Source organism: Micromonospora costi (assembly GCF_003626655.1).
Lineage (GTDB): Bacteria > Actinomycetota > Actinomycetes > Mycobacteriales > Micromonosporaceae > Micromonospora > Micromonospora costi.
This window is the reverse complement of sequence record NZ_RBAN01000003.1, coordinates 566269-678540: the sequence shown is the minus strand read 5'-3', so window position 1 is coordinate 678540 and position 112272 is coordinate 566269. Positions and strand designations below refer to the sequence as shown.

The window sequence follows — 112272 nt, the reverse complement described above, 5'->3', positions numbered from 1 at the left end:
ACGCCGCCGTCGTGCCGTTCGGCAACTGCGAGGTGGCCACCGTGGTGGTGCTGCTCGTCTGCGACGGCTGGGTGGAGCAACTGGCCGGGTCCGCCCTGGTCGCGGGCGACCCGCGACAGGCGGTGGTCCGCGCGACGCTGGCCGCGGTGAACCGTCGCCTCGAGGCGCTGCTGGCCTGAGGAGTTCCGGGCAGACTGGAGCGGTGAAGCGCGCCACACTCTGCCCGGAGCGGCTGCTGCCCGAGCACGCGGTCCCGCCGCCGTGGCCGGGGCGTGCGGTCCGGCTCGACGGCGTGGTCACCTACGTGCGGGACACGCCGGCCACCAGCCCGGACGCCGAACCCGCCCTGTACGTGCACGGGTTGGGCGGCTCCTCGCAGAACTGGACGGACCTGGCCGGCCTGCTCGCCGGCCGGCTCGACGGTCAGGCCATCGACCTGCCCGGGTTCGGTCGCAGTGAACCGGGCCACCGCTACACGGTGCCGGCGTTCGCCGAGCGGGTGGTCCGGTGGATCGAGCACTCCGGTCGCGGGCCCGTGCACCTGTTCGGCAACTCCCTGGGCGGCGCGGTCTCCGTGCGGGTCGCCGCGCTCCGCCCCGACCTCGTACGCACCCTCACGCTGGTGTCGCCCGCGCTGCCGTTCCTCGACTTCCGGCGCTCGGTGCAGGGCCGGATGCTGCCTCTGCTCGCCCTGCCGCGGGCCGAGCGGGTGGCCGCCTGGCGGTTGACCCAGCTCGCGCCCGAGCTGTTGGCCCAGCAGGTGATGGAGGCGTGCGTGGCCGACCTCAGCCGGATCTGCGACCAGCGCCGGCAGGAGGCGATCGAGGAGATCCGCATCCGCTACGAGGCCGAGCACTACGCGGCCGCGTACGTCCGGACGTTGCGCGGCCTGGTCTCCTGCTTCCTGCGGGCGTACCTGCCCGGGGCGGGGTCGCTGTGGCGGCTGGCCCGGACCGTGCGCGCGCCCACGCTGGTCGTCGGTGGGCTTCAGGACCGGCTGGTCGACGTACGGGTGGCTCCGCAGACCGCCCGGGCGATCCCGGACAGCCGGCTGCTCATGCTGCACGGGGTCGGCCACGTGGCGCAGCTGGAGGTGCCCCGCGTGGTCGCCCGGGCGGTGCTGGGTCTGCTCGGCGAAACGGGGGAGAGCGCGAGGCGGCACGATCTGGCAGGCTGAGCCGGATGCCCAGCTCAGCGCCCCGCCGCACCGGCGATCCGCCCGTCGCCGCCGCCCGGAGGACGAGCGGGCCGCCGGTTCCCGCGCCACGCGCTGTCGGCTCCCGAGCGGACAACGCCCACCCCGGAGGGACGCCATCCGGCGGGGCACCATCCGGCCGGGCCCGCTCGGCGGCGGCGCCGTCCGGCGGGGCCCGCTCGGTGTCGGCCCCATCCGGCCGGGCCCGCTCGGCGGCGCCGTCCGGTCAGGCCGGCGCGTCGGTCGGACGGGCCGACGAGGCGCGGCGTCGGCGTCGGCAGCGGTTCCAGGCGCTCGCCCAACTGTCGGCGGTGCTGCTGGCCATCGGCTCCGCGGTCACCGTGGTCGCCCTGCACGGGGACGCCGATCCGCGGCCGGTGGTCCCGGCGGACGCGGCGCTGCCGGTCGCGACGGCCCCGCTGCCGGTGCTCGGTCCGGTCGCGCCCAGCCTGTCGCCCTCGCCGTCGTCCCCGCCGCCTCCGGTGCTCCGGCTGCCCGGGCCGGTGCCGTCCGCCGGCTCCGGCCGCTTCGGTCACGACGACCGCACCGGGCCGGTGCTCGGCGCGGCGGGGACGCTCCAGCGTTACCGGGTCGCCGTCGAGTCGGGCAGCGGCGAGGACGCGCGCGAGTTCGCCGAGGCGGTGCGGGTGGCGCTCACCGGGCCGGGCAGCTGGGTGGACAGTCGGCGGTTGCGGCTCCAGCAGGTGCCCGGCGGGGCCGGCTCCCACTTCACGGTCTACCTGGCGACCGCCCGTACGGCGGGGCGGATGTGCGCCGAGGGCGGCGTGGACATCCGGGTGGGCGGGAAGCCGTACACCTCCTGTCGGGCGCCCGGGAAGGTCATCATCAACCTCGACCGGTGGCGGCTCTCCGTTCCGCACTACGTACGGGCGAAGGTGCCCCTGTCGGTCTACCGGACGTACGTCGTCAACCACGAGGTGGGTCACCAGTTGGGGCACCGCCACGAGCGTTGCCCCGGCGCGGGGCGGCCGGCGCCGGTGATGATGCAGCAGACCCTCTTCCTGAACGGCTGCGTGGCCAATCCGTGGCCCTACCGCGACGGCCGCCGATACGCGGGACCGTCACTCTGAACCTCTTTATGGTTTCCTGAGCGATTTATCCCCTAATGCTCGCCGCCATTCGGAGCGGCATTAGTGTTAAACGCCAGAAATGCCCGTTTAATCTGGCACGCTGAAATTCATGACGCCGTCGTCCCCTTACGACCCGCCTGCTCCGACCCGCGAACTGTCCGGCCGGCGCCGCCCGGCGCTCGTCCGGATGTACCGGCGCCGGCGGCGCACCGTCCTGCTGACCCTGGCGCTGCTGCTCACCGCCACCGGGATCACGCTGGCCCGGGCCGGTACGCCGCCGCCCGCACCGCCGGCCGTGCAGGGGCGGCTGCCCGACAGCGGCGGAGCCGGGGCGCACGACGGGACGCCGGCAGCGCACCCGGTCCCCTCCGTCGGCGCCGGTCGCTTCGCCGTCGCCACCGGTGGCACCTCTGTTCACGGCGAGGACGGCCCGCTGCACCGCTACCGGGTGGCCGTCGAACAGGGCACCGACCAGGACGCCGACGAGTTCGCGGCCAGCGTGGACGAGACGCTCGCCGACCCGCGTAGCTGGATCGCATCGGGAGAGCTGCGGGTGCAGCGGGTGGCCGACGCGGCGGAGGCCGACTTCACCGTCTACCTCGCGACGCCCGTCACCTCGGAACGGATGTGCGCCGAGGGCGGCCTGAGCACGGAGGGCTACACGTCCTGCCGGCTGCCCGGGCAGGTCATCATCAACCTGGCGCGCTGGATGGAGGCGGTGCCCGACTACGGCGCGCCGCTGTCGGTCTACCGGACGTACGTCATCAACCACGAGGTGGGGCACGAGTTCGGCCATGACCACGAGGCGTGCCCCGGGCCGGGCGTACCAGCGCCCGTGATGCAGCAGCAGACGTACGGCCTGGAAGGCTGCGTCGCCAACCCCTGGCCCTACGTCGACGGCAACCGGTACGCCGGGGAGATCATCCCCTGACGGCCCGCCCGCATCGGTGCGGCTTTATTCCCACTCCCGAATGCCGGGCGGCGTGTCCTCCCTCATGGCCGACCCGCCCCCGGTCGAGCGACAATGGCCCGGTTCGCATCGCCGATCCCCGGGGAGTCCGCCGTGTCGTTGCCCCCGCTCGTCGAGCCCGCCGCCGAGCTGACCGTTGACGAGATCCGCCGCTACTCGCGCCACCTGATCATCCCGGACGTCGGGGTGGAGGGGCAGAAGCGGCTGAAGAACGCCCGGGTGCTGTGCGTGGGCGCCGGCGGTCTCGGCTCGCCGGCCCTCATGTACCTGGCCGCCGCCGGCGTCGGCACCCTCGGCATCATCGACTTCGACACCGTCGACGAGTCCAACCTCCAGCGCCAGATCATCCACGGCGTCTCCGACGTCGGCCGGTCGAAGGCCGAGTCCGCCGCGGCGAGCATCCGCGAGATCAACCCGCTGGTCAACGTGGAGATCCACAACACCGCGCTGGACCGGGACAACGTCCGCGAGATCTTCGCCCAGTACGACCTCATCGTCGACGGCACCGACAACTTCGCCACCCGCTACATGGTCAACGACGCGGCGGTGCTGCTCGGCAAGCCGTACGTCTGGGGGTCGATCTACCGCTTCGACGGCCAGGCGTCGGTGTTCTGGGCCGAGCACGGCCCCTGCTACCGGTGCCTCTATCCGGAGCCCCCGCCGCCCGGCATGGTGCCGTCCTGCGCCGAGGGCGGCGTGCTCGGCGTGCTCTGCGCCTCCATCGGCTCGATCCAGGTGAACGAGGCGATCAAGCTGCTCGCCGGCATCGGCGAGCCGCTGGTCGGCAGCCTGATGGTCTACGACGCCCTGGAGATGTCCTACCGCAAGATCAAGGTCCGGAAGGACCCGGACTGCGTGCTCTGCGGGGAGAACCCCACGGTCACCGACCTGCTGGAGGACTACGAGGACTTCTGCGGCGCGGTGTCCGTCGAGGCGCAGGAGGCGGTGGTCGACTCGACCATCACGGCGCTGGAACTCAAGGAGTGGCAGGACGCCGGCAAGGACATCTTCCTCGTGGACGTGCGCGAGCCGGCCGAGTACGAGATCGTCCGCATCCCGGGCGCCACGCTGATCCCCAAGGGCGACATCATCTCCGGTGAGGCGCTCTCCCGGCTCCCGCAGGACAGGCAGATCGTGCTGCACTGCAAGTCCGGCGTCCGCTCCGCCGAGGCGCTCGCGGCGCTCAAAGCGGCCGGGTTCCGCGACGCGGTGCACGTCCAGGGCGGCGTGCTCTCCTGGATCAAGCAGATCGATCCGTCGCTGCCCGCGTACTGACCGACCGGGCGGGGTCGGGGCGGTCGCAACCCGCCCCGACCTCGGCCGATTCTCCGAGGCGGGATCGCCTTTGCGCAGGTAGCGTGTCCGCCGTGGTCGACTTGGACGCCGCGATCGGCTTCGTCGTGGCTCATGGGGACGCGGTGGAGCGCGCCCGCCTCTCGCGGTTGCGCACCGGCGCGCCGGTGCCCATCGAACTGGTGGAGCGGGCCGAGTCCGGGCAGTCGCCCGGCGGTGGTTGGCCGGCCACCCTCGACGGCGAGGTCGCCTCCGTCGACGCCACCTGCTACCGCCTCGCCGAGCTGGACGACCTCGGCGCGCTCGGCCGCCCGGCGGCACGGCACGCGCTGGACTGGCTCGCCGCCCGGCAACTGCCCGACGGCCGGTGGGACGAGGATCCGGCGCTCGCCGACATCGCGCCGGAGTGGGCCCGGCCCGGCGATCCGGAGGCCCGGTTCTACCTCACCGCCAACGCCGGCTTCTGGCTGACCGTGGCCGGGCTCGACGCCCGGGCCGCCGGCCCGCTCGACCATCGCGTGGGCGGGGCGTACGCCGGGGTGGTGCAGGCGGCGGCGCAGGCCGTCGCCGCGGGGCTCGGCGCGGACGGCACCTGGCCGTCGTTCCTGCCGGCCGGCTGGCTGGGCGCGGCCGTGCTGCACCGGCAGGGGATGTACGACGAGTCGGCGCGGATCCAGGCGGTGCTGGCCGAGCGGATTCCGCAGATGTCCCCGGCCGACGCGGCGTGGCTCGCCGCGACGCTGCGCCGCGTCGAGGTGGGCGAGGAGCAGTGGCTGCTGGTGTCGGCCCGGCGGCGGCTCGCCGAGACCCAGCGCAGCGACGGCGGTTGGGACAGCGACGACGGTCACCAGTTCGACGTGCACACCACGCTGCGGGCGATCCGCGCCTGCCGGGCGCCGGTCACTTCAGCTGACTGATCACCAGCGGCCACCAGGCGTCCGGCGCGAACGCCGCGGGGTCGATGCTCTCCAGCACCGTGCGCAGCGTCTCGGCCCGCTCGGCCCGGCCGGCCTTCCCCTCGTCGGCCTCGACGAACAGCGCGAACTGGTAGAGGAACTCGACGAACGTGCGGAAGGTGCTGTTCACCCCCTGGACGTCCTGCGCATCGAGGTCGAGCTGGAGGATCTCGCCGGTACGCGGATCGAGCACGTACAGCAGGTCGGTGTTGTCGGCGACCGCGCCCACCACGATCAGCCGGATGTCCAGCGAGCCGTCCTCGGTGCTCAGCTGGATGGTGTCGAACAGCTCGATGTCGCCCTCGAGGTAGGCGGTGTAGACCACTTCCACGTCGAGCGGGATCTCGTCGCCGGCCGGGAGCATGTCGGGGGTGAAACCGCCCTCGAGCCAGGCCTCGCGCGGGTACGGGACGAGCTCGTCCTCGTTCCACAGGGAACGGAACCGGGGGTCAGCGGCCATCGGAGTCCTCAGCGGTCGGTGTCGGTCAGGACGACAGGCCGGCGGCCACCAGCAGCCGCCGCCAGTTGTCGGCGTACTCGCCGGCGTGCCGCCCGCCGGACAGGCGCCGGTCGGGCACGGCGGGGCCGATCACGGTGGCGACCAGCTCCGGATAACCGGGGCCGAGCACCCGCTCGTTGACGAACGTGGCGATGTCCGGAGCGAGGACGGTGAACTCCACGTCCTCGTCGGGGTGCTCGTACTGGAAGACGTAGTCGTCCGGGTCCATCCAGTAGACCTCGAGGTCGGAGACGTCGAGGTAGATCGGGGCGCCACCGGGCACGTCGCCGCGCAGCTTCGGCGGGACGCTGTGCAGCTCGTAGCCGACCGGCAGCGGGCTGCCCATCGGGTCGTCCGGGTCGACCGGGCGGTCGGCCCAGGCGGCCGCGCTGCGGATCGCCTCCGGCGCGACGAACCGGAAGTTGTCGCCCTCCAGCCGGTCGAAGAGGCGGTAGGTCTCGGCGACGCCGGGCAGGTCGGGCAGCGGCTCCAGCGGCACCGGGTCGCCGATGACCACGCCGAAGCCCTGCTCGGCGTCGAGCCGGCGCAGCAGGTCGAGCTTCTCGCGGACCTGGTCGAGGACGCCGGGATCGGCCGGGGTGGTCACGGGAGCACCTTCACGATGATCGGGGTGCCCTCGGGTACGTCGCGCAGCGCGACGGAGATGTCGCTGCCGAGCTGGCGGTTCGTCCAGGCGTCCATCGGCCTGAGGTTAGCGTAGATGTCCTCCCCGTCCATCTGGAGATCCTGGATGTGGTCGGGGTCGAGCCCCTGGCCACGGGACGTGATGGGGCCCTTGCCGGCGTAGAGCTGCTCGACGGCCCGCTTGTTGGCGAGGTACTTGTTGGTGGCAGTCGTCCCCTTGTCCTTGCTGAGCCGGCCGTCCTTCGTGAGGCGGCGGATCAGGCGGTCGCGGTAGACGTTCGTGCGGGTGCGCCGCTTGCCGGTGGACCGGTCGGTGACCTTGTTGCTGTCCCGGTCGGGGGTGGCCTTCTTCAGCCGACCCTCCTTGCCGAGCCGTTCCAGGTCCCGGGCCTTGCGGTCGAAGTCGCGCTTGTGGAAGTCCGGCCGGTTACGCAGCACCAGCACCGCCGGCCCGTCGACCTTGCCGCCCTTGGCGGTGCGGAACACGTCCGCGTTCTCCAGGTAGGCCGAGACGATCCGGGCGCCCTTGGCCTGCGCCTTGCGCGGTGGCGCGGTGCGCTTCTTAACCATTGAGCACCGCGTCCACGGCCATGCCGATCAGCTGGTCGATGATCAGCCCGGTGATCATCTTGAAGATCGGGATCTCCAGCAGGGACGCGCCGAAGGTGGCCACCGCGGTCGCGATGGCCTGGGCGATCTGGATGGCGAGCAGCACGAGCTGGACGATCACCTGGATCTTCAGGGCCAGCACCACGCCCGCCGCGACCATGAGGCCGATGCCGATCACGTTCGCCGGTGTGGTGGTGTCGGCGATGTTGCGGGCCGCCGACTCGGTGTCGCTCCACTCGCCGGCGAACTCCGTGAAGCTCGCGCCGGAGTTGTTGTCCAGCACCGTGCGGGCCGCCGCCTCCAGCTCCGCGGCCGAGCCGCTGATCCGGTCGGCCATGCCCGTCCACTCGCCCGCGAGCTGGAACAGCTTCGTCTCGTCGGACTGCGGCCACTCGTAGCCGAGCATCGAGAGAAGGGACGCGAGTTCGCCCGGGATGCTGAGCCCCACCTGTCCTACCTTTCGAGTCGGTCAGCCGCCGAGCGAGCCGAGCATCCGGGAGAAGGAGGCGGCGATGTCGTCCTCGACCGACTGGTAGTTGTCGGCCATGTCGAGCAGCCCGTCGACGTACGTCTCCAGCTCGGACACGTTGGTGTCGAAGCACTCGGTCGCCGCCTCGACGCAGGCCGAGTGGGCGACGGCCAGCAGGGTGCCGATGTCGTCGCCGCCGAACGCGTCCGCGTAGCCCTCCGCGGCGGCCTGGAAGCCCTCGAACGCCTCGCGGACGGTCTCCTTGGCCGCTTCCAGCTGCTCCGCGCCCCGCCGCAGCGAGTCGATGTCGACGTGCAGGTTCTCCATCTCAGCTCTTCTGCAGCTTGCGCATCGTCTCGCTGATGGCCTGGGTCATGGCGCGCATCTGCCGCAGGCTCTCGTCCTGCAGGCGCTCCACGGTGCTCGTGATGGCCGCGAGGTCGGGCATCGGCTCGGTGACGTCGACACCGGGAGTCTGGCCGTCGAGGGCGTCGTTGAACGCCCGGCGCAGCTCGTCGGCCAGGTATTCCGAGCCCTCCCGGAGCACCCGCGGGTCGATCTCGATGCCGCTGACCCGGCCGTCGGTGCCGAGCGTGACGCGGATGCGCCCGTCGGCGGCCTCGGCCACCGACTCGGTGCGCTCGGGCGGGGTGAACCCCTTGCCCACGTCGCGCAGCGCGGCCCGCGCCTGCGCCAGCTGCTGCTCCAGAGCGTCCTCGCCCAGCATGACGCCTCCCCAGACCGGCTTGCCGAACCGGGATCCAGACTAACCGGCGGGCGCCATCCGCGAGTGCCCGCCTCCAGTCCACCCCGGACGGTCAGCCCCGCAGGTGGCCGTCCCCGGTCACCACGTACTTGGTGGAGGTCAGCTCGGGCAACCCCATCGGCCCCCGGGCGTGCAGCTTCTGGGTGGAGATGCCGATCTCCGCGCCGAAGCCGAACTCGCCACCGTCGGTGAACCGGGTCGAGGCGTTCACCATGACGGCCGCCGCGTCCACCCGGGCCACGAACTCCCGGCCCGCGCTCGTGGAGTCGGTGACGATCGCCTCGGTGTGCCCCGTCCCGTAGCGGCGGATGTGGGCGACCGCCGCATCCAGCGAGTCGACCACGGCCACCGAGATGTCGGCGGAGAGGTACTCGGTGGCGAAGTCCTCCTCGGTGGCCGGCACCACGGCGGCGGAGTGGGCGGCCACCCGCTCGTCGCCGTGCACGGTCACGCCGGCCTCGGCGAACGCCGCCAGCATCGGGGGCAGGAAGGTGTCGGCGACCGCGGCGTGCACCAGCAGCGACTCCGCGGTGTTGCAGGTGGACAGTCGCTGCGTCTTGGCGTTCAGCGTGACGGCCACGGCCTTGGACACGTCGGCGGCGGCGTCGACGTACACGTGACAGTTGCCCACCCCGGTCTCGATCACCGGGACGGTGGACTCCTCGACGACCGTGCGGATCAGCGAGGCGCCGCCGCGCGGGATCAGCACGTCGACCAGGCCGCGGGCGCGCATCAGCTCCTTCACCGAGTCGCGGGAGGCGGCGTCGAGCAGCTGCACCGCGTCCGCGGGCAACCCGCTGGCGGCCACCGCGTCGCGCAGCACGGCGACCAGTGCGGCGTTCGAGCGCGCGGCCGAGGAGGAGCCGCGCAGCAGCGCCGCGTTGCCGGACTTCAGGCAGATCCCCGCGGCGTCCACGGTCACGTTCGGGCGGGCCTCGTAGATGATGCCGACCACGCCGAACGGCACCCGGATCTGGCGCAGCTCCAGGCCGTTGGGCAGGGTCGAGCCGCGGACCACCTCACCCACCGGGTCGGGCAGCGCGGCCATCTGCCGCAACGCGTCGGCGATGCCGGCCACCCGCCCCTCGTCGAGGGCCAGCCGGTCCAGGACGGCCGCGGTCAGTCCGGCCTCCCGGCCGGCCGCCAGGTCCGCCGCGTTCGCGGCCAGGATCTCCGGCGTACGCGCCACCAGCGCGTCGGCCATCGCCAGCAGCGCGTCGTCCTTGGTCGTACGCGTCGCGACGGCCAGCGCCTCGGCCGCCACCCGGGCGCGCCGTGCCTGCTCGGTCACGCCCGTGCCGGCGCCCTGGGCCGGTTCGTCCGTTCGCCGCTCGCTCACTCGCCACTCCTCACAGCAGCACCAGGTCGTCGCGGTGGACGACCTCCCGTTCGTACGCCGGGCCGAGCGCCGCGGCGAGTTCCGACGTGGAGCGGCCGAGCAGCCCGGGCAGCTCGACCGCGTCGTAGTTGACGAGCCCGCGGGCCACCGGCGCGCCCTGGGCGTCGACGAGGTCCACGGGATCACCAGCGGTGAACGCCCCGTCGACCGCGGTGATGCCGGCGGGCAGCAGCGACTTGCGCCGCCCGACCACGGCGGCGACCGCGCCCGGGTCGAGGTGCAGCCGACCCCGCGGCGAGGTGGCGTGCGCGAGCCAGAACAGGCGCGCCGCCGGGCGCTGCCGCCGCGGGTGGAAGAACGTGCCGACCGGCTCGCCGGCCAGCGCGGCGCCGGCCAGCGGGGCGGCCGTGAGCACCACCGGGATGCCGAATCCGGTGGCGATCCGGGCCGCCTCCACCTTGGTCACCATGCCGCCGGTGCCGACGCCGGAACGCCCCGCGCCGCCGATCACCACGCCCGCCAGGTCCTCCTCGCCGCGTACCTCGGCGATCCGGGTCGACTCGGGCCGCGCCGGGTCGCCGGTCCAGAGCGCGTCGACGTCCGACAGGAGCACCAGCAGGTCGGCGTGGACCAGCGCGGCTACGAGCGCGGCGAGCCGGTCGTTGTCGCCGAACCGGATCTCCTCGGTGGCCACCGTGTCGTTCTCGTTGACGATCGGCACCGCCCGCAGGTCGAGCAGTTTGCGCAGCGTCCGGTACGCGTTGCGGTAGTGCGCCCGCCGCGTGACGTCGTCGACCGTGAGCAGCACCTGGCCCACGGTGAGTCCATGCCGGGCGAAGCTGGCCGCGTACCGCCCGATGAGCTGCCCCTGCCCGACGCTGGCCGCGGCCTGCTGGGTGGCCAGGTCGCGCGGGCGTCGGGACAGGCCCAGCGGGGCCAGACCGGCCGCGATCGCGCCGGAGGAGACGAGCACCACCTCCCGGCCGTCGGCGGCCAGCGCGCCCAGGGTGTCGACCAGCGCGTCGACCCGCTCGGCGGCCAGCCCGCCGGACGGGGTGGTCAACGAGGAGGATCCGATCTTGACGACGACCCGCCGGGCCGCCGTTACCGCTTCGCGCACCCGACCATTCTGCGTGGTCACGGCAGCGGCGCCTCGGCGCGTTCCCATATGGTGGCCGATTGTGACACCGGACGAGTACGTCGAGGCCGTGCTGGACCTCGTGGAGCGGATCCCGCCCGGACGGGTGATGTCGTACGGCGCGATCGCGGACGCCCTCGCCGAGCGCTCCGGCCGCGCCTCGGCCCGGCTCGTGGGCACCATCATGGCGCGGCACGGTGGCGCGGTGCCCTGGCACCGGGTGGTCGCCTCGTCGGGGCGCCTGCCGCCGGGCCACGAGCGGGAGGCGCGGGCCCGGCTGCGTGCCGAGGGGACGCCGCTGCGCGGAGCCGGGGTGGACATGGCGGCGGCGAGCTGGTCGCCGGAAGAGACGATGTGACCAGTGCCATAACGTGAGTAACATTCGGCGCCATGGACGCGCCGCCGGCTGACCCGGCTCCGGTCCGGGGTGCCCTGCCGCGTCGGGTGCACGCCGGCTACGCGCTCGGCTCCCTGGCGACCGGCGCCTTCGGCACCGTGCCCGGTCTGCTGCTGCTGCCGTACCTCACCGACACGCTCGGTGTGGCCGCCGGGCTGGCCGCCCTGCTCGTGCTCGGCCCGAAGGCGTGGGACGTGCTGGTCAACCCGGTGGCCGGGCGCGTGTCCGACCGCACCCGGTCGCGCTGGGGCGCCCGAAGGCCGTACCTCCTGGTCGCGGGGCTCGCGCTCGCGGTGCTGTTCGCCGCCATCTTCGCCGCGCCGTTCGGCGCCGGTCGCGCCGCCGCGGCGTACGTCGCGGTCGCGTTCCTCGCCACGGCCACCGCGTTCGCTTTCTTCCAGGTGCCGTACGTGGCCATGCCCGCCGAGTTGACCGACGACTACGCCGAGCGCACCCGGCTCATGACCTGGCGGATCGCCGTCCTGGCGCTGGCCATCCTGGTCTCCGGCGCGGTCGCCCCCGTGGTGGTGACGGCGGGCGGCGAGGGGCTCGCCGGGCACCGCTGGATGGGGCTCTTCGTGGCGGCGCTGATCGTGCTGGGCGCGGTCGGCGCGTTCCTGGGCACCGCCGCCGCGCCCACCGGCCAGGTACGCCTCAGCGAGCCGACGCTGCGCGCCCAGCTCGCGGTGGCCGGCCGCAACCGGCCGTTCCGGGCGCTGCTGCTCTGCTTCGTGGTGCAGTCCGCCGGGGTGGCCACCATCCTCGCCGGGGTCAACTACTTCGCCGACCAGATCCTGCGCGATCCGGAGACCGGCGCCACCCTGCTCTTCGCCTGCTTCGTGGGGCCGGCGCTGCTCGTCATGCCGGTCTGGACGCGGGTGGGCGCCCGCGTGGGCAAGCGCGCCGCCCTGGTGGCCGCGTCGCTGCTGCTCGCGATGGGCGCGGCGGCGCTCGTCGTGGCCCCGCTGCTGCCGGCGGCCGCCGTGTACCCGGTGGTCGCGCTGGTGGGCGCCGGGTACGCGGGGCAGCAGGTCTTCGCGCTCGCCATGCTGCCCGACTGCATCGCCTGGGACGAGGCGCGCACCGGCCGGCGGCAGGCTGGCGTCTTCACGGGCGTCTGGACGGCGGGGGAGACGTTCGGGCTGGCGCTCGGACCCGGCATCTACGGCCTCGTGCTCCAGATCGCCGGCTACGTCTCCTCCGACACCGGCACGGCGGCCGCGCAGTCCGACGGCGCCCGCCTCGGCATCCTGCTCGGCTTCACGGCGCTGCCCGCGCTGCTGGTGGCCGTGCCTCTGCTGGCGCTACGCCCGTACAACCTGACCCCGAGTCGCCTGCAGCCCACCGCGCCGGCCGATCATGCAGTCGTGGTGGGGGACGAAAGCCGCTGATTTGCACGGAAGGGGCACCACAACTCCATGATCGACGAGAAGACCGACGGGACCGCGTTGCCGGAGCACGGACTGCCCGCCGAGCAGGTGCTCGACGAGATCCGCGCGCTCCGGGCGGCGGACCGGCCCACGCACGGCGGGACGCTCTTCGCGTACGTCTACGACCCCGCCGTACCGGGCCTCGACGCGCTGGCCGCGGCGGCCCACGCGGCCTGCGCGCACGTCAACGGGCTCGACCCGACCGCCTTCCCGTCCCTGCTCGCCATGGAGAACGCCCTGGTCGGCGCGGCGGCCCGGCTGCTCGGGGGCGGGCCCGGCGGCGCCGCCCCGGACGTGGTGGGCAGCGTCACCAGTGGCGGCACCGAGTCACTGATCCTGGCGGTGAAGGCCGCCCGGGACGCCCGTCCGGAGATCACCGCGCCGCGGCTCGTCGTGCCGTCGAGCGGGCACGCGGCCTTCGCCAAGGCGGCGCACTACCTGCGGGTGGCGCTCGACGTGGTGCCCGTGTCCCCGGAGACCCTGCGTCCCGACCCGGCCGCCGTGGCCGCCGCCATCGGGCCCGACACCGTCCTCGTGGCGTGCTCCGCGCCGTCGTACGCCCACGGCGTGATCGACCCGGTCGCCGAGATCGCGGAGGCGGCCGCCGCGGCCGGCGTGCGCTGCCACGTGGACGCCTGCTTCGGCGGCTGGACGCTGCCGTACCTACGCAGGCTCGGCGCGCCGGTTCCGCCGTTCGACTTCACGGTGCCCGGCGTCACCTCGATCTCCGTGGACCTGCACAAGTACGCGTACGCCCCGAAGGGCGTGTCCGTGCTGCTGCACCGCGACCCGGCGCTGCGGGCACCGCAGTACTTCGCGTACGCCGACTGGCCCGGGTACACGATGGTCAACCCGACTATCGCCTCGACGCGGTCGGGTGGCCCGATCGCCGCCGCGTACGCCACGGTCCGGCACCTCGGCGACGACGGCTACCTGCGGCTCGCGGCGGCGACGCGGGACGCCGTGGCCGGCCTGGCCGACGCCGTACGCGGCGTGCCCGGGCTGCGGCTGGTGGCCGAGCCGGAGTCCACCGTCGTCTGCTTCACGAGCACCGACCCCGGTCTCGACCTCTTCGTGCTCGTCGACGAGCTGACCGCACGCGGCTGGCACACCCAGCCCCAGCTCACGTACGCGGACCTGCCGGCGAGCGTGCACCTCACGGTGACCGCCGCGGTGGCGCCCCGGGTGGCCGAGTTCGGGCCCGCCCTGGCCGACGCGGTGGCCGCGGCCCGGGCGGCCGGCCCCACCGAGCTGCCCCCGGAGCTGCTGGCGCTCGCCGGCACCCTGACCCCGGACGCGCTCACCCCGGACCTGGTCGCCGGGCTCGCCGCGGGCCTGGGCCTCGGATCCGCCGCCACCGCCGCCCCCGACGCCCGCGCCACCGCCGCCCCCGACGCCACCTCTGGCGCGGCAGACGCCACCGCGACCGCTGCCGGGCCGCTGCCCGGCCGGATGGCACCGGTCAACACGCTGCTCGACGCCGCGCCGCCGGCGCTGCGCGAACGGCTTCTCGTGGAGTTCGTCGGCCTGCTCCAGCACCCCGACTGGTGACCGAGGGTGCGGCCGCCGGGGCGGTCGCACCCTCGCGGTCAGCGGTAGCCGATCGTCACCTGGTTGTCGTCGAGGTCCGTCTCCAGCAGATGGTCCAGGCCCGGGCCTAGCCCCTGCGCCGCGACCGTGGCCCGGCCCGCGGTGAACGTCGCGCCCTTCGGCAGCCGGACGCCGAGACGCAGCGTGAGATTTCCACCGGCAGCGATCCGGCCGGTCAGGCACCGCAGCGGCGGACGGTACGCGCCGACGTCCGGCCCGCACCCGGCCCAGCCGTCGCCGTCCGGAGCGAGTGCCGCCGGCAGGTCCAGCGTGACCGCCACGGCGTCCGCCGCCCGGCCGTCCAGGTTGCGGATGCGCACCTCGACCGTGCCCGACCGGGTGCCGTCGTCGGGGTTCTCGGTGAGCACGAGGTCGGCGGCGGTGACGGCCACGTTCACCGAGTAGGGGTTGCGGGGGAAGGAGGTGGGCCCCTCGGCCTGGCCGAACCGGCCGTCCTCCCAGCGGTACCCGCGCCACTGCCGTTGCGACCACTCGCCGGGCCAGCCCCCACCCGGCGCCAGGTCGGCGACCTGCACCCGGACCAGCCCGTCCGCCCGGACCGTGACGTCGACCAGCCACTGCGGCTTGTCCCGCGAGCTGGCGACCACCCGGCCCATCGTGACGATCTCGCCGGCCTCGTTCCGGTCGAACGCCACCACCTGCGCCGGGCCGCCGGTGCCGAGCAGGCAGTGCACCAGGGCGACGGTCTCGGCGGCCCCGTCGCCGTCGACGTCGCCGTACGCGAGTCCTTCAAGCACATTCGTGCCGTCCCTGGTCGCCTCACCGACCATCCGGGCCCCCTCGTCCGGGCATCCGGGCCCCGGCCGCCAGGCGGGCAGGTCGAGACGGGCGGCGAGCAGGTCCCGCTCGCTGATCCGGCCGTTCGGCACCTCCGGGGCGCGCGAGGTCGGCGGCGGCGACGACGGGCTCACGGACGGGCTCGCGGAGGGCGTTGGGGTGGGCGGGGTGGGCGTCGGAGTGACCGCCGGGGGCACGGGCGGCGGTGCGTCGCGGCGCAACGCCGCCGTGGCGGCGATGGGAGCCACCACCAGGGCGACGGCGACGGCCGCGCCGGCCACCACCGCGGCCCGGCGACGGCGTCGCAGCGTACGGCGGGCGGCGTCCGGTCCCGGCCCGTCGACCCGTACCGTGAGCTCCTGCCGGTACGCGGCGAAACGCGTCCGCAGCGGATCGTGCTCAGCCATGGTCGACCCCCTCCATGTTCTCGTCGAGCAGCGCGGCCAGCGCCGCCCGGCCCCGGTGCAGCCAGGACTTGACCGTCCCTTCGGGTACCTCTTCCTGCCGCGCGATCTGGGCCACCGACAGGTCGGCCAGGTAGTGCAGGACGACCGCCCGCCGATGGTTCGGTGGCAGCGCCGCGAGCGCGTCCTCGATGGCCACCCGGTCCGGTGTCGGCCCCGCGACCTGTGGCTCGACCCGGCGTTGCCGGAGCAGGTGGTCGCGGGCCGTCCGCAGGCGTCGCCACCGGCTGCGGGCCAGGTTCCACGCCACCTGGCGGACCCAGGCCACCGGGTCGTCGTAGCGGAGGAGCTTCTCCCATCGGGCCAGTGCCCGGCAGAACGCCTCCTGCGCCAGGTCCTGCGCCTGGCCCAGATCCCCGGTGTACGCGCAGAGCTGCGCCGTCACGCTGCGGTAGTGCGCGTGGTAGAAGTCGTCGAAGGTGATCGCCGGATCCCCCCGTCCGGCGACGTCGACGGCCGGTGGTTCGTTCGCGCGCGCCCCCATGGTCACTGTCACTGTCCCCTCCCCGTTTGGGCCGCCGTGCGGACCGACGCCGATAACACTCCCTCCCGGCTCAACCGGTTGCGGCCGGTGCTGCCCGACACCCGACAGCACCGGGCGACCTCCGCCCGGTCCCGGCGGCCGGCGGGAACGCGGGCGGGCTGTGGTTGACTGGGTCGGAGGTTCGGGGAAGGAGGCGGTCGTGCAGCTACCGGCGGTGCTCGGCGAGCCGATCCGGTTCGTGCTGAACTGGGGCCGCCGCTACTCGCTCTGGGTGTTCAACTTCGGCCTGGCCTGCTGCGCCATCGAGTTCATCGCGACCAGCATGAGCCGCCACGACTTCATGCGGCTCGGTGTGATCCCGTTCGCGCACGGCCCGCGCCAGGCCGACCTCATGGTGGTCTCCGGCACGGTCACCGACAAGATGGCGCCGGCGATCAAGCGGCTGTACGACCAGATGCCCGAGCCGAAGTACGTGATCTCCTTCGGCGCCTGCTCCAACTGCGGCGGTCCGTACTGGGACTCGTACTCGGTGACCAAGGGCGTCGACCAGCTCATCCCGGTGGACGTCTACGTGCCCGGCTGCCCGCCCCGGCCGGAGGCGCTGCTGCACGGGATCCTGCGCCTCCAGGAGAAGATCGCCGCCGAGCGGTCCGGCGTCGGCGGGGTGTCCCGCCCGGATCTGCTTGCGGCTCCCGTCGACGCGCCGCCCCGCGACGGCGCCGCGCCGCGTTCCGTGGCGTCGCTCACCGCCCCGCCGGTACGCCCACCCGGGAGCTGACCGGCCGGCCGAGTTGTCGCTGGCGGGCGCGGATTAGCCTGCGCACCATGAGCACCTCCGCGGAGCGCCGCGCCGCCCACATCGTCGACGTGCTGATCGACGAGTTCGGCCCGTCGATGGCCCTCGACCCCGCCGCCTTCCGCCGCAAGTTCCGCAAGATGGCCGCGTCGCCGTTCGCGTTCTACCGGGGCAGCGCGTCGCTCTTCTACGCCGACCAGCGCGGCGACTTCGCCGACGACCGGTTCCTCGACGACCGGACCAGCCGGGTGTGGATCCACGGCGACCTGCACGCGGAGAACTTCGGCACCTACATGAACGCCTCCGGGCAGCTGGTGTTCAACGTGAACGACTTCGACGAGGCGTACGTGGGGCCGTTCACCTGGGACCTGCGGCGTTTCGCGGCGAGCGTGGCGCTCCTCGGCTACGCCAAGGCGCTCTCCGACCGGGTCATCACCGACCTGGTGACCGGCTTCGCCCGGTCGTACCTCACCGAGCTGCGGGCGATCGCGGCCGGCGGGGACGACGCGATCGGCTCAATCACCCTCGACAACGCCGACGGCGTGCTCCGGCGGGTGCTCCAGCAGGCCCGGCTCAGCACCCGCGTCGACCTGCTCGCGGCGCAGACCACCGTCGACAACTACGAGCGCCGGTTCTCCCTGGGCGACGGGGTGTTCGAGATCGACGCCGACACCCGCGACAAGGTCTGCGACGCCTTCCAGGACTACCTGGGCACGCTGCCCACCTCGTCGGCCCGGCTCCGGCCCGTCGAGGCCCGGATCAAGGACGTGGTGCTGCGCAAGGGCGTGGGCATCGGCTCGGCCGGGCTGCCCTCGTACAACCTGCTGCTCGAAGGGCACACGCAGGCGCTGGAGAACGACGTCGTCATCTACATGAAGCAGGCGCAGGTCCCGGCGGTGGCGCGGCACATCGCCGACGAGACGGTCCGCGCGTACTTCCAGCACCAGGGGCACCGGACGGCCGAGTCGCAGCGGGCGTTGCAGGCGCACGCCGACCCGTGGCTGGGCTTCACCGCACTGGACGGGGTCGGCCAGCTCGTCGCCGAGGTGTCCCCGTACGCCGCGGACCTCGACTGGGCCGACGTCAACGAGCCGGAGGAGCTGGCCGGGGTGCTCGCCGACCTGGGCCGGGCGGTGGCGCGGATGCACTCGGTCGCCGACGACGAGTCCAGCCACGACCTGGTCGACTACTCGACCGAGGAGGCCATCGTGGCGGCCGTCGACCCGGACGAGGCGGGTTTCGTGGCCCACCTGGTGGAGTTCGCCACCGCGTACGGCCTGCGGGCCCGGGAGGACCACCAGCTCTTCGTGGACCTGTTCCGCAACGGGAGGCTGCCCGGCATCTGACCGGCGACCCGCTCAGACCGCGAACTCCAGCACGACCTTGATGTCGTTGGGCCCCGGGACGTACGCGTCGGCGTACCCGGAAACGGGGACGCGCCGGCTGATGAGCGAGGCCAGCCACAGCGGGTCGGCGCGACGCAGCGCCTCGGCGGCCAGGTCCCAGTGCCGGCGGTTGGCGTTCACCGACCCGAAGACCACGTTGTTCTCCAGCACCAGCGAGCGGTTGAGCGCGCCCGCGTCGAAGTCGATGGTGCGGCCGCCGCTGGAGACCCCGGCCAGGCAGACGATCCCGGTGGGCGCGGCCTTGCACATCACGTCGAGCACCACCTTGGGCGCGCCGGTGCACTCGATGACCACGTCCGGGTCGAAGTCCAGGTCGTCGACCCGCGTCGAGTGGTACGTGGCGCCCAGCGCGCGGACCAGTTCCGGTTTCGGGCCGGTGGTGGCCAGGTCGAGCACGTGCACCACGAGCCCGCGCTGGCTGGCGAGCAGGGCGGCGAGCAGGCCGATGGGCCCGGCGCCGGTGACCAGGACGGTCCGCGGTTGCCACTCGGCCCGGTGCCCGATCCGCTCGACGTGGTCCCAGGCCTTGGCCACGATACTGGTCGGTTCGAGCAGCATCCCGACCTGGCCGAGCGACCGGTCCAGCGGGACGGCGAACCGGGGCTGGAGGCGCCAGCGTTCCCGGGCGAAGCCGGGCAGGGCCTTGATGCCGTGCTCGGTGTAGCGGCCGTTGCGGCACATGTCCCACTCGTCGACGGCGCAGTTCGTGCAGGGCACCGGGTCGGGGTGGCGGACGATACCGACGACCAGGTCACCGGGCTGAAGCGTGCCGGTCGGGTCCTCCAGGACGCGACCGAGGGACTCGTGCCCCAGCACCAGACGCCGCTCACCGGGCGGCGCCTCGCCGTACTGCCCGGCGATGATCTCGTGGTCGGTGCCGCAGATACCGACGGCCAGCGCCTCGACGAGGATCGCGCCCTCCTCAGCAGCCGGTTCGGGCTGGTCCTCGACCAGCTCCAGTGAATCGGCGACTCCGGGTGTCACAGTCACAGCGCGCACAGTCCTCATCTTGGCCTGCCCGCCCGCGTCCCGCCTCGCAAAGCGGCAGATGCCCGCGACCCGAGCGACCACGCCTGCGGGCGGCCCGGCACGATCCGCCAGCACGCGCCCTAGGATCAGCGGCATGACTCCGGAAGAGGTCGGTGCCCGGATGGCCGCGCTGCTGGCGCCGGCCGAGGCCACCCCGTCGGTCTCCGGTGGCCAGCGGCACGCGCGCGCCACCGTCGACGTGCCGGCGGCGACCTGGCGGGACGCGGTCCGGGCGGCCCGCGACGACGCGGAGCTGCACTGTGACTTCTTCGACTGGCTCTCCGCCGTCGACGAGCTGGCCGAGGGGTTCGACGTGGTGGCCCACCTGTGGTCCACGCGGCACCGGCACGGCCTGCTGCTGCGCACCCGCGTGCCCCGGGAGACGCCTTCGGTGGCCTCGGTGGTCGACGTCTTTCCCGGTGCGGCGTGGCACGAGCGGGAGACGCACGAGATGTTCGGCATCGACTTCGCCGGCCACGACGGGCTGCTCCCGCTGCTGCTGCCCCCCGAGTTCGAGGGCCACCCGTTGCGCAAGGAGTTCGTGCTGGCCTCCCGGGTGGCCAAGCCGTGGCCGGGCGCCAAGGAGCCCGGCGAGTCCGAGGCCGGCGGTGGCCGGCGGCCGATCCGCCCGCCGGGTGTGCCGGCGCCGGGCGAGTGGGGCGTGGTGCCGACCCCGGCGGGCGCGGGCGGCGCGGGGGAGGGACCGCGTGGCGGCGTACCGGCCCGGCCGGCGCGCGAGCGTCCGGCCCGTCCCGCGCGTACCGCCAACGCCGGCCCCGGCCGGGGCGCGAGCGACGCCGGTCCCGCGCCGGGCGCGAGTGACGCCGGTCCGCTGCCGGGCGCGCCCGGCGGTCGCGCTCCCGGCGCGGCCCGCTCCGGCCCGCCCGCCGACCGTCCGTCGCGGCAGGGCCCGGCGGCGACCGAGCGGGCCGACGACGACGGAGGTACGCCCTGATGCCGCTCTGGGTGGAGCTGCTGATCCGGGTGGCCGGCGTGCTGGTCGCCTTCCTCACCCTGCCGCTGCTCGTCGGCCAGGCCGAGCACAAGGTGATGGCGCACATGCAGGGCCGGCTCGGTCCCATGTACGCGGGCGCGTTCCACGGGTGGGCGCAGCTCGTCGCCGACGGGATCAAGTTCGTGCAGAAGGAGGACGTGACGCCGCGCGAGGCGGACCGGCCGGTCTTCCGGCTCGCTCCGGCCGTCGCCCTGGTGCCGTACCTGCTGGTGCTGCTGGTGATCCCGCTCGGCCCGGGCGACCTGGTGGGGCAGCCGCTGGACGTCGGGCTGTTCTTCGTGCTCGCGGTGGTGGGCATCGGCGTGCTGGCGGTGCTCATGTCGGCGTGGGCGTCGGCCAACAAGTACAGCCTGCTCGGCGGGCTGCGCGGCGCCGCCCAGCTGCTCGGCTACGAGCTGCCGCTGGTGCTGGCGGCCGCCTCGGTGGCGATGGCCGCGGGGACGCTGAGCCTGTCCGGCATCGTCGAGGCGTGGCGCCCGTGGTGGCTGCTCTGGCAGGCCCCCGCGATGATCGTCTTCTTCCTCGCCGGGCTCGCCGAGATCCGCCGGCCGCCGTTCGACATGCCGGTGGCCGACTCCGAGCTGGTGTTCGGCTTCATGACCGAGTACACGGGCCTGCGGTTCGCGTTCTTCCTGCTGGCCGAGTACGTCGGCATCGTGGTGATCGCCGCGCTCACCACGGTGCTGTTCCTGGGCGGCTGGCACGGCCCGTTCGCCGACGCGCAGCTCGGCTGGCTCTGGACGCTGCTGAAGGTGTTCGCCGTCGCCTTCCTGATCATCTGGCTCCGGGTGTCGTACCCCCGGCTGCGCGAGGACCAGCTCCAGCGCCTGTGCTGGCTGGTGCTGGTCCCCGCGTCGCTCGCCCAGCTCGTCCTCACCGCCGCCGTGCGCGTGGCGCTCTGACCCTGCCCGGGCCCCGGCTCAGCGCAGCGGGGTGTGTGCGGGGTCGACGCGCTCTGCCGGCGGGGGCGGCGGGGGCGGGGTGCCGTCGCCGAACGGGCGGCCGCCGAGCGCCTCCCGGCCGTGCGGGGTGAGCCAGTTCGCGAGGTCGGGGCCGAGCGGCACGACGCCGGTCGGGTTGATGTCCCGGTGCACCTCGTAGTAGTGCCGCTTGATGTGGTCGAAGTCGATGGTGTCGCCGAAGCCCGGCGTCTGGAACAGGTCGCGGGCGTACGCCCACAGGACCGGCATCTCGGTGAGCTTCTGCCGGTTGCACTTGAAGTGACCGTGGTAGACGGGGTCGAAGCGGACCAGCGTGGTGAACAGCCGCACGTCCGCCTCGGTGATGGTGTCGCCCACCAGGTACCGCTGGTCGCGCAGGCGGTCGCTCAGCCAGTCCAGCCGGTTGAACAGCTGGTGGTACGCCTTCTCGTACGCCTCCTGGCTGCCGGCGAACCCGCAGCGGTAGACGCCGTTGTTGACGTCCCGGAACACCACGGCGTTGACCTCGTCGATCTCCGCGCGCAGCCGCTCCGGGTACAGCTCGGGCGCGCCGTCGCGGTGGTACGCCGTCCACTCGGTGGACAGGTCGAGGCTCATCTGCGCGTAGTCGTTGGTCACCACCTGCCCGGTCGGCACGTCCACGATCGCCGGCACGGTGATGCCCCGGTCGTAGCCGGGGAAGCGCTTGAAGTACGCCTCGGCCAGCCGCTCGATGCCGAGCACGGGGTCACGCCCGTCCGGGTCGAGGTCGAACGTCCAGCTCCGCTTGTCGTGCGTGGGCCCGGCCACCGCCATGGAGAGGTCGTCCTCCAGGCCGAGCAGCCGGCGGACGATGATCAGCCGGTTCGCCCACGGGCAGGCGCGGCTGACCGCCAGCCGGTACCGCCCGCGCTCCACCGGCCAGCCGTCCCGCCCGTCGGCCGTGATCCGCGTCGCGATGTAACGCTGGTCGCGGGTGAACTCGCCGCCCGGCTCGACGTACTTGCCGCCGGTGCGCAGCAGAGCCTCCTCGCCGGTGCCGGTCGATCCACCCTCGCTGGTCGTGCCCACGCCGTTCCTCCGATCGTGTCGCCTCGCCCCATTCTGGCCGCTCGGCGGGCGTCGGGCGTGGTGAGTGCGCTCACCCGCCCGGCGTTACCCTGCACCGGTGACCGACACGGAGGCCGCGGCGCGGCGGTTCGTCACCGATGTGTGGAACGCCGGGCGCGAGGAGTCGGCGTACGACCTCGTCGCACCGGAGTGCCCAGGCCTGGGCGGCGGCACCGGCCCGGAGGCGACGCTGGCCTGGCACCGGGATCGCCGGGCGGCCTTCCCGGACCTGCGCTACAAGATCGTCGACCTGGTGGCCGCCGGCAACCGGGTGGCCGTGCACTGGCGGGCGGCCGGCACGCAGGCCGGACGGTTCGGGCCGGTGCCACCCACCAACCAGGTGGTCAGCTACTCGGGTGCCACGTTCCTGCGCTTCGACGACGCCGGTCGGATCGTGGACGTGTGGAGCTGCAACGAACTGTTCCAGCTCCTCCAGCAGCTCGGCGTCGAGATGCTGCCGCCCGCTGGCGGGATCACCGGCTCCGCGGGGTGATCCGACTGATCGGTAGGTTGATCGGGAAGGGCTCGCCGGTGTCGACGAATTTCGTCCACCGACCGGTCTCGGTGTAGATCTCGTTCACCGCGTCGATGCGGTAGGTGATGACCTCCAGGGCGCCATCCTCCGTCTCGACCCGCCAGTAGTACGGGATGCCGGCCTGGGCGTAGAGCGCCGGCTTCAACACCCGGTCGATCGAGCGGGTGCTCGGGGAGACGACCTCGATGGCGAGAACCACCTCGTGCGGCTCGTATCGGGACGGTTCGCGCGCCGCCGCGGCGGACGTGGTCACCAGTACGTCCGGGATGAAGGAGCGGGTCTTGCTCATCCGCACCTCGACCCCCTGCGTGACGTCGTATTCCTCGGGGCACTCGGCTTCGAGCGCGACACCGAGACGCATCGCGATGGTCTGGTGCGTGCGGGTGGGAGAGGGCGACGTCAGCAGCACTCCATCGAGCAGTTCCCGGCGGCGGCCATCCTCGGGCAGCGCATCCAGATCGTCTGTCGTCCACCCGCCCTCGGGCGGGTAGTCGCTCTGCAGCGCGGCGGTCATGGCGGGTCCTTCCAGGCGCGTCGTTCTCCCCGAGTCCACGGTACCGCCGGTCAGGGTCGGGTGGTGGTCGCGCGCGCCGGTGGCACAGGGCAGGATGGTCCGCATGACCGACCGCAGCGAGCGCACACCGGACGACAGAGCCGGTGACCGCGGCCTGCCGGGCGCGGGCCTGGTCAAGGGGCTGGCGGTCACGCTGAAGACGATGACCCGGCGTTCCGTCACCCAGCAGTACCCGGACGTGGCCCCCGAGCTGCCGCCCCGCTCGCGCGGGGTGATCGCGTTGCTCGAGGAGAACTGCACGGTCTGCATGCTCTGCGCCCGCGAGTGTCCGGACTGGTGCATCTACATCGACTCCCACAAGGAGGAGGTGGCGGTGCCGGGCGCCGCCCGCCCCCGCCAGCGCAACGTGCTCGACCGGTTCGACATCGACTTCTCGCTCTGCATGTACTGCGGCATCTGCGTCGAGGTCTGCCCGTTCGACGCGCTCTACTGGTCGCCGGAGTTCGAGTACGCCGAGTACGACATCAAGGATCTGCTGCACGACAAGGACCACCTCGGCGAGTGGATGGGCACCGTCCCGCCGCCGCCGGCGCACGACCCCCACGGGGAACCGGCCAAGGAGGAGGCCAGCGCCGCCCGCAAGGCCGCGGTCCCCGCCGCCCGGCCCGCCGCGCCACCGGTACGCCCCGAGCCCGGCGCGCCCGGCGAGGCGACCCCATGACCGGTGCGGACGTGCTGCTGCTCGCGCTCGGCGCGGTGGCGGTCGGCTCGGGTGTCCTCGTGGTCACCACGAAGCACCTGGTCCGGGCCGGTCTCTACCTGGTGGTCTGCCTCGGCGCGCTGGCCGGCGACTACCTGGTGCTCACCGCCGAACTGGTGGCCTGGGTGCAGGTCCTCATCTACGTGGGCGCCGTGGTGGTGCTGCTGCTGTTCGCGGTGATGCTCACCCGGGCGCCCATCGGCGCCTCCGACGACCTCGACCGGCCCGGCTGGCCGGCCGGCCTCATCGGCGGCGGGGCGGGGCTCGGCCTCGCCGCGCTGCTGGTCGACGCGTACCGGTGGACGGCCGTGGACCTGCCCGAGGCGGGCACGGCCGAGCGGCTCGGCGGCGAGATCTTCCGCGGTTGGGTGCTGCCGTTCGAGGTGCTCTCGGTGCTGCTGCTCGCCGCGCTGGTCGGCGCCGTCGTGCTGTCCCGTCCGGACATCGGGCGAACCGCGCCGGCGCGCGGAACGGAGGCCCGGTGAGGCCGGTCATCCCGTACGTCACGGCGGCGCTGCTGTTCGGCCTCGGCGCGTACGGCGTGCTCCGCCGCCGCAACGCCGTCCTGGTCCTGATGGCCGTGGAGCTGATGCTCAACGCGGTCAACCTGATCCTGGTCACCGCGGACACCACGGTGCGGGCGGCGTTGCCGCACGGCGGGCAGGTCTTCGCGCTGTTCGTCATCGTGCTGGCCGCCGCCGAGGTCGGCGTGGGTCTGGCCATCGTGCTCCAGCTCTACCGGCTGCGGGCCACCGTGGCCGTCGACGAGGTGCCGCTGGCCGAGCCGCCGGCCGTCGTACCCGCCGAGGTGCCGGCCACGGTGGGCGGCCCCGCCGACCCGCGGGACACCGACGGGAGGGAGGCGCGGTGACGACCTCCACGCTGCTCGGCGTGCTGCTGCCGGTCGTACCGCTGGCGGCCGGTCTCGTCGGCCTGCTGCTGCCGCCCTCGCCGCGCGGCCTGAACGGCGACGGCGTCGACGTCGAACAGCGCGCCCGCCGGGCCGCCATCACCCTCGGTGTGGCCGGCGCGGCCGGTGCGCTCGTGCTGGCGGTCGCCCTGCTGGCCACCCTGGACGGGCCGGCGGAGGCGCGCACCACCTGGGTCGACCTGGGCGGGCTGCGGGTCACCCTCGGCGTCCGGCTTGACGGCGTCGCGGCCCTGGTCGCCGTGGCGGTCGCCGCGGTCGCGCTGGCCGTGCAGGTCTACTCGATCGGCTACCTCAAGCGCGGGCCGCACGACGACGTCGACGTCGACCACCGCTACCCGCCGTACGCCGCGCAGATCAGCTTGTTCACGGCGGCCATGCTGCTGGTCGTGGTGTCCGGCGACCTCCTACTGCTGCTGGTCGGTTGGGAGGTGATGGGCCTCTGCTCGTACCTGCTCATCGCGCACGACCGCCGGCTGCCCGAGGCGCCCGCCGCTGCCATGAAGGCGTTCCTGGTCACCCGTGTGGGTGACGTCGGCTTCCTGCTCGGCATCGCGCTGCTCGGCGTGTCGGCGGGCAGCTTCCGGATCGCCGACGTGCTGGCCCACGACCACGCCTCCGGCACGCTCACGGCCGCCTGCCTGCTGCTGCTCGCCGGGGTCGCGGGCAAGAGCGCCCAGTTCCCGCTGCACACCTGGTTGCCGGACGCGATGGCCGGTCCGACGCCGATCAGCGCGCTCATCCACGCGGCCACCATGGTCGCGGCCGGCGTGTACGCCGTCGCCCGGCTCTACCCGCTCTTCGAGGCGGCGCCGGTCGCGCTGACCGTGCTCGGTGTGCTCGGCTCGGTCACGCTGCTGCTCGGCGCGTTCGCGGCCACCGCCCAGGACGACATCAAGCGGGTGCTCGCCTGGTCGACGGTGTCCCAGATCGGCTACATGACGGGCGCGCTCGCCGTCGGCTCCCCGGCGGCGGCACTGTTCCACCTGCTCACCCACGCGGCGTTCAAGGCGCTGCTGTTCCTCGCCGCGGGCGCGGTCATCCACGCCGTGGGCACCACGCTCATGTCGCGCATGGGCGGGCTGCGGCGCAGCATGCCGGTGACGTTCTGGTGCACGGCGGTGGGGCTGGGCGCCCTGGCCGGCGTGCCGCCGCTGGCCGGCTTCTGGAGCAAGGACGGCGTCCTCGCCGTGGCGCAGGCCGCCGCCCTCGACGGCGAGGGCCCGACCCCGTCCTGGGTCGGCTGGCTGGTCTGGCTCGCCGGGCTGGTCGGCGTCGCGGTCACCGCCTGGTACGCCACCCGCCTGCTGCTGCGCACGTTCCTCGGCGAGACCCGGGTGCCGCTGGCCCGTCCGCACGACGCGCCGGGCACGCTGCGCTGGCCGGTGCTGCTGCTCGCCGTGCCGGCCGCGGTGCTCGGCCTGGCCGGGTTCGCGGCCCCGTTCGCCGACCGGCTCCAGCCGGAGCCGCTGGCCAGCCCCGAGCACCCGTCCGACCTGCTCCCGGCCGAGCCGCTCGTGCACCTCACGCCGTCGATCGTGCTGCCGGTGGCGCTGCTGCTCCTCGGGGCGGGCCTGGCCTGGGCCCGCTGGCGGCGTGACCCGGCGGCCGACCCGGCCGCCGCGCTCGGTCCGCTGCGGCCGGTGTTCGCGGCGGCGTTCCGGCTCGACGACGTCCAGCACGCCCTCGTCGTACGCCCCGTCCGGGCGCTGGCCCGGGCCGTGCGGGCGGGCGACGAGCGGGTGGTCGACGGCGCGGTCGAGGGGAGCGGGCGGGCCGCGTCCGGCCTCGGCGCCGGGCTGGCGGTGCTGCACCGCGCCGCGCTGCCCCGGGCTGCCGCCGGGGTGCTGGCCGGCGCGCTGCTGATCGGGCTGGCCGCGGTCCTGATCGGAGGGACGGCGTGAGCGCCGGGGGAGTCCTGCTGGTCGCGGTGCTGGCGCTGCCGGGCCTCGGCGCGGCCGTGGTGGCCGCGATCCCCGCCGACCGGGCGGCCCGCCTGGTCGGCACGGTGGTCGCCGCGCTCACGCTGCTCGCCGCCGTGCCGCTCGCGGCCGGCGACCGGGGATGGTTCGCCTGGTCGGGCGCGGCGCCCGCGGTACGCCCGTGGCACCAGTTCGACGTGTCCTGGGTGCCCGCCCTTGACCTGCGGTTCCACCTCGGGGTGGACGGCGTCTCGTACCCGCTCGTGGTGCTGACGGCGCTGCTCACCCTGCTCTGCTGCGGCTACACGCTCTGGCGGGTGCCCGCCGGCGGTGGCAGCGGCCGGGCTCTGGTCGCGCTGCTGCTGGTCGTCGAGGTCGGCATCCTGGGCACGTTCCTCGCCCTGGACCTGGTGCTCTTCTTCCTGTTCTTCGAGGTCGTCCTGCTGCCCATGTACGCGGTGATCGCGGGCTGGGGCGGCGAGGACCGGCGGCGGGCGGCAAGGAAGTTCGCGCTCTACACGCTGTTCGGATCGGTCCTGCTGCTCGTGGGCGTCTACGTAGTGGTGGCCGCCGCCGGCACCGCCGACATCGTGGCGCTGACCGGGGGCGCCGGCCTCTCGCGCAACACCCAGCTCTTCGCGTTCACGCTGCTCGCGGTGGCCTTCGCGGTGAAGAGCCCACTGTGGCCGCTGCACTCCTGGCTGCCGGACGCGCACACCCAGGCGCCCACGGTGGGCAGTGTGGTGCTCGCCGGGGTGCTGCTCAAGATGGGCACGTACGGGCTGATCCGGGTGGCGGTCGGGGTGGCGCCGGAGGGCGCCCGCTGGGCCGCGCCGGTGCTCGGCGTGCTCGCGGTCGCCGCGATCCTGGTCGGCTCGCTGGTCTGCCTCGCGCAGTCGGAGCTGAAGCGGCTGATCGCGTACTCCAGCGTGGGGCACATGGGTTTCGTGCTGCTCGGCGTCGCCACGCTCACCGCCACCGGCATCCAGGCCGCGCTGATCGGCAACATCGCCCACGGGGTCATCACGGGCCTGCTCTTCTTCCTCGCCGGAGCGGTCAAGGACCGTACCCACACCGGGGCGCTCGCCGAGCTGTCCGGCCTGCGGGAGACCGCGCCCCGGCTCGCCGGGCTGCTCGGCTTCGCCGCCGTCGCCTCGCTGGGGCTGCCCGGGCTGGCCGGCTTCTGGGGCGAGGCGTTCGCCGTGATCGCCGCGGTCGAGGTCGGCGGAGCGCTCTGGACCACGCTCGGCGTGCTGGCCGCGGTCGGCGGGGCGCTCACGGCCGCGTACTTCCTGCGCCTGCTGCGCCAGGTCACGCACCACCGGCCGAGTCCGGCCGTCGACCGGCTCACACCGACCCTGGCCGGGGCGGAGGTCGCCGCCTGGGCGCCGCTGGTGCTGCTCGCGCTGGCGATAGGCCTGGCGCCCGTGCTGGTGCTGGGGGTGGCCGAGGCCCCGGTCGACGCCCTGGTGGAGGTGCTCCGGTGAGCGCGAGCCCGAGCGTGGTGCAGAGCGTCGACCATGTGGCGCTGCTCCCGGCGTACCTGGCCGCCGGGACCGCCGTCCTGGTCCTGCTCACCGATCTGGTGCTGGCTCGCCCCCGGGCCACCGTGGCGGTGGCCGCGCTGGGCGCGGTCGCCACCGCGCTCGGGGCGGGCCTGGTGGGCGCGGGCGGCGGACGGCGCACGTTCTGCGTGGGCGGTGACTGCTCGTACGTGTTCGGCGGTCGGGCCGCCCTGGTCGGGGCGGTGTTCGCCCTGCTCACCCTCGGCGTCCTGGGCCTGTCCGGCGGGCACCTGCGGGCAGGCCGGGCGCCGGCGGGGGAGTACTGCTTCCTACTCGCCTGCTCGATGACGGGCGGCGTGGTGCTCGGCGCGGCCGGCGACCTCATCACCCTGATCGTGGCCCTGGAGACGCTGACCCTGCCGCTCTACGTCCTGGTCGGGCTGCGCCGCGGCAGCCTGGCGAGCGCCGAGGCGGCGGTCACCTTCTTCGTGGTGAGCGTGGTGGCCACCACGGTGAGCCTGCTCGGGGCGGCCCTGCTCTACGCGGTCAGCGGCGGGCTGCACCTGGGCCGGGTCGGCGCGGTGCTCGCCGAGCGCCCGGAGGTGCACGACCTGCCGCTGACCGCGGCGGCCGTCGCGCTGCTCGTGCTCGGGCTCGCCTTCAAGGTGGCCGCCGTGCCGTTCCACGCCTGGGCGCCGGCCACGTACGACGGCGCGCCGCTGCCGGTGGCCGCGTACCTGTCGACGGCCTCGAAGCTCGGCGGTGTGGTGGCGCTGCTCGCGGTGGTGACGACGGCGCTGCCGGCCGACCGGACCGGCCCGGTGCTCGCCCTGCTCGCGGTGCTCACGATGACGGTGGGGAACCTGGTGGCCCTGCGTCAGCGGCGGACGGTCCGGCTGCTCGCCTGGTCGTCGGTGGCCCAGGCCGGCTACATCCTGGCCCCCCTCGGCGCGCTCGCGCTGGCGGCCGGCCGCACGGGCGAGGCACGGGCCGGCGCGTACGCGGCGGCGCTCGCGTACGCCGTGTTCTTCGTGCTGCTGGAACTCGCCGCCTTCGCCGGGGTGACCGCCCTGCGTCCGCCGGACGCCGACGGCGGCACGCTGGACGACCTGCGCGGGGCGGCCCGCCGGCACCCGTGGCTCGGCGCCGGCCTCGCGCTGGCCCTCATCGGGCTGGCCGGGCTGCCACCCGGCCTGGCGGGGCTCTTCGCCAAGGTCACGGTCGTCCGCTCGCTGCTGGACGGCGGGGCGGGCTGGCTCGCCCTGGTCGTGGCGGTGAACGCGGTCATCGGCCTGGCGTACTACCTGCGGCTGGCCGCCACCTTGTACGCGGCCCCGGCGGCAGCCGCCGCCGCGCCTCGGGCCCGCGCGGTGGCGGCCGTGCTGGGTGTGGCCACCGTGGCCGCCGTGGTGGTCGGGTTCGCCCCGCAGCTCGTGCTCGACCTCGCGGCCCGCTGACCCGCCTTCCTTCTCCTGGGTGCGCTCCCAGCGAATTCTCAGCCATATCGCGGATGGTTGACGGGTACCGGTGTGTTGAACCGGTCGACGGATCCCGGCGATCCGTGCACCGAAGGAGTGATCGTGCACCACAACCGTCTGAAGACCGCCGCGCTGCTCGGCCTGCTCACCGCGCTGATCCTCGGGGTGGGCTACTGGTTCGGCGGCAGTGGCGGCCTGGTCATCGCCGTCGTCATCTCGCTGCTGATGAACGGCATCAGCTACTTCTACTCCGACAAACTCGCACTGCGCGCGATGCGGGCGCAACCGGTCACCGAGGCGCAGTTCCCCGAGCTGTACCGGATGGTGCGTGAGCTGGCGACCGAGGCCCGCCAGCCGATGCCACGCCTCTACGTGAGCCCGACCGCGCAGCCCAACGCGTTCGCCACGGGTCGTAACCCGCAGCACGCGGCGGTCTGTGTCACCCAGGGCATCACCGAGGTGCTCGACTACCGCGAGCTACGCGGTGTGATCGGGCACGAGCTGTCGCACGTCTACAACCGGGACATCCTGATCTCCAGCGTGGCGGCCGGTCTGGCCGGCATCATCACCACCCTGGCGAACATCGCCTGGTTCATCCCGCTCGCGGGTGGCGACGACGAGGACGGCCCGAACCCGGCCGTGCTGCTGCTCACCATCATCCTGGGCCCGATCGCCGCGACGATCATCCAGCTCGCGATCAGCCGCAGCCGCGAGTTCCAGGCGGACGCGTCCGGCGCCCAGCTGACCCGCGACCCGCTGGCCCTCGCCAGCGCACTGCGCAAGATCGACGCGGTGGCACGCCAGCGGCCGCTGCCGGCACAGGGCAACCTGACCAGCACCGCGCACCTGATGATCGCCAACCCGTTCCGGCCCGTCGGCATCGCGGCGCTGTTCTCTACCCACCCGAAGATGGAGGACCGGGTCGCCCGCCTGGAGCGGATGGCCCTCAACACCGGTCCGGTGCAGTTCCTGCGCTGACCCGGTAGACCCGCACCACTCCGCCCGCACCCCACCGGGGTGCGGGCGGAGTGCTGTGTCGGCCGCGATATCCGCTTCATCTCGTACGACGTGCGGCGTTAGGGTCTAAGGCTCTGACACTCATTACATCCCCGGAGGTACGCGTGGCCGCTCTGCGCCAGTATCTGGGCGTCTGGCGGATTCCCGGCGCGCCGATGCTGCTGATCACCGGCATCATCGGCCGGCTCGGGATCGGCATGACCCCGCTGGCGCTGCTGCTGGTCGTCGAGCAGGTGACCGGGCGGTACTCCCTGGCCGCCGTGGCCGGCGGCATCTACGCGGTGGCCGGGGCCGCGCTCAGCCCCGTCGCCGGCCGGATCGCCGATCGGATCGGCCCCAGCCCCGTGCTGCTCGTCACCGCGGTCGCCCACCCGCTCGCGCTGACCGGCCTGCTGCTCGCCTCCCGGGCCGGCGCCGACGGGCTGGTGGTCATCTACGGGGCCGCCGCCGTGGCCGGCGCCACGTACCCGCCGCTGACCGCCGCCATCCGCGGAGCCTGGAACGACCTCACGGCCCCGGCCACCGGCCGGTACCACCTGCGCAACACCGCGCTCGCGGCGGAGACCTCCCTCTTCGAGATCGTCTTCGTGCTCGGGCCGCTGCTGGTGGCCGGCTTCGTGCTCGTCGCCGACGCGACCGCCGCGCTGGTGGGCGCCGCGGTCGTGACGCTCGTCGGCACCGTCGCCGTGGCGCTCGGCCGGGTGATGCGCGGGTGGCGGCCGCACTCCCGGGAACACCACGCCCGCGGGCTCGGCCCGCTGCGGGTCGCCGGCTTCCCGGCACTGCTGGTGTGCGTGGCCAGCCTCGGCATCGCGTTCGGGGCCGCCGGGGTGATCGTCCCGGCCTTCGCGGGCACCTACCGTCCCGCCGACGCGGAGAGCCTGGCCGGTGTGCTGCTGGCCGTCTGGGGCGTCGGCAGCGCGGCCGGTGGCTTCTGGTTCGGGGTCCGCAAGCCGGCGGTCACCATGACCCGGCAGTTCGCCGGGCTGCTCGCCGCCGTGGCGGCCAGCTTCGCGGTCTTCGCCGTGATGCCGAACCCGCTGGCGCTGGGTGTCGCGCTCGTCGTGGGCGGGGCCACCATCGCACCGGCGCTGACCCTGGAGAACACCCTGGTCGGCCGGATCGCCCCGGCCGGGATGCTGAACGAGGCGTACACCTGGGTGGTCACCATGTCGGTGGCGGCGAGCGCGGCCGGCGGCGCGGTGGCCGGGGTGATCGTGGACAACGCAGGCGGGGTGCCGTGGGCGTTCCTCTTCGCCGGGGCCGCGGTCGCCGTCGGGGCCGGGGTGGCGGCGCTGCCCGCCGGGCCCATCGCCCGCGCGGAGGCCGCCGCCGTACGCCTCGACGAGCCGGTTCCCGCCTGACCGGTGCGTGGCGCCGGCCCGGGCGGGTAACCCGTACGGCGTGTTCCTCTTCTTCTCGAACCGGGTCGGGTGCCTGGGCTCGCTGCTGCTCAGCGCGATCCTCACCGTGGTGCTGCTGCTGATCTTCAACCGCTGACCGCTGCGATGCTCTCAGGCCCCGGAGCGGCGCACGCTCCGGACCGCCCAGCGGACGCCCTGGTGGACGAGGACGCCCACGGCGGTGTTGGCGACGGCGAGCACGGCCGCGCCGAGCAGCTCCGGCCCCACGCCCATCGCGCCCGTCGCCACCAGCAGGACGGGCCACAGCAGCGCGGCGACGGCGAGCGCCAGCCGCCACCAGCGACCGGCGACCACGCCGAACAGGATCAGTGTCGGGATCATGGGCCCGCCCCCTTCCCCGCGACTCCACCATACGGTCGGGCCCGCCGGCGCGGAACGTCGCGCGCGGCCGGCCCGACCGGCGTCACGGCTGGTTCGCCGCCCGGTGGATCGACTCCGCGAGGCGCTTGATGGCCTGCAGCCGGCTGTCCCAGCGCGCGGCCACCGCCGCCATCGCGCGGGCCGCGACGTCGAGCCGTTCGGGGCGTACGGCGTAGCGGACCTCGCGCCCGTGCCGGTGCCCCTCGACGAGCCCCGCCCGTTCGAGGACCGCCAGGTGCTTGGCGACCGCCTGCCGGGTGAACGGCAGGTCGGCGGCGAGGGCGGTGGCCGTGGCGGGGCCCCCGGACAGGAGGATGTCGAGGAGCCGGCGCCGTCCGGGTTCCGCGATGGCGGCCCACAGCTCCTCGTCATCACTCCGGTCGGTCATGACGAGGCGGACCGCTGGGGCGCGTACGCGGTGAGCGTCGTGAGGTGGGTGTCCCAGCCCTTGGCGTGGTCGTTGATCGTGTCCTCCCTGACCTGCGGCGACCAGTCGACCTGGTCGTACCCGCTCTCCACCAGGCGGAGGCGGGTGTGTTCGCCCTCGGCGGTGAGCGTGAACTCGACCAGCAGAGAATTGTCCACACGCGCCTCGCTGCCCGCCGGGTGGGCCCACCGGAAGGCGAAGCGCTCGGGCGGCTCGGCCGCCTGCACCACGAGGTCCACGGGGATCGGTCCGTCGAGCTGGTTGACCCGGGGGCCGAAGACGAAGGTGCCGGCCCCGCCGGGGCGCAGGTCGATCCGGGCGTCGTCGCTGAACCACTGGCTGATCTGGGCGGGGTCCGTGAGCACCTGCCACACCACGTGCCGGGGTGCCTCGATCAGGATCTCGCGCTCGATGACCGTCATGATGCTGCCTCCTCCATGTGCAACCATTGGTTGCTCCTCACGCTAGCCGCCGCTCGACTGTCGCGCAACCAAAGGTTGCGTTTTCTCTTGTCCCCGCTGCTGGGCCGTCGCCGCCCGCGTCACGTCCAGCTGAGGCGCTGCCGCAGGAGGGACCGTTGCGCCGGGTTGGTCGTCAGCGTGAGGGCACGTTCGTCCGCGCTCCGCGCCCGGGCCGTCTCGCCGACGTCCCGGAGCAGCTCCGCACGGGTCGCGTGGAAGAGGTGGTAGCCGTCCAGGTCGCCGGCCAGGCGGTCCACCTCGGCGAGCGCGGCCGCCGGCCCGGTCACGTACCGCAGGGCGATCGCCCGGTGGAGCCGGGTGACCGGTGACGGCGCCAGGTGCAGCAGCATGTCGTACAGGACGGCGATCTGCGCCCAGTCGGTGTCCTCCCACCGGGCGGCCTCCGCGTGGCAGGCGACGATCGCGGCCTGCACCTGGTACGGGCCCGGTCGTCTCTGTGCCGCGGCGCGGGCCAGCAGCCGGCCCGCGTCGGCGATGGCCTCGTGGTTCCAGAGCGACCGGTCCTGGTGCGGCAGCTGCACGATGTCGTCGTTACGGTCGAAGCGGGCGCTCGCCCGCGCCCGGTGGAGCCGGATCAGGGCGAGCAGGCCGGCCACCTCGGGTTCGGTGGGCATGAGCTGGTGCAGCAGCGCGGCGAGGAACTCGGCGTCGTCCGCGAGGTCGCGGGCCTGGGCGTGGTCGCCGCCGGTGGACAGGTAACCCTCGTTGAACAGCAGGTAGATGACGGCGAGGACCTCGGCGAGGCGGTCGGCGAGATCGTCCGCGGACGGGACCCGGTAGGGGATGCCCGCGTCGCTGATCTTCCGCTTGGCGCGGGTGATGCGCTGCCCGACGGTGCTCTCCGGGACGAGGAACGCCTTGGCGATCTGCGCGGTGGTCAACCCGCAGACCACCCGCAGGGTCAGGGCGACCTGGGCGGTGCGGGGCAGCGCCGGGTGACAGCAGGTGAAGATCAGCCGTAGTCGGTCGTCGGGTCGCGGCTCCGGTGGCCACGGCACCAGGGCGAGCTTCTGCCGGTGGCGATGCGCCCGTCGCAGGTGGTCGAGGCCGCGACGGCGGGCCACGGTGTACAGCCACGCGTCCGGCCGGTCCGGGATGCCCTCGACCGGCCAGTGCGTCAACGCCGCCTCGACGGCGTCCTGGACGAGATCCTCGGCGGCCGCGAAGTCGCCGACCAGAGGCACGAGGGACGCGGCGAGCCGGCCCGCGTGGTCGCGCACCACACGGGCCAGCTCGGCGTGCGTCGGCTGGGTCATGCGGCGATGGGCCGGATCTCCACCACGGGGCACGCCGGCCACGACTTCGCCACGCGTAGCGCCTCGTCGAGATCGGCCACCTCGATCTCGGCGTAGCCGCTGACGATCTCCTTGCCCTCCACGAACGGCCCGTCGGACACCAGCGGCTCGCCCCGGTCCAGCCGCACCGTGGTGGCGGTGTCCGAGGGCAGGAGGTGCGCGTGGTGCGTGATCCTGTCCTGGTGGTCCGCGAACCACTGCTGCACGCGGGCGTACGCGCGTCCGCGCTCGGACTCGTCCATGGCGGCCAGGTCCGCGGCGAACTCCTCGGTCTCGACGAACATCAGCACGTACTTCATCATGTCCTCCCGTCGGTCCTACCCGAACAGCGCGGCCATGCGTCGGGACATCTCCTCCGGGCTCACGTCCTCCACGTGCGTGGCGACGGTCCAGCCGTGGCCGAACGGGTCGACCACGAAGGCGTCCCGGTCACCGTAGAACTGATCCTCCGGCGCGCGCCGCATCGTCGCGCCGAGCTGGACCGCCCGGGCGACCACCGCGTCGACGTCCTCGACGTACACGAACTGGAAGACGGGCGTGCCGGGCAGGCCACCGGGCGGCGGAGCGGTCGTACCCCGCTGCGGGTCCTGGTCCTCCACGATGACCACCGCGTCGCCGATCTGGATCTCGGCGTGGACGATGCTGCCGTCGGGCCCGGGGAACCGCATCCGTTCGACGGCGCCGAACACGTCGGCGTAGAACTCCAGAGCCTTCGCCGCACCGTCCACCACCAGGCAGGGTGTGACGCGGCGGTAGGTGTCGGGGATCGGGTTGGTGCCGGGTGACGCCGTCATGGCGTTCCTCCTCGTCGGTGTCTCGGTGGGTTGCTCTCACCCATGAGACGACCGGCGAGCAGTCGGATCCGACAACCGGCGGAGGAAATTTCTGTCCGAGATCTGCGGCGCGTTTCAAGCGGCGGCGGAGCCGGCGCCAGCGGCCACGAGCACATCGGCCGTCTGTGCGTGGCCGCCCCGCAGCGCCCAGTCCAGTGGCGAGTAGCCGGTTCCCCGGTCCTCGCGGAGGTTCGGGTCCGCGCCGTGGGCGAGGAGTACGTGCACCACGTCGGTGTGTCCCCAGGCCGCCGCGGCGCACAGCGGCGTGCCCTCCTGACCGTGCCCGCTCTCGGTGTCCGGGGCGGCGCCGGCGGCAAGCAGAAGCCGCACGAGATCGACCGCGCCGTGCACGGACGCCCGGTAGAGCGGGGTCGTGCCGTCGCGGTCAGCCGCGTCGGGGTCCGCCCCGAGGCGCAGGAGGGCGCCGGCGGCAGCTGCGTCCCCGCGAAGCACCGCGTCCATCAGGCGCGTGGTGAGTTTCTTCCGCCGTCGCTTGTTCACGGCCCTCAGCGTAGGTAGGTCCCACAGGTCTCGTTGATCGCGACCGCGTCGTCAGCGGCCCTGGGCGGACGCCTGGTCCGAGCGCGTCCGGGTCGCCATCAATCGGAACCAGGTAGCGGCCGTTCGCTGGCTGCCGCGAAGATGCGCGCAAGGATCCGGTCAATGACCTCGTTCTTCGCCAGGCTGTAGTCACCGGCTCGGTGCGCCGTGTCCCGCGCGAGGCTCCGCTTGGTCGCGGCGTAGAGCTCCCGGTCTTCTGGATGCGAGCGCAGCCAGTCGCGGAAGAGCCGGTGCCTGATCGGTTCGGGCGCGTCCCGCGGCCAAACGTGAAGATTGATGTCTTCCGCGGGGCCAACCAGCATCCGATGCCCGTGCCACCACGGCTGCCGGAGAACGAGTCGGTACCCGATCCCTTCAAGAGCGGGGACGTAGCGAGACTCGTCCGCCGTGTCTTCAACTAGCAGGTCGATGTCGATGATGGGCTTGGCTGCCAGGCCCGGCACCGATGTGGACCCCACGTGTTCGATGGCCAGGACCAGATCGCCCAACGTCTCCTTGAGCAGGGAACTGGTAGCGGCGTATCGAGCAGCCCAAGCCGGGGCGTAATCCTCGATGATGACCGCCTGCCAGTTCTTCGGAGCTTCTCCTACCAAGCCGTCATCTACTTGCTCAGGCGGTGCATGGAAGCGCTGTACAACGTCCTGCGGGTACTCAGCCAACCCAACCTCCCGAAGAATCAAAGTCGGCCAGGATACGACACGGGGCGCTGAGGCGAGCCCTCGACGTCGGCGAGGTCTTGCAGGATGGCAGCGCGTTCCTGGGGCCGTTTGCCTTAGGAGATGTGGGTGGGTGTTCATCTGGCAGCTGCGGTCGGTTGCCACATGATGCGTTCGTAGCAGACGAGCGCGGCGAGGGCAGCGGTGATCACGCCGAAGGCGCCGAGGGCGGGCAGGCTCCGAGCGACGGGAAGCAGTGCGAGCATGATGCCGGCCGCGACGATCTGGGCGCGTGGGGTGTGTCCGACGGTGAAACGGAGGAACAGGCCCCGGCCGATGAGGTAGACGACCGGGCCGCCGAACAGGGCCGCTGTGGAGATCCAATCCAGCGGCGCCCCGGCAGGATGCTGCGACGGGTGGTGCGCCAGGTGCTCGAGGACGAGTTCGATGCCCAGGGCCAGGTAGATGATCCCGGCGATGAGCGGGAAGTGGGCCAGGCTGTAGGCGTTGATGGCAGGCCGGACGCGTTCCTCGTGGGGGAGACGCGCCAGTGCCTGTCCGGCCGGTGCGGCGGCGTTCTCGAAGTACAGCCACCACAGGGCCGTGGCAATGGCCACGGCGAGCAGTGCGGCGATCAGGACCGGCCGGCGGGTGACCGCCGATCCGGCGCCGACGCCCACCGCGATCAGCGACTCGCCCAGGGCGATAATCAGTAACAGGCCATGCCGGTCACACAGGTGGCTAGCACTGTGCAACCGAAATCGGTCTTTGCTGGACATCGAGGCCGACGCGGTGCCGAGGCAGTCGATGAGGAACGCTGCGGCCCACAACAGCGTTTGTGTGGCGCCGCCGAGCACCGCCCCGAGCAGCAGCGGAATCCAGCCCCCCACGATCGGGATGGCGTAGCGGAAGCCGGGCGCCGGGATTCGCGGGTTCACGACGGCCACGTGCCAATTCAGTAGGTAGAACGCGGTCCGGATCACGATGTACGCCACCGCCACCGTCAGAGATTCGGACACCGTCCGCCTGTCGTGCTCCCACGCGAACGGGATGACCAGGCCGGCCACGAACATTGCGGCCATCACCACGACCAGCCCGGCGCGGACCAGGCCCACGTCGGCGCGGACCCGGTTGGCGAGCCAGGCGAAGGTAGTGAAGGGCCACCACAGCAGCATCAGGAACACCAGGCCCTGCGCCAGGACGAGCGGCGTCGGTGACCCTTCCATGAACGTGGCCACGCGGATGAAGGCGAACGCGAACACCAGGTCGAAGAAGATCTCAAACGGGGTGGTGCGATGGCCCTCACCAATCGGCACCGGTCGCCGAATCCCCAATATCTGCGCCATAGGCGCATCTTCCTACTGATCCGACCAATACGGACTCGGACGCCTAATGTGCTAGTCCACCAGCCGTCCACAAACGACACGTTTCGAACGGTTCGGGCGATCTCCGTCGTCGACGCACCGCCTGGACTTCCAGCACCACGCGATTCCGCTGCTCCGATCGGGAGCACGGTCGGCGTGGCCACGTAGGGGAGCGCACGCCGGCTGCGTCGGAGAGCTGGGGGTGGCGGTTAGGGCGCCTCCGGCGGGGGCGCTCCGGCTCCAGGATGGCCGGGGCTCCGCCGCCAACTCGCGGTCCGTGGGTGGTTGCGGAAGGGGAGCGATGGTGTCACGAGGCGCGCGGCAGCGCGAGCCAGTCCTGCCAGGTGATGTCGCGGCCCAGATAACGGGGCTGCTGGAAGGGCCAGTCGGCCGCGATCCACTGCGGCACCAGCGCGTCGAGCGCGCGCTCCACCTCACCGCCGACGAGGTCGTCCACCACCCACCAGGAAACCTCTCCGTCGGCGCCCGTGCGCTCAGGCGGGTCGATGTAGACGCAGCCAAAGATGGCCGTCTCCTCCTCGTCCAGCAGCGCGTAGTTGAACGACTGATGCGCGGCTATCTCCTTCTCGTGCCGCAGCAAGTCGATGCGGTCCTCTTCATAGGTCATCGTCTCCGGGGGCCAACCCCAGGCCGGGCCGAAGATCTCCCACAAGCGCTCTCGGGAGCCCATCACGGCGGGGTAGTCGATCGCGGTGTCCGCCTCCCGGATCGGCCGCAGGTGAAGCGCGGTGTTCGGCACGGGCACGTGGACGGGGTGGACGAAGTCCTCAGGCAGCCAACTCATAACGGGCGAGGCTACAACCAGTCGGCGCGGGATGATCTAGGCGGCGCGACTGCTCATCGGCGTGATCGATCCGATTCCCAAGCTGACAGTCGCCGGTCACGGCAGGGTCAGGCGACCGGTGCATACTGCTCGATATGCGTCTGCCGAGCTTCCGGCGTAGTCGGTTCCCCGGTGAGCGGTCGGCGATCGCCATGCACACCGTCATCCGAGGCGAACTTCCGGCGCTCGTCGTCGCCCGGTCTGACGATGACCTCTGGCTGGTCGGAGACGGCATCAACGAGCCGGACTCCGCCGAGATCATGGATCTTGTCCACCTGAGCCATCTTGTGGAGCTTGACCGGACGCTTCTCGAACTCGCGGACCTCGAGCGCGGACAGCAGGCCGATCGGGAGACCGTCGGCTCTCCCTGGGTCCGCAGCCCATTCCAGTGGCTCGACGAAGAGGAGTGAGGTGGAGGTGAGAGATCCCCGCGGACGCCGCCAGACAGGGTAGGCAGTTCTTAGAAGCGAGGGGTCAGAGAGGGCCAGGGCGCGCCGGTTCCGGGCAGGTCGACGAGGACCAGGTCCAGGCCGTCACCAGGCCGCCGGAGGCCGATCGTGATCGACCAACGACGACTACTGGTGACGACGTCTGCCCAGGTGACCAGGCGTAGCCGGCCACGTGGCCAGGCCCTTCGTTGCCTCGTTACCTGTAGTTGGTGAACTGGAGGGCGACGCCGAAGTCCTCGCCCTTCAGCAGCGCGATCACGGTCTGGAGGTCGTCCTTCTTCTTACCCGTGACCCGGAGCTGGTCGCCCTGGATCTGGGCCTGGACGCCCTTCGGGCCCTCGTCGCGGATCTTCTTGCTGATCGCCTTGGCCTTGTCCGACTCGATGCCCTGGATGATCTTGGCGTCGATCTTGAACGTCTTGCCCGAGGAACGCGGGTCGCCCGCGTCCAGCGACTTCAGCGAGATGTTCCGCTTGACCAGCTTCTCCTTGAAGACCTCCAGCGCGGCCCGGACCCGCTCCTCCGTCTCGGCCTGGAGGGAAACCGCCTCCTCGCCGGCCCAGGAGATCTCGGCGCCCGTCCCCCGGAAGTCGAACCGCGTCTCGAGCTCCTTCGCCGCCTGGCGGAGGGCGTTGTCGACCTCCTGGCGGTCGACCTTGCTCACGATGTCGAACGACGGGTTCGCTGCCATGCTTCTGCTCCTGCTGTCCGCGGTCTCTGGCGTGCCGTCGTCCGCTGACCAGCGGTACGACCCTCTGACGGTACCCGGTTGCACGCCAGCGGGTGGGAGCCGCTATCCTTGCTTCGCTGCCGCGTCGTGACGCGGCGGTATGCCCTGGCGGGTTGCCCGAGCGGCCAATGGGAGCGGACTGTAAATCCGTCGCGAAAGCTACAGAGGTTCGAATCCTCTACCCGCCACCAGGGAACGGCAAGGCCTCTGACCTGCGGAAACGCTTGTCAGGGGCCTTTGTCGTCTCGTGCCAATGTTGACCATGGTTGCCCCTCGTGGACCTGCCAATCGGGCACGTAGCGGGCACGAAAGGGGTGCTCGTGGCCTGGGTGGACTTCAGTGGCTTCGTAGCCACTACAGACCCCCTCGACGCCTACGGTGGGATCAGCGTTCCCGAGCAGTCGCTGCGAAACCTCATGGAACGGCTCAATAGCGGCAGCCAGTCCATGACCGGTCACCACGATGGCCTCCTGCCAGTCCGGACCCGCAGCGTCAAGGCGGAGTTGCGACCCACCCCGAGGGGCGGAGTCGGATTGTGGGTTGAGGGCGAAGCAGACGAGGCGGAGTGGACGGCCCTAGGAGAAGTTGGTGGGTTTTCCGTCGGCGGCCGGATGGACCTCGCCGAGGAACATTGGCCGGCGCAGCCGAAGGCAGCGCTGCGGGTGTCAGCGGACCTAGGCTGGTTTCCGCCAGAAGATCTTGTGGCAGCGCTCCGTCTCATGAGCCGAGATTTCGGCGTTCGGGGAAGTCATCTCCTCCAGCTGTCAGCGCTGCCTCCGGCGAGGATCATCCTGGAGGTTGCCCTACCTGTTGTTGCTGCGCTGGGTCCGAACTTGGCGGCGTCCGCCCTCTGGGACGGGCTGAAGCTGCTACTTCTGCGATTCCAGGCGAAGAAGGGCGCGTTGGCCCGCCAAGAGCCGGATGTTCCTATCCCTCCGCCCGTCTTTGAGTTCGACGTCGTCGGCGCCGATGACTTCAGGGCAACCGCCCAGCTTCGGACCGAGGACCCCGAGGTACTGAAACTCGCCCTCGGAACCATGAACGCCGCCATTGAAGCAGCCCGGGTCTCGGGAGGGTCTGTCGAGTCGTCTCCTGACCGGCCGCATCTGATGTCTTTCGATCCTGAGTCGGGGGAGTGGCATCACCGTTAACGGATCTCGTCGGAATCGAGGTGGCACCACTCCAGGTTGGAGGCATACCGTCGTCTGACTGCTTGTACGCCTGGGCGTGAGGGGATGCGACATGGACGGTGGCGGCGACTCGGCAGAAACCAGCGGGGTCCTCGGCATGCTTCCGGGTGGCCCCCAGGGCAAGGGTGCCATCTACTTCTGCGTTGGTAGCCGACAGACAGGCATCTGTAGCTATGCCTGGCGGCTCTGGTGGGGTCAAACCTCTTTCTACTTGAAGGCACGCGAGGCCAACCTTGCGGAGCTGAAGGTGAGCCTGCATGGCCCGGACGAGCGACACGTGGAGACGGGCCCTGGTTTCAAAATCGCATACGATTCCTCGTTCCAGCAGGGCGAAGGGAAGCCGAACGCCCTCCTTGTGGCCACGCCCGGTTGGCTCCCCCGGTGGTTCAGCGGCTACGCGGTCTCCGAGGACGACACCCATGTTCTCCGGCTTCGGTTCCCCTACGACCTCTTCATCCCTGGCGTGCCTTCTGCGCCCGCTCCGGCAGAGGTCAAGGCGAGGGACTTTGCTGGCCTGATCCCGCCTCCTGAGCGTCACCTTTACGTCGTTGACGTGGACGTGTTCGTCTCCCAGAGGCGCCCGTACTGGCCGAACGAGAGCCAAGCGAGGCAGGACAAGGCGTGCCTTGGGCCGTTGCAGAGCAAGTCTGGCGAATACCTTACGGCCGTCATCGTGCATCGGTCGGCGCTAGCCAGCCCTACACCGCGGTTGGCCAAGGCGCCTGGCCCCAAGAATGCTGGGGACCGTTTGCGAGGGATCGGGGCGGCAGTGGACGATCACGGGGTTCTCTGGATCTGCGAACAGTGGATGTCTCGGTCCGCCCTCGAAGCTCTCTCCGCTGAGGCGACGCGGTCCGATGCTCAGGCTGTTGAGTGACCGAGGACGTGTAGGCGGATCTCCTCGTCGGGCAGTCGCCAGACCGTCCAGCCTCCCCGGACGGGGACAAGGTGGAGCGCCCTACCGGACGAACGACCTTGGCCCCGTTCGGGGAGGCTGGTAGCCCTGTGGTGCCCGGCGAGGCGATCCGCTCCCCGGCCGATCCCTGAGGAGGGTCGGGGTTCGGGGCGGAGCCCCGAGGTCTTCAAGGTCTTGTCGTCCTGTCAGCGTGGCCGGCCGGCCCGGCCGATGCCGGCGCTTGCGCCGCCAGCAGGCCGAGGCCGAGCCGGCGCGGCCCGCTCGCGGGCCGCCTTGATCGGGCACGCCGCAGCGGAGATCAACAACAAGGGGCACGCAACGGGCACGCGGGGGAGTCCGGGCCGACGAGCGGAAGAGAAAAGCGGCCCTGACCTGGCCGAACTTTCATCGACAACCTTGAGTACGGACCAAACTGTAAATCCGTCGCGAAAGCTACAGAGGTTCGAATCCTTTACCCGCCACCAGGCAACGATGATTGTCGAGGCGTGGAATGCAGAACGCACCGCCGACCTCCGCTCCGCCGCCGCAGAGCTGGGCGCCGGATCGGGTACGGATTACCACCTCCCAGTCCGACGCGGGCGATGAGGGGCCGGTCGTCATGATCGTTGCCGTGCCGGAGCTGCCAAACGCCGAGGACCATGGCCGAGCGACGGTTCGGGCGGTTCATCCGCAGTGTGCTCAGGGAGGACATGTAGAACACGTGGCGCAGCCATCGGTTGTAGCGCTGCGGCCGGCGTAGGTTGGCGACGCGCTTGCCGGAGTCGCGGGCCACCGGCGCCAGACCCCCGTGTAGGCGGCCAGGTGATCAGGGCTGAGGACGGTCGACAGGCCCCTGCCCCGACGATGAACTCCGCCGCTGAAAGTGCCCCTATGCCGGACAGGCTGCGAATGATGCCGGCCTGCGGGTGGTCGCTGAAGGCGACTGTGCTCAGGCGAGGCCAGGTGGCCTCGCCGCCGGCCCGGCGACCGTACGACTTACAGCACGCCGCCTCGCTGTGGCTAAACGCTGGCGTTCCGGCGACCGAGGCTGCGGGGCGGCTTGGGCAGAGCCTGACGGTCCTGCGAAGGGACTACGCCAACTGCAGAGACGCCCACGACATTGGACTGATTGACCGAATCGGCGATGCCCTCAGCAGCAGGTATGCGGCTATGGTATCGGGTCCATATGCCGAGATCTATACGGAGTCGCGGCGCCGGCTCACTCCAGGAGGACCAGCGATGATCAAGCGTCTGCGGCTGAAGAACTACAGGTCATTCCGCGACTTCACTGTGGAGTTCTCCGGGAGTGCATGCCTAGTGGGACCAAACAATGCGGGCAAGAGCACGGTCCTTACCGCTTTCAGGCTGGTCGACGTGCTCCTACGGATCGCACACGCCCGTCGACCACTCGACCGCGTAGTGTACGAAAATGCCGGCTACCAGTGTTATGCGGTACCGCTGTCCGAGTTCCAGAGCCTGGCACATAGTCTGCGCCACGAATTCACTACCGCCGAAGCAAGCCTTGAGCTGACGTGGCAGAACGGAAACAGGCTGTTCGCCTTTTGGCCTGAGGTTGATGCAATTGAGCCGGGGGTAGAACCTGAAGGATACTTCTTCCTCCAGAAAGATAATAAGCAACAGCCTAGAGATGTGGTGGACGCGCGTCTCGAATTTCCTAGACTTGGCATCGTCCCGGTCCTCTCGCCGCTTGAGCAGACCGAAACGGTGCTGAGCGAGGAGTACGTTAGAAGAAACGTCTCAACGCGTCTCAGTAGCCGACATTTCAGGAACCAGCTTGTTCAGCTCGAACGGGCAAACGGGATGGAGGAGTTTAAGGAGTTCGTTACTTCTTGGCTGCCTGGCGTCATGATCAGAGAGCTAGAAACCTACGAGTCAGCGGAAGGCGAGTACTCGATCGACCTCTTCCTTCAAGAGGCCGGTGGCCGCGTCCCCAAGGAAGTCATCTGGGCGGGCGACGGAATTCAGGTTTGGCTGCAAATCCTCTACCATCTTCACCGCCTCCGTGGATATGGCACCGTGATTCTGGACGAGCCCGATGTTTATCTGCATGCCGATTTGCAGCGGCGGCTGGTTCAGCTTCTTGAGTCAACGGAGAGTCAGACCATCGTTGCCACGCATAGCGCAGAGATCGTAGCGGAGTATCCGCGAGCAAGCATGATATGGATTGATAAGAGTCGGAAACGGGGGATCTCAATTAAGAATGAGGCCCTCCTTGACAAGTTGACGGGCACGTTAGGAAGCAGTTTCAACCTAAAGATCGCCAAGGCCATGCGGTCGAAGGTTCTGCTGATGGTCGAGGGCAAGGACATGCAGATCCTTCGGCGACTCAGCCAGGCGCTAAATGCGAACCGTCTTGCCAAGCAAGAAGGTATCAGTGTAGTTCCACTCGAAGGATACTCGAATAGCGAGCACCTCGCTTCACTCAAATGGATTCTTTCCGACTTTCTAAATGGTGCGGTCGAGTGTTACGTCCTATTGGACAGCGATTACCGACCAGGTGAGGTATCTAGGGAACTCGAAGCCCAATTCCATTCGATAGGAGTGCATGCCCATGTCTGGCGCCGCAAGGAACTGGAGAGTTACCTTATTGAGCCAAGCGTGATTTCCCGAATATCGGGCGCAAGCGAAGTCGAGGTGCAGCAGATCTTAAGCGATGCTGCGGCGACATTTGAGGACTTTGTTTTCTCGCGGATGCTCGAGGAAAAAATTGCCTTCGAAAGATCCGCCACGAACCATCGGGTTACTGTGACGGAGAAATTCAAACCCGATTTCCAGAAGCGGTGGACTGATTCACAGTGGAGGCTTGGGGTGGCACCACCGAAAAGGCTGCTCAGCATGTTAAACACTAAACTTCAGGCAGCCAAGTACAAGACGGTCTCGGCGGAACGGATTGCGGCGGCGATGGCACGAGACGAAATCCCTGCGGAAATGCGTGCCGCCCTGCTCCAAGTGGAGCGAGCCGCGGAGTCGGCGTGACCGAGCTAGAGAAGTACGCTGCTGCGGGCTAGGCGAACTGCATGAACGCGTCTACTGGGGCAAGGCTCCCCAACGTCCTCTCAGAGCCCGCATCCGGCCGCGAAAAGGTGCTCGCTGTAATCCGTCGCGATAGCTACAGAGGTTCGATCCTCTACCCATCACCAGGGATCGACCAGGCCTTGACCTCCGTAAACGCGGGCTCAGGGGCCTTTGTCGTACTGCGGACCGGTGACCCGTTACCCGAGCGCCTGGCGGGCGGATTCGCCCATGGGGTCGTCGCGGGTGGGCATCCGCTGGATGGTCGGCAACACTTCTTCGCGGAAGACGCCGTGCAGCCGGCGTAGCTCCCGGGCCGGATGTTCGGCGTCGTCGACGCGCACATCCCAGAGCGGGTACGGCTGGTCGCTGATCACGGTCACGGTCGCCGACCGGGCGCCGTGCCGGTCTCCGCCGGACGCCTCGCCGGCCTCGATGGCCAGCACGAGCCGTTCCGCCAGGTCGAGTTCCCGGCTGTCCTCGAACACCCGGACGATCTCGGCGAGGGTTTGCGGGCCCATCAGGCGGTTGCCCTGCACGGCGTAACCCGGCCCGATGTGGTGCCCCGCCCAGTCGCGCGTACGGGAGCCGGTGAAGGCGTGCGCACGACCCTGGCGGTCGACCATGCCGACCTGCCGTACCTCCCTACCCGGGTCCCGGGCCAGCAGCTCGGCAACGACGTCCTGCGGCGAGCGGCCCTCGGCGAGCAGGGGCAGGCCGTCGGCGGCCAGGAACGGGTTGACGGTGGCCTGGGTCGCCACCGCGCCACCGGTGTACTCGACGTGTGCGACGAGCTTGCCGACCGCCGGGCGGGCCGTGAGGGCCGCCACCCCGAGCTGGCCGGTACGCGGGCACCGGGCGGCGATCGAGAAGGTCACGCTCGGCAGGTACCCGGAGGCTCACCCGACATGCCCCGCCGCGTACGCCGGCAGCGGGTCACCGCCTTCGAGAGCTGCCGGCGGCGCGCTCCGGGGCCGCTCTCGTCCAGGTCCGTCGGCCCGAACAAGCGGCACACCAGTGGCGAAACCGGACGCGGGTACTCGACCAGCCGCGAAGGCCCGGGCGTGCACGGGCCCGGCCCCAGGATGGGCCGGGCCCGAATTCACCTGCGGATCAGTCGAACACGGCGGCGAACGCGCCGGGCTCGTACGAGCCGCCCTTCTGGTGGATGATCACGGCGAGCCGGTTGGCCGCGTTGATGAGGGCGACCAGTGCGACCAGCGCGGCGATCTGGTCGTCGTCGTAGTGCTTGCGCACCTGGGCCCAGGTCTCGTCGGACACGCCCTGGTGGGCGTCGGCGAGGCGGGTGCCCTCCTCGGCGAGCGCCAGCGCGGCCTGCTCGGCCTCGGTGAACACGGTCGACTCGCGCCAGGCGGCGACCAGGTTGAGCCGGACCGCGCTCTCGCCGGCGGCAGCGGCGTCCTTGGTGTGCATGTCGATGCACCACCCGCAGCCGTTGATCTGGCTGGCGCGCAGCGACACCAGTTCCTGAGTGGACTTCGGCAGCGGGGACTGCTGGACCACCAGGCCGGCGTTGGCGAACCGCTTGGCGAACTTGACGGCGATCTCGTTGGCGAACAGGTTGAACCGAGCGTCCATGATCCGTCCTCACTCGTGGTGTTGCAGTGGACGAACACGAGATGCCGCCGCCCCGATCCCTGTGACAGGGGGCGGTGCGTGACGGGGCCCACAGCGGTCGTCCGCCTCCGGGGTGTCACACGCCGGCGGGGCCCGGCATCTGGTGGGTGACACTCGGAGAGGGAAGAGGAGCCAGCGATGACCGGTACGACGCGGACCGCAGCCGACGACCGCGACAGCGGGCGGCGTGGCGACGAGCGCCCGGACCCGGCCACCGAGGCGTTCCTCGCGCACCGCAACCTGCTGTTCACGGTGGCGTACGAGATGCTCGGCTCGGCGGCCGACGCGGAGGACGTCCTGCAGGAGACCTGGCTGCGGTGGGTGGGCGTCGACCTCGGCACGGTGCGTGACCAGCGGGCGTACCTGGTCCGGATCACCACCCGCCAGGCACTGACCCGGCTGCGGACGCTGGGCCGCCGGCGCGAGTCGTACGTCGGCTCCTGGCTTCCCGAGCCGCTGCTCACGGCGCCCGACGTGGCGGAGGACGTCGAACTGGCCGACAGCGTCTCGATGGCGATGCTGCTGGTGCTGGAGACGCTGGCGCCGGTCGAGCGGGCGGTGTTCGTGCTGCGCGATGTGTTCGACGTCGGGTACGACGAGATCGCCGAGGCCGTCGACAAGAGCCCGGCCGCGGTCCGGCAGATCGCTCACCGGGCGCGGGCGCACGTCGCGGCGCGTCGTCCGCGCGGGGTGGTGTCCGCGGCCGAGACCCGCTCGGCGCTCGACGCGTTCCAGCGCGCGGCCGAGACGGGTGACCTGCAGAGCCTGCTCGACATCCTCGCGCCGGACGTCGTCCTGCTCGGCGACGGCGGCGGGATCAAGCAGGCCGTGCTGCGGCCCATCGTGGGGGCCGACAAGGTGGCCCGCCTGCTGGTCGTCGGGCTGGGCCGGGTTCCCGACACGGCGTCGTTGTGGCCCACGCACGTCAACGGCCACCCGGCGCTGATCCTGCGGCAGGACGGCGAGATCGACACCGTCGTGGCGGTACGCGTCGACGACGGGCTCATCACGGGGCTCTACGCCGTGCGCAACCCGGAGAAGCTGTCGCACATGGAGCGGGAGGTCGCGCTTCGCCGCTGAGGTGGGCCATCGAGGGGCGGTGATCCGTAACAGCTTCCCCGCCCGTGGCGCTGGACCGCGTGGAAGCGGCGCTCCGTCCTCCGCCCCGGGCGGAACCCGGTGCGCCACCGACAACACGGGGAGCGCGATGACTTCGATACGACGACTCCTGTCCCTCCTCCTTCCGGCGGTGCTGCTGGTCCTGGTGACCGGCGGGCCGGCGCTGGCGGGACCGCTGCGGCCGCCGACCGGCGTCGGCGCCGAGTGGGTGGGCACCGGCCAGGCGCGGGTGAGCTGGCAGACGGCGGGCGCGACCGTCACGTACGAGGTGCTGCGGGCCACCGGCGCGAGCGGGGCGTACGCGCTGGTGGGCACCACCAACCAGCTCGAATGGCGGGACGACACGGTCGGTGTCGGGACCAGCTACCGGTACGTGGTGCGCAGCCGCAGCGGCAGCAAGGTGTCCGGCAACTCCACCGTGGCGGTGCTCCCGGCCAGCCTGGCGCCGCCCGTCGACCTGTGGCACACCGCGTACCCCGACCGGGTCGAGCTCGGGTGGGCCGCCGTTCCGGGTGCCACGGCGTACGAGATCCGACGGGGTGCGCGGGACGGCTCCGGCGAGCAGGTGGTCGGCACCACGACCGCCCTGTCCTTCGTCGACCCGACGGTCACGAACGCCACGGGCTACACGTACTGGATCCGGGCCACGGGCGGCGACTCCAGCAGCCTGTCCCGGCCGGTGCCGGTACTCACCGGCAAGCCGACGAGCGTCGCCCTGCGGATCAGCCCGTCGACCACCGAGACCGGGCAGTGGGCGCTCCTCACCGCCCGGGTGACCACCGAGACGACGGGGGTGCGCATCGGCGGTGACGTCACCTTCTACCGGGACGGTGTCCGGATCGGCAACCGGTCGGTCTCCGAGGGGTTGGCGGAGCGCCAGTGGGCGGCCGAAGCCGGCCGGGTCAGCGGCGACTACTCCGGGGACGCCGGTCTCGGCCTGGGCTCCAGCGGCTCCGCGCCGGTGACGCAGACGGTGGTGCCCCGGGTGGCCGAGCCGGCCTCGTTCGGCGGGCTCCAGGTGCATCAGGTGGGGCTCGAATCGTGGCCGACCGCGACCGCGGTCGCCGACGTGACCGGGGACGGGCGAGCGGATGCGCTGATGACTACCCAGGTGTTCGCCAGCGGCGCCCCGGAGACGGACTTCAAGCTGTGGGTCTTCGCCCAGCAGCCCGACGGCAGCCTCGCCGAGCCGCGTCTGCTGAGCACCAACGGCGCACCGGCGGCCACCATGCGGATCGCCACGGGGGACGTCGACGGTGATGGCGGGACCGACGTCGCGGTCACCACCCGCGGCGGCGTCGACGTCCTCTTCTCCGACGCGGGCACGCTCACGCCCGCGGTGCCGGTCGCGGTTGCCGGTGGCGGGGACTCCCGTACCGGCGACGTGCGGTTGGCCGACATGGACGGTGACTCCCGGGCGGACCTGGTGGTCGCCGGTCTCTCCGGCATCGCCGTGGTTCACGGTCGGGCGGACCGGTCGTTCGGCCCGGCGACGCCGGTCGCGGCGGTGGTCAGCAAGCAGATCGAGGTCGGTGAGGTGACCGGCGACGGACGCCCGGACGTGATCAGCCGGGAGGGCCCGTGGAGCGTCGCGGTGTACGCGCAGACCGACGCCGGCGGGTACCAGCCAGGCTGGCGCGCGGACCTGGCCGGCGACGGGTACGTCGACGTGAACGCCGTGGCCGTCGGCGACGCCACGGGTGACGGCCGCGACGACATCGCCGTGACCTCCGGCGGCAACCGGCCGACCTCGCGCATGTCGTTCTACGCGCAGACCCCCGGCGGGGGGTTCGCCGCGCCGATGGTCTACCCGATGTACGACATCCCGTCGCAGATCCTGCTGCACGACTTCGACGGTGACGGGCGGCGGGACGCCATGACCCTGCACGCCGGGTGGGAGACCATCAGCCTGATGCGGCAGCGGTCCGAGGGCTGGTTCGGCATCGACCGGTTCACCGACATTCCGGCCCCTGGCAGTCGGGATCACCGGGCCATGGCGGCCGGGGACGTCACGGGCGACGGCCGCCCGGACGTGATCCTCGCCGACTATCTGCGGGGACTGCTGGTCATCCCGCAGGTCTGATCGACGCGACCGCGGCCGGCGCGCCCCCGGGCACGCCGGCCGCGTCGCGCCTGACGCCGATCGAGGTACGGCCCGGTCCGACCCGTCCGATCGGCGGTGGTCCCACCGGGTATGACCGATCAGCCCCTGATGGGCCGGTAGCACTGTCGCAGCGGGCAGGTATGGTGGTCGATGTTCCACTCGTGGCGCATCGGTCGGCCCGGCGAGCCAGGTGACAGAGAGTGATCAAGCGGCGTGGGATCGGGGGCCATCCGAACCGACGAGGCGAAATGTGCTGAAGGTCGTATCAGGCGTCAGGTGAAGCGGTCCGATGTCCCGGTCAGTGCGCTGATCTGGCGCGGCTCGGGCTGGCGGGGCTGCCCGAACGGCGTGACCTCGCCGACGGCCGGCCCGGGACCGTCGTCACGGCTTTTCTGCGTCCTCAAGGGTGTGGCACGATCGTGGAACCACCACCATCCCTGTGACACTTCCCCGACAGGAGCAAACATGTCCGGTCGAAGGCTGGCCCGACGGGCCGGCGTGATGCTCGTGCTGGCCGCGCTGGCCGCAGGCTTCGGTACGGCGGTGCTGGGCGGGTTCCACACCCTCGATTACGTCTGGACGGCAGGGGACTACGTCTGGACGACCCCCGTCGCCCGATAGTTCTGACGCCACCCGTGCGTCGTCACGGGTGGCGTACGAACGGGAGACATGCTGCCTGCGGGCGCCAGCGCTGTCCTCTGCCCGTAACCGATGAGGAGTGACATGACCGACCGTCGGTCGTCCTCGGCAGGAGCGGCGTCCCCTCGGCGGCCGGCCGAGCACGCGTGGCTGATCACCGGGCCGCTGGCCCTGGTCGCCGTCGTGTTCTCCACGATCATCGGTCTCGTCACGCCGGATCCGCTCGGCGAGTGGGGCCTCACCGCCCTCCTGCTCGCGGTCATGGTGGTCGCCGGGCTGCCGATGCTCAACTTCGTCATCGGCCGGCAGTCGTTCGGCGTACGGCTCACCGAGATTCCCCTCGTCCTCGCCTTCTACCTGCTGCCGCCGCTGATGGTGGTGGTGGCCTACACACTGGCCACGCTGATCACGCACCTGCGTTACCGCTTCGGCATCGCCAAGCTCGCGTTCAACGTGGCGAACGCGTCCGCCGCCGCCTCCCTCGCCGGCTTGGTGCTGCTCGCGCTACCGCCGATCCAGGGTGTCGGTCCGGGCACCTGGGGCATCCTCTTCGCGTCCGTCAGCGCCTTCACGCTGACCACCCTCTTCGGGGTGGCGGCGGTGATCGGTGTCATGCACGGCTGGCAGGCGGGCGCCGGGGTGCTCCGCAACTCGCCCTCCACGCTGCCGGCCTCCACGATCAACGTGGTCATCGGTCTCGTCGTGCTCATCGCGCTGGAGACCACGTGGTGGTCGGTGGTGCTCATCGCCGCGCTGGCCGGCGCGGTCGCCATGGTCTACCGGTCGTACGCCCAGTTCTTCCGCCAGCACCGCACCCTCGGCGACATGTACGAGCTGGCCAAGGCGATGACCGCGGAGGGGCAGAGCGGCAATCTGGTCGACGTCCTGCTGGTCCGAATCCGGGCGCTCATGCAGGCCGAGTACGCGACCCTCTCGCTGCCCGCGCACGGCCGTCACCCCGAGGTGATGCTGACCGCCCGGGTCGACGACACCGGTCTCCTCGACGTCGCCCCCACGCCGGACGTCGTCCGCGAGGAGGCCCGCAGGCAGGAGCGCAGCCTCGCGCTCGGTGTCCGGCTCGGCGGCGACGAGGATCTGCGCGCGTCCCTGCGGGCCACCGGGGTCAAGGACGTCATCGCCGTCCCGCTCCGCTCCGGCCAGGCCGTGATCGGCACGCTCGAGGTGACGAACCGGCTCAGCGACGTCGGCCACTTCACGCCCGCCGACATTCCGATCTTCGAGACGGTGGCGGCGCACGCCGCGGTCGCGCTGGAGAACTCGCGGCTCGTCGACCGCCTGCGGCACGACGCGTACCACGACGCGCTCACCAAGCTGCCCAACCGCCGGCGTATCACCAGCGCCCTCGACGAGTCGGTCAAGATCCGCGCGCCGGGCGAGGTGGTGGCGCTGCTCCTCTTCGACGTCGACGGGCTGCGCCAGGTCAACGAGTCGCTGGGGCACGCCGCCGGCGACAAGGTCCTCGTCGAGGTGGCCGACCGGCTGCGTGCCTCGGCGCCCTCCTCGGCCCTGGTGGGCCGGGCAGGTGGCGACGAGTTCCTGGTCACGATGCGGCTGGAGAGCGCGGAGGCGGCCCTGGACCTCGCGGCCCAGCTGCGCGAGCAGATCCGCGACGAGATGATCTTCGACACGCTCACGCTGGACGTGGACACCGCGGTCGGCGTCGCCGTACACCCGGATCACGGGAGCGACGCGGCGACGCTGCTGCAGCGGGTCGACCTGGCCGCCACGGCGGCGAAGTCCGTCCCGGGCAGCGTGCAGCTGTTCAACCCCGGCCTGGAGTCCCGGTCGCTGCGCCGGCTGGGTCTCGCCGGCGACCTGCGCCGGGCGCTGGACGACGGCGAGCTGACCGTCTACTTCCAGCCCAAGGTCACCCTCCGGGACCGGCGCCTGGTGGGCGTCGAGTGCCTGGCCCGCTGGGAGCACCCCACGCACGGCACGGTCGCGCCGGAGGACTTCGTCGCGGTGGCCGAGCACACCGGCCAGCTCGACCGGCTCACCGAGATCGTGCTCCGCGAGGGGCTGCGGCGCAGCCGGGACTGGGCCCAGGCGGACCAGCCGCTCTCCGTGGCGGTCAACCTCTCGCCGCGTACGCTCACCGACCAGCACTTCCCGGACCGGGTCCAGGACCTGCTGTCCGAGTTCGAGGTGCCGCCGCAGCGGCTCACGCTGGAGATCACCGAGGCGGGCGTGCTCGACGGCACCGATCGGCCGATCCCCACCCTGCGCCGGCTGCGCGACCTCGGCGTACGGCTGTCGGTGGACGACTTCGGCACCGGCGACTCGTCGCTGGCCCACCTGCGCCGGCTCCCGGTCCACGAGGTCAAGGTCGACCGGTCGTTCGTGCAGGGCATGGCGACCGACCCGGGTGACCTGGCGATCGTCAACGCGGTCGTCACCCTCTCTCAGCAGTTCGGCCTGGCCGTGGTGGCCGAGGGGGTGGAGAGCGAGCTGACGCTCGAACTGCTGCAGGACATCGGCTGCGAGATCGGGCAGGGCTTCCTGTTCAGCCGGCCGCTGCCGTACGAGCGGCTGGAGGCCTGGTTCGGTGCCCAGGTGGACCCGGAGACGATCTCCGCAGCGGAGTTGCCCCGCCTGCGTGTCGTGCCCTGACCTGCGCAGATTCCTCTGCGGGGGATCCGATTTCACCTGCGGCTCGGCGCCGTGTACTCTTACCTCTGCGCGCCCCACGGGGAAGATCGCGCAGGCCCCCTTAGCTCAGTCGGCAGAGCGTCTCCATGGTAAGGAGAAGGTCTACGGTTCGATTCCGTAAGGGGGCTCTAGGGTCGCTGGACCCACACGGCGGTGTAGCTCAGATGGCAGAGCAAGCGGCTCATAATCGCTGTGTCGCCGGTTCAAGTCCGGCCACCGCTACTCTCGTCCTCCGGGCGCGTTCCCGGCGGTCGGTGGGATGGGCGCCGTAGGCGCCCACTTTGCATGTCCGCGCCATCAGCGCGTACGCTGATGCGCCGTAGTTGTAACCCGTTAGCGAGGAAGGCACTCCGCCGTGGCGAAGGCGACCGATGTCCGGCCGAAGATCACTTTGGCGTGTGTGGAGTGCAAGGAGCGCAACTACATCACGCGCAAGAACCGTCGTAACGACCCGGACCGCATCGAGCTGAAGAAGTTCTGCCCCCGGGACGGTCGGCACACGGTCCACCGCGAGACCCGCTGACCTGCGGCCGGCTCACCCCGGCCACCTCGAAGCTCCATTCGATCGCCGATCTGGCGGTCCGGCGCGGCATCCGCCGCCGCCGACCGCCCAGGTCGGCGATCGTGCTTTCCGTGTAGGTTCGCGGGCATGTCCCTGGACCCGTCCTACGTCGGCCGGAGCTACCCGCCGACCGCCCCCTACGAGGTGGGGCGAGAGAAGATCCGCGAGTTCGCCACCGCCATCGGCGCCACCGACCCCGCCCACCACGACCCGGAGGCGGCCCGCGCCCTCGGTCACCGGGACGTGGTGGCCCCGCCGACCTTCCCCTTCGTGGTGACCATGGCCGCCTGGCGGCAGGTCGTCGAGGACCCGGACCTCGGCGTCGACTACAGCCGCGTGGTGCACGGCGACCAGCGGTTCGCGTACACCCGGCCGGTGGTGGCCGGCGACGAGCTGGTCTGCGTCAACACCATCGAGGAGATCACGAACCGCGGCGGGCACGGCTTCCTGACCACCCGCACCGACGTCACCACCGCCGCCGGCGAGCCGGTGGTCGCGGTCTGGTCCAAGCTCGTCGTACGTGGGGAGGCCTGACATGGAGCTGCCAGCCAGGACGTTCCGGGTGACCCGCGCGGACCTGGTCCGCTACGCCGGCGCCTCGGGTGACTTCAACCCGATCCACTGGAGCGACCGCATCGCCACGAAGGTCGGCCTGCCCGGGGTGATCGCCCACGGCATGTTCACGATGGCCCTGGTGGGCCGGGCGGTGACGGAGTGGGCCGGCGCGCCGGACGCGGTCGTCGACTTCGGCGTCCGGTTCACGCGGCCGGTCGTGGTGCCCGACGACGACCAGGGCACCGAGATCGAGGTGACGGCGGTGGTACGCGAGGTCACCGAGGACGGGCTCACGCGGCTCGACGTCACGGCGACCTGCCTGGGGGAGAAGGTGCTCTCGCAGGCCCGGGCGACCGTCCGGACGGCTCGCTGACCAGCGGCTGGGACGCGCGGTGGGTAGACCGGTTGGGAAAGTCGGGTGCCTACCCGTACACTGGTCCGCCGTGGGGCAAGTGACCCCTGCCCGGCCGTCCGTGGTCAGGTGGGGCGAGCGTTGCCGCACAGGGGTGTAGCTCAATTGGCAGAGCAGCGGTCTCCAAAACCGCAGGCTGCAGGTTCAAGTCCTGTCACCCCTGCGCCTCAGGCCTGACCGTTCCCGTGGGTCGCGCCGCCGAGACGGCGGCGTCCGGCCCGTGGTGGTGGCATCGGCGGGGTGGCTCGGAGGCATCGGGCCACCGGTCGATCCGCCGGCCGCGGCCCGTCGCGGGACGGTTGGTCCGGCCGGCGTGACCAGCGCCGCGCACGCCGCCCGGCGTGCGAACCCGAGATTCCGCGACGGAGGGCGAAGTGGCCGACAACAAGCGGCGCGGCGAGGACGCCGGCGACGAGCGTCTGAACGACGAGGTCGTCGACGACGTTGCCGACGACGACGCCACCGGCGCGGACGAGCCGGTTTCCCGCGGCGGCACCGCGACGCGGTCCCGCGCCCGGGCCGAGTCGGCCGACAAGCCGAAGACCCGGACGGAGACCGACCGCGTGGGCCTGTTCGGCCGCATCGCCCGGTTCTTCCGCGAGGTCGTGGCCGAACTGCGTAAGGTCATCTGGCCGACCCGCAAGGAGTTGCTGACCTACACGGCCGTCGTTATCACCTTCGTCGCGGTGATGCTGACGATCGTGGCTGTCCTGGACTACGGCTTCGCCAAGGGCGTGCTGTGGGTCTTCGGCAACCCCAGCTGACCGGCTGTACCAGCCGATAGTGACGGAAGTGAGCGAGCGTGCCTGAGTACGACGAGACCGCCGAGCCCATGGACGAGCAGTCCACGGTGGCGACGGCGGCGAACGACGAGTCGGTCGAGGCCGCCAGCGAGCCGGAATTCGCGACCACCGAGCCCGCCTCGGACGAGGAGTACGACCCGGTCGCCGAGCTGCGCCAGAAGCTGCGCTACGCGCCGGGCGACTGGTACGTGGTGCACTCGTACGCCGGTTACGAGAACAAGGTCAAGACCAACCTCGAGACCCGGATCACCAGCCTCGACATGGAGGACTACATCTACCAGGTCGAGGTGCCGACCCGGGAAGAGGTCGAGGTCAAGAACGGCAAGCGGTCCCAGGTCCAGGCCAAGGTCTTCCCGGGCTACATCCTGGTCCGCATGGAGCTGACCGCGGAGTCCTACTCCTGCGTCCGCAACACGCCGGGGGTCACCGGGTTCGTGGGCGCGACCGACCGGGCCGACCGGCCGGCGCCGCTCTCCCTGGACGAGGTCCTCAAGTGGCTCGCCCCGGCCGTCGAGACCGAGCAGAAGAAGGCGAAGCCCGAGGTCAAGGTCCTCGACTTCGAGGTCGGTGACTCGGTCACGGTGACCGACGGCGCCTTCGCCTCGCTGCCGGCGACGATCAGCGAGATCAACGCCGACCAGCAGAAGCTCAAGGTGCTGGTGTCGATCTTCGGCCGGGAGACGCCGGTCGAGCTGAACTTCAACCAGGTCGCCAAGATCTGACTCGCGGCCGCCGGCGGTGGGTTCGTCCCGCCGCCGGCGCAGCCGTTCCCGCCCGACCTCGCCGGCCGGGCGGCGGGCGGTCTGCGCTACTCTTGAACGTCGCTGCCTCGCGCCGTGCTGACCGTGCGCGCCCGCAGGTGGTGTCGGTGAGCACCAATCCCAGTTTCAAGCCCCAGGAAGAGACATGCCTCCGAAGAAGAAGCTCGTCAAGACGTTCACGCTTCAGCTGCCGGCGGGCCAGGCCACCCCGGCGCCGCCGGTCGGCCCCGCGCTCGGCCAGCACGGCGTGAACATCATGGAGTTCTGCAAGTCCTACAACGCGCAGACCGAGTCGCAGCGGGGCGACATCGTCCCCGCCGAGATCAGCGTGTACGAGGACCGGTCCTTCACCTTCGTGCTGAAGACCCCGCCCGCCGCCCGGCTGCTGATCAAGGCCGCCGGCGTGCAGAAGGGCTCGGGCGTCCCGCAGAGCCAGAAGGTCGGCTCGGTCTCCCGCGCCCAGCTGCGTGAGATCGCCGAGCGGAAGATGGCCGACCTCAACGCCAACGACATCGACCAGGCCGAGAAGATCATCGCCGGCACCGCCCGCTCCATGGGCATCACCGTCAGCGACTGATCCCGGCCCGCACCGACCCGTACGGATCGTGGGAGGGCGCGCGGACGTCGCGGCCCGCCAGAGACCACAGGAGTAACCAGAACATGCAGCGCAGCAAGAGCTACCGCAAGGCCGCCGAGGTCATCGACCGGTCCAAGCTCTACACCCCCGCCGAGGCCGTGAAGCTGGCCAAGGAGACCACCGCCGTCAAGTTCGACGCCACGGTCGAGGTCGCGATGCGCCTCGGCGTCGACCCCCGCAAGGCGGACCAGATGGTCCGCGGCACGGTCAACCTGCCGCACGGCACCGGTAAGACCGCCCGCGTGATCGTCTTCGCCGCCGGCGCGAAGGCCGAGGAGGCCACCGCGGCGGGCGCGGACGAGGTGGGCACCGACGAGCTGGTCGCCCGGATCCAGGAGGGCTGGCTCGACTTCGACGCGGCGATCGCCACGCCGGACCAGATGGCCAAGATCGGCCGGATCGCGCGGATCCTGGGCCCGCGCGGTCTCATGCCGAACCCGAAGACCGGCACGGTGACCATGGACGTCGCCAAGGCGGTGCAGGACATCAAGGGCGGCAAGATCACCTTCCGGGTGGACAAGCACTCGAACCTGCACCTGATCATCGGCAAGGCCTCGTTCACCGAGACCCAGCTGATCGACAACTACGCGGCGGCGCTGGACGAGATCCTGCGGGCCAAGCCGTCCGCGGCCAAGGGCAAGTACCTCAAGAAGGTCACCCTCACCACCACCATGGGCCCGGGCGTCCCGGTCGACCCGAACGTGGTGAAGAACCTCCAGGAGGGCTCGGCCGAGAGCTGACCTCCGACCGCCGAACGGGCGCCGCCACCACCGTGGCGGCGCCCGTTCGCGTTTCGCGTGTGGCAGGCTCGTCGCATGCGGCTGGAGAACGTCTGGCTGCGGTACCACCGGCGGGGGCCGTGGGTGCTGCAGGGTGTGGACGTACGGATCGGGGCGGGCGAGGCGGCGGTCGTGTTGGGCCGCAACGGGGTCGGTAAGTCGACCCTGCTCCAGGTGGCCGCCGGGGTGCTCAGGCCGGCCCGCGGGCGGGTCGCCGACCGGCCGGCGCGGGTCGGGTGGGTCCCCGAGCGCTTCCCGGCCGACCAACCGTTCACCGTGGAGCACTACCTCGGCGCGATGGGCCGGATGGCCGGGCTCACGGCGCCGGAGGCCGACCGGGCCGTGGGCGTGTGGGTCGAGCGTCTCGGCCTCACCCGCTTCCGGCGGGTGCGGCTGCCGGAGCTGTCGAAGGGCACGGCCCAGAAGGTCGGCCTGGCCCAGGCCATGCTCCGCCGGCCCGGCCTGCTGGTGCTCGACGAGCCGTGGGAGGGGCTGGACGCCACCGCCCGCGAGCTGGTCCCCGAGCTGATCGACGAGGTCCTCGGCGACGGGGGATCGGTGCTGGTCAGCGATCACCGCGGGGAGACGGTCCGGCTGCCGGGGGCGCGCCGCTGGGCGGTGGCCGACGGCACGGTGACCGAGGAGGGCCCGCCCGCCACGGAGGAGGTCGCGGTGGTCGAGGTAGCGGTGCCCGCCGCGCGGGTCGCGGGCGTCGTCGCCCGGCTGCGCGCCGAGGGCCACCGGGTCCTGGGCGTACGCCTCGGCAGCGCCGCGGATCCCGCGGGCCCGACCGGAGACGTGGCGGCCGATCCTGCCGGCCCGGGCGCGGACGCGGCGGCTCCGGCGGCCGCGGGCGACGGGCGACCGCTCGACACGTCCCTGCTCGTCGACCAGCCGAGCGCTGTCGACCCGTCCGCCGGGGTGCGCCGGTGACCGCCCTGGTCCGGCTGCGGCTGGCCGGCTTCCTGCGGACCGGACGGGCGCTGGCGCCGGTGCTCGCCGGCCTCGTCGCGCTCGGCATCCTCTACGGCGGGGGCCGGGCCCAGCCGGCGGAGGCGTACGGCGTCTCGGCCGTCGTGCTCTTCCCGGTGCTCGCCTGGCAGACGAAGCTGCTGCTGGACGTGGAGCCGGACGGGCAGCGCCGGCTCGCCCAGGTGGTGGTCGGGGCCCGGCGGGAACGGGCGGCCGGTCTGGTCGCCGCCGTCGTGGCGGCCCTCGGCACGGTCGCCGTCGCCATGATCTTCCCCTGGCTCGTCGGCGGTGTCACCGGCCCGGTCGAGCCCGGTGACCGGTCGATCGCGGTCGGGCTCGCCCTGGGGCTGTGGGCGCACCTGCTCGCCGTACCCCCGGCGGTGCTGCTCGGGGCGCTGGCCAGCCGGGCCTGCACGGGCAGCGCCGGGTACGGCGTGGCCGTGCTCGCCCTCGGTGCGGTCGGCGCGGTGGTGCTCGGCCTGAGCGGGTCGGTGGCGCCCTGGCTGGCACCGCCGATCATGCCGACGGCGCGGACCGCGGCCGGGGACGCCGCGGCACTCACCGTGACGCTGCTCACACTGTGGGCGCTGGCGTGGAGCGGTGTCGCGCTCGCCGGCTACGTCTGGCGGCGCCGGTCACGGGCGTGAGCCGGCCCACGCGGGGGGCGATTTGCTGCTCACGTCGCGTGTCACGTACTCTTGTCGCGAAGTTCCACCCAGAGACCGCTGGTCACCGTGCCCCGGCACGGTCGAAGGTCCCGCGACGACGGGCGACCCGCGCAGGGCGGCAAGCGAAAATCGGCAGCGCAGCATGGTCCGCCGACCGTGCCCCGCGATGCCGGCCCTCGCCCCGTGCGCCCTGCGCCGGGGCTTTTCTCGTTGTTCGCGCTTCCTAGCCGCCGTCGCAGCGCCCGCTGTCGACGGCGACCAGCCTCGAGCAACGAGAGAGGAGGGACATGGCGGACAAGCCGATCCGGGCCGACAAGGCCACGGCCGTCGCCGAGCTGACCGAGAGCTTCCGCAACGCGGGCGCCACGGTGCTGACCGAGTACCGCGGTCTGACGGTTTCCCAGCTCACCCAGCTGCGGCGCTCGCTCGGCAAGGAGACCAGCTACACCGTCGCCAAGAACACGCTGGCCAAGCGTGCGGCGTCGGACGCGGGCATCTCCGGCCTCGACGAGCTGTTCTCCGGTCCTACCGCGCTGACTTTCGTTTCGGGCGACGTCGTCGAGGCGGCGAAGGGGCTTCGCGACTTCGCGAAGGCCAACCCGAAGCTCGTCATCAAGGGCGGCGTCTTCGAGGGCAAGGCCATTTCCGCGGCCGAGGTCACGAAGCTCGCCGACCTGGAGTCCCGCGAGGTGCTGCTGGCCAAGATGGCCGGCGCCATGAAGGGCAGCCTGAGCAAGGCCGCCGCCCTGTTCCAGGCTCCGCTCGCCCAGACCGCGCGTCTGGCGGCCGCCCTGGCGGACAAGCGCGAGAAGGAGGGCGCCGAGGCGGCCTGAGGCCTCCCGGCGCTTCCCGTTCAGTCTTACGTAGATCAAATTGGAAAGGACGCCAGACATGGCGAAGCTCAGCACTGACGAGCTGCTCGACGCGTTCAAGGAGATGACGCTGATCGAGCTCTCCGAGTTCGTGAAGCAGTTCGAGGAGACCTTCGACGTCACCGCGGCCGCCCCGGTCGCCGTGGCCGCGGGTGCCCCGGCCGGCGGCGGCGCCGCTGCCGAGGCCGAGCCGGAGAAGGACGAGTTCGACGTCATCCTCGACGCCGACGGTGGCAAGAAGATCCAGGTCATCAAGGTCGTGCGTGAGCTGACCGGCCTGGGCCTCAAGGAGGCCAAGGACCTGGTCGAGGGCGCGCCGAAGCCGGTCCTGGAGAAGGTCAACAAGGAGACCGCCGACAAGGCCAAGGCCAAGCTCGAGGGCGAGGGCGCCAAGGTCACCCTCAAGTGACCTGAGGCACCACCTGCGCGTGTCCGGCTCGCGTGAGCCGGGGCACACACCGCGTCGCGGCGGGCGGCGATCCGACACCGGATCGCCGCCCGTCGTGTTGGCGGACCCGGCGGCAGCGCGCGTGAGCAGGGCGTCCGTGGGTACCTGGCGGCTCGATGCCGGTCGGTCCGTGTCCCGCTAGGGCGGGAAAGACACGGCGACCCGGTGACCGGCCCTTGACGCGGCCCCGGGCAGCCAGGCACGCTGACACCAGCAAGACCTTCCGCGCTTGCGACGGCCACCAGACGGGTAATGGCAGCGGCAGCACCATCGCCGCCGCACCCGAGCGGCCCGGCGGGAACGTTGCGTTCCGAGCGGCCCGGTTGACCCGGTTTCCAGGGTCCCGAGGCACGTTCCGCGACGACCTGCCGGGGTGGGCTGGACAGCGGTTAGCCTCTCGGCTACACTGCTAGTTTGCGCTGCCTTCCGACTTGACCCCTGCTCGGAAATGTCCGTTTACGGATATTTCTGGTGGGGTCATTGGAGTGCACGCGTACCAGCCGTTCTGCAGCACCGGTCCTCGGAAGGACGCATCTTGGCAGCTTCCCGCCCTGCGAAGACCAGTCGTACGTCGAGCGCTTTCGCTCCCCGCCGAGTTTCTTTCGGCAGGATCACCGAACACCTCGAGGTCCCCAACCTCCTCGCCATCCAGAACGAGTCCTTCGACTGGCTCGTCGGCAACGAGGCTTGGCAGGGCCGGTCGGCGGACGACCCGCACGCACGCTCGGGTCTCGCGGAGATCCTCGACGAGATCAGTCCCATTGAGGACTTCTCCGGCACCATGTCGCTCTCCTTCTCGTCCCCGCGCTTCGACGAGGTCAAGGCCTCGATCGAGGAGTGCAAGGAGAAGGACCTGACCTACTGCGCCCCGCTGTTCGTGACCGCGGAGTTCACCAACAACACCACCGGCGAGATCAAGAGCCAGACGGTGTTCATGGGTGACTTCCCGATGATGACGCCGAAGGGCACCTTCATCATCAACGGCACCGAGCGTGTCGTGGTGAGCCAGCTCGTCCGGTCCCCGGGCGTGTACTTCGACAAGCAGCCGGACAAGACCTCCGACCGCGACCTCTCCAGCGTCAAGGTGATCCCGAGCCGGGGTGCCTGGCTGGAGTTCGACATCGACAAGCGCGACACGGTCGGCGTTCGCATCGACCGCAAGCGCCGGCAGGCCGTCACGGTCCTGCTCAAGGCCATCGGATGGTCCAACGAGCAGATCCGTGAGCGCTTCGGCTGGTCCGAGCTGATGATGACCACCCTCGAGAAGGACCACATCGCCGGCCAGGACGAGGCCCTGCTCGACATCTACCGCAAGCTGCGCCCGGGTGAGCCGCCGACGCGCGAGAACGCCCAGACGCTGCTCGACAACCTCTTCTTCAACCCGAAGCGGTACGACCTGGCCAAGGTCGGGCGCTACAAGTTCAACAAGAAGCTCGAGATCGAGGTGCCGATCACCACCGGCACGCTGACCGAGGACGACATCGTCGCGACCGTGGAGTACCTCTGCCGGCTGCACGCCGGTGAGGAGGGCTACGAGGCCGACGACATCGACCACTTCGGCAACCGGCGCCTGCGCACCGTGGGCGAGCTGATCCAGAACCAGGTCCGGGTCGGCCTCTCCCGCATGGAGCGGGTCGTCCGCGAGCGGATGACCACCCAGGACGTCGAGGCGATCACGCCGCAGACCCTGATCAACATCCGCCCGGTCGTGGCGGCGATCAAGGAGTTCTTCGGCACGTCGCAGCTGTCCCAGTTCATGGACCAGACCAACCCGCTGGCGGGCCTGACCCACCGGCGCCGGCTGAGCGCGCTCGGCCCGGGTGGTCTGTCCCGGGAGCGGGCCGGCTTCGAGGTCCGTGACGTGCACCCGTCCCACTACGGCCGGATGTGCCCGATCGAGACGCCGGAAGGCCCGAACATCGGTCTGATCGGCGCGCTGTCCACCTTCGCCCGGGTCAACCCGTTCGGCTTCATCGAGACGCCGTACCGGAAGGTCGTCGACGGTCGGGTCACCGACCAGATCGACTACCTGACCGCGGACGAGGAGGACCGCTACGTCAAGGCGCAGGCCAACGCGCCGCTGAAGGCGGACGGCTCGTTCGCCGAGGACCGCGTCCTGGTCCGCCGTAAGGGCGGCGAGACCGAGGACGTCCCGCCGGCGGCCGTGGACTACATGGACGTGTCGCCGCGGCAGATGACCTCGGTCGCGACCGCGATGATCCCGTTCCTCGAGCACGACGACGCCAACCGGGCGCTCATGGGCGCGAACATGCAGCGCCAGGCGGTGCCGCTGGTCAAGGCCGAGTCGCCGCTGGTCGGCACCGGCATGGAGTACCGGGCCGCGGTCGACGCCGGTGACGTCGTGGTCGCCGAGGTCGGCGGTGTCATCGAGGACCTGTGCGCGGACTACATCACCGTCCACCAGGACGACGGCCACCGCCGGACGTACCTGCTGCACAAGTTCCGCCGCTCCAACGCCGGCTCCTGCGTCAACCAGAAGCCGGTGGTCTTCGAGGGCGACCGCGTCGAGGCCGGCCAGGTCATCGCCGACGGTCCGTGCACCGACGAGGGCGAGATGGCGCTCGGGCGCAACCTGCTCGTGGCGTTCATGACCTGGGAGGGGCACAACTACGAGGACGCGATCATCCTGTCGCAGCGCCTCGTGCAGCAGGACGTGCTCACCTCGATCCACATCGAGGAGCACGAGGTCGACGCCCGGGACACCAAGCTCGGCCCGGAGGAGATCACCCGCGACATCCCGAACGTCAGCGAGGAGATGCTCGCCGACCTCGACGAGCGCGGCATCATCCGGATCGGCGCCGAGGTCGTCCCCGGCGACATCCTGGTCGGCAAGGTCACCCCGAAGGGTGAGACCGAGCTGACCCCGGAGGAGCGGCTGCTCCGCGCGATCTTCGGTGAGAAGGCGCGTGAGGTCCGGGACACCTCGCTGAAGGTGCCGCACGGCGAGACCGGCACGGTCATCGGCGTGCGTACCTTCTCCCGTGAGGACGGCGACGAGCTGCCCCCGGGTGTCAACGAGCTGGTCCGGGTCTACGTGGCCCAGAAGCGGAAGATCCAGGACGGTGACAAGCTCGCCGGCCGTCACGGCAACAAGGGCGTCATCTCCAAGATCCTCCCGATCGAGGACATGCCGTTCCTCGAGGACGGCACGCCGGTCGACATCGTGCTCAACCCGCTCGGTGTGCCGAGCCGGATGAACATCGGCCAGGTGCTGGAGACGCACCTCGGCTGGGTGGCCAAGACCGGCTGGAAGGTCGAGGGCGAGGACGAGGAGTGGAAGCGGCAGCTCAAGGCGATCGGGGCTGACGAGTCCGAGGGGGACACGAACGTGGCCACCCCGGTCTTCGACGGCGCCCGTGAGGAGGAGATTGCCGGTCTGCTCGCGTCGACCCTGCCCAACCGGGACGGCAACCAGCTGATCGGGCGCTCCGGCAAGGCGCGCCTCTTCGACGGCCGCTCCGGCGAGCCGCTGCCGGACGCGATCGCGGTCGGCTACATCTACATCCTGAAGCTCAACCACCTGGTCGACGACAAGATCCACGCTCGGTCGACCGGTCCGTACTCGATGATCACGCAGCAGCCGCTGGGTGGTAAGGCGCAGTTCGGTGGTCAGCGCTTCGGTGAGATGGAGTGCTGGGCGATGCAGGCGTACGGCGCCGCGTACGCCCTGCAGGAGCTGCTGACGATCAAGTCCGACGACGTTCTCGGCCGGGTGAAGGTCTACGAGGCCATCGTCAAGGGCGAGAACATCCCGGAGCCGGGCATCCCGGAGTCGTTCAAGGTGCTGCTCAAGGAGCTGCAGTCGCTGTGCCTCAACGTCGAGGTGCTCTCCAGCGACGGCGTGGCCCTGGAGATGCGCGAGACCGACGACGAGGTGTTCCGGGCAGCCGAGGAGCTGGGCATCGACCTGTCCCGGCGCGAGCCGAGCTCGGTCGAGGAAGTCTGACGTCGAGCCTCCGGGGGCGGGCGACCGCCCCCGGGGCCCGACCCCGATGAGCTGCTGGCGCAACAAAGCGACGTGTGAGGGATATATAACGTGCTCGACGTCAACTTTTTCGACGAGTTGCGGATTGGCCTGGCGACCGCCGACGACATCCGTCAGTGGTCGCACGGCGAGGTGAAGAAGCCGGAGACGATCAACTACCGCACCCTCAAGCCGGAGAAGGACGGGCTCTTCTGCGAGAAGATCTTCGGTCCGCAGCGGGACTGGGAGTGCTACTGCGGTAAGTACAAGCGCGTCCGGTTCAAGGGCATCATCTGCGAGCGCTGCGGCGTCGAGGTGACCCGTTCCAAGGTCCGCCGTGAGCGGATGGGTCACATCGAGCTGGCCGCTCCGGTGACCCACATCTGGTACTTCAAGGGCGTGCCAAGCCGGCTGGGCTACCTGCTGGACCTCGCCCCCAAGGACCTCGAGAAGATCATCTACTTCGCCTCGTACGTCGTGACGAGCGTGGACGCGGAGTCGCGTCACCGTGACCTCTCGACGATCGAGAACGAGATCCTGGCCGAGAAGCGGCAGGCCGAGAACAGCCGCGACTCGGAGATCGAGAAGCGGGCCGCCAAGCTCGAGGCCGACCTGGCCGAGCTGGAGGCCGAGGGTGCCAAGGCGGACGTCCGGCGCAAGGTCAAGGAGGGCGGAGAGCGCGAGATGCGCCAGATCCGCGACCGGGCCCAGCGCGAGATCGACCGCCTGGACGAGGTGCTCGACACCTTCCGCAAGCTCGAGCCGAAGCAGCTGGTCACCGACGAGCTGCTCTACCGCGAGCTGCGCGACCGGTTCGGCGAGTACTTCACCGGTGCCATGGGCGCCGAGGCCATCAAGGCGCTGGTCCAGAACATGGACCTCGACGCCGAGGCGGAGAGCCTGCGCGAGACCATCCGCACCGGCAAGGGCCAGCGGAAGATCCGGGCGCTCAAGCGGCTGAAGGTCGTGGCGGCGTTCCAGAACACCCGCAACTCGCCGCTCGGCATGGTGCTCGACTGCGTGCCGGTCATCCCGCCGGACCTGCGTCCGATGGTGCAGCTGGACGGTGGCCGCTTCGCGACCTCCGACCTGAACGACCTGTACCGCCGGGTGATCAACCGGAACAACCGCCTCAAGCGGCTGATCGACCTCGGCGCGCCCGAGATCATCGTCAACAACGAGAAGCGGATGCTGCAGGAGGCCGTCGACGCGCTGTTCGACAACGGCCGCCGCGGCCGGCCGGTCACCGGCCCGGGTAACCGTCCGCTGAAGTCGCTGTCCGACATGCTCAAGGGCAAGCAGGGTCGCTTCCGGCAGAACCTGCTGGGCAAGCGCGTCGACTACTCCGGCCGTTCGGTCATCGTGGTCGGCCCGAAGCTCAAGCTGCACCAGTGCGGCCTGCCCAAGCAGATGGCTCTGGAGCTGTTCAAGCCGTTCGTCATGAAGCGGCTGGTCGACCTCAACCACGCGCAGAACATCAAGTCCGCCAAGCGGATGGTCGAGCGGCAGCGGCCGGTCGTGTGGGACGTGCTGGAAGAGGTCATCGGCGAGCACCCGGTGCTGCTCAACCGGGCGCCGACCCTGCACCGGCTGGGCATCCAGGCGTTCGAGCCGCAGCTGGTCGAGGGCAAGGCCATCCAGATCCACCCGCTGGTCTGCACCGCGTTCAACGCGGACTTCGACGGTGACCAGATGGCGGTGCACGTGCCGCTGTCCGCCGAGGCGCAGGCCGAGGCGCGGATCCTGATGCTGTCCTCGAACAACATCCTCAAGCCGGCCGACGGCAAGCCCGTCACCATGCCCACCCAGGACATGGTGATCGGCCTCTACCACCTCACGCACCTCACCCCGGACGAGAAGGGCGCCGGTCGGGCGTTCAGCTCGGACGCCGAGGCGCGGATGGCGTACGACAACGGCGAGCTGCACCTGCAGGCTCCGGTGAAGATCCGGCTGCGCGGCATCGTCGGTGTCGACAACGGCGCCGGCGCCGAGCCGTGGGTCGCGCCCGAGGGCTGGTCCGAGGGCGAGACCGTGACCGTGGAGACCACGCTCGGCCGGGTCCTGTTCAACGAGACGCTGCCCCCGGGCTACCGCTTCGTGAACTACGAGATCCGCAAGGGCCAGCTCTCCGCGATCGTCAACGACCTCGCCGAGCGCTTCCCGAAGGTGGCGCTGGCCGCCACCCTCGACGGGCTCAAGGAGGCCGGTTTCCACTGGGCCACCTGGTCCGGCGTGACGATCGGCATGGAGGACGTCATCGCTCCGCCGCGCAAGGCGGAGATCCTGGAGCGGTACGAGAAGGAAGCCGACCGGATCGACAAGCAGTACCAGCGTGGTCTGATGACCGCCGAGGAGCGCCGCGGCGAGCTCATCGAGATCTGGACCAAGGCGACCAACGAGGTCGCCAAGGAGATGGACACCGCGCTGCCGCAGGAGAACCCGCTGTGGAAGATGATCAACTCGGGTGCCCGCGGTAACCTGCTCCAGCTCCGGCAGATCGCGGCGATCCGTGGTCTGGTGGCCAACCCGAAGGGTGAGATCATCCCGCGGCCGATCAAGGCCAGCTACCGGGAGGGTCTGTCCGTGCTGGAGTACTTCATCTCCACGCACGGTGCCCGTAAGGGTCTCGCCGACACCGCGCTGCGGACCGCCGACTCGGGTTACCTGACCCGTCGTCTGGTGGACGTCTCGCAGGACGTGATCATCCGCGAGGAGGACTGCGGCACCGACCGGGCCATCCCGATGCAGATCGGTCAGCGGCTCGACGGCAAGCTGGTCGTGCACGAGCACGCCGAGACCAGCGTGCACGCCCGGACCCTGGCCGACGACATCAAGGGGCCGGACGGCACCGTGGTGGCCCACCGGGGTCAGGACATCAACTCGATCCTGGTCGACGCGATCGTGGCGGCCGGGGTGGAGACGGTGCGGGTGCGCAGCGTGCTCACCTGCGAGTCGAAGCTGGGCGTCTGCGGTGCGTGCTACGGCCGCTCGCTGCCGACCGGCAAGACCGTGGACGTCGGCGAGGCGGTCGGCATCATCGCCGCCCAGTCGATCGGTGAGCCGGGTACGCAGCTGACGATGCGTACCTTCCACACCGGTGGTGTCGCGGGTGAGGACATCACCCAGGGTCTGCCCCGTGTCCAGGAGATCTTCGAGGCCCGGGTCCCGAAGGGTAAGGCGCCCATCGCCGACACCCCCGGCCGGGTCCGGATCGAGGACGGCGAGCGGTCGCGGAAGATCATCGTGGTGCCGGACGACGGCAGCGACGAGATCGTCTACGACAAGATCTCCAAGCGGGTCCGGCTGCGGACGCAGGACGGTCAGCACGTCGAGGTCGGTGAGAAGCTCACCGAGGGCACCATCGACCCGCACGAGCTGCTCCGCATCCTCGGCCCGCGGGCGGTCCAGGTCCACCTGACCCAGGAGGTCCAGGAGGTCTACCGGTCGCAGGGTGTGCTCATCCACGACAAGCACATCGAGATCATCATCCGCCAGATGCTCAAGCGGGTGACGGTCATCGACTCCGGCTCGACCGAGTTCCTGCCGGGTGTGCTGGTCGACCGGGCGCTGTTCGAGTCGGAGAACCGCCGGCTCGTCTCCGAGGGCGGCGAGCCCGCCGCGGGTCGCCCGGTGCTGATGGGTATCACCAAGGCGTCGCTGGCCACGGACTCCTGGCTGTCGGCGGCCTCCTTCCAGGAGACCACCCGGGTGCTGACGGACGCGGCGATCCACGCCCGCAGCGACTCGCTGATCGGCCTCAAGGAGAACGTGATCATCGGTAAGCTCATCCCGGCCGGTACGGGCATCAGCAAGTACCGCAACGTCCGGGTCGAGCCGACCGAGGAGGCGAAGGCCAAGGTCTACTCGATGACCGGCTACCCGGAGACCGACTACGGCTTCGGGCCGGCCAGCGGGCAGGCTGTGCCGCTGGACGACTTCGACTTCGGGTCGTACCGCTAAGCAGCACGAACGACGAGGCCCCCGGCATCCGCCGGGGGCCTCGTCGCGTCCGGACCCGTACGCGCGGCGCACCCGTTGGGCATGATGGGGACATGACGACCACGCCCTGGCCGGTGCCCGTCGCCCAGGAGGGGCCGCGCCACCCGCTCGACCCCGAGCCGGTACGCGCCACGAAGGCGAAGGCCGTCTTCGCGCTCGGGCTGTTCGCGGCGCTGACCGGTCTGTTCGTCGGTGGGGTGGTACCAGCCACGGTGGCGCTGCACCTCGCCCGCCAGGCGCGCCGGGAGGCGTACGCCTCGGGGGGCTTCCTGACCGGCGCGGCCTGGCTGCGGCGGGGTGAGCGGCTGGCCTGGACGGGCCTCGTCCTGGTCGCGGTGGCCGTGGTGGCCGTCGTGGTGGTCGCCGTGGTCCGGCTGACCGAGGCGCCGTTCGGGCACGACTACCCGTCGAACGTCGACTGACCGGCCGGGGGAGCGCGCCGCGCCCGGCGCGGGCGGGCCCGCGCCCGGCGGTAGCCTGACCGGTGTCCCGTCACGTCGATGGCGGGGAAGTCGTGGAGGAGGAATTCGTGACGGATCCGGCGCGGCCCCCGTCGGGTGATCCCGCACGGCCCTCCGACCTCCCCGACGCCGCTGCGCCGGGGCACGACGCTCCGGCGGACGCCGCGGGTGATCCTTCGCGGCCGTTCTCCGAGCCGCTTCCGTTCGGCCCGCCGGCACGGTCGTCGAGCCCGGCGACGCCGCCGGCGGACCCGTCGTCCGCAGCCGGCCAGCCGGTGGGCGGTCCCGCGCCGTCTCCGTCACCCGACCCTGGCCCGCCGTCCGCGCCGACGTCCGATCCCGCGCCGGCTCCGGGGTCCGTGCCGGGTTCCGAGCCCGCGACGCCGCCCGGTTCCGGCCCGTCGTCGGCGTCCGCGCCGGCTGGCGGTGACGCCGGCGGGGGTACGCCATCGCCGGCCGCACCGCCGTCGCCCCCGGCCTGGGGTGCCCCGCCCACGCCGTTGGGCGCACCGGCTCCGGGCTGGGGTCCGTCCCCGGCCCCGGGCGGCTGGGGTGCGCCACCGGCACCGACGCCGGGGGCCCCGAGCTGGGGAGCGCCCCCGATGCCGCCGCACGGCGCTCCGTTGTCGAGCCCGTATGGCGGTCCCGCGCCGGGTCCGCAGGGTGCTCCGGGGTCGGGACCGCACGGCGCTCCGCACGGTGTTCCCGGGGCGGGTCCGTACGGGGCTCCGGCACCGCACGGCGCTCCCGGCTCGGGTCCGTACGCCGCTCCGGGATGGGGGCCGCACGGCGGTCAAGGCCCGCACGGTGGCTGGGCTGCGCCGGGCCAGTGGGGGGCGGCGCCGTCCGGGTGGCGTCCGCCGCCACCGCCGACGGACGCCCAGCGCCTGCCGCCGAAGCGGATCGAGTCGGTGGACGGCACCCCGTTCGGTGTGGTGCACCTCGACGTCCCGCCGGTCACCTCCGGGTTGGCGGTCGGCTCGCTGGTGGCGGGCACTGTCTCGATCCTGGTCTCGCTGCTGGTCATCTGCTTCGGGGTGGTCGGTTCGAGTTGGACCGGTGTCTGGGCCGCCGGCGCGTTCACGGTGCTCGGTACGTTGACCGGCGCGGGCGCGGTCGTCGCCGGGCTGCTCGCCCTGCGGCAGATCCGTCGACCGGCGCCGCCGCCGGCGGTGCGGTTCACCGGGCGCGGGTTGGCGGTGGCCGGGGTGAGCTGTGGGGGAGTCGGTCTCGGCCTCAGCCTGCTCGGCCTGGTCCTGGCCCTGGTGATCTCGCTGACGTGACCGGACCGGACCGGACCTGACCGGACCCGGGTGGCGTGAGTCCGGTCACGCCGACCGGCCCGGCCGCCCGGATCGGGGCGACAGGTGCCGGTGGGGTCCGGTGGGCTCACGGGGCCGACGGGCCGTACTCCGGGGAAGCCGGTACACTTGTACGCGTAGGTGCCCATCAGGGGCGCGCAGGCGGGACAGACCCGACGGCCGCGGCGGCGTGGTTCGGCGGACCACTCCGTTTTGACCTGGGCGGCTGTGGTAGGTAACCTTTCCCCTTGTGCCCGGGCCAGCCCGGGCAACTCGTGCGTGCGCTGGATCCGGTGGTTCGGAGATCGGGCGGCAGCACGGCAAAGCCAAAGATCCGGCGTGGGGCCACCCGCGTGCCGGTGACAGACCCGGTGCGGGCGTCAGCGTCGGCACCGGAACCCGTGAGCTGGGCGACACGCCCGACCGCGGGTGCCGGGACCTCCGCGAGGTGGCCCTGGTCGGAATGTAGGAGAGCCGATCACCCGGTCGGCTACGGCAGACGGCGCGGTCGCGACCTCGCGGCCGAAGGGAGCGGAGAAACCCGGTGCCCACGATCCAGCAGCTGGTCCGAAAGGGCCGCCAGGCGAAGACGAGCAAGACCAAGACCCCGGCGCTGAAGGGATCCCCTCAGCGGCGCGGCGTGTGCACCCGCGTGTACACCACCACCCCGAAGAAGCCGAACTCGGCGCTGCGCAAGGTCGCTCGTGTCAAGCTCAGCAGCCAGATCGAGGTGACCGCCTACATCCCCGGTGTCGGGCACAACCTCCAGGAGCACTCGATCGTGCTCGTTCGTGGCGGCCGTGTGAAGGACCTCCCCGGCGTGCGTTACAAGATCGTCCGCGGTTCGCTGGACACCCAGGGCGTCCGTAACCGCAAGCAGGCGCGCAGCCGCTACGGCGCGAAGAAGGAGAAGAGCTGACATGCCGCGTAAGGGACCCGCTCCGCGGCGGCCGCTGGTCGCTGACCCGGTGTACAACTCGCCGCTGGTCACCCAGCTGGTGAACAAGATCCTGCTCCGCGGCAAGCGGCAGCTCGCCGAGCACATCGTGTACGCGGCCCTGGAGGGCTGCCGCGAGAAGTCCGGCACCGACCCGGTCGTCACCCTGAAGCGGGCGATGGACAACGTGAAGCCGACGCTCGAGGTGCGCAGCCGCCGTGTCGGTGGCGCGACCTACCAGGTGCCGGTCGAGGTGCGCCCGGCCCGCGCGACCACCCTGGGTCTGCGCTGGCTGGTCACCTACGCGCGTGCCCGCCGTGAGAAGACCATGATCGAGCGGCTCATGAACGAGCTGCTGGACGCGAGCAACGGCCTCGGTGCCGCCGTGAAGCGGCGCGAGGACACGCACAAGATGGCCGAGTCCAACAAGGCCTTCGCGCACTACCGCTGGTAACACCCTGGTTCCGGCGCCGATCGGCGCCGGAACCGCCACCAGTTGAGTCGAGACGACGATAAGTAGGGATTGAAGTGGCCGCCGCAGACGCGCTCGCCAACGTACGCAACATCGGCATCATGGCGCACATCGATGCCGGTAAGACCACTACCACCGAGCGGATCCTGTTCTACACCGGTATCACCTACAAGATCGGTGAGGTCCACGAGGGCGCTGCCGTCATGGACTGGATGGAGCAGGAGCAGGAGCGCGGTATCACCATCACTTCCGCCGCCACCAAGTGCGAGTGGAAGGGCCACACGATCCAGATCATCGACACGCCCGGCCACGTCGACTTCACGGTCGAGGTGGAGCGGTCGCTGCGGGTCCTGGACGGCGCGGTCGCCGTGTACGACGGTGTCGCTGGTGTGGAGCCGCAGACCGAGAACGTCTGGCGCCAGGCGGACAAGTACAACGTCCCCCGGATGTGCTTCGTCAACAAGCTCGACCGGACCGGCGCCGACTTCTTCCGCTGCGTGCAGATGATGATCGACCGGCTGAACGCCACCCCGCTGGTGCTCCAGATCCCGATCGGGACCGAGGCCGACCACATCGGCGTCGTGGACCTGATCGGCATGCGCGCCCTCACCTGGCGTGGGGAGACCCAGAAGGGTGAGGACTACGCGATCGAGGAGATCCCGGCCGACCTGGCCGACTCCGCGGCCGAGTGGCGCGAGAAGCTGATGGAGACCCTGGCCGACGTCGACGACTCGGTGATGGAGAAGTACCTGGAGGGCGAGGAGATCTCGGTCGACCAGATCAAGGCCGCCATCCGGCGTGCCACCATCGCCGGCAAGGCCAACCCGGTGCTCTGCGGCTCGGCGTTCAAGAACAAGGGCATCCAGCCGATGCTGGACGCCGTGGTCGACTACCTGCCGTCGCCGCTGGACGTTCCGGCGATCGAGGGCACCGCGACCGACGGCGAGACCCCGATGCAGCGGAAGCCGTCCACCACGGAGCCGTTCGCGGGCCTGGCCTTCAAGATCCAGACCGACAAGCACCTCGGCAAGCTCACCTACGTCCGGGTCTACTCCGGCGTGGTGGAGTCCGGGTCCCAGGTGGTCAACTCCACCAAGGACCGCAAGGAGCGGATCGGCAAGATCTACCAGATGCACGCCAACAAGCGTGAGGAGCGCAGCTCCGCGCGCGCCGGCGACATCATCGCGGTGCAGGGTCTCAAGCAGACCACCACCGGTGACACCCTGTGCGACCCGGCGAACCCGGTCATCCTGGAGTCGATGACCTTCCCGGAGCCGGTCATCGAGGTCGCCATCGAGCCGAAGACCAAGGCTGACCAGGAGAAGCTCAGCACCGCCATCCAGCGGCTGGCCGAGGAGGACCCGACCTTCCGCGTCAAGCTGGACGAGGAGACCGGCCAGACGGTCATCTCCGGCATGGGTGAGCTGCACCTGGACATCCTGGTCGACCGGATGCGCCGCGAGTTCAACGTCGAGGCCAACATCGGTAAGCCGCAGGTGGCGTACCGCGAGACCATCCGCCGCGCGGTGGAGAAGGTCGAGTACACCCACAAGAAGCAGACCGGTGGTTCCGGCCAGTACGCCCGGGTGATCATCAGCCTGGAGCCGCTGCCGCTGGACAACGAGTCGCCGACCTACGAGTTCGCGAACGCCGTCACCGGTGGCCGCATCCCCCGGGAGTTCATCCCGTCGGTGGACGCGGGCGCCCAGGACGCCATGCAGTACGGCATCCTCGCCGGCTTCCCGCTGGTGGGTGTCAAGCTGACCCTGGTGGACGGTCAGTACCACGAGGTCGACTCGTCCGAGATGGCGTTCAAGATCGCCGGTTCGATGGCGCTCAAGGAGGCGGCCCGCAAGGCCGACCCGGCGCTGCTCGAGCCGATGATGGCCGTTGAGGTCACCACTCCTGAGGAGAACATGGGTGACGTCATCGGCGACCTCAACTCCCGCCGTGGCATCATCCAGGCGATGGAGGAGCGCGGGGGTGCCCGCGTCGTCCGCGCCCTGGTGCCGTTGTCGGAGATGTTCGGCTACGTCGGCGACCTGCGGTCGAAGACCCAGGGCCGGGCTAGCTACAGCATGCAGTTCGACTCCTACGCCGAGGTTCCGGCCAACGTGGCGAAGGAGATCATCGCCAAGGCGACGGGTGAGTGACGCTCACCTGAGCTGATGAACCGTCGGTGGTCGCGGGAGGTGTTCCCGCCCGCGGCCACCACGGACGGGTTGCGTGAGACCGGGCCTGTAGGCTTCACCGCCGCAGAACCCACGAGAAGCTCTCCGGCCGGAAGGTCGGAAAGGCTGTCGACAGAGTCCTAAGCGCCGAACGGCGCGCCGGGCGTACGAACCAAACAGTCCACAGGAGGACACCAGTGGCGAAGGCGAAGTTCGAGCGGACTAAGCCGCACGTCAACATCGGCACCATTGGTCACATCGACCACGGTAAGACGACGCTGACGGCGGCCATCACCAAGGTCCTGCACGACCAGTACCCGGACCTGAACCCGTACACGCCGTTCGACGAGATCGACAAGGCGCCGGAGGAGAAGGCCCGCGGCATCACGATCTCGATCGCGCACGTCGAGTACCAGACCGAGGCGCGGCACTACGCGCACGTCGACTGCCCCGGTCACGCCGACTACATCAAGAACATGATCACCGGTGCCGCCCAGATGGACGGCGCGATCCTGGTGGTCGCGGCGACCGACGGCCCGATGCCGCAGACCCGCGAGCACGTGCTGCTGGCCCGCCAGGTCGGCGTGCCGTACATCGTCGTGGCGCTCAACAAGAGCGACATGGTCGACGACGAGGAGCTCCTGGAGCTCGTCGAGCTCGAGGTCCGCGAGCTGCTCTCCTCGCAGGAGTACCCGGGTGACGACCTGCCGGTCGTCCGGGTGTCCGCGCTGAAGGCCCTCGAGGGTGACCCCGAGTGGACCCAGAAGCTGATGGACCTGATGACCGCTGTCGACACCGCGATCCCGCAGCCGGAGCGCGAGACCGACAAGCCGTTCCTGATGCCGATCGAGGACGTCTTCACGATCACCGGTCGTGGCACCGTCGTCACCGGTCGCGTCGAGCGCGGCGTGCTCAAGCCGAACGAGGAGGTGGAGATCGTCGGTATCCGCGACAAGTCGCAGAAGACGGTCTGCACCGGTATCGAGATGTTCCGCAAGCTGCTCGACGAGGCCCGCGCGGGTGAGAACGTCGGTCTGCTGCTGCGTGGCATCAAGCGCGAGGACGTCGAGCGCGGCATGGTGGTCATCAAGCCGGGCACCACGACCCCGCACACGGAGTTCGAGGCGACCGTCTACATCCTCTCCAAGGAGGAGGGTGGCCGGCACACCCCGTTCTTCCAGAACTACCGTCCGCAGTTCTACTTCCGGACCACGGACGTCACCGGTGTCGTCACGCTCCCCGAGGGCACCGAGATGGTCATGCCGGGTGACAACACCACCATGACGGTGAAGCTGATCCAGCCCATCGCCATGGAGGAGAACCTGAAGTTCGCGATCCGCGAGGGTGGCCGCACCGTCGGCGCCGGGTTTGTCACCAAGATCATCAAGTGAGCTAGGTAACCCCGATTAGACCCGCCGCCGGTCGTGCGGCATACTAGTCAGGTTGCGTAACGGCAGTTCGCCGTCCGTGTTCGGCTGAGTCGAACCTCCGGACGGCGGGACAGCTGAGCGCAGGGTGGTTGGCGGCCCGGCCGCCAACCACCCTCGCACGGCGTCCAGGTCGCGATCACCGCGGCCGGCGCCATGACCCACCGCGTGGTCGGACCGCTCCGGAGCCCGGGGCGGAGCCTGGCCCGAGGGCGCGACACGCCCGACCGCGGGGGTCGGCGAAGTGGGCCTGTGCCAGCCGGTACAGGTGCCCGCAACACAGCGGCATCGAGAGAAGGAACAGAAGCCACCATGGCGGGACAGAAGATCCGCATCCGGCTCAAGGCCTATGACCACGAGGTCGTCGACTCCTCGGCTCGGAAGATCGTCGAGACGGTGACGCGTACCGGGGCGCAGGTCGCGGGCCCGGTGCCGCTGCCCACGGAGATCAACCGTTTCTGCGTCATCCGCTCGCCGCACAAGTACAAGGACTCGCGCGAGCACTTCGAGATGCGTACGCACAAGCGGCTGATCGACATCATCGACCCGACCCCCAAGACGGTCGACTCGCTCATGCGCCTCGACCTGCCGGCTGGCGTCGACATCGAGATCAAGCTGTAGGGACCGGACAAATGGACAGGCAAGTTAAGGGGATCCTGGGCGCCAAGCTCGGCATGACCCAGGTCTGGGACAACAACCGCGTTGTGCCCGTGACCGTGGTGCAGGCCGGCCCGTGCGTCGTCAGCCAGGTTCGTGACGCCGACAAGGACGGTTACTCCGCGATCCAGTTGGCGTACGGCGCGATCGACCCGCGGAAGGTCAAGAAGCCGATCAGCGGGCACTACGCCAAGGCCGAGGTGGCGCCGCGCCGGCACATCGTCGAGCTGCGCACCACCGACGCCGCCGACTACTCGCCGGGCCAGGAGGTCACGGTCGAGGAGTTCCCGGTCGGCATGTCGATCGACGTGACCGGCAAGACCAAGGGCAAGGGCTACGCCGGCCCGATGAAGCGGCACGGCTTCCACGGTCTGCGCGCCAGCCACGGTGTCGAGCGCAAGCACCGTTCGCCCGGCTCGATCGGCGCCTGCGCCACCCCGGGTCGTGTCTTCAAGGGCACCCGGATGGCGGGCCGGATGGGCGGCGTGCGCTACACCGTCCAGAACCTGACCGTCCAGGCGGTCGACACCGAGAACAACCTCCTGCTCGTCCGCGGTGCCATCCCCGGTCCCAAGGGCGCGCTGGTCCTGGTCCGCACCGCGGCCAAGACCAAGGCGAAGAAGGGCGGTGCGGCCAAGTGACCACCGTTGACGTCCTCAACGTCGAAGGCACGAAGACCGGCTCCGTGGAGCTGCCGGCCGACATCTTCGACGCCCAGGCCAACGTCGCGCTGATGCACCAGGTCGTGGTGGCCCAGCTGGCGGCGGCCCGGCAGGGCACGCACAAGGCCAAGACCCGCGGCGAGGTCGCCGGTGGGGGCAAGAAGCCGTACAAGCAGAAGGGCACCGGTCGCGCCCGGCAGGGCTCGATCCGCGCGCCGCAGTTCGCCGGCGGTGGCGTGGTGCACGGTCCCGTGCCGCGCGACTACAGCCAGCGGACCCCGAAGAAGATGAAGGCCGCCGCCCTGCGTGGCGCCCTCTCCGACCGGGCCCGCGCCGGCCAGGTGCACGTCGTCGAGGCGTTCGTCTCCGGCGAGACGCCGTCGACCAAGGCCGCTCTGGCCACGCTGGCGAAGCTGACCACGGCCCGGCGGGTCCTGGTCGTGCTGAGCAGCACCGACGAGCTGAACTGGGTGTCGCTGCGCAACGAGCCGCGGGTGCACCTGATCGAGGCCGGCCAGCTGAACACGTACGACGTGCTGGTGGCCGACGACGTGGTCTTCACGAAGGACGCCCTGGACGAGTTCCTCGGTGTTCCCGCCGAGACCACCGAGGAGGGTGGCAAGTGAGCACGATCGCCGACCCGCGCGACATCATCGTGGCGCCGGTCGTCTCGGAGAAGAGCTACAGCGAGCTGAACCGCAACTGGTACACCTTCCTGGTGCACCCGGACGCGAACAAGACCGAGATCAAGATCGCTATCCAGCAGATCTTCAACGTCCGCGTCCTGACGGTCAACACGCTCAACCGCGAGGGCAAGCGCAAGCGGACCCGTACCGGGTTCGGTAAGCGCAAGGACACCAAGCGGGCGATGGTGAAGCTGGCTGACGGTGACCGTATCGAGGCCTTCGGCGGCCCGGTCAGCTGAGGGGTGTAGACAATGGCTATCCGTAAGTACAAGCCGACGACGCCGGGCCGGCGCGGCTCCAGCGTCGCCGACTTCGCCGAGATCACCCGGTCGACGCCCGAGAAGTCGCTGCTGGCTCCGCTGCCGAAGAAGGGCGGGCGCAACGCCCACGGCCGGATCACCACGCGGCACCACGGTGGTGGCCACAAGCGCCAGTACCGCCTGATCGACTTCAAGCGGGTCGACAAGGACGGCGTGCCGGCGAAGGTCGCCCACATCGAGTACGACCCGAACCGCACCGCGCGTATCGCGCTGCTGCACTACGCCGACGGCGAGAAGCGCTACATCATCGCGCCGAAGGACCTGAAGCAGGGCGACACCGTCGAGTCGGGTCCGAGCGCCGACATCAAGCCGGGCAACAACCTGCCGCTGCGCAACATCCCGGTCGGTACCACGATCCACAACGTGGAGCTGCGTCCGGGCGGCGGCGCCAAGCTGGCCCGCTCGGCGGGCGTCGGCATCCAGCTGCTCGGCCGTGAGGGCGCGTACGCGACCCTGCGTATGCCGTCCGGTGAGATCCGGCGCGTCGACGTGCGCTGCCGCGCGAGCGTGGGCGAGATCGGCAACGCCGACCAGTCGAACATCAACTGGGGTAAGGCCGGCCGTATGCGGTGGAAGGGCAAGCGCCCGACCGTCCGTGGTGTCGCCATGAACCCGGTGGACCACCCGCACGGTGGTGGTGAGGGTAAGACCTCCGGTGGTCGCCACCCGGTCAACCCGCAGGGTAAGCCCGAGGGGCGCACCCGTCGTAAGGGCCAGCCGAGTGACCGGCTGATCGTCCGCCGCCGCTACGCCACCCGCAAGCGCGGCTAACAGGAGAGCTGACTTATGCCTCGCAGCCTGAAGAAGGGCCCGTTCGTCGACGACCACCTGCTCAAGAAGGTGGAGACGCAGAACGACAAGGGCTCCAAGAACGTCATCAAGACCTGGTCGCGGCGCTCGATGATCATCCCGGAGATGCTCGGGCACACGATCGCGGTGCACGACGGACGCAAGCACGTCCCGGTGTTCGTGACCGAGGCGATGGTCGGGCACAAGCTCGGCGAGTTCGCGCTGACCCGCACGTTCAAGGGTCACGAGAAGGACGACCGGAAGAGCCGTCGGCGCTGACGCCGCGGGCATACGGATAGAGGATCAAGGGGTTACAGCGATGCCAGGAAAGGGCGACGCTCCGGTGCTTCCGGGCGCGCGGGCGGTTGCGCGGTACGTGCGCATCTCGCCGATGAAGGCGCGCCGGGTGGTCAACCTCGTCCGCGGCCTGCCCGCGAAGGAGGCGCTCACGGTGCTGCAGTTCGCGCCGCAGGCTGCGAGCGAGCAGGTGTACAAGGTGCTCGCCAGCGCGATCGCCAACGCGGAGAACAACGAGCGGCTGGACCCCGACGCGTTGCTCGTCAGCGAGGCGTTCGTGGACGAGGGCCCGACCATGAAGCGGTTCCAGCCGCGGGCGCAGGGCCGGGCGTACCGGATCCGCAAGCGCACCTGCCACATCACGGTGGCGGTCGAGGCCGTCGCGCCGGCCGCGCCGCGCAAGGCCGCGAAGAAGACGGCTCCGGCGAAGCAGGCCGCGCCGGCCGAGACGCAGAGCAACACGGAGGGCGCGGAGTAATGGGTCAGAAGGTTCACCCCACTGGGTTCCGGCTCGGTATCTCGACCGACTGGAAGTCCCGCTGGTTCGCGGACAAGCTCTACAAGGACTACATCGGCGAGGACGTGAAGATCCGCCGGATGATGTCCAAGGGCCTGGAGCGCGCCGGCATTTCCAAGGTCGACATCGAGCGCACCCGGGACCGGGTCCGCGTCGACATCCACACCGCCCGGCCGGGCATCGTCATCGGCCGTAAGGGTGCGGAGGCCGACCGGATCCGCGGGGAACTGGAGAAGCTGACCGGCAAGCAGGTGCAGCTCAACATCATCGAGGTGAAGAGCCCCGAGTCGGACGCTCAGCTGGTCGCGCAGGGCGTGGCCGAGCAGCTGTCCAGCCGGGTCAGCTTCCGTCGGGCGATGCGCAAGGCCATGCAGTCGGCCATGAAGAACCCGGTCTGCAAGGGCATCCGGGTCCAGGTCTCGGGCCGTCTGGGCGGCGCCGAGATGAGCCGGACCGAGTTCTACCGCGAGGGCCGGGTGCCGCTGCACACGCTGCGGGCCAACATCGAGTACGGCTTCTTCGAGGCCCGTACCACCTTCGGCCGGATCGGCGTGAAGGTCTGGATCTACAAGGGTGACGCGGTCCCGGGTCGGGAGGCCCCGGCCGAGGCCGGTCCGTCGCGCCCGCGCCGTGACCGTGGCGACCGGCCCGAGCGGCCGCGCCGTGGTCGGTCGGGTTCGTCCGGCACGACCGCCGGCGGTACCGAGGCCGGCCGGGCTGCCGCGACCACGCTCGCGCAGCAGGCCGAGACGCCGAGTGGGGACGCGGTGGATCCCGCCGCCGTCGCCGCCGCGGCAGAAACGCAGCAGGAGGGCTGACAGATGCTGATGCCGCGCAAGCCCCCGAAGGGCTTCCGCAAGCCGCACCACCCGGACCGCAGCGGCGCGTCCAAGGGCGGCAACCGGGTGGTGTTCGGTGAGTTCGGGATCCAGGCTCTCGAGCCGGCGTACGTGACCAACCGGCAGATCGAGTCGGCGCGTATCGCGATGACCCGTCACATCAAGCGTGGTGGCAAGGTCTGGATCACGATCTTCCCGGACCAGGCCCTCACCAAGAAGCCGGCGGAAACCCGGATGGGTTCCGGTAAGGGCTCGCCCGAGTGGTGGGTCGCGAACGTCAAGCCGGGGCGGGTGCTCTTCGAGATGTCCTTCCCCAACGAGCAGATCGCGCGAGAGGCGATGCGTCGCGCGATCCACAAGCTCCCGATGAAGTGCCGCATTGTGACGCGCGAAGTGGGTGAGTCCTGATGGCAGCGGGCGTTAAGGCCTCCGAGCTGCGTGAGCTCTCCGAGGAGGAGCTGGTCACGAGGCTGCGTGAGGCCAAGGCGGAGCTGTTCAACCTCCGCGTGCAGGCCGCAACCGGGCAGCTGGACAACAACCGGCGGCTGCAGGTCATCCGTCGGGAGATCGCCCGGATCTACACGATCATGCGCGAGCGCGAGCTGGGGCTCTCGGCCGCGCCGACTGAGGTGACTGCAGGATGAGCGAGAACACCACCACCACCGCCGCCACGCGCGGCCGCCGCAAGGTCCGCGAGGGCCTGGTGGTCAGCGACAAGATGGACAAGACCGTCGTCGTCGAGGTCGAGGACCGGGTCAAGCACGCGCTGTACGGCAAGATCATGCGCCGGACCAGCAAGCTCAAGGTGCACGACGAGCAGAACAGCGCCGGGATCGGCGACCGGGTTCTGATCATGGAGACCCGGCCGCTGTCCGCCACCAAGCGTTGGCGGCTCGTGGAGATCCTGGAAAAGGCCAAGTAGCGAAGGCTTCGAGCTCGCCCGGCGTCGCGCCGGGCGCGGGTTCCGCCAGGCTCCGGCCGCTACGGCGGCCGGAGAACCGGCAGACATAGGAGATAGACGTGATTCAGCAGGAGTCGCGACTGCGCGTCGCCGACAACACGGGTGCTCGGGAGATCCTGTGCATCCGGGTTCTCGGTGGCTCCGGTCGGCGCTACGCGAGCATCGGCGACGTCATCGTGGCCACCGTCAAGGACGCGATCCCGGGTGCCGGTGTGAAGAAGGGCGACGTCGTCAAGGCCGTCGTCGTTCGCACCGCCAAGGAGAAGCGGCGCCCGGACGGGTCGTACATCCGCTTCGACGAGAACGCCGCCGTCATCATCAAGGACGGCGGTGACCCGCGCGGCACCCGTATCTTCGGCCCGGTCGGTCGTGAGCTGCGGGACAAGCGGTTCATGAAGATCATTTCTCTCGCGCCGGAGGTGTTGTGACCGTGAAGGTCAAGAAGGGCGACACGGTCGTCGTCATCGCCGGCAAGGACAAGGGTGCCAAGGGCAAGGTCATCGCGGCCTACCCGCGGCAGGACAAGGTCCTGGTCGAGGGCGTGAACCGGGTCAAGAAGCACACCCGCATCAGCACCACCCAGCGTGGCGCCAAGACCGGTGGCATCGTCACCCAGGAGGCCCCGATCCACGTCTCGAACGTGATGGTCCTGGACTCCGACGGCAAGCCGACTCGCGTCGGCTACCGGGTCGACGACAACGGCCAGAAGGTCCGCATCGCGCGTAGCACCGGTAAGGACCTCTGATGACCACGGCTACCGAAACCAAGACCCTGCCGCGCCTCAAGGAGCGGTACCGCAACGAGATCGTGGCGAAGCTGCGCGAGCAGTACAACTACGGCAACCCGATGCAGGTGCCGCGGCTGGTCAAGATCGTCGTCAACATGGGTGTGGGCGAGGCCGCCCGCGACGCCAAGCTGATCGACGGCGCCGTCCGCGACCTGGCCACCATCACCGGCCAGAAGCCGCAGGTGCGGCGGGCGACCAAGTCCATCGCGCAGTTCAAGCTCCGCGAGGGCATGCCGATCGGCGCGAAGGTGACCCTGCGCGGCGACCGGATGTGGGAGTTCCTGGACCGGCTGCTGTCCATCGCGCTGCCGCGTATCCGTGACTTCCGCGGTCTGGACGGGCGCAAGCTCGACGGGCACGGCAACTACACGTTCGGCCTGACCGAGCAGTCGGTGTTCCAGGAGATCGACCAGGACAAGATCGATCGCCAGCGGGGCATGGACATCACGGTGGTAACCACCGCCACGACCGACGACGAGGGCCGGGAACTGCTCAAGCTCCTGGGCTTCCCGTTCAAGGAGAACTGAGATGGCCAAGAAGGCGCTGATCCTGAAGGCGGCCGCGAAGCCGAAGTTCTCGGTTCGCGCGTACACCCGCTGCCAGCGGTGCGGGCGTCCGAAGGCGGTCTACCGCAAGTTCGGTCTCTGCCGGGTGTGCATCCGGGAGATGGCCCACCGCGGTGAGCTGCCCGGCGTGTCCAAGGCTTCCTGGTAATAGCCCGGCGCGCACCGCGCGTCAGCTGCACTGTCTCTTCGCCGTAGGCCTGCGGGTCACCCGCGGGAACCCCGGCGAGAAAGGTTGACGAAATCCATGACGATGACCGACCCGATCGCAGACATGCTCACGCGTCTGCGTAACGCCAACCAGGCGTACCACGACCGGGTGCAGATGCCCTACTCCAAGATCAAGGCGAACATCGCCGAGGTCCTGAAGACCGAGGGCTACATCTCCTCCTGGTCGGTCGAGGAGCCCGAGGAGGGCGCCGTCGGCAAGCGACTGGTCGTCGAGCTGAAGTACGGCCAGAACCGGGAGCGGAGCCTGGCCGGCATCAAGCGCGTGTCCAAGCCCGGCCTGCGGGTGTACGCCAAGTCGGACGGGCTCCCGCGGGTGCTCGGCGGGCTGGGCGTGGCGATCATTTCGACGTCCCAGGGGCTGCTCACCGACCGGCAGGCCCGCAAGCGGAGCGTTGGCGGGGAAGTCCTCGCCTTCGTCTGGTAACGGGAGACAGGTAGAAATGTCGCGTATTGGACGTAAGTCGATCCCGGTACCAGCCGGCGTCGACATCACGATCGACGGGCAGACCGTCAAGGTCAAGGGCCCGAAGGGCGAGCTGTCGCACACCCTGGCCGAGCCGATCACGATCGAGCGGGCGGAGGACGGTCAGCTGACCGTCAACCGGCCCAACGACGAGCGCAAGGCCAAGGAACTGCACGGCCTCAGCCGGACCCTGGTCGCCAACATGATCGTCGGCGTCACCGAGGGCTACCGCAAGAGCCTGGAGATCGCCGGCACGGGTTACCGCGTGACCGCCAAGGGCAAGGACCTCGAGTTCGCCCTCGGGTTCTCGCACCCGGTGACCGTGGCCGCGCCGGAGGGCATCACCTTCACGGTGGAGCGGCCGACGCTGTTCCACGTGGCCGGCATCGACAAGCAGCAGGTCGGTGAGATCGCCGCGAACATCCGGAAGATCCGCCCGCCGGAGCCGTACAAGGGCAAGGGCATCAAGTACCAGGGCGAGGTCATTCGTCGCAAGGCCGGAAAGGCAGGTAAGAAGTGAGCGCCACGCTGCTCAAGCGCCGCCGCGGCGTCGCCGCCAAGCGCGCCGTCGGGCGTGCGCGCCGGCACTTCCGGGTCCGCAAGAACGTCAGTGGCACGTCGGAGCGTCCGCGCCTGGTCGTCACCCGTTCGCTGCGGCACATCGTCGCCCAGATCGTCGACGACACCAAGGGCCACACCCTGGCGTCGGCGTCGACCATGGACGCCTCGCTGCGCGGAACCGAGGGCGACAAGAGCGCCCTGGCCGGCAAGGTGGGCACCCTGCTCGCCGAGCGGGCGAAGGCCGCCGGCGTTTCCAGGGTCGTCTTCGACCGCGGTGGCAACCGGTACGCGGGGCGTGTCGCCGCGCTTGCCGACGCCGCCCGCGAAGCCGGGCTCGAGTTCTAGTAACCCCGTCACGAGAGAGAAGGAAGGCTGCTGATGCCAGGTCAACAGCGCCGTGGCGGCGGGTCCGGTGGCAACGAGGGTGGTCGCCGCGACAACCGCCGTGAGGGCGGCCGCGGAAACGCGCCCGTCGAGAAGACCCCGCACCTTGAGCGGGTCGTCGCGATCAACCGCGTCGCCAAGGTCGTGAAGGGTGGTCGTCGCTTCAGCTTCACCGCCCTGGTGATCGTGGGCGACGGCGACGGCACGGTCGGCGTGGGCTACGGAAAGGCCAAGGAGGTGCCCGCGGCGATCGCCAAGGGCGTCGAGGAGGCCAAGAAGCACTTCTTCAAGGTGCCGCGGATCGGCCAGTCGATCCCGCACCCGGTGCAGGGCGAGGACGCCGCCGGCGTGGTGCTGCTCAAGCCGGCCTCGGCCGGTACGGGTGTCATCGCCGGTGGGCCGGTGCGTGCCGTGCTGGAGTGCGCGGGCATCCACGACGTGCTCTCCAAGAGCCTCGGCTCGTCGAACCCGATCAACATCGTGCACGCCACCGTCGCGGCGCTGAAGGCGCTGGAGTCGCCGGAGGCCGTGGCCGCCCGGCGTGGTCTGCCGGTGGAGGACGTCGCGCCGGCCGCCATGCTGGCGTCGCGGGCGGGGGTGGCGTCCTGATGGCACGCCTGAAGGTCACCCAGGTCCGGTCCGAGATCGGTACCAAGCAGAACCAGCGTGACTCGCTGCGGTCGCTCGGTCTCAAGCGGATCAACGACGTGGTGGTCAAGGAGGACCGGCCCGAGATCCGGGGCATGATCTTCACTGTGAGCCACCTCGTGAAGGTCGAGGAGGTCGAGTAATGACGATCAAGGTCCACCACCTGCGCCCGGCGCCGGGGGCCAAGACCGCCAAGACCCGCGTGGGTCGCGGTGAGGGCTCCAAGGGCAAGACCGCCGGCCGCGGTACCAAGGGTTCGAAGGCCCGGAAGAACATCTCGGCGGCGTTCGAGGGTGGGCAGATGCCCATCCACATGCGCCTGCCGAAGCTGAAGGGCTTCAAGAACAAGTTCAAGGTGACGTTCCAGGTGGTCAACCTGGACCGGCTCGCCGAGCTGTTCCCGAACGGCGGTCAGGTCGGCCCGCAGGAGCTGGTCGACGCGGGCGCGGTCCGCAAGGGCCAGCCGGTGAAGGTCCTCGGTACCGGGGAACTCGGTGGGGTGAACCTCCAGGTGTCGGCGCACGCGTTCAGCGCGTCGGCCAAGGAGAAGATCACCGCCGCCGGCGGCTCGGTCACCGAGCTGTAAGGCGTTCGAGCCACGGCGCCCGTCCAGTTGTGACCAACTGGACGGGCGCCGTGTCTACCTGGGACATGTGCGCCAAGTAACATCGGAAGCGGTTTATGTAGCCGGGGACATCTGCCCGGACAGGGATTGGGCTGTTAGAGTCCCTTCCCAGCCATGGATATCGGGCGCTCGCCCGGCACCCACCCCGATCCGCCAGGGACAACCGGCGGCCCGCCTCGCGCAGGAGGAAGAAGTTGCTGTCCGCCTTTCTCAGTGCGTTCCGTACGCCTGACCTGCGCAAGAAGCTGCTGTTCACAGTCGGCATCATCGCGATCTACCGGCTCGGCGCCACGCTGCCCAGCCCGGGCGTCTCGTACGGCAACGTGCAGAAGTGCCTCGACACCCTCCAGGGTGACACGACCGGGGTGCTGAACCTGCTCAACCTGTTCTCCGGCGGGGCGCTGCTGCAGCTCTCGGTCTTCGCGCTGGGCATCATGCCCTACATCACCGCGTCGATCATCCTGCAGCTGCTGACCGTCGTGATCCCGCGGCTGGAGCAGCTCCGCAAGGAGGGCCAGGCCGGCCAGGCGAAGATCACCCAGTACACCCGCTACCTGACGCTCGGCCTCGGCATCCTCCAGGCCTCGGCGTTCGTGGCGCTGGCCCGCTCCGGGCAGCTCTTCCAGAACCGCTGCGACCAGTTCCCGATCATCCCCGAGGGCACCGGCATCCCGGACTGGCTGACGCTGGGCATCCTCGTGATGACGATGACCGCCGGCACCGGCGTGGTCATGTGGCTCGGCGAGCTGATCACCGACCGCGGCGTCGGCAACGGCATGTCCGTCCTGATCTTCACCTCGATCGCCGCCCGCCTCCCCGGTGAGGGCTGGTCGATCAAGAACAGCCAGGGCTGGTGGAAGTTCTTCCTCGTCATCGCCCTGGTCCTGGTGGTCATCACCGCGGTCACGTTCATCGAGCAGGCGCAGCGCCGGATCCCGGTGCAGTACGCCAAGCGGATGATCGGCCGGCGGATGTACGGCGGCACCTCGACCTACATCCCGCTGAAGGTCAACCAGGCGGGTGTCATCCCGGTCATCTTCGGCTCGTCGCTGCTCTACCTGCCGCAGCTCGCCCTGCAGTTCTTCGACCAGACGAACCCGGGCAAGACCCAGGCGTGGATCCAGAACAACCTGGTGGCGCCCGACAGCCCGATCTACATCTCGGTCTACTTCCTGCTGATCATCTTCTTCACGTACTTCTACGTCTCGATCACGTTCAACCCGACCGAGGTCGCGGACAACATGAAGAAGTACGGCGGGTTCGTGCCGGGCATCCGGCCGGGCAAGCCGACGGCGGACTATCTGGACTTCATCCTGAGCCGGATCACCCTGCCGGGCGCGCTCTACCTGGGCATCGTGTCGATCCTGCCGAACTTCTTCTTCATCTGGCTGGACAACCAGCAGTACCAGAACTTCCCGTTCGGCGGCACCGCTGTGCTGATCATGGTCGGCGTCGGTCTGGAGACCGTGAAGCAGATCGAGAGCCAACTGATGCAGCGGAACTACGAAGGGTTCCTGCGGTAGATGAGACTCGTTCTGGTTGGCCCGCCGGGGGCGGGTAAGGGCACGCAGGCCGAGTTCATCGCCGCGCACCTCGCGGTGCCGAAGATCTCGACCGGTGACATCTTCCGGTCGAACGTCTCGCAGGGCACCCCGCTGGGCGTCGAGGCGAAGCGGTACATGGACGCCGGTGAGCTCGTGCCCGACGAGGTCACCATCAACATGGTGCGGGACCGGCTCGCCGAGCCCGACGCCAGCGAAGGCTTCCTGCTCGACGGGTTCCCCCGGACCACGCCGCAGGCCGCCGCCCTGGACAAGCTCCTCGCCGACCTCGGCACCGCCCTGGACGTCGTCCTGGAGCTGGTGGTCGACGACGACGAGGTGATCCGGCGGCTCTCCGGCCGGCGTACCTGCCGGGGCTGCGGCAAGATCTGGCACGTCGAGTTCGACGCCACGACGCGGGAGGGCATCTGCGACCGCTGCGGCGCCGAGCTGTTCCAGCGGGACGACGACAAGCCGGAGACGATCGCGACCCGGCTTCGGGAGTACGCCGAGAAGACCGCGCCGCTGGTGGACTACTACGGCGCCCAGGGCAAGCTCGTGGGGATCGACGCGACCGGCCCCGTGGAGGACGTCACCGTCCGGGCCATTGACGCCCTGCGGTCGTACGGCGGCTGAGGTCGCGCCGGCCTCCCGGCGGATAGAGTGCGAACAGCGGGGTACGTTCGGCGTGCCCCGCTGTTTCGGTAAGGAAAGGTAACGGCTTCATGCGTCGTCCCCAGCTGGACATCCAGCTGAAGACCCCTGAGCAGATCGAGAAGATGCGCGCCGCCGGTCTGGTGGTCGCCGACGCGCTGCGCCGGATGCGCGAGGCCGTGGCGCCCGGGGTCACGACGGCCGACCTGGACGCCATCGCCGAGTCGACGATCCGGGCGGCGGGGGCCGTCCCGTCGTTCAAGGGCTACCACGGCTACCCGGCCTCGATCTGCTCGTCGGTCAACGAGCAGGTGGTCCACGCCATCCCGGCGCCCACCCAGGTGCTGCGCGACGGCGACCTGATCTCGATCGACTGCGGGGCCGTGCTCGACGGCTGGCACGGCGACTCGGCGATCACCGTCGGCGTGGGTGACGTCGACCCGGCGCTGCTGACGATGGCCGCCGTGGCGGAGGACGCCATGTGGGCCGGGATCGCCGCGGCGGCGCGCGGGGCGGCCAGCGGCCGGGGACGGCTCACCGACATCTCGCACGCCGTCGAGGACGCGGTCCGCCGCGGCGGCCGGTACGGCATCGTCGACGGGTACGGCGGGCACGGGATCGGCACGGAGATGCACCAGGACCCGCACGTGCTCAACCACGGGCGGCCGGGCAAGGGCCCGCGGCTGGTTCCCGGCATGGCGCTCGCCATCGAGCCGATGATCACCATGGGTTCCCCGCGTACGGCCGAGCTGGCCGACGGCTGGACGGTGGTGACCCGGGACGGGTCGATGGCCGCCCACGTGGAGCACACGATGGCGCTGCTCCCGGACGGCGTGTGGGTGCTCACCGCTGAGGACGGCGGTCGCGCCCGCCTCGGCGACCTGGTGACCGCCCGCCAGCCGGCCGACACCCCCACCCCCTGACCCACCCCACCCCACCCCACCCCACCCCACCCCTCCCTCCCCGGGGCTCCGCCCCGGGCTCGCTCCGGTGATCAAGAGGTTCGCGTCAGGATCCGGCCCCGGGATGACGCAAAGCTCTTGATCACCCACGCCAGGGGGGCGGCGGGGGCGGGGCTGTGGGGGGTCTGGGACTGGTGGGATGGTGGCATCCTTGCGGTCATGGACGGGCGGGACGGGATGCGGGCGGCCGACGCCGACCGTCAGGCGGTCGCGGACCGGTTGCGGGCGGCGCTCGACGAGGGTCGGCTGAACCTGCACGAGTACGACGAGCGGTTGCAGCAGGCGTACGCGGCCCGGACGTACGCCGACCTGGACGCCCTGCTCACCGACCTGCCGGCGCCCGCGGCCCCGGCCGCGTCGGCGGTCACGGTGCCGCCGCCCGCGGCCCCGGCAACCGTCGGGCGGCCCGCCGCCCGGCCGGCGACCCGGCGCTGGCTCGCCGACGCCTGGCTGCCGTACCTCCGGGTGGTGCCGATCGTGGTGGGGATCTGGGCGATCAGCTCCCTGTACGCGGGCGAGCTGCTCTACTTCTGGCCCGGCTGGGTGGCTGGGCCGTGGGGCGCGGTCCTGCTGGCCCGGACGGTGACCGGCCTCGCTGGCGGCGAGCCGTCGGGGTGGACCGCCGAGCGGCACGAGCGCCGGCGCCGACGTCGGGAGCGGCGGTACCGCGGTCGTTGACGGGGACGCGCCGGATCCGGCCGGATTTCCTCCGTACGCGGAATCCCCTGGTGGCCGGTTTGGCGGCGGCGCGTGTGCGGGCGTACACTTTCTGATCGGCGCACAGCGTCCACTCCGGCATGCCCATCCGCGCTTCGATGGGGCTGGAGCCGCGGCTGGCGCGGGCTACCTGATCTCGATCAGTTCACCCCGTGTAAGACGTTGTGGGCCGTCCGGAGCAACCGACGTCAGGACAGCGGAGGACATGCCGAAAAAAGACGGAGCCATCGAGATCGAAGGTCGGGTCATCGAGCCCCTGCCGAACGCCATGTTCCGGGTGGAGCTCGCGAACGGCCACAAGGTGCTGGCTCACATCAGCGGCAAGATGCGGCAGCACTACATCCGCATCCTGCCGGAGGATCGGGTCGTCGTCGAGCTCTCGCCGTACGACCTGACCCGCGGGCGCATCGTCTACCGCTACAAGTAGTCCTGACGACGGCCGGGACGTCCCCGTGTCCGTCTTCGACGTCCGAGGTCGCGCCTGGCGCGTCACCGGGCCCTGATGGGAAGTAAGGCAACCGTGAAGGTCAAGCCGAGCGTCAAGAGGATCTGCAACAAGTGCCGGGTGATCCGCCGGCACGGCCGGGTCATGGTCATCTGCAGCGACCCGCGCCACAAGCAGCGCCAGGGCTGAGCCCTCGCCGGGCCGCGTGAGCGGTCGGTGAGGTCCCTCCCGGGCGGCAGATCCGGACAACACACACACCACATGCTCGTCCCAGCCGCGAGCGGTACGCATCAGACGTACTCCTTCGTGGCCGACCCCCGGTCGGAGGCCGGGGCCCGCTCGGGCAGCGGCCGTCTCCCGGTCGCCGGCGCTGATGGCGCCGGAAACAGGAGAGGGTCGGAGCGGGGTGGGACGGGTGCAGACCTCCGTCAACACCACGAGGAGCACGCCCGCACATGGCACGTCTAGTCGGCGTCGACCTCCCCCGCGAGAAGCGGATGGAGATCGCGCTCACCTACATCTTCGGCGTGGGTCGTACCCGCGCTCTGGAGACGCTCGCCGCCACCGGTATCTCGCCGGACAAGCGCGCCCGGGACCTCACGGACGAGGAGCTCGTGCAGCTCCGGGACCACATCGAGGCCAACTACAAGGTTGAAGGCGACCTGCGCCGCGAGGTCGCCGCGGACATCCGCCGCAAGGTCGAGATCGGCTCCTACGCCGGTATCCGGCACCGCCGGGGCCTGCCCGTGCGTGGCCAGCGGACGCGTACCAACGCCCGCACCCGCAAGGGCCCGAAGCGGACCGTCGCCGGCAAGAAGAAGCCCGGCAAGAAGTAGTTCCCCACGGGAGGGCCGGTCCGCCACCGTCGAGCTGAGGCGGACCCCGACCCGGGTCGACGCCCGCGGACGGGGGACCGGCACCCGATCGAGAACCGAAACAGGAGCGCACAAGACTTATGCCACCGAAGGCTCGTGCCGGAGCCGCAGTCAAGAAGGTCCGGCGCAAGGAACGCAAGAACGTCGCCCACGGGCAGGCGCACATCAAGAGCACCTTCAACAACACCATCGTGTCCATCACGGACCCGACCGGTGCGGTCATCTCCTGGGCCTCCGCGGGCCAGGTGGGCTTCAAGGGCTCGCGCAAGTCGACCCCGTTCGCCGCGCAGCTGGCCGCCGAGGCCGCCGCGCGCCGGGCGATGGAGCACGGCATGCGCAAGGTCGACGTCTTCGTCAAGGGCCCCGGCTCCGGCCGGGAGACCGCCATCCGTTCGCTGCAGGCCGTCGGCCTGGAGGTCGGTCAGATCTCCGACGTCACCCCGCAGCCGCACAACGGATGCCGTCCGCCGAAGCGTCGCCGGGTCTGAGAGGTAGAGAGAGATGGCTCGTTACACCGGTGCTGACTGCCGCCGTTGCCGGCGGGAGAAGATGAAGCTGTTCCTCAAGGGCAGCAAGTGCGATGGCCCGAAGTGCCCGTTCGAGTCCCGGCCGTTCCCGCCCGGGCAGCACGGCCGCGGCCGCACGAAGGAGACGGAGTACCTGCTCCAGCTCCGCGAGAAGCAGAAGGCCCGCCGCGTCTACGGCGTGCTGGAGAAGCAGTTCCGCGGTTACTACGAGGAGGCCGTGGCCAAGCAGGCGAAGACCGGTGAGGTCCTCCTGCAGATCCTCGAGTCGCGGCTGGACAACGTGGTCTACCGGGCCGGCTACGCCAAGTCCCGTGACATGGCGCGCCAGCTGGTCAAGCACGGTCACTTCACGGTGAACGGCAAGAAGGTCGACATCCCGTCGTTCCGCGTCAAGGAGCACGACATCATCGAGGTTCGGGGCAAGAGCAAGGAGCTCACTCCGTTCCTGGTGGCCCAGGCCGAGGCCGGCTCGCGGAGCGTCCCGGCGTGGCTGGAGGCCATCCCGAGCCAGATGAAGATCCTCGTGCACACGCTCCCGAGCCGGCAGGTCATCGACACCCAGGTTCAGGAGCAGCTGATCGTCGAGCTCTACTCCAAGTAAGGGCTCGTTGCGGTGGCCCGCCCTCGCGGGGGCGGGCCACCGGAACAGTTTGTGTCGTGGGCGTCATATAGCGGGCGCCCCGGAAGAGAAGAGAAGACATGCTCATCAGCCAGCGACCGACCCTCTCCGAGGAGTCGATCAACGAGACCCGGTCCCGGTTCACCATCGAGCCGCTGGAGCCGGGCTTCGGCTACACCCTCGGCAACTCGCTGCGGCGCACGCTGCTGTCGTCGATCCCGGGTGCGGCCGTGACCTCGATCAAGATCGACGGTGTGCTGCACGAGTTCACCACGATCCCCGGGGTCAAGGAGGACGTGGTCGAGCTCGTCATGAACATCAAGGAGCTGTGCGTCAGCTCCGAGCACGACGAGCCGGTCAGCATGTACCTGCGCAAGCAGGGCCCGGGCGACGTGACCGCCGGGGACATCCAGCCTCCGGCCGGCGTCTCGGTGCACAACCCGGACCTGAAGCTCGCCACCCTCAACGGCAAGGGCCGGCTCGACATGGAGCTGACCGTCGAGCGGGGTCGGGGCTACGTGACGGCGGCGCAGAACAAGCAGGCCGGCGCCGAGATCGGCCGGATCCCGGTCGACTCGATCTACTCGCCGGTGCTGAAGGTCACCTACCGCGTCGAGGCCACCCGTGTCGAGCAGCGGACGGACTTCGACCGGCTGATCATCGACGTCGAGACCAAGCCGTCGATGGGCCCGCGCACCGCGCTGGCCTCCGCCGGTTCGACGCTGGTGGAGCTCTTCGGGCTCGCCCGGGAGCTGGACGAGACCGCCGAGGGCATCGACATCGGGCCGTCCCCGCAGGACGCCCAGCTGGCGGCGGACCTGGCCCTGCCGATCGAGGAGCTGGACCTCACCGTCCGTTCCTACAACTGCCTCAAGCGCGAGGGCATCAACACCGTTGGTGAGCTCATCGGGCGTACCGAGGCCGACCTTCTCGACATCCGGAACTTCGGCCAGAAGTCGATCGACGAGGTCAAGATGAAGCTCGCCGGGATGGGTCTCGGGCTGAAGGACTCGGCCCCGAACTTCGACCCGGCGCACGTCGTGGACGCCTTCGGCGAGGCCGACTACGACACCGATGACTACCGCGAGACCGAGCAGCTCTAGATCGCGCTGCCGCCACATCTGAGGAGCACCGAGAATGCCCACGCCCACCAAGGGTCCCCGCCTCGGCGGCAGCCCCGCGCACGAGCGGCTGATGCTGGCCAACCTGGCCACGTCGCTGTTCCAGCACGGCAAGATCCAGACCACCGAGACGAAGGCCCGGCGGCTGCGTCCGCTCGCGGAGCAGCTGATCACCAAGGCCAAGCGCGGTGACCTGGCCTCCCGGCGTCGGGTGCTCGCCGTCGTCAAGGACAAGGACGTGGTCTTCGCCCTGTTCGACCAGATCGCGCCGCGGTACGCCAACCGCAACGGTGGCTACACCCGGATCGTGAAGACCGGTCCGCGCAAGGGTGACGCCGCGCCGATGGCGATCATCGAGCTGGTCGAGGAGCTGCAGGTCGCCGAGCCGCGGGCGAACAAGAAGACCGCCGCCCGCAAGGCCGCGCAGCAGGACAAGGTCGAGGCGCTCGCGCCCGAGGAGGAGACTCCGCGGACCGGGTCGGCCGACCAGGACAGCGAGCCGCCGGTCTCGGCGTCCGGCGACACCGCCGAGTCGCGCGAGGACAGCGACCTCGCCACCGAGGAGAACAACGAGAACAAGGCCTGATCACAGGCTTGGCCGGGCCCGGCACCCCTCGTGGGTGCCGGGCCCGATCCGTGAACGGGAGGTACGGGTGGACGAGCTGACCCGGCTGCGGCTGGACGTGTCGTACGACGGGACCGCCTTCTCCGGCTGGGCCGTCCAGCCGGACCGCCGTACGGTCGCCGGCGTGCTCGTCGAGGCGCTCGACCTCCTGCTGGGCGCCGGGACCGCGACGGGGCTGACCGTCGCCGGTCGTACGGACGCCGGTGTGCACGCCACCGGGCAGGTGTGCCACGTCGACCTGCCGCTGGCGGTGTGGCGCGACCGGGAGGGCGCCCTGCTGCGCCGGCTGGCCCGGCTGCTCCCCGGTGACGTGCGCGTGCGGGCGATCAGTGAGGTGCCGCCGGAGTTCGACGCCCGCTTCTCGGCGACGTTCCGCCGCTACGAGTACCGGGTGACCGACGCCCCGTACGGCGCCGAGCCGCTGCGCCGGCACGAGATCCTGGCCTGGCCGCGACCGCTCGATGTGGACGCGCTCAACGCGGCCGCCGCCGGCCTGGTGGGGGAGCACGACTTCGCGGCGTACTGCCGGCGCAAGGAGAACGCCACCACCCTGCGCGAGGTGACCCGGCTGGACTGGCGGCGTGACCCGGACGGCGTGCTGGTCGCCACCGTCCAGGCCGACGCGTTCTGCCAGGCGATGGTGCGCAGCCTCGTCGGCGCCATGCTGGCGGCGGGGGAGGGCCGGCGTCCGGTCGACTGGCCGGCCGGTCTGCTGAGTCGCCGGGAGCGGTCCGGCGACGTGAGCGTGGCGCCCGCGCACGGGTTGACGCTGGTGGCGGTCGGCTACCCGGACGACCCGGCGGAGTACGCCCGCCGCGCCGACCAGACGCGCCGCCTGCGACTCCCCACGGAAGCCTGACCACCCCCGCGATCTTGCACTTCCTGCCCCGGCAAAAGCCGTGAAACGCCGCAAACCAAGGGCACAAAGTGCAAGATCGCGGGGGTTTGGGTCAGTCTCCGGGGAGTTCGGAGTCCTGGGTTCCCGTTGTCGCCGACGGGCCGGCCGTGGGCTGGCTCGCGGTGCCTCCGGCGGCGCGCCGTTCGAGCACGCCGCGGTTCAGGTGCAGCTCGATCATGTCGAAGAGGATCTCGCGTACCGCCGGGTCGCCGGACTTGATCGCGTCGCCGTCGGTGCGGACGACCACCGCGTACGCCAGGTAGTGCCCGCGGACCTGCCAGCCCACCCGGGCCGGGGCGTTCGCGATCGCCTCGGTGTTCGCGTCGGCCTCCATCCCCCGGAACCGTCCCTGCCGCTCGTCGAGCAGCTGGCGGATGCGGTCGCGGGCGCGCTCCGCGCTCGCCTTGTCGGTGAGGTTGAACAGGCCGGTGGTGACGAGGTGGGTGCCGTCGGGCGCGCGCAGCGTGGCCCGGACCACCTGGTTGCAGCCGAGCCGGACCAGCAGGTCGGCGATCTCGTCGGTGGCCGCGACCGCGCAGCTGGCGCTCGACTGCGTCTTGAGCACCTGGTACGCCGGCTGGCCGTCGGTCAGCGCCAGTTCCTTGCCGGCGAACAGCTCCTTGGCGCTGAGCGGTGTCTGGTCGGTGTCCCGGGAGTCGAGGTCCTCCGGCTCCGGTTCGGTGGAGGGGTTGGCCCCGGCCTGGAAGCTCGGTGTGACCTGCGGATCGGGGGTGCGATCGGCGAGCAGCGCGGCGGCGCCGAGCCCGCAGAGCGCGAGCAGGACGAGGACGGCCGCTCCGCCGACCAGCACCTGCCACAGCCGGCCTCCACCACGGGCACGGGGGACGGGCGCCGGCTCGGCCTCGACCGGCGGCGGGGCGTGGACCGAGGGCGGCGCCGGTGCGTGGACCGAGGGTGGTGCCGGCGCGTGGACCGGGGGCGGCGGCGGCTCGACGGGGTGCGTCACCGCGTACGCCGCGGACCGCACCGGGGTCTCGGCCGGCACCGGCTCGGGCTCGGGCGCGGGCAGGGCCATCCGCGTCGTACGGGGGAGCGACGGGGTGGGGAAGCGCGACGGGGAGGGCCCGGCCGGCGGTGGCGGACCGGCGCCGAGCGCGGACAGGTCGGACCCGGGCTCCGGGTACTCCACGAAAGCGTCCTCATCGGACTCGTACCGATACACCATGTCGCCCAGAGTAGGAGTTATTATCCCTTTAGGTGGTAATAATGGGAAATCGTGGCGGGGGATGGCCCGGGATGGTGGTCACGCCGCCGGGCCGTCGCCGCCCGGTGGCGCGGCCGGTGCGAGAATTGCCGGCGTGACCGGCGACCACTACTTCACCGCTGAACCCGCGACCGCCGCCCGCCGGCGCGAGGTCGAGTTCACCGTCGCCGGCCGCGACTACACGCTCGCCTCGGCGAGCGGGGTCTTCTCCGCCGACCGGCTCGACCCGGGCACCGCCGTGCTGCTGCGCAAGGCCGAACTGCCCACCGCCGGCACCACGGGCGACCTGCTCGACCTCGGCTGCGGCTTCGGGCCGATCAGTTGCGTGCTGGCCACCAGCGCGCCCTCGGCCACCGTCTGGTCCGTCGACGTCAACGAACGGGCCCGCGAGCTCACCGCCGCCAACGCCCACCGCGTCGGCGCCGGCGAGCGGGTGCGCGTGCACGCCCCCGACGACGTGCCGGCGGACGTCCGCTTCGCCCAGATCTGGTCCAACCCGCCCATCCGCATCGGCAAGGAAGAGCTGCACGAGCTGCTGGGCCGCTGGCTGCCCCGGCTCGCCCCGGAGGGCGTCGCCTGGCTGGTGGTGGCACGCCACCTCGGCGGCGACTCGCTGCACCGCTGGCTCGTCGATCAGGGCTGGCAGGTTGAGCGGCACGCCAGCCAGAAGGGCTACCGGGTGCTGCGCGTCGGCCGGTAAATGGATGTACCGGCCGGCGGGGGCTGAGGCAGGATCCCCGCGTGGGTTACGTGGACGTGGCGGCGGTCGGGCACATCCTGCCCGACGGCCGCGAGCTCTTCTCCGACGTGTCGTTCCGGGTGGGCGAGGGCGCCAAGGTGGCGCTGGTCGGCCCGAACGGCGCCGGCAAGACCACGCTGCTCCGGATGGTTGCCGGCGACCTGCCGGTGAAGACGGGCGCCGTCGCGCGCACCGGCGGGCTCGGCGTCATGCGGCAGTTCATCGGCATGATCGGTGACGAGTCGACGCTCGCCGACCTGGCGCTCTCGCTCGCCCCGCCCGCGCTGCGCGCGGCCGGCCACCGCCTCGCCGAGACCGAGGCGGCCATGCGGGAGGCCGAGGTGCGCGGCAAGTACAGCACCGCCGCCGGCAAGGCGCAGCTGGCGTACGCGGACGCGCTCGCGGCCTGGGGCGAGGTCGGCGGGTACGACGCCGAGGTGCTCTTCGACACGGTCGCCACCATCGTGCTCGACCTGCCCTGGGAGACCGCTCGGGACCGTCCCGTCCGGACCCTCTCCGGCGGGCAGCAGAAGCGCTTCGCGCTGGAACTGCTGCTGCGCGGGCCGGACGAGGTGCTGCTCCTCGACGAGCCGGACAACTTCCTCGACGTGCCGGGCAAGCGGTGGCTGGAGGGCCGGCTCCGCGAGTCCGCGAAGTCCGTGCTCTACGTCTCGCACGACCGGGAACTGCTGGCGCGTACGGCCGACCGGGTGGTGGCCGTCGAGGGCGGCAGCGCCTGGGTGCACCCGGGCGGCTTCGCGAGCTGGCACGAGGCGCGGGTGGCCCGGCACGCCCGCCTCGACGAGCTGCGCCGGCGGTGGGACGAGGAGCACCAGAAGCTGCGCGAGCTGATGCTGATGTACAAGCAGAAGGCCGCGTACAACGACGGGATGGCCTCGCGCTACCAGGCCGCCCAGACGCGGCTGCGCAAGTTCGAGGAGGCCGGGCCGCCGCCCGTACCGCCGAAGGACCAGGACATCCGGATGCGGCTGACCGGCGGACGGACCGGCAAGCGCGCCATCGTGTGCGACCAGCTGGAGCTCGACGGCCTCACGTACCCCTTCGACCTGGAGATCTGGTACGGCGACCGCGTCGCGGTGCTCGGCGCGAACGGCACCGGCAAGTCGCACTTCCTGCGGCTGCTGGCGCGCGGCGGCACCGACCCCGATCCGGCGAACGGCCCGGTGGACGCCGGTCTCACGCTCGCGCCGGTGGCGCACGACGGGACGGCGCGGCTCGGCGCCCGCGTCCGCCCGGGGCACTTCTCGCAGACGCACGACCGGCCCGAGCTGATGGAGAAGACCCTCGTCGAAATCCTGTGGCGGGGCGACGAGCACCGGGCGGGAATGGACCGGCACGCCGCCATGGCGGCGCTGTCCCGGTACGAGCTGGCGGGGCAGGGCGACCAGCGGTTCGGCACCCTCTCCGGCGGGCAGCAGGCCCGGTTCCTCGTGCTGCTGCTGGAACTCTCCGGCGCGACCCTGCTGCTGCTCGACGAACCCACCGACAACCTCGACCTGGCCAGCGCGGAAGCCCTGGAGGCCGGCCTCAACGCGTTCGAGGGGACGGTGCTCGCGGTTACCCACGACCGGTGGTTCACCCGGACCTTCGACCGGTTCGTGCTGTTCCGCGGCGACGGTGAGGTGGTGGAGACACCCGAGCCCGTGTGGGACGTGGCGTGAACGTCGCGGAGCTGGCCGGGCGGCTCTGCGCCGTGCGGGGCGTGGTGGCCGTCGCCCTCGGCGGCAGCCGGGCCCGTGGCGAGCACCGGCCGGACTCCGACTGGGACCTCGGCCTGTACTACCGCGGTGAACTGGACGTCCCCGCGCTGGAGGCGGTCGCCGCGTCCGTCTCCGACGGCCGGGTCGCGCTGACCGCACCCGGCGGCTGGGGGCCGTGGGTGGACGGTGGCGGGTGGCTGCGCGTCGGCGGAACGGCCGTCGACTGGATCTACCGCGACTTGGACCGGGTGCACCGGGTCTGGGCGGAGTGCCGGGCCGGCCGGTACGAGGTGGGTGTCCAGGCCGGCCATCCGCTCGGCTTCTACTCCCACGCGTACGCCGGCGAGGTGGCGCTCTGCCGCGTGCTCGCGGACCCGACCGGTGAGCTGACCGCGTTGCGGGAGGAGACCACCCGGTACCCGCCCGCGCTCGCGGAGGCTCTGGTACGGGCCGGCTGGGAGGCCGGGTTCCTGCTCTCCGGCGCCGCGAAGGCCGTCCCGGCCGGTGACAGCGCGTACGTGGCCGGCTGCCTGTTCCGCGTGGTCGGGGTGCTCGTCCACGCCCTGCACGGCCGGGCCGGGCGGTGGCTCGTGAACGAGAAGGGCATGATCACCTCGGCCGGGCGGCTGCCGGGTGCGCCACCGGACTTCACCGACCGGGCGCAGGCGCTGCTCGGCGGCGTCGGGCGCTCCCCGGAGGATCTGGCCGCCACGCTGGCCGCCGCCGAGCGGCTCCGGGCCGACGTGCTCGGCTGAGTTCCGGGTCACCGGCGGTTGGTCGGGTGCCAGCGGTGCGGCCCCCGGCACGGGCATAGGGTTGATCTCGTGACTGAGATGACCTACCGCCGGCTGGGCGACTCCGGACTCGTGGTGTCCGTGGTCGGCATCGGCTGCAACAACTTCGGCCGCCAGATCGGCCTCGACGGCACGCGCGAGGTGGTCGACGCCGCGCTGGACGCCGGGATCAACTTCTTCGACACGGCGGACATCTACGGCGAGCCGCAGGGCAGCTCCGAGGAACTGCTCGGGCAGGCGCTCAAGGGCCGCCGGGACGACGTGGTGGTGGCCACCAAGTTCGGTATGGACATGAACGGCCTCAACGGCCCCGACTTCGGCGCGCGCGGCGCCCGGCGCTACATCGCCCGGGCGGTCGAGGCTTCGCTGCGTCGGCTCGGCACCGACCACATCGACCTGTACCAGATGCACGAGCCCGACCCGGGCACGCCGATCGACGAGACCCTCGCCGCGCTGGACGACCTGGTCCGCGACGGCAAGGTGCGGTACCTCGGCAACTCGAACTTCGCCGGCTGGCAGATCGCCGACGCCGACTGGGTCGCGTCGTCCAACGGCCGGACCCGGTTCATCAGCGCGCAGAACCACTACAGCCTGCTGGAGCGCTCGGTCGAGACCGAGGTGGTCCCCGCGTGCGAGCGCTTCGGCCTCGGGCTGCTGCCGTTCTTCCCGCTGGCCAACGGCCTGCTCACCGGCAAGTACCGCCGGAACGAGGCGCCGCCCGCGGGCAGCCGCCTGGCCGGCGGTGGCCGGTACGCGGCCCGTCTCGCGGCGGCCGACTGGGACACCATCGAGGCCATCGGCCGGTACGCCGACGAGCGCGGCCTCAGCATGCTCCAGGTGGCCATCGGCGGCCTGGCCGCCCAGCCCGCGGTGACCTCGGTGATCGCCGGGGCCACCACCGCCCAGCAGGTGCTCGCCAACGCGGCCGCCGGGTCGTGGCAGCCCACGGACGAGGACCTGGACGCGCTGCGCGCCGTCCTCTGACCCGCGACGAGACCGCCGCCCGGGAGCCGAGCTCCGGGGCGGCGGTCCGTCGTCGTGGCCCGGCCTCAGCCCGCCTCGGGCCGGCGGCGCCGGGTGACCAGCATGGGCACCGCCACCGCCGCGGCGGCGAGCACCAGAACCGCCAGTCCCAGCGGCCACCACCAGGTGCTCCCGCCGTCGCCGTGGGCGGCACGAGGCGCCGGCGCGGTCACCGCCACCGGCGCGGGGACCGGCGGCGACTGGGCGACGCGGGCCTGTACCTGGGCCGAGGCCTCGCCCGCGTGCGGTGCTGGGGCGGTCACCGTCACCCGCCAACGGCCGGGCGAGAGGAGCGGGCCGCTGGCGTAGAAGCCCTGCCCCTCGGCCGCCGGCTCCAGTTGCCGCGGGCCGACCCGCTGCCCGTCGGGACCGGTGGCGGTGAGCGTCAGTCGTACCAGCTTGTCGAGCCGGTGCCCGTCGGCGTACACGGCCTGCACGGTGACGCCGTCGGCGCCGTCGCCGGCCACGGTGAGCTTGAGCTTGCCGGTGTGCGCCGCGGCCGGGACCGCGGCGAGCAGGGTCAGGGCCAGTCCGGCGAGCAGGGCGGTGAGAGCCCTCCAGGTGCGCGTCACGGAACGTCTCCTCACTGCGGATGGCGGGCGGCCCCTCCCCGACGCGGGTGCGCCGGGGAGGGGCCGCCGTCGGGATCAGAGCCGGCGGCCCGGACCGAGCCGGGTGGCGTCGCCTCCCAGCCGTCCGGCGCCGTCGACCGACGCGCCGTCGTTCGCCCGTACGCCGGCCTTGCTGGCCGTGCCGCCGAGCCGGACGATCATGGCGTCCGCGTCGCGGACCAGCACGTCCCGGATCTCCGCCTCGGCCACGAGCGTGGCGTTGGCCGCGAGGTCGCGGAACGCGGTCAGCTGCTTGATCGCCTTGTTGTCGTTGCCGGCGGCCTCGGCCTTGCGGGCGGCGTCGAGCTTGTCCGTCAGCTGCGTGTGCGCCTTGGCCGAGAGCCGACTCGTCGCCTTGAACCGGTCCAGCAGGTTCTGCATGTCCCGGAACGAGGTGGTGACGAAGAACCGGACCGCCGAGGTGGTCTTGTTCCCCGCCTTGTCGGTCGCCGTGACGGTCAGCTCGTGCAGGCCGAGCGGCAGCTCGTACATGGCCTGCAGGGTGCCGCTCGCGTACGGACGGCCGTCCAGGTCGCCCGTCACGCTCGCGATGCCCGAGGTCGGGTCGACCGCCTGCCAGGACACCCGGACGTCCTGGCTGTCACCGTAGAGCTGGCCGTCGGCGATCCCGGAGACCAGCAGCGTCGGCTTCGTGCCGTCGATGCGCAGCACCGCGGACTTGAGGGTCTCCGTGTTGCCCGCGGTGTCGGTGGCCCGGAACAGCAGCTCGTGCTGCCCGTCACCGGTCACCTCGACCGGCCCGGAGTACGCGGTCCAGGCGCCGCCGTCCAGCGACCACTCCACCGACTTCACGCCGGAGCCGGCGTCGGTCGAGGTCAGCACGACCGGGACCGTCCCGGCGTGCCAGCCCTCGTCGTTGGCCGGCGCGAACGTCGCCGAGGTGACCGGCGCCGTGGCGTCGATCTTCACGGTGACGGTCTTCGTGGCCTCCACGTTGCCGGCCCGGTCGGTCGAGCGGAACCGCACCTCGTGCTCACCGTCACCGCTGACCTGCACCGGGCCGGTGTAGTCGGTCCAGGTGCTCGCCCCGTCCAGCTGGTACGCCGTGCCGGCCAGCCCGCTGCCACCCGCCTCGTCGGCGGCCGTCAGCGTGACCGTCGCCGGCCCGGTGTGCCAGCCCTCGGTCGGGGTGCCGGACACCGTGGCCGTCGTCACCGGAGCCGTCTCGTCGGCCGCCTCCCGGGTGAGCCGGAAGTAGTCGAACGAGGCGGTCTTCGACGCGGTCTGGTTGGCGCCCAGGGTGAACAGACCCACCTTCGGGGTGGCCCCGACCGCGCTGTTGGTCAGCGCCGTCAACGCGGTCCAGGTCGTCCCGTCGGCCGAGTACGACGCGGTGAAGGTGTTGCCGCTGCGGGCCAGTCGCAGGTACCAGACCGCCGCGGTCAGGTTCGCGGCCTGGGGCTGCGGGTCCTGGACCGCCCCGCCGATCTCGCTGCGGAACTCGATCCGCCGCGTCACCGGCTGGCCGGGCTGGTTGTCCGCGATGTAGTCGAACTTCAGGTAGTTGTCGTCGTCGGCGTGCACGATCAGGCCGGCCTGCTGGTACTGCTCGTTCAGCAGGCTGCCGTCGACCTTCGTCTCCAGGGTCCAGTCGCCCGACGGCGCGGTCTGGAGGATGAAGTTCGCCGGCCCGGTGTTGCCGGTGCCGTAGATGTCGCCGTTCGGTACGTCGATCCGCAGCGCGCCACCGGTCACCCGGTAGCCCGTCGCGTTCTCCCGCAGGATCGCGTTCCACCGGCACTTGTCGAGCGTGTCGCCGGTGAACTCGTCCGACGGGTCGACCGGCCCGGCCGGCTCGTCCGGCGAGACCTGGAACCAGTCGAACGCCGCCTCCACCACCGGCGCGTCGGTGCCGCCGTTGAGGGCGAAGACCCCGATCCGCGGGTTGGTGATGCCGGCGAGCGCTGCGGCCCGGCCGACCGGGCTGAAGGTCTGCCCGTCGGCCGAGACGGCCGCGGTCAGGTTCGTCCCGTCGCTGGTGACCCGCAGGTACAGGGTGTCACCGGCCGGTGCGGCGACGCTGTCGGCGGCCTCGTTGCGGGGCGCGCCGGCGGTCTCCCGGATGAACTCGACCCGCCGGCTGCCCGAGTAGAGCAGGTCCAGCTTCGCGTAGTTCTCGTCGTCGCCGTACACCAGCAGGCCGGCCTGCTGGTAGTTGGTCGTCACCGGGAGGGTGACCCGGGTGGTCGCCTGCCAGGCACCACTCGGCGCGGGCTGGAGCACCAGGTTGGTGGCGTCGTTGCGCGCGCCGTAGAGGTCGCCGACCGCGGTGGGCAGTCGCAGCGCCCCGCCGGAGACCGAGTAGAGCTGGTTCTCCCGGACCACGCCCCAGCGGGCCTTGTCGAGGCCGCTGCCGGTGAAGTCGTCCGAGCGCGCCCCGAAGCAGGACGTGTTCGGGGCCTCCACGCGGACCGGGACGGTGGCGTAGGACTTCGCGCCCTTGCTGTCGGTCACCGTGAGGGTCGCGGTGAACGTGCCCGGGGCGGTGTACGTGTGGCTGGCGTCCAGGGTGGACGCCGTGCCGCCGTCACCGAAGTCCCAGGCGTACGTCAGCGGGGTGTTCCCCTCGGCGTCGGTGGCCGTGCCGTCGAACGCGACGGTGAGCGGCGCGGTGCCGGCGCTCGGGGTGGCGGTGGCGCTCACCACCGGTGGCGCGTTCTCGGTGACCCCTCGACCGATGAAGTCCATCCAGTTGACGTTCATCAGCGAACCGGCGCCGCCGCCGGGGTCCTTGGCGATGAAGTAGAGCGTCCCCGCGCCCTGGCCGGTGACCGGCGCGGTCACGTCCGTGTACGTCTGCCAGTCACCGGTGCCGGGCACCGTGGCCTGCGCGACCACCGGGCCGTCGACCGCGCCGGCGCGGACGTCGATCCGCCCGCCGTTGACGTCCGAGGCGACCCGGAACCGGATCGACGTGATGTTCGTGAGGTCCGCCGGGGCGAGCGACCACCAGTCGCCGTCCTCGATGAACCCGATGTTCTGGCCGCCACCGGCGGTGTCGCCGGTCGTCTCCCGCTGCACACCCGGGTCCCCGCCGCCGGTGCTGCCCGGCGCCCGGCCGGTGGCGGTGAAGTACTCGGCCTGCTTGCGCTTGGGCTGGAGCTGCTCGATGGCCCGGCCGGTGAGCGCGCCGGCGCCGCCAGCGCCGCCCAGGTCGGTGTAGGTGGCCTCGAAGACGGTGAACACATTCGCCTCGGCGCCGTGCCCGGAGGCGAGCGACGTCTGGACGGTGCCGGTGCAGCCGGTGTGCTGCTCCAGCGGGTGGGCGTGCTCGTCGTGGCCGAGCAGCACCTGGAGCTGGACCCGGTCGCAGTCGATCTCGCCGTCCTCGGGGTCGGTCACCTTCACCGTGTAGCGGACCTGGTCGCCCCAGTCGAAGAAGCCGCCGTCCGGCGGGAACTCGATGGTCACCGTCGGGGCGGTGTTGCCCACCGTGACCGGCACGTTCGCGACCGCGGTGCGGCCCTTCGGGTTGGTGACGGTGAGCTGCGCCGTGTACGTGCCGGCCTCGGCGTAGGTGTGCGTCGGGTTCGCCTCGGTGGAGGTCTGCCCGTCGCCGAAGGCCCAGGCGTACGTGAGCGTGCCGCCGTCCGGGTCCCGGGAGCCGGCGCTGGAGAATGACACGGTCAGCGGTGCCGGCCCGGACGTCGGCTGGCCGCTGGCCACCGCGATCGGGGCCCGGTCACCGGCGATGTAGTCGATCCGGTAGACGCCCGAGTTGTCGTTGTTGCCGCCGAAGCCGCTGCCCCACTCGATGAGGTAGAGTGCGCCGTCCGGGCCGAACTCGAAGTCCATGGGCCGGATCAGGCTCATGCCGGTGAGCAGCTGGTTGATGTCGACCAGCGACTTGCCGTCGCCGGTCACCTGCATCGTGTACATCTTCGACTGGTTCCACTCGCCGAAGAGCGCCTTGCCGTCGTAGTACGCGGGCCACTTCCGCTCGGAGTTCAGGTCGGCGTCGTACCGGTAGACCGGCCCGCCCATCGGCGCGCCGCCACCCCCGATCTCCGGGAAGCGCGGGTTGCCGCCGTAGTCGTAGTCGACGGTGGCCGGGATGGCCGGCGGCAGCTGGGTGAGGCCCGTGTTGTTGGGCGAGTCGTTCACCGGCGCCGCGCAGTCGAACTTCGCGCCGCTCGGGCCGGACGGGAACTGGTAGTCGTTGTAGGCGTAGTTCGCCCCGGTGCAGTACGGCCAGCCGTAGTTGCCGGGGGTGCCCACGATGTTCCACTCGACCGTGCCCTCCGGACCCCGGTTCGGGTTGGGAGCCCCGGCGTCCGGCCCGTAGTCACCGACGTAGAGGGTGTTGGTGGCCGGATCGACGCCGATCCGGAACGGGTTGCGGAAACCCATCGCGTAGATCTCCGGCCGGGTCTTCGCCGTGCCCGGCGCGAACAGGTTTCCGGACGGGATGGTGTACGTCCCGTCGTCCTCCGGGTGGATCCGCAGCACCTTGCCGCGCAGGTCGTTGGTGTTGCCGGAGGTGCGCTGCGCGTCGAAGTCCTGCCGGCCCGGCCGCTCGTCGATCGGGGTGAACGCGTCGGACTCGAACGGGTTGGTGTTGTCACCGGTGGCCAGGTAGAGGTTGCCCGCGCTGTCGAACGTCATGCTGCCGCCCGCATGGCAGCAGGTGTTGCGCTGCGTGTCGACCCGCAGAACCTGCTTCTCGCTGGCCGGATCGATGGTGTCGCCGGTCACCGTGAACCGGGACAGCAGGTTGCGCGCGACGCCGTCGTTCGGGGCGTAGTAGAGGTAGACCCAGTTGTTCGTGGCGAAGTCCGGGTCGAGCCGGATGCCGATGAGCCCGTCCTCGTTGCCGGTGAACACGTCCAGGTCGACGGCGGTGACGGTGCTGCCGGTGTCCGGCTTGACGATCTGCACCCGGCCGTCACGCTCGACGTAGAAGACCCGCCCGTCGGGGGCGACGTCCAGCTCCATGGGGTTGCTGGTGTTGCTGTCCAGCGTCACCTTCTCGAAGCTGGCGGTCTTCGAGGCGCCGCAGTCCGCGTCCGCCACGCCCGCCGCGGTCCGGATGCCGCCGAGCAGGTGGCCCAGGAACTCCGGCTCCGCGTACGACTCCCGGGTGTGGCCGCCGCCCGTGTACCAGGAGCGGCCGCCGTCGAAGTCCTGGCACCAGGCGATCGGGTGGTCGGCGCCCATGGCCCCGGCGCCCGGCGAGTAGCTGGTCTCGTCCAGGCTCGCGAGCACGTGCACGTCGGGGCGCGGGTTGGACTGGTAGTTGTACCACTCGTCGAACCGCGACCACCGGTCCGGAAGCTCGGCGGTGGCCGGGTGCGCGTGGTCCTCCACCTTGACCGTGGCCTGCTGGTTGGCCGGGTGGCCCGCGAAGTACGCGCCGACCAGGTCGCCGTACCAGGCCCAGCTGTACTCGGTGTCGGAGGCGGCGTGGATGCCCACGTAGCCACCGCCGGCCCGGATGTAGCGCTCGAACGCCGCCTGCTGCTCGGCGTCGAGGACGTCTCCGGTGGTGGAGAGCCAGATCACGGCCTGGTACTTCGCGAGGTTCGCGTCGGTGAACGCGCCGCCGTCCTCGGTGGTGTCGACGGTGAAGCCGTTGGCCGCGCCGAGCTGCTGGATCGCGGCGATGCCGGTCGGGATGGAGTCGTGCCGGAACCCGGCGGTCTTCGAGAAGACCAGGACGGAGAACGGGTCGTCGGCGGCGGCGGCCTTCGGCGCCTTCGGTGGCACCTGGCTGACCGGGGTCGCCGCGTACGCGTCCCGGGGCGGGACCTGCGCGGCAGCCGGCGCCGCCTGCGCCGGGAGGCCCCACAGGGTCGTGGCAGCGAGAGCGAGGGAGAGCAGGGTCGCGGTGAGTGGTATACGGGCACGACGAGTACGGGACACGCCGCCTCCTATGTCGCGGTGGACAGGGATCGCGGGGGCCGGCTCGCCGAAGACCGTCCCGGGTGGACTGGTGTGGACATCGGGCCAGGACGTCCACGCCATTGATTATGTCGAATCGCTGAACAAATTAATTCGGGTGTATCCATGTCCGGCAAGACGCGGATGGTAACGGTTTCGCAACAGCGGGCGACATTCCGAACAGGACGCCATGAAGCGCCCCCGCCGGAGGGCGGCCCACTGTCGCCTGCGCCACCCTTGGCACGGCGACGGGTCCTGTCGTACGGTGGCAGGCAAGTAACCCACGGGAGTCCGGTGCACCGGGCTGAGAGGGGGGCTGCAGCCCCCGACCGTCGAACCTGATCCGGGTAATGCCGGCGCAGGGAGGAGTGTTGCCGTGTCGTCCCTGGGGCGCCTGCATCTCATCACCGACACCCGACCCGGGCGCGACCCGCTCACCGTGGTCCGGGCCGCCCTCGCGGCAGCCCGCGCCGACCTGGTGGTGCAGGTCCGCGTCGAGGACTCCGCCACCGACCGCGAGGCGTACGACCTGACCCGCCGGGTGGTCGCGCTCTGCACGCCGTACGGGGCGACGTGCCTGGTCAACGACCGTCTGCACGTGGCGCTCGCGGCCGGCGTCGCGGGCGGGCACGTCGGTGCCGACGACCTGCCCGTCGGGGCCGCCCGGCGGGTGCTCGGCCCCACCGCCGTGCTCGGCGCCACCGCCCGTGACCCCGGCACCGCCGCCGAGGCGGTCGCCGCCGGAGCCAGCTACCTGGGCGTGGGCCCGTGCCACCCCACCGCCACCAAGGAGGGCCTTCCTCCACCGATCGGCGTGCCCGGGGTGCGGGCGGTGGCCGAGGCGGTCGACGTGCCGGTCATCGCCATCGGCGGGGTGACCGCGACCCACGTGCCGGCGCTGCGGGCGGCCGGGGCGTACGGGGTGGCCGTCGTCGGCGCGCTCTCCACGGCCGCCGATCCCGGCCGCGCCGCCGCCGCACTGCTCGAGGCGCTGACGTGCTGAGCGCCCGGCCTCCGTCGACCCCTACCGGCGACGCGGGCCGGGCGGACGTGGCGGTGGTGGGGGCGGGCCCGATCGGTCTCGCCATCGCGTGGCGCTGCGCCGCCCGCGGCCTGCGGGTGACCGTGCACGACCCCGCCCCGGGGTCGGGGGCGTCGGCGGTCGCCGCCGGGATGCTCTCGCCCGTGGCCGAGGCGTACTTCGGTGAACGCGAGCTGACCGGCCTGCTCGTGGCGTCCGCCGCCCGCTGGCCGGAGTTCGCTGCCGAGCTGGGCGAGGTGACCGGCGCCGCGCTCGGCTACCGGACCGAGGGCACCCTCATGGTCGGGCTCACCGCCGACGACCTGGCCGAGGCGCGGCGGCTCTGGGCGTACCAGCAGGAACTCGGCCTGCCCGTGACCCCGCTGCGCCCCACCGAGCTGCGCGACCGCGAGCCGGCGCTGGCCCCCCGCGTCCGCGGCGGCGCGCTCGCGCCCACCGACCACCAGGTCGACCCGCGGCTGCTGGTGCCCGCCCTGCGGACCGCCGCCGAACGGGCCGGCGCCGTGCTGGTGCCCGGCGCGGTCCGCCGGCTGGCCGACGTGGACGCCGGCGTGACGGTGGTGGCGGCCGGCTGCGGCGCCGCCGCGCTCACCGGACTGCCCGTCCGGCCGGTGAAGGGTCAGGTGCTCCGGCTGCGCGCGCCCGGCGGCGCCGCGCCGGACTTCCGGCACGTCATCCGGGGGTACGCCGACGGCGAGTCGGTCTACCTCGTGCCACGCCACGGCGGTGAGGTGGTGGTCGGCGCCACCGTCGAGGAACGCCGCGACACCGACGTCTCCGCCGGGGCGGTCCTCCGGCTGCTCCGCGCCGCCGTCGAGCTGGTGCCCGAGCTGGCCGAGTACGACCTCGTCGAGACCGCCGCCGGGCTGCGACCCGGCACGCCGGACAACGCGCCGATCCTCGGCCCCCTGCCCGGCCGGCCCGACGTGCTGGCGGCCACCGGGCACCACCGGCACGGCATCGTGCTCACGCCCGTCACCGCGGACCTGATCGCCGACCTGGTGACCACCGGCGTGCCCGATCCGCTGCTCGACCCCTTCCGCCCCGAGCGGTTCGGCCGGACGACCGAGGAGGACCCGTGGAACTGATGGTGAACGGCGCCGGGCGGACCCTGCCCGGCGGAGCGACGCTGGCCGACCTGGTCCGCGAGGTCACCCCGCAGGAGCGCGGGCTGGCGGTCGCCGTCAACGGCGAGGTGGTGCCCCGCGCGGGCTGGCCGGCGACCGTACTGCGCGACGGCGACCGGGTCGAGGTGCTCAGCGCGGCACAGGGCGGGTGAGCGGCGTGGCGTTCGAACTCGGCGGTGTCTCCTTCACGTCGCGGCTCATCCTCGGCACCGGCGGCGCGGCGAACCTGGACGTGCTGGAACGGGCGATCCGTGCCTCCGGCACCGAGCTGGTGACGCTGGCCCTGCGCCGCGTCGACACCGCCCCCGGCACCGGCGGCGGCCTGCTGGAGCTGCTGGACCGCTGCGGCGTACGGCTGCTGCCCAACACCGCCGGCTGCCGGACGGCCGTCGAGGCGGTCAAGGTGGCGCGGCTGGCCCGCGAGGCGTTCGACACCGACTGGATCAAGCTGGAGGTCGTCGGCGACGAGCGCACGCTGCTGCCCGACGGGGTGGAGCTGCTGCGGGCCGCCGAGGAGCTGGTCGCCGACGGGTTCACCGTCCTGCCGTACACCAGCGACGACCCGGTGCTCGCGCGGCGGCTCGCCGACCTGGGCTGCGCCGCGGTGATGCCGGCGGGCGCGCCGATCGGGTCCGGGCTCGGCATCGGCAACCCGCACCACATCCGGCTGATCCGGCAGAGCGTGGACGTGCCGGTGATCCTCGACGCGGGCATCGGCACCGCGTCCGAGGCGGCGCTGGCCATGGAACTGGGCTGCGACGCGGTGATGCTCGCGACCGCGGTGACCCGGGCCGCCGACCCGGTGGCGATGGCCACCGCCATGCGGTACGCCGTCGAGGCCGGGCGGCTGGCCGCCGGGGCGGGCCGGATCCCCCGCCGCCACCACGCCCTCGCGTCCACCCCGGACGACGGGCGGCCGGAGCTGTGACCGCCCCGGACATCACCGCCGATCGTGGCGCCGATCTGCCGGTCGACGGGCGTCCTCCCGGCGACCCCCGGGCCGTGCCGTCGGGGCTCGTGCTGTTGACCGACCGCTGGCAGGCGCGGCGGCCGCTCGTCGACGTGGTGGCCGCGGCGGTGGCCGGGGGAGTGCGCTGGGTCGTGCTGCGGGAGAAGGATCTGCCCCGGGCCGAGCGCGCCGCGCTCGCCGCCGACCTGCGGCCGATCCTCGCCGGCGTGGGCGGCACCCTGGTCGTGGCCGGCCCCGACCCGCTCGGCGGCGACGCCGTGCACCTGCCGTCCGCCGGCCCGTACCCGCCGCCGCGGCTCGGGCTCGTCGGGCGCTCCTGCCACGACGCCACCGAACTGGCCCGGGTGTCCACCGAGGACTACGTGACCCTCTCGCCCGTGTACCCCACGAGGACCAAACCCGGCTACGGCCCACCCCTCGGCACGGACGGGCTCGCCGCGCTGGTCGCGAGCAGCCCCGTCCCGGCCCTGGCCCTCGGCGGCATCGAGACCCCCGATCAGGTGGCCGCCTGCGTGACGGCGGGCGCGGTGGGGGTCGCGGTACTCGGCGCCGTCATGCGCGCCGACGACGCGCGGGAGGCGGCCACCACCCTCGGCGCCGCTCTCACTCCGATCATGGGAGAAGACACGTGACGCCGAAGACCGTCCTCACGATCGCCGGCTCCGACTCCGGCGGCGGCGCCGGCATCCAGGCCGACCTCAAGGTGTTCGCGGCGCTCGGCGCGTACGGCACCAGCGTGCTCACCGCGGTCACCGCCCAGAACACGCGGGGCGTCGACGCCGTCCTGCCGCTGCCCCCGGCCACCGTCACCGACCAGGTCGAGAGCGTGCTGGCCGACTTCGCCGTACGTGCGGTCAAGACCGGCATGCTCGGCAGCCCGGCCGTCGCCGACGCGGTCGCGGCCGCCGCCCGGGCCGGCCGGCTCCCGCACCTCGTGGTCGACCCGGTGCTCGTCGCCACGAGCGGGCACCGGCTCGGCGTGGTCGCCGCGGTCGAGCGGCTGCTGCCGTACGCCGAGGTCGCGACGCCGAACTGCGCGGAGGCCGCGGCCATCACGGGACGCCCGGTGACCACCGTCGACGAGATGGTCGCGGCCGCGGAGGCGCTGGCCGCCGGAGGCCCGGCGCACGTGGTGGTGACGGGCGGGGACCTGGACGGCGGCGAGGCGGTCGACGTGCTGCACGGCGGCGGCGTCACGACGCTGCTGCGGGCGGCCCGCGTCGACACCCCGCACACCCACGGCACCGGCTGTTCGTTCTCGGCGGCGATCGCCGTCCGGCTGGCGCTGGGCGACCCGGTGCCGGCCGCGGTCGCCGCCGCCAAGGAGTACGTCACCCGTGCGCTGGCCGGCGGGCGGGACTGGAAGCTGGGCGCGGGACGCGGCCCGCTGGACCACTTCGGCTGGTCCGCTTGACCACCAGGGAGGCTGTCATGCAGGCACGACGCAAGGTGTACGTGGAAGGGTCCCGGCCGGACGTGCGGGTGCCGTTCGCCGAGGTGACGCTGACCGGGGACAACCCGCCGGTGCGGCTCTACGACACGTCCGGGCCGGGCTCGGACCCGGAGGTCGGGCTGCCGCCGCTGCGGGGCCCCTGGATCGCCGAGCGCGGCGACGTGGCCCCGGTGCGCGGCGCCGGAACCCCGCTCGCTGGCGTGGACGGCCGCAGGCCGACCCAGCTCGCGTACGCCCGGGCGGGCGTCGTGACGCCGGAGATGGAGTTCGTGGCGGTCCGCGAGGGCGTGGCACCGGAGTTCGTCCGGAACGAGATCGCGGCCGGCCGAGCCGTGCTCCCACTCAACGTGAACCACCCGGAGTGCGAACCGGCGATCATCGGCAGGGCGTTCCTCGTGAAGGTCAACGCCAACATCGGCACCTCGGCGGTCAGCTCGTCGATCGCCGAGGAGGTCGAGAAGCTGACCTGGGCCACGCGCTGGGGCGCGGACACCGTCATGGACCTGTCGACCGGCAAGCGGATCCACGAGACCCGCGAGGCGATCGTGCGCAACGCCCCGGTGCCGATCGGCACCGTGCCGATATACCAGGCGCTGGAGAAGGTCGGCGGCGATCCGGTGAAGCTGAGCTGGGAGGTGTTCCGGGAGACCGTCGTCGAGCAGGCCGAGCAGGGCGTGGACTACATGACC

At 71.4% G+C, this 112272-nt stretch carries 122 protein-coding genes, 4 tRNA genes, 2 pseudogenes and 1 riboswitch (2 of these 129 cut by a window edge); of the genes and pseudogenes, 98 read left to right on the top strand and 30 right to left on the bottom strand.

Annotated elements, in window-relative coordinates; genetic code table 11:
- From D7193_RS19790 to D7193_RS19765, 6 genes and pseudogenes are all read left to right on the top strand, one after another.
- A pseudogene (locus tag D7193_RS19790) lies at window positions 1-179 on the top strand (hypothetical protein) (its annotated part extends 1492 nt beyond the left edge of the window); the annotation flags it as partial.
- 23 nt (window positions 180-202) lie between these two features.
- Window positions 203-1177: an alpha/beta fold hydrolase gene (locus D7193_RS19785; protein ID WP_120780981.1), complete on the top strand. Its 975-nt coding sequence runs from the start codon at window positions 203-205 to the stop codon at window positions 1175-1177.
- Between the two features lie 200 nt (window positions 1178-1377).
- Window positions 1378-2286, top strand: a complete 909-nt coding sequence (locus tag D7193_RS19780; protein ID WP_241563207.1) for a DUF3152 domain-containing protein — start codon at window positions 1378-1380, stop codon at window positions 2284-2286.
- 109 nt (window positions 2287-2395) lie between these two features.
- Window positions 2396-3217: a DUF3152 domain-containing protein gene (locus D7193_RS19775; RefSeq protein ID WP_120780980.1), complete on the top strand. Its 822-nt coding sequence runs from the start codon at window positions 2396-2398 to the stop codon at window positions 3215-3217.
- A 93-nt stretch (window positions 3218-3310) separates the two neighbouring features.
- Window positions 3311-4531, top strand: a complete 1221-nt coding sequence (gene moeZ / locus D7193_RS19770; protein ID WP_174242671.1) for an adenylyltransferase/sulfurtransferase MoeZ — start codon at window positions 3311-3313, stop codon at window positions 4529-4531.
- Window positions 4528-5466 (top strand): prenyltransferase/squalene oxidase repeat-containing protein, encoded by a 939-nt coding sequence (locus D7193_RS19765; RefSeq protein ID WP_377456148.1) that lies wholly within the window; start codon window positions 4528-4530, stop codon window positions 5464-5466. The genes moeZ and D7193_RS19765 overlap by 4 nt, the downstream gene beginning before the upstream one ends.
- Here the strand turns inward: D7193_RS19765 and D7193_RS19760 are convergent.
- From D7193_RS19760 to proB, 8 genes are all read right to left on the bottom strand, one after another.
- Window positions 5450-5965 carry an SUKH-4 family immunity protein gene (locus tag D7193_RS19760; RefSeq protein ID WP_120780979.1) on the bottom strand — a complete coding sequence of 172 codons (516 nt, stop codon included), beginning with the start codon at window positions 5963-5965 and terminating at the stop codon, window positions 5450-5452. The two genes, D7193_RS19765 and D7193_RS19760, sit on opposite strands and share 17 nt — an antisense overlap.
- 25 nt (window positions 5966-5990) lie before the next feature.
- Complete coding sequence (locus tag D7193_RS19755) at window positions 5991-6611, bottom strand: hypothetical protein (RefSeq protein ID WP_120780978.1); 621 nt, start codon at window positions 6609-6611, stop codon at window positions 5991-5993.
- Complete coding sequence (locus tag D7193_RS19750) at window positions 6608-7219, bottom strand: hypothetical protein (protein WP_120780977.1); 612 nt, start codon at window positions 7217-7219, stop codon at window positions 6608-6610. Before D7193_RS19750 ends, D7193_RS19755 begins: the two co-directional genes overlap by 4 nt.
- Window positions 7212-7706: a WXG100-like domain-containing protein gene (locus D7193_RS19745; protein WP_120780976.1), complete on the bottom strand. Its 495-nt coding sequence runs from the start codon at window positions 7704-7706 to the stop codon at window positions 7212-7214. The genes D7193_RS19750 and D7193_RS19745 overlap by 8 nt, the downstream gene beginning before the upstream one ends.
- A 21-nt stretch (window positions 7707-7727) precedes the next feature.
- On the bottom strand, window positions 7728-8054 hold the full coding sequence (locus D7193_RS19740) for a WXG100 family type VII secretion target (protein WP_120780975.1): 327 nt from the start codon (window positions 8052-8054) through the stop codon (window positions 7728-7730).
- A 1-nt stretch (window position 8055) separates the two neighbouring features.
- Entirely contained in the window at window positions 8056-8454 is a 399-nt protein-coding gene (locus D7193_RS19735) for a YbaB/EbfC family nucleoid-associated protein (RefSeq protein ID WP_120780974.1), read from the bottom strand.
- A gap of 91 nt (window positions 8455-8545) precedes the next feature.
- Window positions 8546-9784, bottom strand: coding sequence for a glutamate-5-semialdehyde dehydrogenase (locus D7193_RS19730; RefSeq protein ID WP_120781377.1), 1239 nt, complete (start codon window positions 9782-9784; stop codon window positions 8546-8548).
- A gap of 58 nt (window positions 9785-9842) precedes the next feature.
- On the bottom strand, window positions 9843-11000 hold the full coding sequence (proB, locus tag D7193_RS19725) for a glutamate 5-kinase (RefSeq protein ID WP_120780973.1): 1158 nt from the start codon (window positions 10998-11000) through the stop codon (window positions 9843-9845).
- A 13-nt stretch (window positions 11001-11013) separates the two neighbouring features.
- On the opposite strand from proB, the gene D7193_RS19720 reads away from it, so the two are divergent.
- From D7193_RS19720 to D7193_RS19710, 3 genes are read left to right on the top strand one after another with little or no spacing between them, the layout of a single operon-like run.
- The gene (locus D7193_RS19720; RefSeq protein WP_120780972.1) at window positions 11014-11328 is read left to right on the top strand and encodes an MGMT family protein; all 315 of its coding nucleotides are present in this window, start codon (window positions 11014-11016) and stop codon (window positions 11326-11328) included.
- Window positions 11329-11360: 32 nt separating this feature from the next.
- On the top strand, window positions 11361-12758 hold the full coding sequence (locus tag D7193_RS19715) for an MFS transporter (protein WP_120780971.1): 1398 nt from the start codon (window positions 11361-11363) through the stop codon (window positions 12756-12758).
- Window positions 12759-12785: 27 nt separating this feature from the next.
- Window positions 12786-14348: a pyridoxal phosphate-dependent decarboxylase family protein gene (locus tag D7193_RS19710; protein ID WP_120780970.1), complete on the top strand. Its 1563-nt coding sequence runs from the start codon at window positions 12786-12788 to the stop codon at window positions 14346-14348.
- A gap of 38 nt (window positions 14349-14386) precedes the next feature.
- Here the strand turns inward: D7193_RS19710 and D7193_RS19705 are convergent, their stop codons facing one another.
- Together D7193_RS19705 and D7193_RS19700 are read right to left on the bottom strand one after the other, a co-directional pair.
- Window positions 14387-15592 (bottom strand): hypothetical protein, encoded by a 1206-nt coding sequence (locus D7193_RS19705; RefSeq protein ID WP_158674827.1) that lies wholly within the window; start codon window positions 15590-15592, stop codon window positions 14387-14389.
- Window positions 15585-16145: a SigE family RNA polymerase sigma factor gene (locus tag D7193_RS19700; RefSeq protein WP_241563203.1), complete on the bottom strand. Its 561-nt coding sequence runs from the start codon at window positions 16143-16145 to the stop codon at window positions 15585-15587. Before D7193_RS19700 ends, D7193_RS19705 begins: the two co-directional genes overlap by 8 nt.
- A 187-nt stretch (window positions 16146-16332) precedes the next feature.
- On the opposite strand from D7193_RS19700, the gene D7193_RS19695 reads away from it, so the two are divergent.
- A complete protein-coding gene (locus D7193_RS19695) occupies window positions 16333-16911 on the top strand; it encodes an NADH-quinone oxidoreductase subunit B (protein ID WP_120780967.1) in 579 nt (192 codons plus the stop codon).
- A 47-nt stretch (window positions 16912-16958) separates the two neighbouring features.
- Entirely contained in the window at window positions 16959-18275 is a 1317-nt protein-coding gene (locus D7193_RS19690; protein WP_120780966.1) for a DUF2252 domain-containing protein, read from the top strand.
- Between the two features lie 12 nt (window positions 18276-18287).
- On the opposite strand, the gene D7193_RS19685 is transcribed toward D7193_RS19690, so the two are convergent.
- Entirely contained in the window at window positions 18288-19334 is a 1047-nt protein-coding gene (locus D7193_RS19685; RefSeq protein WP_174242670.1) for a glucose 1-dehydrogenase, read from the bottom strand.
- 124 nt (window positions 19335-19458) lie between these two features.
- On the opposite strand from D7193_RS19685, the pseudogene D7193_RS19680 reads away from it, so the two are divergent.
- Window positions 19459-20058 (top strand): annotated as a pseudogene (locus D7193_RS19680) (NADH-quinone oxidoreductase subunit C); the annotation flags it as partial.
- 260 nt (window positions 20059-20318) lie between these two features.
- Window positions 20319-21281 carry a complex I subunit 1/NuoH family protein gene (locus D7193_RS19675; protein ID WP_120780963.1) on the top strand — a complete coding sequence of 321 codons (963 nt, stop codon included), beginning with the start codon at window positions 20319-20321 and terminating at the stop codon, window positions 21279-21281.
- An 18-nt stretch (window positions 21282-21299) separates the two neighbouring features.
- Here the strand turns inward: D7193_RS19675 and D7193_RS19670 are convergent, their stop codons facing one another.
- Window positions 21300-22370, bottom strand: a complete 1071-nt coding sequence (locus D7193_RS19670; RefSeq protein ID WP_120780962.1) for a glutathione S-transferase family protein — start codon at window positions 22368-22370, stop codon at window positions 21300-21302.
- Window positions 22371-22467: 97 nt separating this feature from the next.
- On the opposite strand from D7193_RS19670, the gene D7193_RS19665 reads away from it, so the two are divergent.
- Complete coding sequence (locus D7193_RS19665; RefSeq protein ID WP_120780961.1) at window positions 22468-22902, top strand: ester cyclase; 435 nt, start codon at window positions 22468-22470, stop codon at window positions 22900-22902.
- Here D7193_RS19665 and D7193_RS19660 read toward each other — a convergent pair.
- Window positions 22883-23458, bottom strand: a complete 576-nt coding sequence (locus D7193_RS19660; protein WP_120780960.1) for a Uma2 family endonuclease — start codon at window positions 23456-23458, stop codon at window positions 22883-22885. The genes D7193_RS19665 and D7193_RS19660 overlap by 20 nt on opposite strands.
- A 94-nt stretch (window positions 23459-23552) precedes the next feature.
- On the opposite strand from D7193_RS19660, the gene D7193_RS19655 reads away from it, so the two are divergent.
- The 9 genes from D7193_RS19655 to D7193_RS34610 all read left to right on the top strand — a co-directional run bounded on the left by D7193_RS19655 (window position 23553) and on the right by D7193_RS34610 (window position 32568).
- A complete protein-coding gene (locus D7193_RS19655; RefSeq protein WP_120780959.1) occupies window positions 23553-24179 on the top strand; it encodes a NuoI/complex I 23 kDa subunit family protein in 627 nt (208 codons plus the stop codon).
- On the top strand, window positions 24176-24703 hold the full coding sequence (locus tag D7193_RS19650; protein ID WP_120780958.1) for an NADH-quinone oxidoreductase subunit J family protein: 528 nt from the start codon (window positions 24176-24178) through the stop codon (window positions 24701-24703). The genes D7193_RS19655 and D7193_RS19650 overlap by 4 nt, the downstream gene beginning before the upstream one ends.
- Window positions 24700-25089 carry an NADH-quinone oxidoreductase subunit NuoK gene (nuoK, locus tag D7193_RS19645; RefSeq protein WP_241563201.1) on the top strand — a complete coding sequence of 130 codons (390 nt, stop codon included), beginning with the start codon at window positions 24700-24702 and terminating at the stop codon, window positions 25087-25089. The genes D7193_RS19650 and nuoK overlap by 4 nt, the downstream gene beginning before the upstream one ends.
- A complete protein-coding gene (locus tag D7193_RS19640) occupies window positions 25086-27050 on the top strand; it encodes an NADH-quinone oxidoreductase subunit 5 family protein (protein ID WP_120780957.1) in 1965 nt (654 codons plus the stop codon). The genes nuoK and D7193_RS19640 overlap by 4 nt, the downstream gene beginning before the upstream one ends.
- Entirely contained in the window at window positions 27047-28555 is a 1509-nt protein-coding gene (locus D7193_RS19635; RefSeq protein WP_120780956.1) for a complex I subunit 4 family protein, read from the top strand. The genes D7193_RS19640 and D7193_RS19635 overlap by 4 nt, the downstream gene beginning before the upstream one ends.
- Window positions 28552-30030: an NADH-quinone oxidoreductase subunit N gene (locus tag D7193_RS19630; protein ID WP_120780955.1), complete on the top strand. Its 1479-nt coding sequence runs from the start codon at window positions 28552-28554 to the stop codon at window positions 30028-30030. The genes D7193_RS19635 and D7193_RS19630 overlap by 4 nt, the downstream gene beginning before the upstream one ends.
- 123 nt (window positions 30031-30153) lie before the next feature.
- The gene (gene htpX, locus D7193_RS19625; protein WP_120781376.1) at window positions 30154-31029 is read left to right on the top strand and encodes a zinc metalloprotease HtpX; all 876 of its coding nucleotides are present in this window, start codon (window positions 30154-30156) and stop codon (window positions 31027-31029) included.
- A gap of 143 nt (window positions 31030-31172) precedes the next feature.
- Window positions 31173-32432, top strand: a complete 1260-nt coding sequence (locus D7193_RS19620) for an MFS transporter (RefSeq protein WP_120780954.1) — start codon at window positions 31173-31175, stop codon at window positions 32430-32432.
- 7 nt (window positions 32433-32439) lie between these two features.
- A complete protein-coding gene (locus tag D7193_RS34610; protein WP_277749912.1) occupies window positions 32440-32568 on the top strand; it encodes a hypothetical protein in 129 nt (42 codons plus the stop codon).
- A 14-nt stretch (window positions 32569-32582) separates the two neighbouring features.
- Here D7193_RS34610 and D7193_RS19615 read toward each other — a convergent pair whose 3' ends face one another.
- The 10 genes from D7193_RS19615 to D7193_RS19570 form a co-directional block, all read right to left on the bottom strand.
- The gene (locus D7193_RS19615) at window positions 32583-32813 is read right to left on the bottom strand and encodes a hypothetical protein (RefSeq protein WP_120780953.1); all 231 of its coding nucleotides are present in this window, start codon (window positions 32811-32813) and stop codon (window positions 32583-32585) included.
- Window positions 32814-32895: 82 nt separating this feature from the next.
- Window positions 32896-33240 carry an ArsR/SmtB family transcription factor gene (locus D7193_RS19610; RefSeq protein WP_120780952.1) on the bottom strand — a complete coding sequence of 115 codons (345 nt, stop codon included), beginning with the start codon at window positions 33238-33240 and terminating at the stop codon, window positions 32896-32898.
- Window positions 33237-33701: an SRPBCC domain-containing protein gene (locus D7193_RS19605; RefSeq protein WP_158674826.1), complete on the bottom strand. Its 465-nt coding sequence runs from the start codon at window positions 33699-33701 to the stop codon at window positions 33237-33239. The genes D7193_RS19610 and D7193_RS19605 overlap by 4 nt, the downstream gene beginning before the upstream one ends.
- Before the next feature lie 119 nt (window positions 33702-33820).
- Window positions 33821-35017, bottom strand: coding sequence for an RNA polymerase sigma factor (locus tag D7193_RS19600; protein ID WP_120780950.1), 1197 nt, complete (start codon window positions 35015-35017; stop codon window positions 33821-33823).
- A complete protein-coding gene (locus D7193_RS19595; RefSeq protein WP_120781375.1) occupies window positions 35014-35355 on the bottom strand; it encodes a YciI family protein in 342 nt (113 codons plus the stop codon). The genes D7193_RS19600 and D7193_RS19595 overlap by 4 nt, the downstream gene beginning before the upstream one ends.
- A gap of 18 nt (window positions 35356-35373) precedes the next feature.
- On the bottom strand, window positions 35374-35850 hold the full coding sequence (locus D7193_RS19590; protein WP_120780949.1) for a VOC family protein: 477 nt from the start codon (window positions 35848-35850) through the stop codon (window positions 35374-35376).
- A gap of 114 nt (window positions 35851-35964) precedes the next feature.
- Complete coding sequence (locus D7193_RS19585) at window positions 35965-36390, bottom strand: ankyrin repeat domain-containing protein (protein ID WP_120780948.1); 426 nt, start codon at window positions 36388-36390, stop codon at window positions 35965-35967.
- Between the two features lie 98 nt (window positions 36391-36488).
- The gene (locus D7193_RS19580) at window positions 36489-37109 is read right to left on the bottom strand and encodes a GrpB family protein (protein ID WP_158674825.1); all 621 of its coding nucleotides are present in this window, start codon (window positions 37107-37109) and stop codon (window positions 36489-36491) included.
- A gap of 134 nt (window positions 37110-37243) precedes the next feature.
- Entirely contained in the window at window positions 37244-38452 is a 1209-nt protein-coding gene (locus D7193_RS19575) for a low temperature requirement protein A (RefSeq protein ID WP_120780946.1), read from the bottom strand.
- A 325-nt stretch (window positions 38453-38777) separates the two neighbouring features.
- Window positions 38778-39275, bottom strand: a complete 498-nt coding sequence (locus D7193_RS19570; protein WP_120780945.1) for a GNAT family N-acetyltransferase — start codon at window positions 39273-39275, stop codon at window positions 38778-38780.
- Between the two features lie 134 nt (window positions 39276-39409).
- On the opposite strand from D7193_RS19570, the gene D7193_RS19565 reads away from it, so the two are divergent.
- Window positions 39410-39724, top strand: coding sequence for a hypothetical protein (locus D7193_RS19565; RefSeq protein WP_120780944.1), 315 nt, complete (start codon window positions 39410-39412; stop codon window positions 39722-39724).
- 235 nt (window positions 39725-39959) lie between these two features.
- Here D7193_RS19565 and D7193_RS19560 read toward each other — a convergent pair whose 3' ends face one another.
- Complete coding sequence (locus tag D7193_RS19560) at window positions 39960-40454, bottom strand: YajQ family cyclic di-GMP-binding protein (protein ID WP_120780943.1); 495 nt, start codon at window positions 40452-40454, stop codon at window positions 39960-39962.
- A gap of 146 nt (window positions 40455-40600) precedes the next feature.
- Between D7193_RS19560 and D7193_RS19555 the strand changes: the two genes are divergently transcribed.
- The 3 genes from D7193_RS19555 to D7193_RS19545 all read left to right on the top strand — a co-directional run bounded on the left by D7193_RS19555 (window position 40601) and on the right by D7193_RS19545 (window position 42560).
- A tRNA-Tyr gene (locus D7193_RS19555) sits at window positions 40601-40684 on the top strand.
- A gap of 84 nt (window positions 40685-40768) precedes the next feature.
- A complete protein-coding gene (locus D7193_RS19550) occupies window positions 40769-41644 on the top strand; it encodes a hypothetical protein (protein WP_120780942.1) in 876 nt (291 codons plus the stop codon).
- A gap of 91 nt (window positions 41645-41735) precedes the next feature.
- Window positions 41736-42560 carry a hypothetical protein gene (locus tag D7193_RS19545; RefSeq protein WP_120780941.1) on the top strand — a complete coding sequence of 275 codons (825 nt, stop codon included), beginning with the start codon at window positions 41736-41738 and terminating at the stop codon, window positions 42558-42560.
- Window positions 42561-43050: 490 nt separating this feature from the next.
- Here D7193_RS19545 and D7193_RS34895 read toward each other — a convergent pair whose 3' ends face one another.
- Complete coding sequence (locus D7193_RS34895) at window positions 43051-43371, bottom strand: hypothetical protein (protein ID WP_158674824.1); 321 nt, start codon at window positions 43369-43371, stop codon at window positions 43051-43053.
- Window positions 43372-43469: 98 nt separating this feature from the next.
- Here D7193_RS34895 and D7193_RS19535 point away from each other — a divergent pair, with 98 nt between their 5' ends.
- Window positions 43470-45575, top strand: coding sequence for an ATP-dependent nuclease (locus tag D7193_RS19535; protein ID WP_120780939.1), 2106 nt, complete (start codon window positions 43470-43472; stop codon window positions 45573-45575).
- A gap of 236 nt (window positions 45576-45811) precedes the next feature.
- Here D7193_RS19535 and D7193_RS19530 read toward each other — a convergent pair whose 3' ends face one another.
- On the bottom strand, window positions 45812-46489 hold the full coding sequence (locus D7193_RS19530; protein WP_120780938.1) for a DUF1028 domain-containing protein: 678 nt from the start codon (window positions 46487-46489) through the stop codon (window positions 45812-45814).
- Window positions 46490-46724: 235 nt separating this feature from the next.
- On the bottom strand, window positions 46725-47210 hold the full coding sequence (locus tag D7193_RS19525) for a carboxymuconolactone decarboxylase family protein (protein WP_120780937.1): 486 nt from the start codon (window positions 47208-47210) through the stop codon (window positions 46725-46727).
- Window positions 47211-47513: 303 nt separating this feature from the next.
- On the opposite strand from D7193_RS19525, the gene D7193_RS19520 reads away from it, so the two are divergent.
- The 59 genes from D7193_RS19520 to truA all read left to right on the top strand — a co-directional run bounded on the left by D7193_RS19520 (window position 47514) and on the right by truA (window position 94938).
- Complete coding sequence (locus D7193_RS19520) at window positions 47514-48329, top strand: RNA polymerase sigma-70 factor (RefSeq protein WP_241563255.1); 816 nt, start codon at window positions 47514-47516, stop codon at window positions 48327-48329.
- A 127-nt stretch (window positions 48330-48456) separates the two neighbouring features.
- The gene (locus D7193_RS19515) at window positions 48457-50451 is read left to right on the top strand and encodes an FG-GAP repeat domain-containing protein (RefSeq protein ID WP_147434422.1); all 1995 of its coding nucleotides are present in this window, start codon (window positions 48457-48459) and stop codon (window positions 50449-50451) included.
- Window positions 50452-50937: 486 nt separating this feature from the next.
- Entirely contained in the window at window positions 50938-51093 is a 156-nt protein-coding gene (locus D7193_RS33490; protein ID WP_158674823.1) for a hypothetical protein, read from the top strand.
- 102 nt (window positions 51094-51195) lie between these two features.
- Complete coding sequence (locus D7193_RS19510) at window positions 51196-53742, top strand: putative bifunctional diguanylate cyclase/phosphodiesterase (RefSeq protein ID WP_120780934.1); 2547 nt, start codon at window positions 51196-51198, stop codon at window positions 53740-53742.
- A 94-nt stretch (window positions 53743-53836) separates the two neighbouring features.
- Window positions 53837-53909, top strand: a tRNA-Thr gene (locus D7193_RS19505).
- A 21-nt stretch (window positions 53910-53930) separates the two neighbouring features.
- Window positions 53931-54003: transfer RNA gene (locus D7193_RS19500), tRNA-Met, on the top strand.
- Between the two features lie 133 nt (window positions 54004-54136).
- Complete coding sequence (rpmG, locus tag D7193_RS19495) at window positions 54137-54304, top strand: 50S ribosomal protein L33 (RefSeq protein WP_007073056.1); 168 nt, start codon at window positions 54137-54139, stop codon at window positions 54302-54304.
- A 126-nt stretch (window positions 54305-54430) separates the two neighbouring features.
- Complete coding sequence (locus tag D7193_RS19490; protein ID WP_120780933.1) at window positions 54431-54877, top strand: MaoC family dehydratase N-terminal domain-containing protein; 447 nt, start codon at window positions 54431-54433, stop codon at window positions 54875-54877.
- A gap of 1 nt (window position 54878) precedes the next feature.
- Window positions 54879-55271, top strand: a complete 393-nt coding sequence (locus D7193_RS19485; RefSeq protein ID WP_120780932.1) for a MaoC family dehydratase — start codon at window positions 54879-54881, stop codon at window positions 55269-55271.
- A 129-nt stretch (window positions 55272-55400) separates the two neighbouring features.
- Window positions 55401-55473 (top strand) — tRNA-Trp (locus tag D7193_RS19480).
- A 211-nt stretch (window positions 55474-55684) separates the two neighbouring features.
- Window positions 55685-56074, top strand: a complete 390-nt coding sequence (gene secE, locus D7193_RS19475) for a preprotein translocase subunit SecE (protein ID WP_120780931.1) — start codon at window positions 55685-55687, stop codon at window positions 56072-56074.
- Window positions 56075-56112: 38 nt separating this feature from the next.
- Window positions 56113-56835 carry a transcription termination/antitermination protein NusG gene (gene nusG, locus D7193_RS19470; protein ID WP_120780930.1) on the top strand — a complete coding sequence of 241 codons (723 nt, stop codon included), beginning with the start codon at window positions 56113-56115 and terminating at the stop codon, window positions 56833-56835.
- A gap of 184 nt (window positions 56836-57019) precedes the next feature.
- Window positions 57020-57451 (top strand): 50S ribosomal protein L11, encoded by a 432-nt coding sequence (gene rplK, locus D7193_RS19465; protein WP_120780929.1) that lies wholly within the window; start codon window positions 57020-57022, stop codon window positions 57449-57451.
- A gap of 83 nt (window positions 57452-57534) precedes the next feature.
- Complete coding sequence (gene rplA, locus D7193_RS19460; protein ID WP_120780928.1) at window positions 57535-58251, top strand: 50S ribosomal protein L1; 717 nt, start codon at window positions 57535-57537, stop codon at window positions 58249-58251.
- Window positions 58252-58326: 75 nt separating this feature from the next.
- Entirely contained in the window at window positions 58327-59223 is an 897-nt protein-coding gene (locus D7193_RS19455; RefSeq protein ID WP_120780927.1) for an ABC transporter ATP-binding protein, read from the top strand.
- On the top strand, window positions 59220-59909 hold the full coding sequence (locus D7193_RS19450; RefSeq protein WP_120780926.1) for a hypothetical protein: 690 nt from the start codon (window positions 59220-59222) through the stop codon (window positions 59907-59909). The genes D7193_RS19455 and D7193_RS19450 overlap by 4 nt, the downstream gene beginning before the upstream one ends.
- Before the next feature lie 308 nt (window positions 59910-60217).
- The gene (rplJ, locus tag D7193_RS19445) at window positions 60218-60763 is read left to right on the top strand and encodes a 50S ribosomal protein L10 (RefSeq protein ID WP_120780925.1); all 546 of its coding nucleotides are present in this window, start codon (window positions 60218-60220) and stop codon (window positions 60761-60763) included.
- Between the two features lie 58 nt (window positions 60764-60821).
- Window positions 60822-61211: a 50S ribosomal protein L7/L12 gene (gene rplL, locus D7193_RS19440; protein WP_120780924.1), complete on the top strand. Its 390-nt coding sequence runs from the start codon at window positions 60822-60824 to the stop codon at window positions 61209-61211.
- Between the two features lie 574 nt (window positions 61212-61785).
- Window positions 61786-65217: a DNA-directed RNA polymerase subunit beta gene (rpoB, locus tag D7193_RS19435; protein ID WP_120780923.1), complete on the top strand. Its 3432-nt coding sequence runs from the start codon at window positions 61786-61788 to the stop codon at window positions 65215-65217.
- Window positions 65218-65307: 90 nt separating this feature from the next.
- A complete protein-coding gene (locus tag D7193_RS19430; RefSeq protein WP_120780922.1) occupies window positions 65308-69195 on the top strand; it encodes a DNA-directed RNA polymerase subunit beta' in 3888 nt (1295 codons plus the stop codon).
- Between the two features lie 92 nt (window positions 69196-69287).
- Window positions 69288-69656 (top strand): hypothetical protein, encoded by a 369-nt coding sequence (locus tag D7193_RS19425; RefSeq protein ID WP_120780921.1) that lies wholly within the window; start codon window positions 69288-69290, stop codon window positions 69654-69656.
- A gap of 941 nt (window positions 69657-70597) precedes the next feature.
- Window positions 70598-70978, top strand: coding sequence for a hypothetical protein (locus tag D7193_RS19420; protein WP_120781374.1), 381 nt, complete (start codon window positions 70598-70600; stop codon window positions 70976-70978).
- A gap of 562 nt (window positions 70979-71540) precedes the next feature.
- Entirely contained in the window at window positions 71541-71915 is a 375-nt protein-coding gene (rpsL, locus tag D7193_RS19415) for a 30S ribosomal protein S12 (RefSeq protein WP_014440718.1), read from the top strand.
- A 1-nt stretch (window position 71916) separates the two neighbouring features.
- Window positions 71917-72387, top strand: a complete 471-nt coding sequence (gene rpsG, locus D7193_RS19410) for a 30S ribosomal protein S7 (RefSeq protein ID WP_120780920.1) — start codon at window positions 71917-71919, stop codon at window positions 72385-72387.
- A 74-nt stretch (window positions 72388-72461) separates the two neighbouring features.
- Complete coding sequence (gene fusA, locus D7193_RS19405; RefSeq protein ID WP_120780919.1) at window positions 72462-74558, top strand: elongation factor G; 2097 nt, start codon at window positions 72462-72464, stop codon at window positions 74556-74558.
- A gap of 215 nt (window positions 74559-74773) precedes the next feature.
- The gene (gene tuf / locus D7193_RS19400) at window positions 74774-75967 is read left to right on the top strand and encodes an elongation factor Tu (RefSeq protein ID WP_120780918.1); all 1194 of its coding nucleotides are present in this window, start codon (window positions 74774-74776) and stop codon (window positions 75965-75967) included.
- A 348-nt stretch (window positions 75968-76315) separates the two neighbouring features.
- Window positions 76316-76624: a 30S ribosomal protein S10 gene (gene rpsJ / locus D7193_RS19395; protein ID WP_007073037.1), complete on the top strand. Its 309-nt coding sequence runs from the start codon at window positions 76316-76318 to the stop codon at window positions 76622-76624.
- An 11-nt stretch (window positions 76625-76635) separates the two neighbouring features.
- Window positions 76636-77301: a 50S ribosomal protein L3 gene (gene rplC, locus D7193_RS19390; protein ID WP_120780917.1), complete on the top strand. Its 666-nt coding sequence runs from the start codon at window positions 76636-76638 to the stop codon at window positions 77299-77301.
- Window positions 77298-77948: a 50S ribosomal protein L4 gene (gene rplD, locus D7193_RS19385; RefSeq protein WP_120780916.1), complete on the top strand. Its 651-nt coding sequence runs from the start codon at window positions 77298-77300 to the stop codon at window positions 77946-77948. Before rplC ends, rplD begins: the two co-directional genes overlap by 4 nt.
- The gene (gene rplW, locus D7193_RS19380; RefSeq protein ID WP_076466668.1) at window positions 77945-78247 is read left to right on the top strand and encodes a 50S ribosomal protein L23; all 303 of its coding nucleotides are present in this window, start codon (window positions 77945-77947) and stop codon (window positions 78245-78247) included. The genes rplD and rplW overlap by 4 nt, the downstream gene beginning before the upstream one ends.
- 12 nt (window positions 78248-78259) lie before the next feature.
- A complete protein-coding gene (gene rplB / locus D7193_RS19375; RefSeq protein ID WP_073834930.1) occupies window positions 78260-79099 on the top strand; it encodes a 50S ribosomal protein L2 in 840 nt (279 codons plus the stop codon).
- Between the two features lie 15 nt (window positions 79100-79114).
- Window positions 79115-79396 (top strand): 30S ribosomal protein S19, encoded by a 282-nt coding sequence (rpsS, locus tag D7193_RS19370; RefSeq protein WP_120780915.1) that lies wholly within the window; start codon window positions 79115-79117, stop codon window positions 79394-79396.
- Between the two features lie 40 nt (window positions 79397-79436).
- Window positions 79437-79892 (top strand): 50S ribosomal protein L22, encoded by a 456-nt coding sequence (rplV, locus tag D7193_RS19365; protein ID WP_120780914.1) that lies wholly within the window; start codon window positions 79437-79439, stop codon window positions 79890-79892.
- On the top strand, window positions 79892-80749 hold the full coding sequence (rpsC, locus tag D7193_RS19360) for a 30S ribosomal protein S3 (protein WP_120780913.1): 858 nt from the start codon (window positions 79892-79894) through the stop codon (window positions 80747-80749). The genes rplV and rpsC overlap by 1 nt, the downstream gene beginning before the upstream one ends.
- Window positions 80750-80752: 3 nt before the next feature.
- Complete coding sequence (gene rplP, locus D7193_RS19355) at window positions 80753-81178, top strand: 50S ribosomal protein L16 (protein ID WP_007465292.1); 426 nt, start codon at window positions 80753-80755, stop codon at window positions 81176-81178.
- Window positions 81178-81414 carry a 50S ribosomal protein L29 gene (rpmC, locus tag D7193_RS19350; protein ID WP_120330652.1) on the top strand — a complete coding sequence of 79 codons (237 nt, stop codon included), beginning with the start codon at window positions 81178-81180 and terminating at the stop codon, window positions 81412-81414. Before rplP ends, rpmC begins: the two co-directional genes overlap by 1 nt.
- Complete coding sequence (gene rpsQ / locus D7193_RS19345) at window positions 81411-81692, top strand: 30S ribosomal protein S17 (RefSeq protein ID WP_120780912.1); 282 nt, start codon at window positions 81411-81413, stop codon at window positions 81690-81692. The genes rpmC and rpsQ overlap by 4 nt, the downstream gene beginning before the upstream one ends.
- Window positions 81693-81790: 98 nt before the next feature.
- Window positions 81791-82159, top strand: a complete 369-nt coding sequence (gene rplN / locus D7193_RS19340; protein WP_007073026.1) for a 50S ribosomal protein L14 — start codon at window positions 81791-81793, stop codon at window positions 82157-82159.
- The gene (rplX, locus tag D7193_RS19335) at window positions 82156-82476 is read left to right on the top strand and encodes a 50S ribosomal protein L24 (protein WP_174242669.1); all 321 of its coding nucleotides are present in this window, start codon (window positions 82156-82158) and stop codon (window positions 82474-82476) included. The genes rplN and rplX overlap by 4 nt, the downstream gene beginning before the upstream one ends.
- Window positions 82476-83045 carry a 50S ribosomal protein L5 gene (gene rplE, locus D7193_RS19330; protein WP_120780911.1) on the top strand — a complete coding sequence of 190 codons (570 nt, stop codon included), beginning with the start codon at window positions 82476-82478 and terminating at the stop codon, window positions 83043-83045. The genes rplX and rplE overlap by 1 nt, the downstream gene beginning before the upstream one ends.
- A gap of 1 nt (window position 83046) precedes the next feature.
- Window positions 83047-83232, top strand: a complete 186-nt coding sequence (locus tag D7193_RS19325) for a type Z 30S ribosomal protein S14 (protein WP_007073023.1) — start codon at window positions 83047-83049, stop codon at window positions 83230-83232.
- 96 nt (window positions 83233-83328) lie between these two features.
- On the top strand, window positions 83329-83736 hold the full coding sequence (rpsH, locus tag D7193_RS19320) for a 30S ribosomal protein S8 (RefSeq protein WP_120780910.1): 408 nt from the start codon (window positions 83329-83331) through the stop codon (window positions 83734-83736).
- A 16-nt stretch (window positions 83737-83752) separates the two neighbouring features.
- A complete protein-coding gene (rplF, locus tag D7193_RS19315) occupies window positions 83753-84295 on the top strand; it encodes a 50S ribosomal protein L6 (RefSeq protein WP_120780909.1) in 543 nt (180 codons plus the stop codon).
- The gene (gene rplR / locus D7193_RS19310; RefSeq protein ID WP_120780908.1) at window positions 84292-84681 is read left to right on the top strand and encodes a 50S ribosomal protein L18; all 390 of its coding nucleotides are present in this window, start codon (window positions 84292-84294) and stop codon (window positions 84679-84681) included. Before rplF ends, rplR begins: the two co-directional genes overlap by 4 nt.
- Before the next feature lie 33 nt (window positions 84682-84714).
- Window positions 84715-85329, top strand: coding sequence for a 30S ribosomal protein S5 (rpsE, locus tag D7193_RS19305; RefSeq protein WP_120780907.1), 615 nt, complete (start codon window positions 84715-84717; stop codon window positions 85327-85329).
- Complete coding sequence (gene rpmD, locus D7193_RS19300; protein ID WP_120330645.1) at window positions 85329-85511, top strand: 50S ribosomal protein L30; 183 nt, start codon at window positions 85329-85331, stop codon at window positions 85509-85511. Before rpsE ends, rpmD begins: the two co-directional genes overlap by 1 nt.
- On the top strand, window positions 85511-85954 hold the full coding sequence (gene rplO, locus D7193_RS19295) for a 50S ribosomal protein L15 (protein ID WP_120780906.1): 444 nt from the start codon (window positions 85511-85513) through the stop codon (window positions 85952-85954). Before rpmD ends, rplO begins: the two co-directional genes overlap by 1 nt.
- A gap of 233 nt (window positions 85955-86187) precedes the next feature.
- The gene (secY, locus tag D7193_RS19290; protein WP_120780905.1) at window positions 86188-87516 is read left to right on the top strand and encodes a preprotein translocase subunit SecY; all 1329 of its coding nucleotides are present in this window, start codon (window positions 86188-86190) and stop codon (window positions 87514-87516) included.
- Window positions 87517-88170: an adenylate kinase gene (locus tag D7193_RS19285; protein WP_120780904.1), complete on the top strand. Its 654-nt coding sequence runs from the start codon at window positions 87517-87519 to the stop codon at window positions 88168-88170.
- 89 nt (window positions 88171-88259) lie between these two features.
- Window positions 88260-89111 (top strand): type I methionyl aminopeptidase, encoded by an 852-nt coding sequence (gene map, locus D7193_RS19280; RefSeq protein WP_120780903.1) that lies wholly within the window; start codon window positions 88260-88262, stop codon window positions 89109-89111.
- Window positions 89112-89309: 198 nt separating this feature from the next.
- The gene (locus tag D7193_RS19275) at window positions 89310-89828 is read left to right on the top strand and encodes a DUF1707 SHOCT-like domain-containing protein (RefSeq protein WP_241563198.1); all 519 of its coding nucleotides are present in this window, start codon (window positions 89310-89312) and stop codon (window positions 89826-89828) included.
- Window positions 89829-90072: 244 nt separating this feature from the next.
- The gene (gene infA, locus D7193_RS19270) at window positions 90073-90294 is read left to right on the top strand and encodes a translation initiation factor IF-1 (RefSeq protein ID WP_007073013.1); all 222 of its coding nucleotides are present in this window, start codon (window positions 90073-90075) and stop codon (window positions 90292-90294) included.
- A 93-nt stretch (window positions 90295-90387) separates the two neighbouring features.
- On the top strand, window positions 90388-90501 hold the full coding sequence (gene rpmJ, locus D7193_RS19265) for a 50S ribosomal protein L36 (protein WP_043965539.1): 114 nt from the start codon (window positions 90388-90390) through the stop codon (window positions 90499-90501).
- 266 nt (window positions 90502-90767) lie between these two features.
- Window positions 90768-91148, top strand: coding sequence for a 30S ribosomal protein S13 (gene rpsM, locus D7193_RS19260; RefSeq protein ID WP_120780902.1), 381 nt, complete (start codon window positions 90768-90770; stop codon window positions 91146-91148).
- A gap of 119 nt (window positions 91149-91267) precedes the next feature.
- Window positions 91268-91675: a 30S ribosomal protein S11 gene (gene rpsK / locus D7193_RS19255; RefSeq protein ID WP_007073011.1), complete on the top strand. Its 408-nt coding sequence runs from the start codon at window positions 91268-91270 to the stop codon at window positions 91673-91675.
- 13 nt (window positions 91676-91688) lie between these two features.
- Window positions 91689-92315 (top strand): 30S ribosomal protein S4, encoded by a 627-nt coding sequence (rpsD, locus tag D7193_RS19250; RefSeq protein WP_120780901.1) that lies wholly within the window; start codon window positions 91689-91691, stop codon window positions 92313-92315.
- A gap of 98 nt (window positions 92316-92413) precedes the next feature.
- A complete protein-coding gene (locus D7193_RS19245) occupies window positions 92414-93436 on the top strand; it encodes a DNA-directed RNA polymerase subunit alpha (RefSeq protein ID WP_111134433.1) in 1023 nt (340 codons plus the stop codon).
- Window positions 93437-93470: 34 nt separating this feature from the next.
- Window positions 93471-94040: a 50S ribosomal protein L17 gene (rplQ, locus tag D7193_RS19240; protein WP_120780900.1), complete on the top strand. Its 570-nt coding sequence runs from the start codon at window positions 93471-93473 to the stop codon at window positions 94038-94040.
- A 67-nt stretch (window positions 94041-94107) separates the two neighbouring features.
- Complete coding sequence (gene truA / locus D7193_RS19235) at window positions 94108-94938, top strand: tRNA pseudouridine(38-40) synthase TruA (protein WP_120781371.1); 831 nt, start codon at window positions 94108-94110, stop codon at window positions 94936-94938.
- Window positions 94939-95029: 91 nt separating this feature from the next.
- Here the strand turns inward: truA and D7193_RS19230 are convergent, their stop codons facing one another.
- The gene (locus D7193_RS19230; RefSeq protein WP_174242668.1) at window positions 95030-96163 is read right to left on the bottom strand and encodes a hypothetical protein; all 1134 of its coding nucleotides are present in this window, start codon (window positions 96161-96163) and stop codon (window positions 95030-95032) included.
- 133 nt (window positions 96164-96296) lie between these two features.
- On the opposite strand from D7193_RS19230, the gene D7193_RS19225 reads away from it, so the two are divergent.
- The 4 genes from D7193_RS19225 to D7193_RS19210 all read left to right on the top strand — a co-directional run bounded on the left by D7193_RS19225 (window position 96297) and on the right by D7193_RS19210 (window position 100440).
- Entirely contained in the window at window positions 96297-96902 is a 606-nt protein-coding gene (locus D7193_RS19225) for a class I SAM-dependent methyltransferase (RefSeq protein WP_120780899.1), read from the top strand.
- A gap of 41 nt (window positions 96903-96943) precedes the next feature.
- Window positions 96944-98623: an ABC-F family ATP-binding cassette domain-containing protein gene (locus D7193_RS19220; RefSeq protein ID WP_120780898.1), complete on the top strand. Its 1680-nt coding sequence runs from the start codon at window positions 96944-96946 to the stop codon at window positions 98621-98623.
- On the top strand, window positions 98620-99417 hold the full coding sequence (locus D7193_RS19215; RefSeq protein WP_120780897.1) for a nucleotidyltransferase family protein: 798 nt from the start codon (window positions 98620-98622) through the stop codon (window positions 99415-99417). Before D7193_RS19220 ends, D7193_RS19215 begins: the two co-directional genes overlap by 4 nt.
- 78 nt (window positions 99418-99495) lie before the next feature.
- Window positions 99496-100440 (top strand): aldo/keto reductase, encoded by a 945-nt coding sequence (locus tag D7193_RS19210; protein WP_120780896.1) that lies wholly within the window; start codon window positions 99496-99498, stop codon window positions 100438-100440.
- 65 nt (window positions 100441-100505) lie between these two features.
- Here D7193_RS19210 and D7193_RS19205 read toward each other — a convergent pair whose 3' ends face one another.
- Both D7193_RS19205 and D7193_RS19200 read right to left on the bottom strand, forming a co-directional pair.
- Window positions 100506-101051: a hypothetical protein gene (locus D7193_RS19205; protein WP_120780895.1), complete on the bottom strand. Its 546-nt coding sequence runs from the start codon at window positions 101049-101051 to the stop codon at window positions 100506-100508.
- A 75-nt stretch (window positions 101052-101126) separates the two neighbouring features.
- Window positions 101127-106973 carry a ThuA domain-containing protein gene (locus tag D7193_RS19200; RefSeq protein ID WP_120780894.1) on the bottom strand — a complete coding sequence of 1949 codons (5847 nt, stop codon included), beginning with the start codon at window positions 106971-106973 and terminating at the stop codon, window positions 101127-101129.
- 291 nt (window positions 106974-107264) lie between these two features.
- Window positions 107265-107373, top strand: a riboswitch (TPP riboswitch).
- Between D7193_RS19200 and thiE the strand changes: the two genes are divergently transcribed.
- From thiE to thiC, 7 genes are all read left to right on the top strand, one after another.
- Window positions 107368-107994 carry a thiamine phosphate synthase gene (thiE, locus tag D7193_RS19195; protein WP_120780893.1) on the top strand — a complete coding sequence of 209 codons (627 nt, stop codon included), beginning with the start codon at window positions 107368-107370 and terminating at the stop codon, window positions 107992-107994. It overlaps the preceding riboswitch by 6 nt.
- Complete coding sequence (gene thiO / locus D7193_RS19190) at window positions 107991-109121, top strand: glycine oxidase ThiO (RefSeq protein WP_377456143.1); 1131 nt, start codon at window positions 107991-107993, stop codon at window positions 109119-109121. Before thiE ends, thiO begins: the two co-directional genes overlap by 4 nt.
- Window positions 109112-109312 carry a sulfur carrier protein ThiS gene (gene thiS, locus D7193_RS19185; protein ID WP_120780892.1) on the top strand — a complete coding sequence of 67 codons (201 nt, stop codon included), beginning with the start codon at window positions 109112-109114 and terminating at the stop codon, window positions 109310-109312. Before thiO ends, thiS begins: the two co-directional genes overlap by 10 nt.
- Window positions 109309-110088: a thiazole synthase gene (locus D7193_RS19180; RefSeq protein WP_120780891.1), complete on the top strand. Its 780-nt coding sequence runs from the start codon at window positions 109309-109311 to the stop codon at window positions 110086-110088. Before thiS ends, D7193_RS19180 begins: the two co-directional genes overlap by 4 nt.
- Before the next feature lie 74 nt (window positions 110089-110162).
- Window positions 110163-110762, top strand: coding sequence for a thiamine phosphate synthase (locus D7193_RS19175; RefSeq protein WP_120781368.1), 600 nt, complete (start codon window positions 110163-110165; stop codon window positions 110760-110762).
- Complete coding sequence (gene thiD, locus D7193_RS19170) at window positions 110759-111544, top strand: bifunctional hydroxymethylpyrimidine kinase/phosphomethylpyrimidine kinase (RefSeq protein WP_120780890.1); 786 nt, start codon at window positions 110759-110761, stop codon at window positions 111542-111544. The genes D7193_RS19175 and thiD overlap by 4 nt, the downstream gene beginning before the upstream one ends.
- A 17-nt stretch (window positions 111545-111561) precedes the next feature.
- Window positions 111562-112272, top strand: the start of a protein-coding gene (thiC, locus tag D7193_RS19165) for a phosphomethylpyrimidine synthase ThiC (protein WP_120780889.1). The gene runs 882 nt beyond the window's last position; only the first 711 of its 1593 coding nucleotides appear in the window; the start codon lies at window positions 111562-111564; its stop codon lies beyond the right edge, outside the window.

Bases quoted from the DNA above. Each gene is read 5' to 3' on its own strand.
- D7193_RS19775 (WP_120780980.1), top strand. From the start codon at position 2,396: ATGACGCCGTCGTCCCCTTACGACCCGCCTGCTCCGACCCGCGAACTG.
- moeZ (WP_174242671.1), top strand. From the start codon at position 3,311: ATGGCCCGGTTCGCATCGCCGATCCCCGGGGAGTCCGCCGTGTCGTTG.
- D7193_RS19760 (WP_120780979.1), bottom strand. From the start codon at position 5,965: ATGGCCGCTGACCCCCGGTTCCGTTCCCTGTGGAACGAGGACGAGCTC.
- D7193_RS19750 (WP_120780977.1), bottom strand. From the start codon at position 7,219: ATGGTTAAGAAGCGCACCGCGCCACCGCGCAAGGCGCAGGCCAAGGGC.
- D7193_RS19740 (WP_120780975.1), bottom strand. From the start codon at position 8,054: ATGGAGAACCTGCACGTCGACATCGACTCGCTGCGGCGGGGCGCGGAG.
- D7193_RS19735 (WP_120780974.1), bottom strand. From the start codon at position 8,454: ATGCTGGGCGAGGACGCTCTGGAGCAGCAGCTGGCGCAGGCGCGGGCC.
- proB (WP_120780973.1), bottom strand. From the start codon at position 11,000: ATGGGAACGCGCCGAGGCGCCGCTGCCGTGACCACGCAGAATGGTCGG.
- D7193_RS19715 (WP_120780971.1), top strand. From the start codon at position 11,361: ATGGACGCGCCGCCGGCTGACCCGGCTCCGGTCCGGGGTGCCCTGCCG.
- D7193_RS19710 (WP_120780970.1), top strand. From the start codon at position 12,786: ATGATCGACGAGAAGACCGACGGGACCGCGTTGCCGGAGCACGGACTG.
- D7193_RS19705 (WP_158674827.1), bottom strand. From the start codon at position 15,592: ATGGCTGAGCACGATCCGCTGCGGACGCGTTTCGCCGCGTACCGGCAG.
- D7193_RS19690 (WP_120780966.1), top strand. From the start codon at position 16,959: ATGAGCACCTCCGCGGAGCGCCGCGCCGCCCACATCGTCGACGTGCTG.
- D7193_RS19675 (WP_120780963.1), top strand. From the start codon at position 20,319: ATGCCGCTCTGGGTGGAGCTGCTGATCCGGGTGGCCGGCGTGCTGGTC.
- D7193_RS19660 (WP_120780960.1), bottom strand. From the start codon at position 23,458: ATGACCGCCGCGCTGCAGAGCGACTACCCGCCCGAGGGCGGGTGGACG.
- D7193_RS19655 (WP_120780959.1), top strand. From the start codon at position 23,553: ATGGTCCGCATGACCGACCGCAGCGAGCGCACACCGGACGACAGAGCC.
- D7193_RS19650 (WP_120780958.1), top strand. From the start codon at position 24,176: ATGACCGGTGCGGACGTGCTGCTGCTCGCGCTCGGCGCGGTGGCGGTC.
- D7193_RS19615 (WP_120780953.1), bottom strand. From the start codon at position 32,813: ATGATCCCGACACTGATCCTGTTCGGCGTGGTCGCCGGTCGCTGGTGG.
- D7193_RS19610 (WP_120780952.1), bottom strand. From the start codon at position 33,240: ATGACCGACCGGAGTGATGACGAGGAGCTGTGGGCCGCCATCGCGGAA.
- D7193_RS19605 (WP_158674826.1), bottom strand. From the start codon at position 33,701: ATGACGGTCATCGAGCGCGAGATCCTGATCGAGGCACCCCGGCACGTG.
- D7193_RS19600 (WP_120780950.1), bottom strand. From the start codon at position 35,017: ATGACCCAGCCGACGCACGCCGAGCTGGCCCGTGTGGTGCGCGACCAC.
- D7193_RS19595 (WP_120781375.1), bottom strand. From the start codon at position 35,355: ATGAAGTACGTGCTGATGTTCGTCGAGACCGAGGAGTTCGCCGCGGAC.
- D7193_RS19590 (WP_120780949.1), bottom strand. From the start codon at position 35,850: ATGACGGCGTCACCCGGCACCAACCCGATCCCCGACACCTACCGCCGC.
- D7193_RS19575 (WP_120780946.1), bottom strand. From the start codon at position 38,452: ATGGCGCAGATATTGGGGATTCGGCGACCGGTGCCGATTGGTGAGGGC.
- D7193_RS19570 (WP_120780945.1), bottom strand. From the start codon at position 39,275: ATGAGTTGGCTGCCTGAGGACTTCGTCCACCCCGTCCACGTGCCCGTG.
- D7193_RS19565 (WP_120780944.1), top strand. From the start codon at position 39,410: ATGCGTCTGCCGAGCTTCCGGCGTAGTCGGTTCCCCGGTGAGCGGTCG.
- D7193_RS19560 (WP_120780943.1), bottom strand. From the start codon at position 40,454: ATGGCAGCGAACCCGTCGTTCGACATCGTGAGCAAGGTCGACCGCCAG.
- D7193_RS19545 (WP_120780941.1), top strand. From the start codon at position 41,736: ATGGACGGTGGCGGCGACTCGGCAGAAACCAGCGGGGTCCTCGGCATG.
- D7193_RS19535 (WP_120780939.1), top strand. From the start codon at position 43,470: ATGCCGGACAGGCTGCGAATGATGCCGGCCTGCGGGTGGTCGCTGAAG.
- D7193_RS19525 (WP_120780937.1), bottom strand. From the start codon at position 47,210: ATGGACGCTCGGTTCAACCTGTTCGCCAACGAGATCGCCGTCAAGTTC.
- D7193_RS19520 (WP_241563255.1), top strand. From the start codon at position 47,514: ATGCTCGGCTCGGCGGCCGACGCGGAGGACGTCCTGCAGGAGACCTGG.
- D7193_RS19515 (WP_147434422.1), top strand. From the start codon at position 48,457: ATGACTTCGATACGACGACTCCTGTCCCTCCTCCTTCCGGCGGTGCTG.
- D7193_RS33490 (WP_158674823.1), top strand. From the start codon at position 50,938: ATGTCCGGTCGAAGGCTGGCCCGACGGGCCGGCGTGATGCTCGTGCTG.
- D7193_RS19510 (WP_120780934.1), top strand. From the start codon at position 51,196: ATGACCGACCGTCGGTCGTCCTCGGCAGGAGCGGCGTCCCCTCGGCGG.
- D7193_RS19490 (WP_120780933.1), top strand. From the start codon at position 54,431: ATGTCCCTGGACCCGTCCTACGTCGGCCGGAGCTACCCGCCGACCGCC.
- D7193_RS19485 (WP_120780932.1), top strand. From the start codon at position 54,879: ATGGAGCTGCCAGCCAGGACGTTCCGGGTGACCCGCGCGGACCTGGTC.
- rplK (WP_120780929.1), top strand. From the start codon at position 57,020: ATGCCTCCGAAGAAGAAGCTCGTCAAGACGTTCACGCTTCAGCTGCCG.
- rplA (WP_120780928.1), top strand. From the start codon at position 57,535: ATGCAGCGCAGCAAGAGCTACCGCAAGGCCGCCGAGGTCATCGACCGG.
- D7193_RS19455 (WP_120780927.1), top strand. From the start codon at position 58,327: ATGCGGCTGGAGAACGTCTGGCTGCGGTACCACCGGCGGGGGCCGTGG.
- rplJ (WP_120780925.1), top strand. From the start codon at position 60,218: ATGGCGGACAAGCCGATCCGGGCCGACAAGGCCACGGCCGTCGCCGAG.
- rplL (WP_120780924.1), top strand. From the start codon at position 60,822: ATGGCGAAGCTCAGCACTGACGAGCTGCTCGACGCGTTCAAGGAGATG.
- D7193_RS19425 (WP_120780921.1), top strand. From the start codon at position 69,288: ATGACGACCACGCCCTGGCCGGTGCCCGTCGCCCAGGAGGGGCCGCGC.
- rpsG (WP_120780920.1), top strand. From the start codon at position 71,917: ATGCCGCGTAAGGGACCCGCTCCGCGGCGGCCGCTGGTCGCTGACCCG.
- rpsJ (WP_007073037.1), top strand. From the start codon at position 76,316: ATGGCGGGACAGAAGATCCGCATCCGGCTCAAGGCCTATGACCACGAG.
- rplC (WP_120780917.1), top strand. From the start codon at position 76,636: ATGGACAGGCAAGTTAAGGGGATCCTGGGCGCCAAGCTCGGCATGACC.
- rplB (WP_073834930.1), top strand. From the start codon at position 78,260: ATGGCTATCCGTAAGTACAAGCCGACGACGCCGGGCCGGCGCGGCTCC.
- rpsS (WP_120780915.1), top strand. From the start codon at position 79,115: ATGCCTCGCAGCCTGAAGAAGGGCCCGTTCGTCGACGACCACCTGCTC.
- rplV (WP_120780914.1), top strand. From the start codon at position 79,437: ATGCCAGGAAAGGGCGACGCTCCGGTGCTTCCGGGCGCGCGGGCGGTT.
- rpsC (WP_120780913.1), top strand. From the start codon at position 79,892: ATGGGTCAGAAGGTTCACCCCACTGGGTTCCGGCTCGGTATCTCGACC.
- rplP (WP_007465292.1), top strand. From the start codon at position 80,753: ATGCTGATGCCGCGCAAGCCCCCGAAGGGCTTCCGCAAGCCGCACCAC.
- rpmC (WP_120330652.1), top strand. From the start codon at position 81,178: ATGGCAGCGGGCGTTAAGGCCTCCGAGCTGCGTGAGCTCTCCGAGGAG.
- rpsQ (WP_120780912.1), top strand. From the start codon at position 81,411: ATGAGCGAGAACACCACCACCACCGCCGCCACGCGCGGCCGCCGCAAG.
- rplE (WP_120780911.1), top strand. From the start codon at position 82,476: ATGACCACGGCTACCGAAACCAAGACCCTGCCGCGCCTCAAGGAGCGG.
- D7193_RS19325 (WP_007073023.1), top strand. From the start codon at position 83,047: ATGGCCAAGAAGGCGCTGATCCTGAAGGCGGCCGCGAAGCCGAAGTTC.
- rpsH (WP_120780910.1), top strand. From the start codon at position 83,329: ATGACGATGACCGACCCGATCGCAGACATGCTCACGCGTCTGCGTAAC.
- rplF (WP_120780909.1), top strand. From the start codon at position 83,753: ATGTCGCGTATTGGACGTAAGTCGATCCCGGTACCAGCCGGCGTCGAC.
- rpsE (WP_120780907.1), top strand. From the start codon at position 84,715: ATGCCAGGTCAACAGCGCCGTGGCGGCGGGTCCGGTGGCAACGAGGGT.
- rpmD (WP_120330645.1), top strand. From the start codon at position 85,329: ATGGCACGCCTGAAGGTCACCCAGGTCCGGTCCGAGATCGGTACCAAG.
- rplO (WP_120780906.1), top strand. From the start codon at position 85,511: ATGACGATCAAGGTCCACCACCTGCGCCCGGCGCCGGGGGCCAAGACC.
- D7193_RS19285 (WP_120780904.1), top strand. From the start codon at position 87,517: ATGAGACTCGTTCTGGTTGGCCCGCCGGGGGCGGGTAAGGGCACGCAG.
- map (WP_120780903.1), top strand. From the start codon at position 88,260: ATGCGTCGTCCCCAGCTGGACATCCAGCTGAAGACCCCTGAGCAGATC.
- D7193_RS19275 (WP_241563198.1), top strand. From the start codon at position 89,310: ATGGACGGGCGGGACGGGATGCGGGCGGCCGACGCCGACCGTCAGGCG.
- infA (WP_007073013.1), top strand. From the start codon at position 90,073: ATGCCGAAAAAAGACGGAGCCATCGAGATCGAAGGTCGGGTCATCGAG.
- rpsM (WP_120780902.1), top strand. From the start codon at position 90,768: ATGGCACGTCTAGTCGGCGTCGACCTCCCCCGCGAGAAGCGGATGGAG.
- rpsK (WP_007073011.1), top strand. From the start codon at position 91,268: ATGCCACCGAAGGCTCGTGCCGGAGCCGCAGTCAAGAAGGTCCGGCGC.
- rpsD (WP_120780901.1), top strand. From the start codon at position 91,689: ATGGCTCGTTACACCGGTGCTGACTGCCGCCGTTGCCGGCGGGAGAAG.
- D7193_RS19245 (WP_111134433.1), top strand. From the start codon at position 92,414: ATGCTCATCAGCCAGCGACCGACCCTCTCCGAGGAGTCGATCAACGAG.
- rplQ (WP_120780900.1), top strand. From the start codon at position 93,471: ATGCCCACGCCCACCAAGGGTCCCCGCCTCGGCGGCAGCCCCGCGCAC.
- D7193_RS19230 (WP_174242668.1), bottom strand. From the start codon at position 96,163: ATGGTGTATCGGTACGAGTCCGATGAGGACGCTTTCGTGGAGTACCCG.
- D7193_RS19210 (WP_120780896.1), top strand. From the start codon at position 99,496: ATGACCTACCGCCGGCTGGGCGACTCCGGACTCGTGGTGTCCGTGGTC.